Annotated in this window: 101 protein-coding genes, 1 tRNA gene and 3 pseudogenes (2 of these 105 cut by a window edge); 44 read left to right on the plus strand and 61 right to left on the minus strand. The window is 64.7% G+C overall.

What is annotated here, in order from left to right:
* Positions 1–28, minus strand: partial view of a YqjD family protein gene (locus ABFA30_RS12865; RefSeq protein ID WP_225788480.1) — the beginning only. Its footprint begins 293 nt before the window's first position; only the first 28 of its 321 coding nucleotides appear in the window; it begins with the start codon at positions 26–28; its stop codon lies beyond the left edge, outside the window.
* A gap of 126 nt (positions 29–154) precedes the next feature.
* On the opposite strand from ABFA30_RS12865, the gene ABFA30_RS12870 reads away from it, so the two are divergent.
* Positions 155–418: a hypothetical protein gene (locus ABFA30_RS12870; RefSeq protein ID WP_225788479.1), complete on the plus strand. Its 264-nt coding sequence runs from the start codon at positions 155–157 to the stop codon at positions 416–418.
* Positions 419–483: 65 nt separating this feature from the next.
* Here ABFA30_RS12870 and ABFA30_RS12875 read toward each other — a convergent pair whose 3' ends face one another.
* The gene (locus ABFA30_RS12875) at positions 484–960 is read right to left on the minus strand and encodes an LEA type 2 family protein (RefSeq protein WP_410045522.1); all 477 of its coding nucleotides are present in this window, start codon (positions 958–960) and stop codon (positions 484–486) included.
* 135 nt (positions 961–1,095) lie between these two features.
* Between ABFA30_RS12875 and ABFA30_RS12880 the strand changes: the two are divergent.
* From ABFA30_RS12880 to ABFA30_RS12890, 3 genes and pseudogenes are all read left to right on the plus strand, one after another.
* A pseudogene (locus ABFA30_RS12880) lies at positions 1,096–1,602 on the plus strand (RNA polymerase sigma factor); the annotation flags it as partial.
* Between the two features lie 4 nt (positions 1,603–1,606).
* Positions 1,607–2,488, plus strand: coding sequence for a FecR family protein (locus ABFA30_RS12885; RefSeq protein ID WP_410045523.1), 882 nt, complete (start codon positions 1,607–1,609; stop codon positions 2,486–2,488).
* A gap of 210 nt (positions 2,489–2,698) precedes the next feature.
* Positions 2,699–5,041 carry a TonB-dependent siderophore receptor gene (locus ABFA30_RS12890; RefSeq protein WP_410046042.1) on the plus strand — a complete coding sequence of 781 codons (2,343 nt, stop codon included), beginning with the start codon at positions 2,699–2,701 and terminating at the stop codon, positions 5,039–5,041.
* Between the two features lie 105 nt (positions 5,042–5,146).
* Here ABFA30_RS12890 and ABFA30_RS12895 read toward each other — a convergent pair whose 3' ends face one another.
* Positions 5,147–6,046: a LysR family transcriptional regulator gene (locus ABFA30_RS12895; protein WP_253167942.1), complete on the minus strand. Its 900-nt coding sequence runs from the start codon at positions 6,044–6,046 to the stop codon at positions 5,147–5,149.
* A 101-nt stretch (positions 6,047–6,147) separates the two neighbouring features.
* Between ABFA30_RS12895 and ABFA30_RS12900 the strand changes: the two genes are divergently transcribed.
* From ABFA30_RS12900 to ABFA30_RS12925, 6 genes are all read left to right on the plus strand, one after another.
* Positions 6,148–7,230 (plus strand): extracellular solute-binding protein, encoded by a 1,083-nt coding sequence (locus ABFA30_RS12900; RefSeq protein WP_410045524.1) that lies wholly within the window; start codon positions 6,148–6,150, stop codon positions 7,228–7,230.
* 3 nt (positions 7,231–7,233) lie between these two features.
* Positions 7,234–8,223, plus strand: coding sequence for an agmatinase (gene speB, locus ABFA30_RS12905; protein WP_262923555.1), 990 nt, complete (start codon positions 7,234–7,236; stop codon positions 8,221–8,223).
* Positions 8,224–8,446: 223 nt separating this feature from the next.
* Entirely contained in the window at positions 8,447–8,767 is a 321-nt protein-coding gene (locus ABFA30_RS12910) for a hypothetical protein (protein ID WP_225788472.1), read from the plus strand.
* Between the two features lie 23 nt (positions 8,768–8,790).
* Positions 8,791–9,939 carry a PQQ-dependent sugar dehydrogenase gene (locus ABFA30_RS12915; protein ID WP_225788471.1) on the plus strand — a complete coding sequence of 383 codons (1,149 nt, stop codon included), beginning with the start codon at positions 8,791–8,793 and terminating at the stop codon, positions 9,937–9,939.
* A gap of 115 nt (positions 9,940–10,054) precedes the next feature.
* Positions 10,055–11,161: a cell division protein ZapE gene (gene zapE, locus ABFA30_RS12920; RefSeq protein ID WP_225788470.1), complete on the plus strand. Its 1,107-nt coding sequence runs from the start codon at positions 10,055–10,057 to the stop codon at positions 11,159–11,161.
* 11 nt (positions 11,162–11,172) lie between these two features.
* A complete protein-coding gene (locus tag ABFA30_RS12925) occupies positions 11,173–11,751 on the plus strand; it encodes a DinB family protein (RefSeq protein ID WP_225788469.1) in 579 nt (192 codons plus the stop codon).
* An 82-nt stretch (positions 11,752–11,833) separates the two neighbouring features.
* Here the strand turns inward: ABFA30_RS12925 and ABFA30_RS12930 are convergent, their stop codons facing one another.
* From ABFA30_RS12930 to yegQ, 4 genes are all read right to left on the minus strand, one after another.
* Complete coding sequence (locus ABFA30_RS12930) at positions 11,834–12,832, minus strand: alpha/beta fold hydrolase (protein ID WP_253081359.1); 999 nt, start codon at positions 12,830–12,832, stop codon at positions 11,834–11,836.
* A gap of 73 nt (positions 12,833–12,905) precedes the next feature.
* Positions 12,906–13,343: a YqaA family protein gene (locus tag ABFA30_RS12935; RefSeq protein ID WP_225788467.1), complete on the minus strand. Its 438-nt coding sequence runs from the start codon at positions 13,341–13,343 to the stop codon at positions 12,906–12,908.
* On the minus strand, positions 13,343–13,771 hold the full coding sequence (locus ABFA30_RS12940; protein ID WP_225788466.1) for a DUF411 domain-containing protein: 429 nt from the start codon (positions 13,769–13,771) through the stop codon (positions 13,343–13,345). Before ABFA30_RS12940 ends, ABFA30_RS12935 begins: the two co-directional genes overlap by 1 nt.
* 103 nt (positions 13,772–13,874) lie before the next feature.
* Positions 13,875–15,209, minus strand: a complete 1,335-nt coding sequence (gene yegQ / locus ABFA30_RS12945; RefSeq protein ID WP_253091167.1) for a tRNA 5-hydroxyuridine modification protein YegQ — start codon at positions 15,207–15,209, stop codon at positions 13,875–13,877.
* 133 nt (positions 15,210–15,342) lie between these two features.
* On the opposite strand from yegQ, the gene ABFA30_RS12950 reads away from it, so the two are divergent.
* Positions 15,343–16,407 carry an AI-2E family transporter gene (locus tag ABFA30_RS12950; RefSeq protein WP_225788464.1) on the plus strand — a complete coding sequence of 355 codons (1,065 nt, stop codon included), beginning with the start codon at positions 15,343–15,345 and terminating at the stop codon, positions 16,405–16,407.
* 27 nt (positions 16,408–16,434) lie between these two features.
* Here ABFA30_RS12950 and ABFA30_RS12955 read toward each other — a convergent pair whose 3' ends face one another.
* Positions 16,435–18,507, minus strand: a complete 2,073-nt coding sequence (locus ABFA30_RS12955) for a TonB-dependent receptor family protein (protein WP_253081360.1) — start codon at positions 18,505–18,507, stop codon at positions 16,435–16,437.
* A 237-nt stretch (positions 18,508–18,744) separates the two neighbouring features.
* Between ABFA30_RS12955 and ABFA30_RS12960 the strand changes: the two genes are divergently transcribed.
* From ABFA30_RS12960 to ABFA30_RS12970, 3 genes are read left to right on the plus strand one after another with little or no spacing between them, the layout of a single operon-like run.
* Positions 18,745–18,993, plus strand: coding sequence for a helix-turn-helix domain-containing protein (locus tag ABFA30_RS12960; protein ID WP_225788462.1), 249 nt, complete (start codon positions 18,745–18,747; stop codon positions 18,991–18,993).
* A gap of 38 nt (positions 18,994–19,031) precedes the next feature.
* The gene (locus ABFA30_RS12965; RefSeq protein ID WP_225788485.1) at positions 19,032–19,391 is read left to right on the plus strand and encodes a head completion/stabilization protein; all 360 of its coding nucleotides are present in this window, start codon (positions 19,032–19,034) and stop codon (positions 19,389–19,391) included.
* The gene (locus ABFA30_RS12970) at positions 19,384–19,770 is read left to right on the plus strand and encodes a hypothetical protein (RefSeq protein ID WP_225788461.1); all 387 of its coding nucleotides are present in this window, start codon (positions 19,384–19,386) and stop codon (positions 19,768–19,770) included. Before ABFA30_RS12965 ends, ABFA30_RS12970 begins: the two co-directional genes overlap by 8 nt.
* A 2-nt stretch (positions 19,771–19,772) precedes the next feature.
* Here the strand turns inward: ABFA30_RS12970 and ABFA30_RS12975 are convergent, their stop codons facing one another.
* Positions 19,773–20,174, minus strand: coding sequence for a helix-turn-helix domain-containing protein (locus tag ABFA30_RS12975; protein WP_225788460.1), 402 nt, complete (start codon positions 20,172–20,174; stop codon positions 19,773–19,775).
* 260 nt (positions 20,175–20,434) lie between these two features.
* Between ABFA30_RS12975 and ABFA30_RS12980 the strand changes: the two genes are divergently transcribed.
* Positions 20,435–20,725 (plus strand): ogr/Delta-like zinc finger family protein, encoded by a 291-nt coding sequence (locus tag ABFA30_RS12980; RefSeq protein ID WP_225788459.1) that lies wholly within the window; start codon positions 20,435–20,437, stop codon positions 20,723–20,725.
* 68 nt (positions 20,726–20,793) lie between these two features.
* Here the strand turns inward: ABFA30_RS12980 and nuoN are convergent, their stop codons facing one another.
* From nuoN to ABFA30_RS13045, 13 genes are all read right to left on the minus strand, one after another.
* Positions 20,794–22,263: an NADH-quinone oxidoreductase subunit NuoN gene (nuoN, locus tag ABFA30_RS12985; RefSeq protein WP_225788458.1), complete on the minus strand. Its 1,470-nt coding sequence runs from the start codon at positions 22,261–22,263 to the stop codon at positions 20,794–20,796.
* Positions 22,264–22,270: 7 nt separating this feature from the next.
* Positions 22,271–23,803: an NADH-quinone oxidoreductase subunit M gene (gene nuoM / locus ABFA30_RS12990; RefSeq protein WP_410045525.1), complete on the minus strand. Its 1,533-nt coding sequence runs from the start codon at positions 23,801–23,803 to the stop codon at positions 22,271–22,273.
* A gap of 40 nt (positions 23,804–23,843) precedes the next feature.
* Positions 23,844–25,697 (minus strand): NADH-quinone oxidoreductase subunit L, encoded by a 1,854-nt coding sequence (gene nuoL / locus ABFA30_RS12995; protein WP_225788456.1) that lies wholly within the window; start codon positions 25,695–25,697, stop codon positions 23,844–23,846.
* The gene (gene nuoK / locus ABFA30_RS13000) at positions 25,694–26,002 is read right to left on the minus strand and encodes an NADH-quinone oxidoreductase subunit NuoK (RefSeq protein WP_225788455.1); all 309 of its coding nucleotides are present in this window, start codon (positions 26,000–26,002) and stop codon (positions 25,694–25,696) included. Before nuoK ends, nuoL begins: the two co-directional genes overlap by 4 nt.
* Positions 26,003–26,005: 3 nt before the next feature.
* Positions 26,006–26,506 carry an NADH-quinone oxidoreductase subunit J gene (gene nuoJ / locus ABFA30_RS13005; RefSeq protein WP_070571836.1) on the minus strand — a complete coding sequence of 167 codons (501 nt, stop codon included), beginning with the start codon at positions 26,504–26,506 and terminating at the stop codon, positions 26,006–26,008.
* A 10-nt stretch (positions 26,507–26,516) separates the two neighbouring features.
* Positions 26,517–27,065 (minus strand): NADH-quinone oxidoreductase subunit NuoI, encoded by a 549-nt coding sequence (nuoI, locus tag ABFA30_RS13010; protein WP_225788454.1) that lies wholly within the window; start codon positions 27,063–27,065, stop codon positions 26,517–26,519.
* A gap of 11 nt (positions 27,066–27,076) precedes the next feature.
* Positions 27,077–28,084, minus strand: coding sequence for an NADH-quinone oxidoreductase subunit NuoH (nuoH, locus tag ABFA30_RS13015; protein ID WP_225788453.1), 1,008 nt, complete (start codon positions 28,082–28,084; stop codon positions 27,077–27,079).
* Positions 28,081–30,795 (minus strand): NADH-quinone oxidoreductase subunit NuoG, encoded by a 2,715-nt coding sequence (nuoG, locus tag ABFA30_RS13020; RefSeq protein WP_225788452.1) that lies wholly within the window; start codon positions 30,793–30,795, stop codon positions 28,081–28,083. Before nuoG ends, nuoH begins: the two co-directional genes overlap by 4 nt.
* A gap of 133 nt (positions 30,796–30,928) precedes the next feature.
* Positions 30,929–32,293: an NADH-quinone oxidoreductase subunit NuoF gene (gene nuoF / locus ABFA30_RS13025; RefSeq protein WP_253081362.1), complete on the minus strand. Its 1,365-nt coding sequence runs from the start codon at positions 32,291–32,293 to the stop codon at positions 30,929–30,931.
* Positions 32,290–32,787, minus strand: a complete 498-nt coding sequence (gene nuoE, locus ABFA30_RS13030; RefSeq protein WP_225788450.1) for an NADH-quinone oxidoreductase subunit NuoE — start codon at positions 32,785–32,787, stop codon at positions 32,290–32,292. The genes nuoF and nuoE overlap by 4 nt, the downstream gene beginning before the upstream one ends.
* Before the next feature lie 2 nt (positions 32,788–32,789).
* Positions 32,790–34,571, minus strand: a complete 1,782-nt coding sequence (gene nuoC / locus ABFA30_RS13035) for an NADH-quinone oxidoreductase subunit C/D (protein WP_225788449.1) — start codon at positions 34,569–34,571, stop codon at positions 32,790–32,792.
* A 79-nt stretch (positions 34,572–34,650) separates the two neighbouring features.
* Entirely contained in the window at positions 34,651–35,328 is a 678-nt protein-coding gene (locus ABFA30_RS13040; RefSeq protein ID WP_225788448.1) for a NuoB/complex I 20 kDa subunit family protein, read from the minus strand.
* A gap of 9 nt (positions 35,329–35,337) precedes the next feature.
* Complete coding sequence (locus tag ABFA30_RS13045; protein WP_003251427.1) at positions 35,338–35,751, minus strand: NADH-quinone oxidoreductase subunit A; 414 nt, start codon at positions 35,749–35,751, stop codon at positions 35,338–35,340.
* A 628-nt stretch (positions 35,752–36,379) separates the two neighbouring features.
* On the opposite strand from ABFA30_RS13045, the gene ABFA30_RS13050 reads away from it, so the two are divergent.
* Positions 36,380–36,727, plus strand: a complete 348-nt coding sequence (locus tag ABFA30_RS13050; protein ID WP_225788447.1) for an SDR family NAD(P)-dependent oxidoreductase — start codon at positions 36,380–36,382, stop codon at positions 36,725–36,727.
* Between the two features lie 207 nt (positions 36,728–36,934).
* Here ABFA30_RS13050 and aceA read toward each other — a convergent pair whose 3' ends face one another.
* Together aceA and ABFA30_RS13060 are read right to left on the minus strand one after the other, a co-directional pair.
* Positions 36,935–38,260: an isocitrate lyase gene (gene aceA / locus ABFA30_RS13055; protein ID WP_225788446.1), complete on the minus strand. Its 1,326-nt coding sequence runs from the start codon at positions 38,258–38,260 to the stop codon at positions 36,935–36,937.
* Between the two features lie 487 nt (positions 38,261–38,747).
* Complete coding sequence (locus ABFA30_RS13060) at positions 38,748–39,482, minus strand: secretin N-terminal domain-containing protein (protein ID WP_410045526.1); 735 nt, start codon at positions 39,480–39,482, stop codon at positions 38,748–38,750.
* 170 nt (positions 39,483–39,652) lie between these two features.
* On the opposite strand from ABFA30_RS13060, the gene ABFA30_RS13065 reads away from it, so the two are divergent.
* Together ABFA30_RS13065 and ABFA30_RS13070 are read left to right on the plus strand one after the other, a co-directional pair.
* On the plus strand, positions 39,653–41,374 hold the full coding sequence (locus tag ABFA30_RS13065; protein WP_410045527.1) for a S8/S53 family peptidase: 1,722 nt from the start codon (positions 39,653–39,655) through the stop codon (positions 41,372–41,374).
* Positions 41,375–41,504: 130 nt separating this feature from the next.
* Positions 41,505–42,947: a SulP family inorganic anion transporter gene (locus ABFA30_RS13070; protein WP_225788443.1), complete on the plus strand. Its 1,443-nt coding sequence runs from the start codon at positions 41,505–41,507 to the stop codon at positions 42,945–42,947.
* A gap of 49 nt (positions 42,948–42,996) precedes the next feature.
* Here the strand turns inward: ABFA30_RS13070 and fusA are convergent, their stop codons facing one another.
* Positions 42,997–45,108, minus strand: coding sequence for an elongation factor G (gene fusA, locus ABFA30_RS13075; RefSeq protein WP_410045528.1), 2,112 nt, complete (start codon positions 45,106–45,108; stop codon positions 42,997–42,999).
* 84 nt (positions 45,109–45,192) lie between these two features.
* A complete protein-coding gene (locus ABFA30_RS13080; RefSeq protein WP_225788441.1) occupies positions 45,193–45,621 on the minus strand; it encodes a hypothetical protein in 429 nt (142 codons plus the stop codon).
* A 281-nt stretch (positions 45,622–45,902) separates the two neighbouring features.
* Between ABFA30_RS13080 and ABFA30_RS13085 the strand changes: the two genes are divergently transcribed.
* Positions 45,903–46,199 carry a hypothetical protein gene (locus tag ABFA30_RS13085; protein WP_225788440.1) on the plus strand — a complete coding sequence of 99 codons (297 nt, stop codon included), beginning with the start codon at positions 45,903–45,905 and terminating at the stop codon, positions 46,197–46,199.
* 5 nt (positions 46,200–46,204) lie between these two features.
* Here the strand turns inward: ABFA30_RS13085 and ABFA30_RS13090 are convergent, their stop codons facing one another.
* Both ABFA30_RS13090 and gcvA read right to left on the minus strand, forming a co-directional pair.
* Positions 46,205–47,455, minus strand: coding sequence for an aspartate aminotransferase family protein (locus ABFA30_RS13090; protein WP_410045529.1), 1,251 nt, complete (start codon positions 47,453–47,455; stop codon positions 46,205–46,207).
* A gap of 128 nt (positions 47,456–47,583) precedes the next feature.
* On the minus strand, positions 47,584–48,480 hold the full coding sequence (gene gcvA / locus ABFA30_RS13095; RefSeq protein ID WP_225788438.1) for a transcriptional regulator GcvA: 897 nt from the start codon (positions 48,478–48,480) through the stop codon (positions 47,584–47,586).
* A 320-nt stretch (positions 48,481–48,800) separates the two neighbouring features.
* Between gcvA and ABFA30_RS13100 the strand changes: the two genes are divergently transcribed.
* The 4 genes from ABFA30_RS13100 to ABFA30_RS13115 all read left to right on the plus strand — a co-directional run bounded on the left by ABFA30_RS13100 (position 48,801) and on the right by ABFA30_RS13115 (position 51,790).
* Complete coding sequence (locus ABFA30_RS13100) at positions 48,801–50,186, plus strand: amino acid permease (protein WP_253080457.1); 1,386 nt, start codon at positions 48,801–48,803, stop codon at positions 50,184–50,186.
* Positions 50,187–50,299: 113 nt separating this feature from the next.
* Entirely contained in the window at positions 50,300–50,797 is a 498-nt protein-coding gene (locus ABFA30_RS13105; protein WP_225788436.1) for a PaaI family thioesterase, read from the plus strand.
* Positions 50,798–50,923: 126 nt separating this feature from the next.
* The gene (locus tag ABFA30_RS13110) at positions 50,924–51,310 is read left to right on the plus strand and encodes a DUF488 domain-containing protein (protein WP_225788435.1); all 387 of its coding nucleotides are present in this window, start codon (positions 50,924–50,926) and stop codon (positions 51,308–51,310) included.
* 48 nt (positions 51,311–51,358) lie between these two features.
* Positions 51,359–51,790 carry a GNAT family N-acetyltransferase gene (locus ABFA30_RS13115; protein ID WP_225788434.1) on the plus strand — a complete coding sequence of 144 codons (432 nt, stop codon included), beginning with the start codon at positions 51,359–51,361 and terminating at the stop codon, positions 51,788–51,790.
* Positions 51,791–51,904: 114 nt separating this feature from the next.
* On the opposite strand, the gene ABFA30_RS13120 is transcribed toward ABFA30_RS13115, so the two are convergent.
* The 11 genes from ABFA30_RS13120 to ABFA30_RS13170 all read right to left on the minus strand — a co-directional run bounded on the left by ABFA30_RS13120 (position 51,905) and on the right by ABFA30_RS13170 (position 66,169).
* Positions 51,905–53,359 (minus strand): right-handed parallel beta-helix repeat-containing protein, encoded by a 1,455-nt coding sequence (locus tag ABFA30_RS13120; RefSeq protein ID WP_253080458.1) that lies wholly within the window; start codon positions 53,357–53,359, stop codon positions 51,905–51,907.
* Between the two features lie 14 nt (positions 53,360–53,373).
* Positions 53,374–54,486 carry a polysaccharide lyase gene (locus ABFA30_RS13125; RefSeq protein ID WP_410045530.1) on the minus strand — a complete coding sequence of 371 codons (1,113 nt, stop codon included), beginning with the start codon at positions 54,484–54,486 and terminating at the stop codon, positions 53,374–53,376.
* Positions 54,477–55,901 carry an alginate O-acetyltransferase AlgX-related protein gene (locus ABFA30_RS13130; RefSeq protein ID WP_253167939.1) on the minus strand — a complete coding sequence of 475 codons (1,425 nt, stop codon included), beginning with the start codon at positions 55,899–55,901 and terminating at the stop codon, positions 54,477–54,479. The genes ABFA30_RS13125 and ABFA30_RS13130 overlap by 10 nt, the downstream gene beginning before the upstream one ends.
* A gap of 26 nt (positions 55,902–55,927) precedes the next feature.
* Positions 55,928–56,566: an alginate O-acetyltransferase AlgF gene (locus ABFA30_RS13135; protein WP_225788430.1), complete on the minus strand. Its 639-nt coding sequence runs from the start codon at positions 56,564–56,566 to the stop codon at positions 55,928–55,930.
* A gap of 18 nt (positions 56,567–56,584) precedes the next feature.
* A complete protein-coding gene (locus tag ABFA30_RS13140; RefSeq protein WP_253167938.1) occupies positions 56,585–57,679 on the minus strand; it encodes an alginate O-acetyltransferase in 1,095 nt (364 codons plus the stop codon).
* A gap of 9 nt (positions 57,680–57,688) precedes the next feature.
* Positions 57,689–59,116: an MBOAT family O-acyltransferase gene (locus ABFA30_RS13145; protein WP_253080461.1), complete on the minus strand. Its 1,428-nt coding sequence runs from the start codon at positions 59,114–59,116 to the stop codon at positions 57,689–57,691.
* A 15-nt stretch (positions 59,117–59,131) separates the two neighbouring features.
* Entirely contained in the window at positions 59,132–60,586 is a 1,455-nt protein-coding gene (locus ABFA30_RS13150) for an alginate export family protein (RefSeq protein ID WP_410045531.1), read from the minus strand.
* The gene (locus ABFA30_RS13155; RefSeq protein ID WP_368815304.1) at positions 60,583–62,034 is read right to left on the minus strand and encodes a tetratricopeptide repeat protein; all 1,452 of its coding nucleotides are present in this window, start codon (positions 62,032–62,034) and stop codon (positions 60,583–60,585) included. Before ABFA30_RS13155 ends, ABFA30_RS13150 begins: the two co-directional genes overlap by 4 nt.
* 22 nt (positions 62,035–62,056) lie before the next feature.
* On the minus strand, positions 62,057–63,220 hold the full coding sequence (locus tag ABFA30_RS13160) for a PilZ domain-containing protein (protein ID WP_253102371.1): 1,164 nt from the start codon (positions 63,218–63,220) through the stop codon (positions 62,057–62,059).
* Positions 63,221–63,236: 16 nt separating this feature from the next.
* A complete protein-coding gene (locus ABFA30_RS13165) occupies positions 63,237–64,769 on the minus strand; it encodes a glycosyltransferase (protein WP_225788424.1) in 1,533 nt (510 codons plus the stop codon).
* A 92-nt stretch (positions 64,770–64,861) separates the two neighbouring features.
* Positions 64,862–66,169 carry a nucleotide sugar dehydrogenase gene (locus ABFA30_RS13170; protein ID WP_253102373.1) on the minus strand — a complete coding sequence of 436 codons (1,308 nt, stop codon included), beginning with the start codon at positions 66,167–66,169 and terminating at the stop codon, positions 64,862–64,864.
* A 607-nt stretch (positions 66,170–66,776) separates the two neighbouring features.
* Between ABFA30_RS13170 and ABFA30_RS13175 the strand changes: the two genes are divergently transcribed.
* The 5 genes from ABFA30_RS13175 (at position 66,777) to ABFA30_RS13195 (ending at position 70,499) form a co-directional block, all read left to right on the plus strand.
* Positions 66,777–67,160, plus strand: a complete 384-nt coding sequence (locus tag ABFA30_RS13175; RefSeq protein WP_225788422.1) for a helix-turn-helix domain-containing protein — start codon at positions 66,777–66,779, stop codon at positions 67,158–67,160.
* A gap of 136 nt (positions 67,161–67,296) precedes the next feature.
* Positions 67,297–67,935 carry a UvrY/SirA/GacA family response regulator transcription factor gene (gene uvrY, locus ABFA30_RS13180; RefSeq protein ID WP_054892718.1) on the plus strand — a complete coding sequence of 213 codons (639 nt, stop codon included), beginning with the start codon at positions 67,297–67,299 and terminating at the stop codon, positions 67,933–67,935.
* 6 nt (positions 67,936–67,941) lie between these two features.
* On the plus strand, positions 67,942–69,765 hold the full coding sequence (gene uvrC, locus ABFA30_RS13185; RefSeq protein WP_410045532.1) for an excinuclease ABC subunit UvrC: 1,824 nt from the start codon (positions 67,942–67,944) through the stop codon (positions 69,763–69,765).
* Between the two features lie 33 nt (positions 69,766–69,798).
* Positions 69,799–70,359, plus strand: a complete 561-nt coding sequence (pgsA, locus tag ABFA30_RS13190) for a CDP-diacylglycerol--glycerol-3-phosphate 3-phosphatidyltransferase (RefSeq protein ID WP_225788420.1) — start codon at positions 69,799–69,801, stop codon at positions 70,357–70,359.
* 64 nt (positions 70,360–70,423) lie between these two features.
* Positions 70,424–70,499, plus strand: a tRNA-Gly gene (locus ABFA30_RS13195).
* Positions 70,500–70,706: 207 nt separating this feature from the next.
* Here ABFA30_RS13195 and ABFA30_RS13200 read toward each other — a convergent pair.
* Positions 70,707–71,381 carry an NADPH-dependent F420 reductase gene (locus ABFA30_RS13200; RefSeq protein WP_253080464.1) on the minus strand — a complete coding sequence of 225 codons (675 nt, stop codon included), beginning with the start codon at positions 71,379–71,381 and terminating at the stop codon, positions 70,707–70,709.
* 191 nt (positions 71,382–71,572) lie between these two features.
* Between ABFA30_RS13200 and nhaA the strand changes: the two genes are divergently transcribed.
* Together nhaA and bla are read left to right on the plus strand one after the other, a co-directional pair.
* On the plus strand, positions 71,573–72,931 hold the full coding sequence (nhaA, locus tag ABFA30_RS13205; RefSeq protein ID WP_225788414.1) for a Na+/H+ antiporter NhaA: 1,359 nt from the start codon (positions 71,573–71,575) through the stop codon (positions 72,929–72,931).
* Positions 72,932–72,951: 20 nt separating this feature from the next.
* A complete protein-coding gene (bla, locus tag ABFA30_RS13210; protein ID WP_410045533.1) occupies positions 72,952–73,827 on the plus strand; it encodes a class A beta-lactamase in 876 nt (291 codons plus the stop codon).
* A 137-nt stretch (positions 73,828–73,964) separates the two neighbouring features.
* Here the strand turns inward: bla and ABFA30_RS13215 are convergent, their stop codons facing one another.
* Complete coding sequence (locus tag ABFA30_RS13215) at positions 73,965–75,251, minus strand: OprD family porin (RefSeq protein ID WP_253091156.1); 1,287 nt, start codon at positions 75,249–75,251, stop codon at positions 73,965–73,967.
* A 144-nt stretch (positions 75,252–75,395) separates the two neighbouring features.
* On the minus strand, positions 75,396–76,997 hold the full coding sequence (locus ABFA30_RS13220; protein ID WP_253091155.1) for a BCCT family transporter: 1,602 nt from the start codon (positions 76,995–76,997) through the stop codon (positions 75,396–75,398).
* A 224-nt stretch (positions 76,998–77,221) separates the two neighbouring features.
* Between ABFA30_RS13220 and ABFA30_RS13225 the strand changes: the two genes are divergently transcribed.
* On the plus strand, positions 77,222–78,160 hold the full coding sequence (locus ABFA30_RS13225; protein WP_225788411.1) for a choline sulfate utilization transcriptional regulator: 939 nt from the start codon (positions 77,222–77,224) through the stop codon (positions 78,158–78,160).
* On the opposite strand, the gene ABFA30_RS13230 is transcribed toward ABFA30_RS13225, so the two are convergent.
* Positions 78,157–78,876, minus strand: a complete 720-nt coding sequence (locus tag ABFA30_RS13230; protein ID WP_225788410.1) for a TorF family putative porin — start codon at positions 78,874–78,876, stop codon at positions 78,157–78,159. The two genes, ABFA30_RS13225 and ABFA30_RS13230, sit on opposite strands and share 4 nt — an antisense overlap.
* A gap of 257 nt (positions 78,877–79,133) precedes the next feature.
* On the opposite strand from ABFA30_RS13230, the gene ABFA30_RS13235 reads away from it, so the two are divergent.
* Positions 79,134–80,882: a BCCT family transporter gene (locus ABFA30_RS13235; RefSeq protein WP_225788409.1), complete on the plus strand. Its 1,749-nt coding sequence runs from the start codon at positions 79,134–79,136 to the stop codon at positions 80,880–80,882.
* 114 nt (positions 80,883–80,996) lie between these two features.
* Here ABFA30_RS13235 and ABFA30_RS13240 read toward each other — a convergent pair whose 3' ends face one another.
* Positions 80,997–81,440, minus strand: coding sequence for a hypothetical protein (locus ABFA30_RS13240; RefSeq protein ID WP_368815299.1), 444 nt, complete (start codon positions 81,438–81,440; stop codon positions 80,997–80,999).
* A 462-nt stretch (positions 81,441–81,902) separates the two neighbouring features.
* On the opposite strand from ABFA30_RS13240, the gene ABFA30_RS13245 reads away from it, so the two are divergent.
* Positions 81,903–82,652 carry a FadR/GntR family transcriptional regulator gene (locus ABFA30_RS13245; protein WP_225788484.1) on the plus strand — a complete coding sequence of 250 codons (750 nt, stop codon included), beginning with the start codon at positions 81,903–81,905 and terminating at the stop codon, positions 82,650–82,652.
* A 66-nt stretch (positions 82,653–82,718) separates the two neighbouring features.
* Here the strand turns inward: ABFA30_RS13245 and ABFA30_RS13250 are convergent, their stop codons facing one another.
* The 5 genes and pseudogenes from ABFA30_RS13250 to ABFA30_RS13270 all read right to left on the minus strand — a co-directional run.
* Positions 82,719–84,302, minus strand: coding sequence for an aldehyde dehydrogenase (NADP(+)) (locus ABFA30_RS13250; RefSeq protein ID WP_410045534.1), 1,584 nt, complete (start codon positions 84,300–84,302; stop codon positions 82,719–82,721).
* A 45-nt stretch (positions 84,303–84,347) separates the two neighbouring features.
* Positions 84,348–85,901, minus strand: coding sequence for a galactarate dehydratase (garD, locus tag ABFA30_RS13255; RefSeq protein WP_410045535.1), 1,554 nt, complete (start codon positions 85,899–85,901; stop codon positions 84,348–84,350).
* A gap of 39 nt (positions 85,902–85,940) precedes the next feature.
* Positions 85,941–87,308 carry an MFS transporter gene (locus ABFA30_RS13260; protein ID WP_253080468.1) on the minus strand — a complete coding sequence of 456 codons (1,368 nt, stop codon included), beginning with the start codon at positions 87,306–87,308 and terminating at the stop codon, positions 85,941–85,943.
* Between the two features lie 102 nt (positions 87,309–87,410).
* Complete coding sequence (gene kdgD / locus ABFA30_RS13265) at positions 87,411–88,322, minus strand: 5-dehydro-4-deoxyglucarate dehydratase (protein WP_225788403.1); 912 nt, start codon at positions 88,320–88,322, stop codon at positions 87,411–87,413.
* Positions 88,323–88,583: 261 nt separating this feature from the next.
* Positions 88,584–88,706: pseudogene (locus ABFA30_RS13270) on the minus strand (LysE family translocator); the annotation flags it as partial.
* 216 nt (positions 88,707–88,922) lie between these two features.
* On the opposite strand from ABFA30_RS13270, the gene ABFA30_RS13275 reads away from it, so the two are divergent.
* Positions 88,923–90,164: a DUF1835 domain-containing protein gene (locus tag ABFA30_RS13275; protein WP_410045536.1), complete on the plus strand. Its 1,242-nt coding sequence runs from the start codon at positions 88,923–88,925 to the stop codon at positions 90,162–90,164.
* A gap of 105 nt (positions 90,165–90,269) precedes the next feature.
* On the opposite strand, the pseudogene ABFA30_RS13280 reads toward ABFA30_RS13275, so the two are convergent.
* The 6 genes and pseudogenes from ABFA30_RS13280 to ABFA30_RS13305 form a co-directional block, all read right to left on the minus strand.
* A pseudogene (locus ABFA30_RS13280) lies at positions 90,270–90,422 on the minus strand (arsenical resistance protein ArsH); the annotation flags it as partial.
* A 91-nt stretch (positions 90,423–90,513) separates the two neighbouring features.
* Positions 90,514–90,984, minus strand: coding sequence for an arsenate reductase ArsC (locus tag ABFA30_RS13285; RefSeq protein ID WP_368815295.1), 471 nt, complete (start codon positions 90,982–90,984; stop codon positions 90,514–90,516).
* Between the two features lie 28 nt (positions 90,985–91,012).
* Positions 91,013–92,296, minus strand: a complete 1,284-nt coding sequence (locus ABFA30_RS13290; protein ID WP_253080470.1) for an arsenic transporter — start codon at positions 92,294–92,296, stop codon at positions 91,013–91,015.
* 22 nt (positions 92,297–92,318) lie between these two features.
* The gene (locus ABFA30_RS13295; RefSeq protein ID WP_225788399.1) at positions 92,319–92,666 is read right to left on the minus strand and encodes a metalloregulator ArsR/SmtB family transcription factor; all 348 of its coding nucleotides are present in this window, start codon (positions 92,664–92,666) and stop codon (positions 92,319–92,321) included.
* A 343-nt stretch (positions 92,667–93,009) separates the two neighbouring features.
* Positions 93,010–93,657 carry a hydrolase gene (locus ABFA30_RS13300; RefSeq protein WP_225788398.1) on the minus strand — a complete coding sequence of 216 codons (648 nt, stop codon included), beginning with the start codon at positions 93,655–93,657 and terminating at the stop codon, positions 93,010–93,012.
* A 175-nt stretch (positions 93,658–93,832) separates the two neighbouring features.
* Complete coding sequence (locus ABFA30_RS13305; RefSeq protein ID WP_410045537.1) at positions 93,833–94,762, minus strand: LysR family transcriptional regulator; 930 nt, start codon at positions 94,760–94,762, stop codon at positions 93,833–93,835.
* Positions 94,763–95,058: 296 nt separating this feature from the next.
* On the opposite strand from ABFA30_RS13305, the gene ABFA30_RS13310 reads away from it, so the two are divergent.
* Positions 95,059–95,700, plus strand: coding sequence for an HD domain-containing protein (locus ABFA30_RS13310; protein WP_225788396.1), 642 nt, complete (start codon positions 95,059–95,061; stop codon positions 95,698–95,700).
* A 43-nt stretch (positions 95,701–95,743) separates the two neighbouring features.
* Complete coding sequence (locus ABFA30_RS13315; protein ID WP_225788395.1) at positions 95,744–97,216, plus strand: catalase; 1,473 nt, start codon at positions 95,744–95,746, stop codon at positions 97,214–97,216.
* 47 nt (positions 97,217–97,263) lie between these two features.
* Here the strand turns inward: ABFA30_RS13315 and ABFA30_RS13320 are convergent, their stop codons facing one another.
* Positions 97,264–98,256, minus strand: a complete 993-nt coding sequence (locus tag ABFA30_RS13320) for a GlxA family transcriptional regulator (RefSeq protein ID WP_225788394.1) — start codon at positions 98,254–98,256, stop codon at positions 97,264–97,266.
* A gap of 172 nt (positions 98,257–98,428) precedes the next feature.
* Positions 98,429–98,959, minus strand: coding sequence for a DUF4863 family protein (locus ABFA30_RS13325; RefSeq protein ID WP_410045538.1), 531 nt, complete (start codon positions 98,957–98,959; stop codon positions 98,429–98,431).
* Between the two features lie 176 nt (positions 98,960–99,135).
* Between ABFA30_RS13325 and ABFA30_RS13330 the strand changes: the two genes are divergently transcribed.
* Complete coding sequence (locus ABFA30_RS13330; RefSeq protein WP_225788392.1) at positions 99,136–100,119, plus strand: LysR substrate-binding domain-containing protein; 984 nt, start codon at positions 99,136–99,138, stop codon at positions 100,117–100,119.
* Between the two features lie 159 nt (positions 100,120–100,278).
* Here the strand turns inward: ABFA30_RS13330 and ABFA30_RS13335 are convergent, their stop codons facing one another.
* The 4 genes from ABFA30_RS13335 to ABFA30_RS13350 all read right to left on the minus strand — a co-directional run bounded on the left by ABFA30_RS13335 (position 100,279) and on the right by ABFA30_RS13350 (position 103,626).
* Positions 100,279–100,920, minus strand: coding sequence for a cupin domain-containing protein (locus tag ABFA30_RS13335; RefSeq protein ID WP_225788391.1), 642 nt, complete (start codon positions 100,918–100,920; stop codon positions 100,279–100,281).
* 375 nt (positions 100,921–101,295) lie between these two features.
* Positions 101,296–101,832, minus strand: coding sequence for an AAA family ATPase (locus tag ABFA30_RS13340; RefSeq protein WP_368815289.1), 537 nt, complete (start codon positions 101,830–101,832; stop codon positions 101,296–101,298).
* A 234-nt stretch (positions 101,833–102,066) separates the two neighbouring features.
* Entirely contained in the window at positions 102,067–102,621 is a 555-nt protein-coding gene (locus ABFA30_RS13345) for an AAA family ATPase (RefSeq protein ID WP_410045539.1), read from the minus strand.
* 39 nt (positions 102,622–102,660) lie between these two features.
* Positions 102,661–103,626 carry a ribonuclease Z gene (locus ABFA30_RS13350; RefSeq protein ID WP_368815287.1) on the minus strand — a complete coding sequence of 322 codons (966 nt, stop codon included), beginning with the start codon at positions 103,624–103,626 and terminating at the stop codon, positions 102,661–102,663.
* A gap of 193 nt (positions 103,627–103,819) precedes the next feature.
* On the opposite strand from ABFA30_RS13350, the gene ABFA30_RS13355 reads away from it, so the two are divergent.
* From ABFA30_RS13355 to ABFA30_RS13385, 7 genes are all read left to right on the plus strand, one after another.
* Positions 103,820–104,329: a sigma-70 family RNA polymerase sigma factor gene (locus ABFA30_RS13355; protein ID WP_410045540.1), complete on the plus strand. Its 510-nt coding sequence runs from the start codon at positions 103,820–103,822 to the stop codon at positions 104,327–104,329.
* On the plus strand, positions 104,329–105,276 hold the full coding sequence (locus ABFA30_RS13360) for a FecR domain-containing protein (RefSeq protein WP_410045541.1): 948 nt from the start codon (positions 104,329–104,331) through the stop codon (positions 105,274–105,276). Before ABFA30_RS13355 ends, ABFA30_RS13360 begins: the two co-directional genes overlap by 1 nt.
* Positions 105,277–105,344: 68 nt before the next feature.
* A complete protein-coding gene (locus tag ABFA30_RS13365; protein WP_410045542.1) occupies positions 105,345–107,774 on the plus strand; it encodes a TonB-dependent siderophore receptor in 2,430 nt (809 codons plus the stop codon).
* A 406-nt stretch (positions 107,775–108,180) separates the two neighbouring features.
* On the plus strand, positions 108,181–109,584 hold the full coding sequence (locus tag ABFA30_RS13370; protein WP_410045543.1) for an amino acid permease: 1,404 nt from the start codon (positions 108,181–108,183) through the stop codon (positions 109,582–109,584).
* Positions 109,585–109,642: 58 nt separating this feature from the next.
* The gene (locus ABFA30_RS13375) at positions 109,643–111,025 is read left to right on the plus strand and encodes an NAD(P)/FAD-dependent oxidoreductase (RefSeq protein WP_410045544.1); all 1,383 of its coding nucleotides are present in this window, start codon (positions 109,643–109,645) and stop codon (positions 111,023–111,025) included.
* A gap of 13 nt (positions 111,026–111,038) precedes the next feature.
* Positions 111,039–111,389, plus strand: coding sequence for a cupin domain-containing protein (locus ABFA30_RS13380; protein ID WP_410045545.1), 351 nt, complete (start codon positions 111,039–111,041; stop codon positions 111,387–111,389).
* Positions 111,390–111,434: 45 nt separating this feature from the next.
* Positions 111,435–112,303, plus strand: the 5' portion of a protein-coding gene (locus ABFA30_RS13385; protein WP_410045546.1) for a CoA-acylating methylmalonate-semialdehyde dehydrogenase. Its footprint extends 643 nt past the window's final position; the window shows 869 of its 1,512 coding nt (coding positions 1–869); the start codon lies at positions 111,435–111,437; the stop codon falls past the right edge of the window.

A 112,303-nucleotide genomic window follows, 5' to 3' on the forward strand; every position in this document is an offset into this window, starting at 1 on the left:
CGGCTTGCGCAGTGGTTTTCCTGGCCATAACACGTCCTCGTCGCTGGGTTGTCAGAGCAATGGATAACGGTGCCTCGGGAAAGTTGCAGCGGCGTACCGGCCACCGGCCGCTACGGTGTAAGATAGCGTCCATTTTCACGTTGCAGGTAATCCCATGAGTTTCAATCTGGCCAACAGAAGCTTCGAGGAACGAGCGCAGATCGAGGCGGAGAAAGCTCGGCTGTTCGAGCTCTGGCAAAACAATCTCGGCAAGGCCAAGGGCGAGGCCGGCCGCTTGATCGCCGAGAAGCCCCGGCGCAAAGGCAAGTGGGCCGAATGGGTGCGCGCCGAACTGGACGCCCTGTCGCCACCCGAATACGCCAACATGGTGCGTAGCGAAGTCAACAAGATGATGGCGGCTGCCAGCGCCAATCGTTGATAGCGGCCGATAGGCAGGGCAGGAGCGCGGACGCAAGGTCGCCGCAACGCTTTCCCGCCGTAGCCTTACCTGGCCAAGCCAGCCTCCGGCAGGTCGAGCTTGCCCTTGTCGGTGAAGCGCACGGTGCCCAGCGGGCCGCCGGCCAGCTTGCCGCGCAATACGTAAGGTAGCCCCTGCAACGAATCCAGTCGGCTCAGGCCATAGGCCTGGCGCAGCACGGCGAATGCGGTGATGCTAACCGGCACCACGATCACGGCCTCGTCGTAGCGGCCGATGTGCCCTTGCTGGTCGCTGACACCAGCGGCCAGGGGTTGGCCATTGACCTCCAGGTTGAGGGCGATGCCGTTGAAGTCGACGGGCGTTTCGTTGGGATTCTGCACGCGAATCTTCACCGCCATGCGCATTTCCAGCTCCTGCCCCGGCAGCGGCTCGGCGCCGATCACGCTGATGTTCAGCGGGTCGCGGGGCTGGAACAGGGCGCAGGCATTGAGGGCGCAGGCAAGCAGCAGGATCAGCCAGAAACGGGCAGGGCGAGCAGTCATGGAGGCGGGCCTTGGCGTTGAAAGCGAGTTGGCAGTGTGGCAAATGCACGGCGGCGTTGAAAGTACCGGGCCTTATGAAAGATACTGTTTCTCATTAACGCCCGATAATCTCTCTTACTGGCCCATCCATCTTCCATGCTGACGTCTCCCGCGTCTGGTCTGCTGGCGAGTTTCCAGGAGCACTACGACGACCTGTTGCAGTTTCTCACCCGGCGCATGAGCGACCGGCAGCGTGCCGTCGACGTGGCCCAGGAGACCTACCTCAAGCTTGTGAAGATCGAGGCGCAGGCCGTCCCCGTGCTGCATGCGCGCAGCTTCATCTTCCGGGTCGCCGGCAACCTGGCGATCGATGCTCTGCGACGCGAACAGCGCCTGGCGGCCAATCATGAGGGCAGCGACGACGCAGGTGAGGTGCCGTGCCCAGCACCGGCACCGGAGGCCGTGCTGCTGGCCAGCGAGCGCCTGCAGATGCTCGACGAAGCCCTGCTGCAGTTGTCCAGCAATGCCCGCCAGGCCTTGCTGCTCAATCGCATCGAGGGCCTGACCCAGGCGCAGATCGCACAACGGCTGGGCGTTTCCGAGAGCATGGTGGCAAAATACATCGGCCAGGCGTTGCGCCATTGCCGCGACTGGCTCAAACACAACCATGACTGACGCCCTCACCATGCCCACGCCGCAACCGCTCAGCGACCTGTCCGACGATGCCCTCGACTGGCAGGTATTGCTGCATTCGGGCAACGCCAGCGCCGCCGACCGCTCGCGCTACCAGCGCTGGTGCCGACTGAGTCCGGCCCATGCCGAAGCGGCCAGGGAGGCCGAGGCGCTGTGGCTGGATATCGGCCACACGGTGAGTGCGCAGGTTTTCGAAGCCGCCCCGGCACCACGCAAGCGCCGCTGGCTTGCCGGTATCGCCGCTTCGGTGGTGCTGGTCTTGGCCGGCTACACCGGGTGGCAGCAGGCGCCGGTGTGGCTGGCCGACTACCATACCGGCATTGGCCAGCGGCAGAGCATCACCCTGGCCGATGGTTCGCGAGTGACCCTCAACAGCGCCAGCGCGCTGTCCGTGGCGTTCAACGAGCGTGAACGCCGGGTGCTGCTGGAAGCGGGCGAGGCGTTGTTCGAAACGGCGCCTGACCCTCGCCCGTTCGTGGTCGAGACGGCAGGTGCGCCCGTACAGGGTGGCGAAGCGGTGTTCAGCGTGCGGCGCGAGGCCAGCGGCAGCCGCGTGGTGCTCGCTCAGGGCGAGGCTACGGTAGGCGGCAGGACGCTGCCGGTGTCGCCGGATGCCCAGGCCCAGACCGCCTGGCAGCGTGGCAAGCTGATCTTCAATGGCAAGCCCTTGGGGCAGGTGCTTGCCGAACTGGAGCGCTACCAGCACGGGCGGATCCTGCTGCCCGACACCCAACTGGCAGCGCTCGAGGTCAGCGGCGTGTTCGACCTGGACGACCCGCAGGCCTTGCTGCGCACCCTGGAGCAGCGCTATGCGCTGAAGGTCACCTACCTGCCGTGGTTGGCAGTGGTTCACTGAGCGAAAAAAAGTTTGAGTTTTTTTGCCTTTCGGACTGCAAGTTCGTGAGCGCTGGAACGTCGTAGTGGGACTGATCAGCAACCCATTCTCATTTACGACTTGTCTGGAAGCTCATTCGTGAAGGCTACGCTCAAGCTCCTGCACCGCCGCGGCGGCCGCTTCAACCCTGTCCTGTTGTCCTGCAGCGCACTGGCCATCCTGGCTGGGCCCATGCAGGCGTTGGCCGCGACGGCGCCCGCCGATGCCCAGGTGCAGGCTCGCCAGGTCCAGTTGAACCTGCCAGCGCAATCCCTGGACCAGGCGCTCACCCGCTTCGCCGACCAGGCGGGCCTGCACCTGCTGTACACCACCAGCGACGTGGCCGGCCTGCGCAGCCCGGCGCTGCGGGGTAGCTACAGCATCGAGCAGGCGTTGCAGCAGTTGCTCGCCGGCAGTGGCATGAGCTGGCAGTTCAGCGACGCCCGTACGGTAACCCTGCGCAAGGCCGAGGCCGCTCCGCAGAGCGTCAGCCTCAAGCCCATCGAAGTCAGCGTGGCCTCGCGCACCAGCACGGCGATCAGCGAGATCCCCGGTACCGTCTGGGTGGTCGACCAGCAGCAGCTGCGCGAGCAGATCGACAGCGGCGTGAGCCTCAAGGAGGCCATCGGCAAGCTGGTGCCGGGCCTAGACCTGGCACCGGAAGGGCGCACCAACTATGGCCAGAACATGCGCGGACGCAACGTGCTGGTGATGATCGACGGGGTCAGCCAGAACAGCTCCCGTGGCCTGTCGCGCCAGTTCGACAGCATTTCGCCGTTCAACGTCGAGCGCGTCGAGGTGCTCTCCGGCGCCAGCGCCATCTATGGCGGCGGCGCCACCGGCGGCATCATCAACATCGTCACCAAGAAGGGCGAACCGGGTCCGCTGCGTTTCGAGACCCAGCTCGGTGCCAGCAGCGGTTTCAACAACAGTGACGACCTGGCCACCCGCGTCGCACAGTCCATCAGTGGTGGCAACGACCGAGTCAACGCCCGCCTGGGGATTTCCGGGGAGCAGAACGAGGCCTTCTACGATGGCGGCGGCGACCAGATCTTCATCGACAACACCCAGACCGACCTGCAGTACAACCGCACCATCGACGTGCTCGGCACCCTGGGCCTGACCTTCACCGAGGAACAGAGCCTGGACCTGTTGGCCCAGTACTACGATTCCGGCAACCACGGCAGCACGGGCATCTATTTCCCGCACCTGAACCACAACGCGCCGTCGGACCTGGAGGATGCCGAACTGCGCAGCGGCTATTCCTCGGACCTCGAGCCGCGCACCCGGCGCCTGCTGCTCAACGCCAACTACCACCACACCGATGTGCTGGGCCAGGACTTCTACCTGCAGGCCTCGTATCGCAAGGAAGACGACAACTTCTACCCGTTCCCTTACTACAACCCCGGCACGCCGGCAGGATCGCGTGGCGTGTACTTCGCCGCCTCGCAGCAGAACTTCGAGGTCAGCAGCCTGAAGGCATTGTTCGCCAAGCAGTGGGACACGCTCAAGCTGACCTATGGCGTCGACCTGGATCGCGAGCGCTTCAACGCCGAGCAGACCACGTTCGATGCGCAAACGTCGTCCGAGAGCGGTGGCCTCGACCTGGACAAGGCCAGCAAGGCGCCGCGCTACCCCAGCTACCGGGTGGACGGCGTCTCGCTCTACGCCCAGCTGGACTGGCATGCCACCGACAACCTGACCCTTTCCGGCGGTGCGCGCCGCCAACAGATGGATGTGGATGTCAGCGACTTCAAGAACGTGCCCGGTGGCAGCAACGACTACCAGGTCAACCTGTACAACCTCGGTGCCATCTATGACTTCAAGAACGGCCACCAGGTGTGGGCCAACTATGGCGAGGGCTTTGACCTGCCTGACCCAGCCAAGTACTACGGCAAGCCGGGCTTGAGCGTGGCCGACAACCCGCTGGCGGGCATCAAGAGCCGCCAGGTCGAGCTGGGTTGGCGCTATGCGGACCTGGACTGGGATGCCCAGGCGGCGCTGTACTACATCTGGTCGGACAAGGTCATCAACTTCGATGCCCAGACCCTGGCCATCGATGTGGATGACAAGAAGAGCCGCGACTTCGGTTTCGAAGGCGCCTTGACCCGCCACTTCCAGAGCGGCTGGGAGGCCGGTGGCACGCTGCACCTGGTGCGGTCGGAGGAAGAGGATGCCGATGGCGACTGGATCAAGCGCGATGCCCGCTATGCGTCGCTGTCCAAGTCCACCGCCTTCGTCGGCTGGAAGGGCGAGGGGCGTAGCGCGCGCCTGCAGGCCAACCATGCCTTCACCCTCGAGGACGATGCCGACCACGAGATCGACGGCTACACGACCTTCGACCTGCTGGCCAGCCAGGACACTGGCTTCGGCACGTTCAGCGCGGGCATCCAGAACCTGCTGGACAAGCAGTACAGCACCGTCTGGGGGCAGCGTGCGACCCTGTTCTACTCACCGACCTATGGGCCGGCCTACCTCTATGACTACCAGGGGCGCGGGCGCACCTACACCCTGACCTGGAGCCTGGCCTACTGAGTGCAGGTACTTAGGGCCAGCTCGCTCCTACAGGTTCGGCGCTGACCTCAAGTGCAGCGCGGTCTCTGTGGGGCTTGCCGGCGATGGGCTGCAAAGCCGCCCCAACTACGCTGTACAGGCGAACGCTGCCAGCAAATCCTCGGCAAACGCCTGTTGCGCTTCACCCGGCACCCGGCCACGGTGACGGGCGAGGGTAAAAGGCACGACGAAATCCAGGGACGGATCCAGCGCCCGCAACGCCCCCTGCGCCTCCCAAGGCCCGGCGCAGTGGCAGGGCAGGTAGCCGATGTGCCGGCCAGACAGGATGAAGGTCAGCACGCTGTCGATTTGCTCGGCCTGCGCCGAACTGCGCTGGCTCATGAAGGGTTCGCCACCCTTGAGAAGGCGGTAGGAGTGGCGCACCTGGTCGGCCTCGAGCAGGGCCTGGCGGTCCACCTGCCCCTGGGTGAACAGCGGATGCTGCCTGCCGCAGTACAGGCGCTGGGTTTCCTCGAACAGCGGCTGGTAGTCGAAGGCCGCCTGGTTGCCGGAAAAGTAGCTGATGGCGTAATCCAGGCGCTGCTCCAGCAGCAGGCGCTCAAGCTCCGCCGGCGGCGCGCTGATCAGCTCCAACTGCACCGACTCCTCGCGCTGACGAAAACGCCCGATGGCCTCGGCCAGGCGCAGGGTGATGACCTTGTCCTGGTTCTCCGCCATGCCGATACGCAGCGTGCCCAGCAGCCGCCCGGCCACGCCATTGGCCTGCTGGCGGAACTGCTCGATCTGTACCAGCAGCCCACGGGTCGCCTCGAGCAAACGCTCGCCCTTCTCGGTCAGGCGAAAGCCACTCTTGCCACGGCTGCACAAGCGATAGCCCAGGCGCGTCTCCAGGCGCGCCATCTGCTGGCTGATGCTCGGCTGGCTCAAGCCCAGCACACCTTGGGCGGCACTGAAGCCACCGGCCTCGACTACAGTGACGAACAGCCGCAGCAGGTGCAGGTCCGGGTCTTGCAATTGTCCGAGCATCACATTGCTCCTGATGAATGTCAGCTTTGCAAACTTGCGATTCTTGCAATGTAGCGCGACTGGCATGCTGTCGGCATCCACCCATTGCCGAGGTGTCCACCATGCGCCGTTCGTTATGCCTGTTGTCCCTGGTTCTGGCCCTGCCGCTGCAGGCCGAAGAGAAGGTCGTCAACCTGTACAGCTGGGCTGACTACGTGGCCCCGCAGACCCTCCAGCGCTTCGAGCAGGAGAGTGGCTACAAGGTGCGCTACGACACCTTCGACACCACCGAGGTGCTGGAAACCAAGCTGCTGACCGGCGGCAGTGGCTATGACGTGGTGGTACCGTCGTCCACCGTGCTGGCCCGGGCGCTCCAGGCCAACGCCTTGCAGCCGCTGCAGGCACAGGCCATGCCGGGCTACGCCAACCTCGACCCGGACCTGCTGGCCAAGCTGGCCGAGGTCGACCCCGGCAACCTCTATGCGCTGCCCTACACCTGGGGCACCCTCGGCCTGGGGGTGAATGTCGAGGCCGTGCGCCAGCGCCTGGGCGACGAGGTGCCGCTGGACAGCCTCGACCTGCTGTTCAAGCCCGAAAACGCCAGCCGGCTCAAGGACTGTGGCATCGCCATGCCCGATTCGCCCCAGGAGGTGATCGGCCTGGCCCTCCATTACTTGGGCAAGGACCCCTATAGCCAGGAAAAGGCGGACCTCGACGCGGCCCAGGCGCTGCTTCGCCAGTTGCAACCCTCGGTCAGCTACGTGGCCAACGGCCGCCAGATCAATGACCTGGCCAACGGCAGCGTATGCCTGGCGCTCACCTACAATGGCGATGCCGCCATGGCGGCCGACCAGGCGCATCGTGCCGGCAAGGGGTTCGAGCTGATCTACCGGATCCCCCGGGAGGGCACCCTGGTCTGGCAGGACAACCTGGCCATTCCCAAGGATGCCCCGCACCCGGAGGCTGCCCGCGCGCTCATCGCCTTCATGCTGCGCCCCGAATCGGTGGCCGAGCTGACCAACACGCTGTTCTTCGCCAACGCCAACCAGGCCGCCACGCCCCTGGTGGACGATGCCGTACGCAACGACCCGGATATCTATCCGCCCAGCGAGGTACGCCAGCGCCTGTATGGCGATCGCAGCATGGCGCTGTCCGACCTGCGCCAGCGCAATCGCCTGTGGACGGCGTTTCGCAGCCGCCAGTGAACAATGACGACAACCAGGAGCCCAACCGTGGAACACGCCCAGAACAACGACCAGGCCATGACCCGTGACAGCCTCTACGGCACCGTCGCGGAAAGCACCTACGCCGGTATCACCAGTTTTTCCCGGCGCCGCTATAGCCGCGACCTGCGCGGGGTCGATGTGGTGGTGAGCGGTGTCCCCTTCGACACCGCCACCAGCAACCGCCCTGGGGCGCGTTTCGGGCCGCGGGCGATCCGTGCCGCCTCGGTACAGCAGGCCTGGGAGCGGCACTGGCCCTGGGCGTTCGACCCGTTCGACCACCTGGCGGTGATCGATTATGGCGACTGCGCCTTCGACAGTGGCAGGCCCGAGTCGGTACCCGACAGCATCGAGGCGCATGCCTCGCGTATCCTGGAGGCCGGTTGCGCCATGCTCACCTTCGGTGGCGACCACTTCATCAGCTACCCGCTGCTCAAGGCCCATGCCAGGCGCCACGGGCCGCTGGCGCTGATCCACTTCGATGCGCACAGTGACACCTGGCCGGACGAGGAGGACAAGCGCATCGACCACGGCACCATGTTCTGGCACGCCGCCCGCGAGGGGCTGGTGGACCCGGCCAGTTCGGTGCAGATCGGCCTGCGTACCACCAACGACGACAGCCAGGGTTTTGCCATCCTCGACGCTCGCCAGGTCCATCGTCAGGGTACCGAGGCGGTGGTCGCGGCGATTCGCCAGCGGGTTGGCGAGCGACCGGTGTACCTGACCTTCGATATCGACTGCCTGGACCCAGCCTATGCGCCAGGCACCGGCACGCCGGTCTGCGGTGGCCTGAGCACCGTGCAGGCGCTGGAGATCCTGGGGGGCCTGCGGGGTATCAACCTGGTGGGCATGGACCTGGTGGAAGTGGCGCCGGCCTACGACCACGCCGACATCACCGCCCTGGCCGGGGCGACGCTGGCCATGGAGATGCTGTGCCTGTATGCGGCTCGGCACAAGGTAGATAGCGACGAGTGAGCCCCCAGGGCCTAATCGCAGGCAAGCCCGTTCCCACAGCCTCAAGTTCGGCGCTATTTCTGTGGGGGCGGCCTTGTGTCGCGAATGGAGCGTGAAGCGACCTCTCGGGCCCATACTGAAACATCACGAATCATCTCTATCCGCATTCGCACTTTTGCCGCGAACCTGTAGCGCCTTAGGCTATCCAACGCTTGAGCGCGCTTTTTCGTACAGGGGGTGAAGCATGAATCCCACATTACCGTGCCTGGCCATCGGCCTGTTGCTGAGCCTGCCGCTGCCGGCTGCGCCACTCCCGCAACCGCTGTTCCTCGCCGCTGACAGGAACAACCCGTACAACAGCCCGATCCAGCGCGCCAACCCCAACAGCCGCCAGGGCAGCGTACCGGCCACGCCACCGGTGCGTGGGCCATCGACCCAGCCCAACCCCCGCCCGCCGACCCTGGACAACCGCGGCATCGGCAATGGCGAGAACCTGCGCCGCGAACAGCAGACCCCCAACCTGGAACCCACCCGGCCACCGCGCGACAGCCAACGCGCGCCGTAAGCCCCACCGGAAGGAGCCCCCGCATGACGCCACGCACCTGGTTGACCACCCTGGCCGTCGCCGCCCTGATGCCCCTGCTGGCCCAGGCCGCTGCCGAACAGCAGTTTCCCAGCGAGGAGGGGCAGTTGACCGTCAGCACAGTCGCCGACGGCCTGCGCAACCCCTGGGCACTGGCCTTTCTCCCCGATGGCCAGCACATGCTGGTCACCGAACGCCAGGGCAACCTGCGGGTCGTCAGCCGCGAGGGCAAGGTCGGCCCGCCCCTCGCGGGTGTGCCCAAGGTCTGGGCCGTAGGGCAGGGTGGCTTGCTCGACGTGGTGCTGTCGCCGGAATTCGCCCAGGACCGCACCGTCTACCTGTCCTACGCCGAGGAAGGCGCCGATGGCAAGGCTGGCACCGCAGTTGGCCGCGGCCAGTTGTCCCAGGACCTGGCGCGTCTGGAGAACTTCACGGTGATCTTCCGCCAGCAGCCCAAGCTGTCCGACGGCAATCATTTCGGTTCGCGCCTGGTGTTCGACCGCGACGGCTACCTGTTCATCGCCCTGGGCGAAAACAACCAGCGCCCGACCGCCCAGGACCTGGACAAGCTGCAGGGCAAGGTCGTACGCATCCTGCCCGACGGCGAAGTACCCAAGGACAATCCCTTCGCCGGCCAGGCCAACGTACGCTCCGAGATCTGGTCGTACGGCCACCGCAACCAGCAGGGCGCAGCGCTCAACCCCTGGACGGGCGAGCTCTGGACCCATGAGCATGGCCCGCGGGGCGGCGACGAGATCAACATTCCGCACGCGGGCAAGAACTATGGCTGGCCGATCGCCACCCACGGCATCAACTATTCGCTGCTGCCGATCCCCGAGGCCAAGGGCAAGCACGTGGAGGGCATGACGGACCCGCACCATGTCTGGGAGAAGTCGCCGGGCATCAGTGGCATGGCGTTCTACGACCGCCCGACCTTCAGGGCCTGGGACCACAACCTGTTCATTGGCGCGCTGGTGAGCCAGGAACTGATCCGGTTGCAGCTCGATGGCGACAAGATCGTTCATGAAGAACGCTTGCTGGGCGAGCTCAAGGCGCGTATCCGCGACGTGCGGGTGGGGCCGGATGGTTACTTGTACGTGCTGACCGATGCCACGGATGGGGCGTTGCTCAAGGTGGGGTTGAGGGAGGGCTGATTCGTCATTGCTGGGCCCCCGGCGATCATCCTGGCCAACGCAATGGCCGGGGCAGCTGTCAGCCAGAACCCGGCGGGATGTCGTACCATGGCGCTTTTGCCCAGGGTGCAACGGCATGCCACTCGACCCCCGAACCCTCTACCAGCAGGCTCTCGATGCGCAGGGTTTCGTCCCCGATGCCGCCCAGGCCTTGGCAGTGGACGCGCTCCAGGCCTGCTTCGAGGCGTTGACCCGGGGTGAATCCACCCAGGGAGTCTACCTCTGGGGCCCGGTCGGGCGTGGCAAGACCTGGCTCATGGACCAGTTTCACCGCTGCCTGCAAGTCGCGGCGCGGCGCCAGCACTTCCACCATTTCATGGCCTGGGTCCACCAGCGGCTGTTCCAGCTCAACGGCACCGCCGACCCGTTGCAGGCGCTGGCCCGGGAACTGGCCGGGCAGATCCGCGTGCTGTGCTTCGACGAGCTGTTCGTCAGCGATATCGGCGATGCGATCATCCTGGGGCGTCTGTTCCAGGTGCTGTTCGACCAGGGCGTGGTGATCGTCGCCACCTCCAACCAACCCCCACACCAGCTGTACCGCGACGGCTTCAACCGCGAGCGCTTTCTCCCGGCGATCGCCGCCATCGAGCGGCACATGCGCGTGCTGGCCGTGGCCGGCGAGCAGGACCACCGTTTGCACCCCGGTGCGGTCCGCCAACGCTACTGGGTCGCCGAACCCGGCCAGCCCGGTGCCCTGCAGGCGGTGTTCCAGCAACTCAGTCCGACCGATGCGGGGACCGACCAGCCCTTGCAGGTCGGCTCCCGGCAAGTCCGTGTGGTGCGACGCAGCGCGCAGGCGATCTGGTGCCGCTTCGCCGACTTGTGCGAACAACCTCTGGCGGCCATGGAGTTCATGGCCTTGTGCGACCGCTTCGCGGCGATCCTGGTGGACGGTATCCCGGCCCTGGGCGGCACGCAGCGGGCCGGGCGCATCGCCCGGGGCACCGAGGATGGTGCCCGGCGAGTCGAGGCGGGCGACCGCGAGCTGCCGACGCTGGCGCCCAAGGATGACAGCGTGCGGCGTTTCATCGCCCTGGTCGATGAATGCTACGACCGTCGGGTCGCCCTGTACCTGGAGGCCGAAGTCCCGCTCGAAGCGCTCTACACTCAAGGGTATCTGGCGTTCCCGTACCAACGGACCCTGAGCCGGCTACGGGAGATGCAACTGCAACGCTTCGCCTGAAGGAGCCGACCATGGAGCCGCTGTCGCATCATCTGCTGACCCAGGCCTACAACAACGGCTGGGCCAACCACCGCCTGTACAAGGCTTGCCTGCAACTGACCCAGGACGAGTTCGTCGCCCCGCGTTGCAGCTTCTTTCCTTCGATCAAGGCCACCCTCAACCACCTGCTGACGGTGGACTGGTTCTACCTGCACGCGCTGGAGTGCGAGCAGCGCGGCGAGGCGCCGGACCCGGATGGTGAGCGCTTCTTCGAGCCCGAGCAGCCGTTCGCCACCTGCGCCGACCTGTATGCCGAGCAGGCCCAGGCCGACCATCGGCTGATCGCCTATTGCCAGCAATTGCGCGATGACCAGTTGCACCGCTACGTGAGCATCGTGCGCCCGGACCGTCTGCAGCGTGAGCCGCGCCTGCGTGTGCTGGCGCACGTGTTCGAGCACCAGATCCACCACCGTGGGCAGGTGCATGCGATGCTCAGCGACACGTCGGTCCGCCCGCCGCAGCTGGATGAGTTCTTCCTGGAAGAGGAAGCCGACCTGCGGGCGGATGATTTCGCCGAACTGGGCTGGAGCGAGGCGCTGGTCTGGAAGTGATGGCGAGGGGCCAATGCCCCTCAGTCATGCGACATTGGGGCTGCGTTGCAGCCCATCGCCTGTATGTTCCCGCACCACACGCCTACCGCTGCAACCAGCCGATCAGCGCCTGGTGGAAACGCTCGGGTTCCTCGATCTGCGGTGCATGCCCCAGGCCTTCGAAGGTCACCAGCTGGCCTTGGGGAATCAGCCCGGCGACCCGCGGCCCCAGTTCCTTGTACCTGCCCAGGCGCGCCTTGACCTCAGGCGGGGCGATGTCGCTGCCGATGGCCGTGGTGTCCTGGTCGCCGATCAGCAGCAGGGTCGGCATCTGCAGGTCCTTGAACTCGTGGTACACCGGCTGGGTGAAGATCATGTCGTAGATCAGTGCCGAGTTCCACGCCACGGCTTCATGCCCCGGGCCCTTGTTCAGGCCCACCAGCATCTGCACCCAGCGCTCGTACTCTGGCTTCCAGCGCCCGGCGTAGTAGGTGTTGCGCTCGTAGTTGCGGACACCTTCGGCATTGAGCTGCAACTCGCGTTCGTACCACTGATCGACAGTGCGGTAGGGCACGCCCAGGGCCTTCCAGTCCTCCAGGCCGATGGGGTTGACCAGGGCCAGGCGCTCGACCTGTTGCGGGTACATCAGGGCGTAGCGGGTGGCGAGCATGCCGCCGGTGGAATGCCCGAGGACGATGGCCTGCTTCACCCCCAGGTGTTCGAGCAGTGCATGGGTATTGTGCGCCAACTGCTGGAAGCTGTACTGGTAGTGCGCAGGCTTGCTGGCGCTGCAGAAGCCCACCTGGTCCGCGGCGATGACCCGGTAGCCGGCCTGGCTCAGGGCATCGATGGTGGTTTCCCAGGTGGCGGCGCAGAAGTTCTTGCCGTGCATCAGCACCACGCTGCGGCCATTGGCCTTGCCCTTGGCCGGCACGTCCATGTAGCCCATCTGCAGGGGCTGGCCCTGGGACCTGAAGTCGAAATGCTCGAGCGGGTGAGGGTAGGCGAAGCCTTCGAGCTGCTTACCGTAGGTGGGCGATTCGGCGGCGATGGCCGTGCTGCCAACGAGGCAGGCCAAGGCCAGGGCGGTTGCGCGCAGCATGGGGGCACTCCGTGTAGGGCCATGTAGGAATAGGCGACTGTAGCAGTCTTGACCACCAGAAACAGCCAAGGTGTCACTGGCCTTGCAGCCAGCCCAGGGTGACCATGGCCAGTACCAGGTAACGCCCACCCTTGGCCAGGGTGACCAGCAGCACGAAGCGCCAGAAGGGTTCGCGCATGATCCCGGCGATCAGGGTCAGCGGATCGCCGATCACCGGCATCCAGCTCAACAGCAGCGACCACTGGCCCCAGCGCTGGTAACGCTGCTGCGCACGCTCCAGCTGAGTGGCGCTGAAGGGGAACCAACGACGGTCACGCAGGTGCTCGATGGCCCTGCCCAGCATCCAGTTGACGATCGAGCCCAGCACGTTGCCCAAGGTGGCGACCAGCAGCAGGGTGGCCAGGGCCTCGGGCTGGCGCAGCAACAGCCCCACCAGCACCGCCTCGGATTGCAGTGGCAGCAGGGTGGCGGCGCCGAAGGCGCTGAGAAACAGCGCCCAGAGGCTGAGCATCAATAGGTGGCCACCACTTCGTCCTTGCCGTCGTGGGTCAGGCCGATGACCTGGTAGGGATCCTTGTGGTCACCCATCTCCATGCCCGGCGAGCCCATGGGCATGCCCGGCACGGCGAGGCCCTTGAGGTCGTCGCGGCGGGCCAGCAAGCGCACCTGTTCGGCCGGCACGTGGCCCTCGATGAACTTGCCGTCGATCACGCCGGTGTGGCAGGAGGCCAGGCGTGGCGCGACGCCCAGGCGCTGCTTGACCGCGCTCATGTTCGGCTCGACATGGTCGTTGACGGTGAAGCCGTTGTCGCGCAGGTGGCTGATCCACAGCTTGCAGCAACCGCAGTTGGGGTCGCGGTAGACGTCGATGGTCTCGGCGGCCTGGGCCAGGCCGGTAAAGGCCAGCAGGCCGAGGGTGACCAGGTGTTTGCGCAGCATGATGGTGAAACTCCTTTGGAAAAGCGGGCGCTCAGGCGGATCAGGCCACTGTATCCTCGCTGTCAGCGCCTGTCAGCCAGGTGACGTGGACATGACAAGTCTGTCAGGCAGCCGTGTCGTCGCCTTCCAGGTCGCGTATCAGCAGGCCGTAGTCCAGCGGCACCTGCTCGGGGATCGGCAGGTAGACCACATGACCAGCGCCAGGTGCCACTTGGATCGCCTGCTGCTGGCGACCGTGCAGGCGATGCAGGTCGAAGTGGTAGTTGCCCCGCGGGGTCATCAGCTCCAGGTGGTCGCCCACGGCGAAGCGGTTCTTCACCTGGACTTCCGCCAGGCCTTCCACCCGCCGGCCGGTCAGTTCGCCGACGAACTGCTGGCGCTCGGACACCGAGTTGCCGCGCTGGTAGTTCTGGTACTCGTCGTGCACGTGGCGCCGCAGGAAGCCTTCGGTGTAGCCGCGCTGGGCCAGGGACTCGAGGTTGTCCATCAGGCTACGGTCGAACGGGCGCCCCGCCACGGCGTCGTCGATCGCCTGGCGGTAGGCCTGCACGGCACGGGCGCAATAGAAGTGCGACTTGGTCCGGCCTTCGATCTTCAACGAGTGCACGCCCATGTGTGTCAGGCGCTCCACATGCTGGATGGCGCGCAGGTCCTTGGCGTTCATGATGTAGGTGCCGTGCTCGTCCTCGAAGGCAGGCATCGCCTCGCCAGGACGGTTGCCCTCCTGGAGCAGGAACACCTGGTCGGTCGGGGCACCGATGCCCAGGGTCGGTTCGACCTCGCGGACGATGTCCCCGGTGATGTCCTGCGTGGCCTCGGTGGCCTGGTATTTCCAGCGGCAGGCATTGGTGCAGGTGCCCTGGTTGGCGTCGCGGCGGTTCAGGTAGCCAGACAGCAGACAGCGCCCGGAATAGGCCATGCACAGGGCGCCATGGACGAACACTTCCAGTTCCATGTCCGGTACCTGCTGGCGGATCTCTTCGATTTCCTCCAGCGACAGCTCGCGCGACAGGATCACCCGGCCCAGGCCCAGGCGCTTCCAGAACTCGACACTGGCCCAGTTCACCGTGTTGGCCTGCACCGACAGGTGGATGGGCATCTGCGGGAAGTGCTCGCGCACCAGCATGATCAGCCCGGGGTCGGACATGATCAGCGCGTCCGGCGCCATCTCGACCACCGGTGTCAAGTCCTTGAGGAAGGTCTTGAGCTTGGCGTTGTGCGGGGCGATGTTCACCACCACGTAGAAGCGCTTGCCCAGGGTATGGGCCTCCTGGATGCCCAGGGCCAGGTTGGCGTGGTCGAACTCATTGTTGCGCACCCGCAGACTGTAGCGCGGCTGGCCGGCGTAGACCGCGTCGGCCCCATAGGCGAAGGCGTAGCGCAGGGTCTTGAGGGTGCCGGCGGGAGCCAGCAGTTCGGGCTTGGCGAGTGAGGTCATGTGCGCACCGGGGCAAAAGGCGCGGATGCTAAGGCCAGCGCCGCGTTGCGGCATTGACCTGGATCAAGCGGCCGGCGATGGCACTTTTGCCGATGCCCTGCGCACTAATGTCCAGGACAGTCGAGGAACCTCCATGAACCCTACCGCTTTGCAGAACAAGGCCCTGGCCGTGCTCCTGACGCTGGTGAGCGTCGCTTTCGCGTGGATCCTGCTGCCGTACTACGGGGCGATCTTCTGGGCGGTGATCCTCGGCATCCTGTTCGCGCCGTTGCAACGTAGCCTGCTGGTGCGTGTCGGCCGGCGACGCAACCTGGCCGCCGCCATCAGCCTGCTGATCTGCTTGCTGATCGCCATCCTGCCGGTGATCGTCATCAGCACCTTGCTGGTGCAGGAAGGCGCCGCGCTCTACCAACGCATCGAAAGCGGGCAACTGGACATCGCCGGCTACCTCGAACGGGGCAAGGACATGCTCCCGGCCTTCGCCCAGAATGGCCTGGACCACATGGGCCTGGGCAACCTGGACGGCCTGCGCGACAAGATCAGCAAGTGGGCGACCCAGGGCAGCCAGTTCCTCGCCAGCCAGGCCTTCAGCTTCGGCCAGGGGACCTTCGACTTCCTGGTGAGCTTCGGCATCATGCTCTACCTGCTGTTCTTCTTCCTGCGCGAAGGCGCGGACCTGGCGCGCAGGGTCCGTCTGGCCGTCCCCCTGCCGGAGCAGCAGAAGCGCCGCCTGCAACTGAAATTCAACCGGGTGGTGCGCGCCACGGTGAAGGGCAACCTGCTGGTGGCCATCACCCAGGGCGCCTTGGGCGGCTTCATCTTCTGGGTGCTGGGCATCCCCAGCGCGCTGGTCTGGGCCGTGCTGATGGCGTTCCTGTCATTGCTGCCGGCGGTGGGGGCGGGGATCGTCTGGGCGCCGGTGGCGCTGTACTTCCTGCTCACCGGGGCGATCTGGCAGGGCGTGGTGCTGACCGCCTTCGGCGTGCTGGTGATCGGCCTGGTGGACAATCTGCTGCGGCCGATCCTGGTGGGCAAGGACACCCGGATGCCCGACTACCTGATCCTGGTCTCCACCCTCGGCGGCCTGGCGGTGTTCGGGCTCAACGGCTTCGTCATCGGTCCGCTGATCGCCGCGTTGTTCATCTCCAGCTGGGCGATCTTCGCCGATACGAAGCCGCAGGTGCAGTTGCCTTCTTGAGCGCTGCGAAGCGACCCCAGGATCGGCCTAGCGGAAGCTGTACGAGACCCCTGCATACACCCCGAACCCTTCCCCCGGCGTCGAGCGAGCAATGTCCCGTCCGCCATCGTCGTACCCCGGCGTCACCGTCGCTGCATACCGCTTGTTGGTCAGGTTGCGCAGGTCCAGCCAGGTCTGCCAGTCCTGCTTCGGCGAGTTCCAGCCCAGGCGCGCACCGAGCAGGGCATAGGCGTCGGCAGGGTAGCTGTTGGCATAGTCGACCTGGACCTTCGAGGCCATCTGGGTATTGAGCCCGGCGTAGAAACCACTCGGCCAGTCGTAGCGCAGCTCGGCCTGGTAGTAGTGCATGGGAATGCCGGGCAGGCGGTTGTCGCCGAACGTGTCGTCGTCGCGGTAGTGGAAATCGCTGAAGGTGTAGGCCTGGCGCAAGGCCAGCCTTCCCGTGCCGGGGCGTTCCCAGAGCGTGCTGTCCAGGCTGGCCTCGACACCCTGGTGCACGGTGGCGCTGGCGTTGAACTCGGCCGCTGGGGTGCCGGGCACGATCTCCACCGCCAGCAGTTCATGGCGCACTTGCGAGTAGTACCAGGCCAGCTCCCAGCGGCCGAAGGCGGCATCGCCCCGGCCGCCCAGCTCCAGCGTGGTGGCGGTCTGGTTCTGCATTTCGATGGGCTGGATCTGCCCACCGCTCACGGCGGGCGCACTCCAGATCAGCGACCACGGATGTGGCGGCTCCACCGAACGGCTCAGGTTGCCATAGACCTGCACGTTCGGGGTGACGTCGTAGCGTAGCCCCAGGCGCGGTGCGTAGTCCCAGTCATGCTGGCTGACCTTGCCGCCTGCGGCAGGGTAGGTGACATCGCTTTCACGGCGGGTATAGATCATCGCCAGGCCTGTGGTCAGCCACAGGTTGGGAACCAGCTCCAGGTCATTGCCCACGTGCAGCACCGTGTCCGAGCCTTGGTAGCTGAAGTCGCGGGTGCGCTCACCGATGACGTCACGATTGCGCGCGAACTGCGAGGCACCGCTGTTGGGCAGGTGCTTGGTGGTGCGCCAACCGACGGTGGTCTTGCTCTCGTGGCCCCACAAGGTGTCGCGGCGCAAATAGTTCAGTGTCCCACTGACATCGGTATAGGCGACCTTCAGCCGCATCGGGCCTTCGCGCAGGTCCATCGGGTAGTCGTGATAGACCAGCCCGGTTTCCAGGCGAGCATCGTCGTCCAGGTAGAAGGTGGTCTTGTTGCCCACCCAGGTGCTGCCCGGTTGCGGGCGGCTGTCGTCGCGGGCCAGGTAGGCTGGGTTGGCATCGCGGGGGTGATGTTTGATCTGCTGCTTGGTCAGGCGCCCGGCCAGTTCGTTCTCGGTTTCCCGGTAGCGCAGGTAGAAGCGCGTCTCGAGGTTCGGATTGAACCGGTAGCCGACGTTGGCGGCGATGCCTTTGGCGCTGCCGCTGCTGTGCTCTTGGTAGCCGTCGTATTCCGCGTCGGTCAGGGCCACGTAGTAGTCGAGGTCGCCCAGCACCTGGCCGGAGCTGATGTGCCGGTGCTGGTAGCCCCGGCTGCCGACTTCATAGCGCAGTTGCAGCGGCGCGGCATCGTAGCCGGTATGGGTCACGTAGTTGATCGCGCCACCCAGGGCCAGGGCGCCCTGGTCGAAACCATTGGCGCCGCGCAGCACTTCGGCACGGCTGAGCCACAGCGGCTCGAACAGCTCGTAGGGCGTGCCACCAGGACCGGTCAGGGGCAGGCCGTCGAACATCGTGTAGACCCCGGAGCCGTGGGCGCCGGGAGCGCGATTGATGCCCGAGCCGCGGATCGACAGCTTGATGCCGTCGTTGCCTGCCGACTGGGCGAACACCCCGGGCTGGTAGGCCAGCACGTCCTGGTTGCTGGCGACGCGGCCCTGGCCTACCTGCTGCATGTCGACCAGATTGCTCGCCCCCGGCACCTCGTGCAGGCGTTGCGCCGCGGCCTCCAGCTCGCCCTGTCGCTGGTCTTCGATCAGTACCTGGCCGAGTTCCACCGGCGCCGCAGCCATTGTCGGTGTGGCGGCGCTGCTGACCAACAGGCCGAAAGCACAAGTGACAGGTGAAACGGGGCGCATCGTACGACTCCAGGTAGAAGGGGCGGCAGGCAATGGAGGTCAGACGCGCGAAAGGCCGCTCAGAGCACGTCCGGCAGCCGGGTGAAGATCCGGGGGCCGCAGGTATGACGTTTTTGTAGCGCGCCGCTTTACAAGGTGCGCTGCTGGAGCGGGGCCGCAGCGGCTTCGTAAGGTGCATGCACATCAACTGTGAACGGCCCTGCGGGCCCGTTTCGACTGTGCAAAGAGAGCGTTCCCATGCATTCCACAATCCCCTGCAAACCTGACCCCGATCACGAGCCACCCGTCCCGCTTACCCGCCGGGAAAGCCAGGTACTGCTCTGGTGTGCCTATGGCAAGACATCCTGGGAAATCGGCCAGATCCTCGGCTGCAAGGAGTCGACCGTGAACTTCCATATCGGCAACGTGCTGCGCAAGTTCGCGGTGAATACGCGCATCGCCGCGGTGATCAAGGCGATCCGCTACGGCATGTTGCAGGACCAGTGATGGGGGCCGTCCTGATGAACTGTGTTTCACACTCCCCGATGCACGATGAGCCGACGCTGCCCGGGCGGCGCTACCTGGCGTGCCACGACCCTTTCTGGCCACGTATCGAGTTGCAGGCGCTGCGCCAACGGCTGCAACTGCCAGGGCATGTCAGCGATACGCAACTGGAGCTCGCCGCGTGGGAGGGGGTCGATATCGCTGCCCGGGAGTTCGCCACCTGGCGGCGCTGCTTGCGCGAGCGCGGCTACCGGCGCCTTGCCGACGTCTCGGGGCATGCCCATGGCCGGGCACTGTCGATCTGCTACCTGCGTCTGGTGGAAGCCGCTACCCGACGTGCACTGGTCCGCCATGCCATGCCGGCGATCAACAGCAGGCAGTGTGAGGTGCCGTATGCATGAGGTCGTGGAGGCTGCCGCGTTGGCTTGGCGGCAGAGCCAGGTCAGTGGCGAGGCACTGGGGTTCGACAGCCAGGCCGTGTTCGGCGCACTGCTTGGCGCCTGGCTGGTCAGCAGCTCACGGCGCAGGCTCAAGGCCTGGGTCGTGATCGGCTCGCGCAGGCCATTGAAGGTATGGCAGCGGATGGTGACGCTGCTCTTGTCTGCGGGCGTGGGCTATCTCTTCACGCCGCTGATGCTGTCGCTGGTGCCTTTTTTATCCAGCGGCGTCGCGGCCTTCGTCGCGGCGGTGGTGGTGATCCCGATCAGCATCAAGGTCATGTTCTGGCTGGATGCGGCCGATCTCAAGGACATCGTCCAGCGCTGGCGACGGGGAGGGTAGCCCTATCGTCCGGCCAGGCGGTTGCTCAGCTCGTCCACACGTTGCTCCAATTGGTAGAGGCGCAACTTGTCCTCGACGTTGGCGCGGATGGCCTGCAGGTCGCCGGGCGACAGGCCCTGCAACTGCCTCATCAGGTCCGGCTCCCAGCCTGGCGCTGTGGTGGCATCCGAGGGGGCGGCTGGCGTACGGGCCTGGGCACCTTCGCCCAGCAACAGCCAGTCGAGGGAAAGCCCGTGTGCCAGCGCCAGGTCTATGCATAACGCATAGGGAATGCGCTCGCGTACTTTCCAACTGCTCAATGTCTGCGGGCTCACGTCGAGGGCCTTGGCAAGCTCTGCGTCGGTGCTGGACCCCGTCATGAGCTTCAAGCGGCCCAGGATTGCAGGAAGGCATTTATTACTCATTATGAATATCCGTAGCGAGCTCTGATAAGATGCGTAGGAAATGAATACTCGATTTGAATATATTGGCAGGATCCCACTCAGCTTCGAATGGTACGCAATATGATAGCGACGAAAAATCCCACATTTGCATGGGCGCATGCCTACGAGAATTGCAGAATTGGCCTACAAGAGTCGGCCTGGGTAATGGACGTACGGGAGCGGGACTGCTCGACATCACCAGGCAGCCTCATGGCGTCCCGGATGTCCGGCAGGAGGTCGATGTGAGTAGCTACAAGCTGGTCTGCCCTCATTGCAACAGCCGAATGCGCATTCGAACCAGCGAAGGGCGGCACGTCTTTCTCAGGGTCGCCTACCTGCAATGCATCAACGAAGCCTGTGGCTGGTCGGTACGTGCCCAGTTCGAGATGACCCATGAGCTATCCCCCAGCGGCATGCCGAACCCCGATGTGCACCTGCCCAGCGCCTATGGCGAACTGCGACGTGCCGCCCGTAATCCAGGCAGGGCAGGCAAGCCGAGCCGTGAGAGTGCCGAGACACCTGGCACGGTATGACATGCCTTTGTGGCCAGCCCATAAAAAAACACCCCGCATGAGCGGGGTGTCTTGTTTCTGCCAGGCGATCAGCCGACCAGTTGCAAGCCGGCTTGTTGCACCAGTTCCAGCAGTGGCTGCGGATACACGCCGAGGACGAAGGCGAGGATGGCGATGGCCAGCAGCATGACGCCGCCGGTGCGCTGTTCCCACTTCAGCGGGGCGTCGTGGCGACGCAGGTTCGGCTCGACCAGGTACAGGGTGACCATGACGCGCAGGTAGTAGTACACGCCGATGGCGCTACCGATCACCAGGGCGCCGACCAGCCACCACAGGTGCGACTCGACGCCGGTAGCGATGATGTAGAACTTGCCGATGAAGCCCGCGGTCAGCGGGATACCGGCCAGCGACAGCATCATCACGGTGAGCACCGCGGTCAGGTACGGACGGCGCCAGAACAGGCCACGGTACTCGTACAGGGCGTCGGCGTCACGGCCGCCGTAAGGCGAGGACATCAGGGTGATCACGCCGAAGGCGCCCAGGCTGGTGATCACGTAGGTGACCAGGTACACGCCGATGGCTTCGGTGGCCAGGCCCTTGCTCGCCACCAGGGCGATCACCAGGTAGCCGAAGTGGGCGATGGACGAGTAACCGAGCAGACGCTTGAGGTTGCTCTGGGTCAGCGCCAGCAGGTTGCCGATCAGGATCGAGGCGACCGCGATCACTGCCAGGACGGTGCTCAGCACGCCGCTGCTGGCAGCAGGGGAGAGCATGAACAGGCGTACCACCACGGCGAACACCGCGACCTTGCTGGCCGTGGCCAGGAACGCGGCGACCGGTGCCGGGGCGCCTTCGTAGACGTCCGGGGTCCACAGGTGGAAGGGCACCAGCGACAGCTTGAATGCCAGGCCGACCAGCATCATGCCCAGGCCCAGTTGGGCCAGCAGGCTCGGCATGCCGGTGCTGGCCAGGGCCTTGCCGATGCCGTCGAAGGTCAGGCTGCCGGCGTCGGCGTACAGCAGGGCCATGCCGAACAGCAGGAAGGCCGAACCCGCCGCAGAGAGCACCATGTACTTGATGCCGGCTTCCAGCGAGCGCTTGTTGAAGAAGGCATACGCCACCAGGCCGTAGACCGGGACCGACAGCAGCTCGAGGCCGATGAACAGGCCAGCCAGGTGGTTGGCGCTGACCAGCACCAGGCCACCCAGGGCAGACATCAGCAGCAGCAGGTACAGCTCTTCGCGGTTGCCTGGGTAGCCCTTTGAGCCCTCGCCCAGGTAGGCGTGGGCGAGGGTGACGCAGGCCAGCGTGGCCACCAGGACCAGCGCCATGTACAGGCAGGCGAACTTGTCGAAGGTGACCAGCGAGGTGACCGCCAGCGGCGCGACCTTCAACGCCGGGAGGATCGACAGCAGGGCCAGGTTCAGGCCCACGGTGGACAGCAGGAAGGTCTGCGAGTGGTTACGGCGCCAGGCGATGGCCAGCATCACCACCACCGTGGTGATGGTGGTGATCAGTATCGGCGCCAATGCGATGAAGTGTTGAGTGGTGAATTCCATAGCGCTCTTACCGGGCCGAAGCGAGTTGAGTGAAAGCGGAACCGAGCCACTGCTGCACACCGCTCATGGTGGCGGCAGAGGTATCCAGGAACGGCTGCGGGTACACGCCCAGCAGGACCAGCAGCACCGCCAGGCCCAGGACCATGACCAGTTCGCGGCCATCCATGCCGGCCAGCACGGCGTCGGTCTTGGTCGGGCCGAAGTAGGCTCGGTGGATCATGATCAGCGAGTACACGGAGCCGAAGACCAAGCCAGTGGTGGCGATCACGGCAATCCATGGCACGCTGGCGAAGCTGCCGATCAGGATCAGGAATTCGCCGACGAAGTTACCGGTGCCCGGCAGGCCCAGCGAGGCGGCGGCGAAGAACAGGCTGATCGCCGGCAGGTAGGCGATGCGGTGCCACAGGCCACCCATCTGGCGCATGTCGCGGGTGTGCAGGCGTTCGTACAGCTGGCCGGCGAGGATGAACAGCGCGGCGGCCGACAGGCCGTGGGCCAGCATCTGGATCACCGCGCCCTGCAGGGCCTGCTGGCTGCCGGAGTAGATGCCGATCAGCACGAAGCCCATGTGCGAGACGCTGGAGAAGGCGACCAGGCGCTTGATGTCGGTTTGCGCGAAGGCCAGGAAGGCACCGTAGAAGATACCGATCAGGCCCAGGGCCATGGCCACCGGCGCGAACTCCGCCGAGGCATTCGGGAACAGCGGCAGGGCGAAGCGCAGCAGGCCATAGGCCGCGGTCTTCAGCAGGATGCCCGCCAGGTCCACGGAGCCTGCGGTCGGCGCCTGGGCGTGGGCGTCAGGCAGCCAGGAGTGGAACGGCACCACCGGCAGCTTCACCGCGAAGGCGATGAAGAAGCCCAGCATCAGCAGGAACTCGGTGCCGGCCGGCATCTGCGCCTTGAGCAGGTCGCTGTAGTTGAAGGTGATGACGCCGGTGGCGTTGTAGTTGACCAGCACCAGGCCGAGGATCGCCACCAGCATGATCAGGCCGCTGGCCTGGGTGAAGATGAAGAACTTGGTCGCGGCGTAGATCCGGGTCTTCTTGCCGTCCGCGGAGCTGTGACCCCAGAGCGCGATGAGGAAGTACATCGGCACCAGCATCATTTCCCAGAAGAAGAAGAACAGGAACAGGTCCAGGGCCAGGAACACACCGACCACGCCACCGAGGATCCACATCAGGTTGAGGTGGAAGAAGCCGACATGGCGCTGGATCTCTTTCCAGGAGCACAGCACCGACAGCACGCCGAGCAGGCCGGTCAGCAGGATCATCAGCAGTGACAGGCCATCGAGGGCCAGGTGGATGCTGATGCCGAAGCGCTGGATCCACTGGAGCTTGTATTCCAGGGTCCAGGCCGGTTCCGCGCCCGGAGCCGGGGCCAGGGTGTAGTCGCCGTTGCCCCACAGCCACAGGCCGATACCGAGCAACAGGGACATGGTCAGCAGCGCGATCCAGCGGGGCAGGGTGGTGCCGAAGCGCTCACCCAGCCAGCACAGGAGGCCGCCGATGAAGGGGATCAGGATCAGCCAAGGCAGAATCATGACGGGTTCGTTTCCTTTCGCAAAGTCGCAAGGTTCATAGTCATACCGCAGCCATCAGCACGGCACCGAGCACGAGCACGGCACCCACGGCGATCGAGGCGGTGTACCAGCGCAGCTGGCCGGTCTCGGTCTTGCTCATGGCGACGTGACCGCCGCGTGCCATCCGAGGAATCAGGCCGATGCTGCGGTCAACCGGATCCTTGCGCAGGATGTGGCTGATCAGCAGGTAGGGTTTGACGAACAGCTTGTCGTAGATCCAGTCGAAGCCCCAGGCAGCGAACCACCAGGCCGACAGGACACGACCGATGCCGCTGCTGGCGATGGCGGTGACCAGGCGACGCTTGCCCAGGAACAGCACCGCCGCCAGCAGGATACCGGCGATGGCGATGGCGCCCGAGGCGATCTCCAGGCTGTGCTTGGCTTCGCCGCCGGCATGGCCGACGCTCTCAGGCAGCACGCCGGCCAGCGGCGGATGGATCCAGGCACCGATGAAGGTCGACAGCACGATCAGCACGCCCAGCGGCAGCCAGTGGGCGATGCCGTGGCCAGCGTGGGCTTCGGTCTTGGCTTCGCCGTGGAAGGCGATGAAGATCAGCCGGAAGGTGTACAGCGAGGTCATGAATGCACCGACCAGGCCGGCGTACAACAGGCCGGTGTGGCCGCTGGCGAAGGCTTCCCAGAGGATCTCGTCCTTGGAGTAGAAGCCGACGGTCAGGATCGGCAGGGCCGCCAGGGCGGCGCCACCGACCACGAAGCTGGCGTAGGCCAGCGGCAGTTTCTTCCACAGGCCGCCCATCTTGAAGATGTTCTGCTCGTGGTGGCAGGCATTGATCACCGCACCGGAGGCAAGGAACAGCAGGGCCTTGAAGAATGCGTGGGTCATCAGGTGGAAGATCGCCGCGTCCCAGGCACCCACGCCGAGCGCCAGGAACATGTAGCCGATCTGGCTCATGGTCGAGTAGGCGAGGATACGCTTGATGTCGGTCTGTACCAGGGCGGCGAAGCCGGCCAGGACCAGGGTCACGCCACCGACGATGCCGACCAGGTGCAGGATGTCTGGCGCCAGGGCGAACAGGCCGTGGGTACGGGCGATCAGGTAGACGCCCGCGGTCACCATGGTCGCGGCGTGGATCAGCGCCGAGACCGGGGTCGGGCCGGCCATCGCGTCGGCGAGCCAGGTCTGCAGCGGCAGCTGGGCCGACTTGCCGACCGCACCGCCGAGCAGCATCAGGGTCGCCAGGACCATCCAGGTGTCGCCAGCCTGGAACTTCTGCGGTGCCAGCACCAGCAGCTCCTGGACGTTCAGGGTACCCAGCTGGACGAACAGGATGAACAGGCCGATGGCCATGAACACGTCGCCGACACGGGTGACGATGAAGGCCTTCAGGGCTGCGTTGCCGTTGTTGCGGTTGCTGTAGTAGAAACCGATCAACAGGTACGAGCACAGGCCCACGCCTTCCCAACCGAAGTAGATGAACAGCAGGTTGTCGCCCAGCACCAGGAACAGCATGCTGGCGATGAACAGGTTGGTGTAGGCGAAGAACCGCGAATAGCCGGCTTCACCGCGCATGTACCAGGAGGCGAACAGGTGGATCAGGAAGCCGACGCCGGTGACCACGCCGAGCATGGTGACCGACAGGCCGTCCAGGTACAGGGTGAAGTTCGGCGCGAAGCCGTCCACCGACATCCACTGCCACAGCAGCTGGCTGTACGCGCCACCTTCAGGCGGTGCGACGTTGAACTGCCAGATCACGTAGGCGGCCACCGCGGCCGAGAGACCGACGGAGCCGACGCCGATCAGCGCGGACAGGTTCTCCGAGAACCGACCGCGGGAGAACGACAGCAGCAGGAAGCCGATCAGGGGAAAGACGAAAGTCAGGAAGAGAAGGTTCATCCGCGCATCTCACTGGCAGCATCGATGTCGAGAGTGTGGAAGCGGCGATACAGCTGCAGCAGGATCGCCAGGCCAATGCTGGCCTCGGCCGCCGCCAGGCTGATCACCAGGATGAACATCACCTGTCCATCCGGTTGCACCCAGCGGCTGCCGGCGACGATGAACGCCAGGGCAGAGGCGTTCATCATGACTTCCAGGCTCATGAGTACGAAGAGAATGTTGCGCCGGACCATCAGGCCGACCAGACCGAGGCAGAACAGGATGCCGGCGACTGCCAGACCGTGCTCGAGAGGGATAGCAGGCATGATTTACTCCTTCGCCTCGTTGCGGCCCAGGTGGAAGGCCGTGACGGCTGCGGCGAGCAGCAGCATCGAGGCCAGTTCGACCACCAGCAGGTAAGGACCGAACAGGCTGATGCCGACGGTCTTGGCGTCCACGGTGGTACCGCTGATGGCCGCGCCGCTCGGCTCGGCGAACAGCACGTAGAGCAGCTCCAGCAGCAGCAGGGCGGCCAGGAATACCGGCCCGGCCCAGATGCCTGGCTTGAGCCAGCCGCGTTCCTGGGCGACCGAGGCCGGCCCGAGGTTGAGCATCATCACCACGAAGACGAACAGCACCATGATGGCGCCAGCGTAGGCGATCACTTCCAGGGCGCCGGCGAACGGTGCACCCAGGGAGAAGAAGATCATCGCCACGGAGATCAGGGAAATGATCAGGTAGAGCAGGGCGTGCACGGGGTTGGTGCCGGTCACCACCCGAAGGGTGGAGACCACGGCGATCCCGGATGCGAAGTAGAAAGCGAATTCCATCTTTCTGTCCTTATGGGAGCAAGCTCTTCACGTTGATCGGCTCGGCTTCGTTCTGCGCGGCGCCTTTCGGCTTGCCGGCGATGGCCATGCCCGCAACACGGTAGAAGTTGTAGTCAGGGTTCTTGCCGGGGCCGGAGATCAGGAGGTCTTCCTTCTCGTACACCAGGTCCTGACGCTTGAACTCGGCCATTTCGAAATCCGGGGTCAGCTGGATCGCGGTGGTCGGGCACGCTTCCTCGCACAGGCCGCAGAAGATGCAGCGCGAGAAGTTGATGCGGAAGAACTCCGGATACCAGCGGCCGTCCTCGGTCTCGGCCTTCTGCAGCGAGATGCAGCCTACCGGGCAGGCCACCGCGCAGAGGTTGCACGCCACGCAGCGCTCCTCGCCGTCGGGGTCGCGGGTCAGGACGATGCGGCCACGGTAGCGCGGCGGCAGGTACACAGGTTCTTCGGGGTACTGCAGGGTGTCGCGCTTGCGGAACCCGTGGGAAAATATCATCGCCAGGCTGCGCAGCTGGGTGCCGGTGCCCTTAACGATATCGCCGATATATTTGAACATGGGTCAAATCCTCACTGGGCCGCGACGGCTGGCGTGTTGTAGAGCACGATCGCAGCGGTCACCAGCAAATTGATCAGGGTCAGCGGCAGGCAGAACTTCCAGCTGAAGTCCATCACCTGGTCATAGCGTGGGCGCGGGATCGAGGCGCGCAGCAGGATGAACAGCATGATGAAGAACGCGGTCTTGAGCGCGAACCACAGGAACGGTACCTGTGGCAGCAGGCCGAACGGGCCGTGCCAGCCGCCGAAGAACAGGGTCACCAGCAGCGCCGAGATCAGGATGATGCCGATGTACTCGCCGACGAAGAACATGCCCCACTTCATGCCGGCATACTCGATGTGGTAGCCGTCGGCCAGTTCCTGTTCCGCTTCCGGCTGGTCGAACGGGTGACGGTGGGTCACGGCGACGCCAGCGATGAAGAAGGTGCAGAAGCCGAAGAACTGCGGAATGATGAACCACAGGTTCTGCGCCTGGTAGTCGACGATGTCGCGCATGTTGAACGAACCGGCCTGAACCACCACGCCCATCAGCGCCAAGCCCAGGAACACTTCGTACGATACGGTCTGCGCCGAGGCCCGCAGGCTGCCGAGCAGGGCGTACTTGTTGTTCGACGACCAGCCGGCGAACAGCACCGCGTAGACCGAAAGGCCGGCCATGGCGAAGAAGAACAGCAAGCCGATGTTCAGGTCGGCAACGCCCCAGGTGGGGGTGATCGGGATGATCACGAAGGCGATCAGCAGGGCGCTCATGGCCACCACGGGCGCCAGGGTGAAGATCATGCGATCGACGAAGGGCGGGTTCCAGTCTTCCTTGAAGAACATCTTCAGCATGTCGGCGGCGATCTGGAACATGCCGAACGGGCCGACGCGGTTCGGACCGTAGCGGTCCTGCCACCAGCCCAGCAGGCGGCGCTCGACGAAGCTGAGCAGCGCGCCGCAGACCACCACCGCCAGCAGGACCACGATGGCCCTGACGACGGAGAGGATCACTTCGATCACTTCGGGGGTGAACCAGCTCATTGTGCTGCCTCCTGCAGGCCTTCGACGGTTGCGCCGAAGATCGCTGGCGGAATACCGGCCAGGCCTTTCGGCAGGGCGACCAGGCCTGCGCCCAGCTGTTCATTGACACGCAGCGGCAGGCGCAGCGACTGGCCCGCCACGTTCAGGCTGAGCAGGGCGCCGTCGTTGACGCCCAGGCGGTCGGCCTCGGACTTGGCCAGGGCCACGTAGGCGGCCGGAATGCGCTCCTGCACCGGGGCGGCACGCGACGAGTTCTCCTCGCTGCCGAACAGGTGGTAGAAGGGCACGGCCTGCCAGGTGCCACGGGCCGGGTTGAAGGCGCCCGGGATGGCGGTGAACCAGTTCAGGCGATCGCCTTGAGACTCGATCAGGCGGATACCTGGGTCGCCCGCGCGCAGGTGACCACCGACCTCGTCCTGGAACTTGTTCCAGGCCTGCGGCGAGTTCCAGCCCGGCGACCAGGCGAACGGCACCTGCTGGCGCGGCTCGGCGCTGCCCGAGTAGCCTTCCATGGAGAAGGCGAAGGCGCTGTCCTTGTCTTGCGGGGTGCGTGGCTCATGCACGCTGATGTTGGCGCGCATCGCGGTACGGCCGGAGTAGCGCAACGGCTCGCGCGCCAGCTTCAGGCCCTTGATGCGGAACGCGGCGCTCGGCGCGGCATTGACGATGCCGGCCAGTTGCGGTGCGGCTTCGGCGCAGGCGCTGGTGACGTGGTCCAGCTGGGTCCAGTCGACCGGCTTGTTCAGCAGGGTGGCACGCAGGGCGTGCATCCAGCGCCAGCCTTCGTGGATCAGGATGCTGCTGTCCAGGTACTGCGGGTCGAATACCTGGAAGAAGCGCTGGGCACGGCCTTCCTGGCTGACCAGGGTGCCGTCGCCTTCGGCGAAGGAGGCAGCTGGCAGCACCAGGTGGGCGCGAGCGGTGGTGGCAGTCTTGGAGTGGTCGGCGACGATCACCACCTTGGCCGCGGCCAGGGCCGCATCGACCTTGGCGGCCGGCACCCGGGCGTACAGGTCGTTCTCCAGTACCACGATGGCGTCGGCCTTGCCGCTGATCACCGCGTCCAGCGCGGCGTCCACGGACTCGCCGCCCATCATGGCCATGCCCAGGCTGTTGGCTTCGGGCACCACGAGGCTCAGCGAACCGTTCTTCTCGCGCAGCTTCAGGGCCTTGGCGATGTTGGCGGCGGCCTCGATCAGCGCCGGGTCGGCCAGCGACGTACCGGCCACGACCAGCGGACGCTGGGCGGCGACCAGGGCATCGGCGATACGCTGGGCCAGGGCCTTGGCTTCGCTGTCCAGGCCCTCGACGGCCGGAGCGCTCGGGTCGATGGCGTGGGCCACGGCGAAGCCCAGGCGGGCGAGGTCGGCCGGGGCTGCGTGGACGCATTCCTCGGCGACGTCGTCGAGCTTGGTCTCGGCCAGGCTGGCGATGAACAGCGGGTACAGGGCGTGCTGGCCGATGTTCTTCACCGCGGCGTCGAGCCACGGCTGGACCTTCATGGCGTCGGCCATGGCCTCGGCCTTGCCCTTGGTGGCCTGGCGCACGGCCAGGGCGACACGGGCGGCGGTCTGGGTCAGGTCCTCGCCGAGGACGAACACGGCATCGTGGTCCTCGATCTCGCGCAGGGTCGGCACGGGCAGCGGGCTGTCGTTCAGCACGTTCAGGGCCAGGCGCACGCGGGCCAGCTCACCGGCCTCCATGCCCGAGTAGAAGTACTCGGCACCGACCAGCTCGCGCAGGCCGTAGTTGCTCTCCAGGCTCGCGCGCGGCGAGCCGATGCCGACGATGGTGCGGCCGCGCAGCAGGTCGGCAGCCTTGTCCAGGGCGGCGTCCAGGCCCAGCTTGGTACCGTCGGCGAGCATCGGCTGGCGCGGACGGTCCTTGCGGTTGACGTAGCCATAGCCGAAGCGGCCACGGTCGCACAGGAAGTACTGGTTGACCGAGCCGTTGAAGCGGTTCTCGATACGGCGCAGTTCGCCGTAGCGCTCGCCGGGGCTGATGTTGCAGCCGCTGGAGCAGCCGTGGCAGATGCTCGGGGCGAACTGCATGTCCCACTTGCGGTTGTAGCGCTCGGAGTGGGTCTTGTCGGTGAACACACCGGTCGGGCAGACCTCGGTCAGGTTGCCGGAGAACTCGCTCTCCAGCACGCCGTCCTCGACGCGACCGAAGTACACGTTGTCGTGGGCGCCGTAGACACCCAGGTCGGTGCCGCCGGCATAGTCCTTGTAGTAGCGCACGCAGCGGTAGCAGGCAATGCAGCGGTTCATCTCATGGGCGATGAACGGGCCGAGGTCCTGGTTCTGGTGGGTACGCTTGGTGAAACGGTAGCGGCGCTCGTTGTGGCCGGTCATTACCGTCATGTCCTGCAGGTGGCAGTGACCGCCTTCCTCGCACACCGGGCAGTCGTGCGGGTGGTTGGTCATCAGCCATTCGACGACGCTGGCGCGAAACGCCTTGGACTCTTCATCGTCGATGGAGATCCAGGTGCCGTCGGAGGCAGGGGTCATGCAGGACATGACGATACGACCACGGGTGTCGTTCTCGTCGGTGTACTGCTTGACCGCGCACTGCCGGCAGGCACCGACGCTACCGAGCGCCGGGTGCCAGCAGAAATAGGGGATGTCGAGGCCGAGTGACAGACAGGCCTGTAACAGGTTGTCCGCACCGTTGACTTCGAGCGCTTTGCCGTCTACGTGGATAGTGGCCATGGTTCAAAGTTCTTCGTTGGCCCGCGTGAGCAGGCGTGGCTAATGGAAATCGGTGTGCCTGCGGCTCGCGCGGTGAGGGCCGGGCGAGCCTGCGAGGCCGGCGGGTGGCACGGACCACCCGCGCTTCATCTTGTTATGCGCCGACCACGATCGGCTTGGCCAGGTTCGGGCGCAGGGCCTCGCTGCCCGTGTGGGCGGCGACGCCGGCCTCGAACTCCGACCGGAAATACTTGATGGCACTGCCCAGCGGCTCGACGGCGCCCGGGGCGTGGGCGCAGAAGGTGCGGCCGGGGCCGAGGAAGTTGACCAGGCCCAGCAGGGTCTCGATGTCTTCCGGTTTGCCTTGGCCCTTCTCCAGGGCGCGGAGCATCTTCACGCTCCAGGGCAGGCCGTCGCGGCACGGGGTGCACCAGCCGCAGGACTCGCGGGCGAAGAACTCCTCCATGTTGCGCAGCAGCGACACCATGTTGATGCTGTCGTCCACCGCCATGGCCAGGCCCGTGCCCATGCGCGTACCGACCTTGGCGATGCCGCCGGCGTACATTTGCGCATCCAGGTGTTCGGGCAGCAGGAAGCCGGTACCGGCGCCGCCTGGCTGCCAGCACTTGAGCTTGTAGCCGTCGCGCATGCCACCGGCATAGTCCTCGAACAGCTCGCGGGCGGTGACGCCGAACGGCAGCTCCCACAGGCCCGGGTTCTTCACCTTGCCGGAGAAGCCCATCAGCTTGGTGCCGTGGTCCTCGCTGCCTTCGCGGGCCAGCGACTTGTACCAGTCGACGCCGTTGCCAACGATGGCTGGCACGTTGCACAGGGTCTCGACGTTGTTGACGCAGGTCGGCTTGCCCCACACGCCGACGGCGGCAGGGAAGGGCGGCTTGGAGCGCGGGTTGGCGCGGCGGCCTTCCAGGGAGTTGATCAGTGCGGTCTCTTCACCGCAGATGTAGCGCCCGGCACCGGTGTGCACGAACAGCTCGAAGTCGAAGCCCGAACCGAGGATGTTCTTGCCCAAGAGGCCCGCGGCCTTGGCTTCGTCGATGGCGCGGTTGAGGTGCTTCGCCGCGGTGGTGTACTCGCCGCGCAGGAAGATGTAGCCGCGGTAGGCCTTCAGGGCGCGGGCGCTGATCAGCATGCCTTCGACCAGCAGATGGGGCTGTTGCTCCATCAGCATGCGGTCCTTCCAGGTGTTGGGCTCCATCTCGTCCGCGTTGCACAGCAGGTAGCGGATGTTCAAGGACTCGTCCTTGGGCATCAGGCCCCACTTCACGCCGGTGGGGAAGCCCGCGCCGCCACGGCCCTTGAGGCCGGAATCCTTGACGGTCTGGACGATGTCGTCCTGGGACATTTCGGCCAACGCCTTGCGGGCGGCGGCATAGCCGTTCTTGGCCTGGTACTCGTCGAGCCACACCGGCTCGCCGTCGTCGCGCAGGCGCCAGGTCAGCGGATGGGTTTCGGCCGAACGCGCGATGCGGTTGGCCGGGCCGAAGGAAGTGATGGTCATGCGTAGCCCTCCAGCAGCTTGGCAACGCCGGCAGGTTGCACGTCGCCAAAGGTGTCGTCGTCGATCATCAGGGCCGGGGCCTTGTCGCAGTTGCCCAGGCAGCAGACCGGCAGCAGGGTGAAGCGGCCGTCCGGGGTGGTCTGGCCGAGGCCGATGCCCAGTTCGCTCTGGATCTGGCTGACCACCGACTCATGGCCGCCGATGTAGCAGACCATGCTGTCGCAGACGCGGATGATGTGACGGCCGACCGGCTGGCGGAAGATCTGGCTGTAGAAGGTGGCCACGCCCTCGACGTCGCTGGCGGGGATGCCGAGGACTTCGCCGATGGCGTAGATGGCGCCGTCCGGCACCCAGCCGCGTTCCTTCTGGACGATCTTCAGGGCTTCGATGGACGCCGCGCGCGGGTCCTCGTAGTGGTGCATCTCGTGCTCGATGGCCGAGCGCTCGGTTTCGCTCAGGACGAAACGGTCGGTTTGGATAAGCGTGCTGTTCATGCTTAGCGGTCCACGTCAGCCATAACGAAGTCGATACTGCCCAGGTACGCGATGAGGTCGGCGACCATGCTGCCGCGGATCACCGAAGGGATCTGCTGCAGGTGCGCGTAGCTCGGGGTGCGGATCCGGGTGCGGTAGCTCATGGTGCCGCCATCGCTCGTCAGGTAGTAACTGTTGATGCCCTTGGTCGCCTCGATCATCTGGAACGACTCGTTGGCCGGCATGACCGGGCCCCACGAGACTTGCAGGAAGTGCGTGATCAGGGTCTCGATGTGCTGCAGGGTGCGCTCTTTCGGTGGCGGCGTGGTCAGCGGGTGATCCGCCTTGTACGGGCCTTCCGGCATGTTGCGCAGGCACTGGTCGATGATGCGGATGCTCTGGCGCATCTCCTCGACGCGGACCATGCAGCGATCGTAGGCATCGCCGTTGTGGGCCAGCGGGACTTCGAACTCGAAATTCTCGTAGCCGGAGTAGGGGCGCGCCTTGCGCAGGTCGAAGTCGCAACCGGTGGACCGCAGGCCGGCGCCGGTGGTGCCCCACTCCAGGGCTTCCTTGGTGTTGTAGGCGGCAACGCCGATGGTCCGGCCGCGCAGGATGCTGTTCTGCAGGGCGGCCTTTTCGTATTCGTCCAGGCGCTTGGGCAGCCAGTCGACGAAGTCCTTGACCAGCTTGTCCCAGCCGCGTGGCAGGTCGTGGGCGACACCGCCGATGCGGTACCAGGCCGGGTGCAGGCGGAAACCGGTGATCGCCTCGATCACGGTGTAGGCGCGCTGGCGGTCGGTGAAGGTGAAGAACACCGGGGTCATGGCGCCGACGTCCTGGATGTAGGTACCCAGGAACAGCAGGTGGCTGGTGATCCGGAAGAACTCGGCCAGCATCACGCGGATGGTGTCGACCTTCTCCGGCACCTTGATGCCGGCCAGCTTCTCGACGGCCAGTACGTACGGCAGGTTGTTCATCACCCCGCCGAGGTAGTCGATACGGTCGGTGTAGGGGATGAAGCTGTGCCAGGACTGGCGTTCGGCCATCTTCTCGGCGCCACGGTGGTGGTAGCCGATGTCCGGGACGCAGTCGACGATCTCTTCGCCGTCCAGCTGCAGGACGATACGGAAGGCACCGTGGGCGGATGGGTGGTTGGGGCCGAGGTTGAGGAACATGTAGTCCTCGTGGGTACCGTGGCGCTTCATGCCCCAGGCTTCGGGGTTGAAGCGTGCCGATTCCTCTTCGAGCTGCTGCTTGGCCAGGTTCAGGCTGTACGGGTCGAACTCGGTGGCGCGCGCCGGGAAGTCCTTGCGCAGCGGGTGGCCTTCCCAGGTCGGCGGCATGAGGATGCGCGACAGGTGCGGGTGGCCGGCGAAGTCGATGCCGAACATGTCCCAGACTTCGCGCTCGTACCAGTTGGCGTTGGGCCAGATGCTGGTGACCGACGGCAGGTTCAGGTCGCCCTCGCTGAGCGAAACCTTGATCATCACGTCGCTGTTACGCTCGACCGACAGCAGGTGGTAGAACACGCTGAAGTCGGCGGCCGGCAGGCCACGGCGCTGGGTGCGCAGGCGTTCGTCGACGCCATGCAGGTCGTACAGCATGCTGTACGGCTTGGCGACGTTGCGCAGGAAGCTGAGGACGTCTTTGAGCTGGGCGCGGTTCACCCACAGGACCGGCATGCCGGTGCGGGTTTCCTGGGCGACGAATGCCTCGGCGCCAAAACGATTGTGCAGTTCGACGACCACATCCTGGTCGTCAGCCTTGTAAGGCGGAATATAAATAGCGGTGTCCGCTGTCATGGTCTCGGTCGCTTTGAGTCAACGTAGAGAATGAAGCCAGGCCGCCGGCTCCTTCGGGAGCGGGCGGCATGTCGCTGGATCAGACTTCGTCGGGGCTGCGCAGGTTGGTGACCTGGATGCGCTGTTCACGACGCAGGTCTTTCTGGGCGGGCATCTCGGCACGATAAATGCCTTGATCGCCGACGACCCAGGAAAGCGGGCGTCGCTCCTGGCCGATCGACTCCTGCAGCAGCATCAGGCCTTGCAGGAAAGCTTCGGGGCGAGGCGGGCAGCCAGGCACGTAGACGTCCACGGGGAGGAACTTGTCGACCCCCTGAACGACCGAGTAAATGTCGTACATGCCACCGGAGTTGGCACACGAGCCCATGGAAATCACCCACTTCGGCTCGAGCATCTGCTCGTACAGGCGCTGGATGATCGGCGCCATCTTGATGAAGCAGGTACCGGCGATGACCATGAAGTCGGCCTGGCGCGGCGAGGCCCGGATGACTTCGGCGCCGAAGCGGGCGATGTCGTGGGGCGCCGTGAAGGCCGTGGTCATTTCCACGTAGCAGCAGGACAGGCCGAAGTTGTACGGCCAGAGGGAGTTCTTGCGACCCCAGTTGACCGCGCCACGCAGCACATCTTCGAGCTTGCCCATGAAGATGTTCTTGTGGACCTGGTCCTCTAGCAGCTGATCGGTGACGGTTTCCCGATCACCGACAGGATACTGCTCGTTGGGCGCATCCGGATCGATTCTGGTGAGATTGTATTGCATGCCAAAGCCTCATTGTTTCAGCTTCGCTTGCCGCTTGCGGCGACCCTCGGGCGCCCAATCGAGCGCCCCGACCCGCCAAAGGTAGACAAGACCTGCCAACAGAATTGCTATGAAAACGAGTGCTTCGACGAATCCGGTCCAGCCGCTTTCGCGCACCGACACGGACCATGCAAAGAGAAAGAGGGCTTCGATATCGAAGATCACGAACAGCATCGCGACCAGATAGAATTTGGCGGACAGGCGCAGGCGGGCGCTGCCGACGGGCAGCATGCCCGATTCGAAGGGTTCGTTCTTGGCGCGACCCCAAGCCTTGCTGCCGAGCAGGCTGGAGAGGCCGAGCATGAAGGCGCACAGGCCGACGACACCCAGGAGGAAGATGGCAAAGCCCCAGTTGTGGGCGATGAGTCCTGCCGAATCGGACATGTTGGAAATCCTTATACAGAGACCCAGCTCTGCAGTCTGAAATAAGTAGAGCGGCGACTCGGTGTCGCGGATGCAGTGACCAAATGTCGCAGCTGAATCAATCGCGCTGATTTTATGGGTAAACCCACAGCAAGTAAAATTTCTGTGGCAAATTTATTCGTAGGATTAAGAACAAAAATCTTTCGTAAATGGCTGAAAGCCTTGAGTTTCGGGCATTGCGCATGCTTTTGTTAATTATGTTTCTTGCGTGGCGTAATGACTGGGCATCATCGTAATGATAATTAATTTCATTTAACTTGGCGTTCGACATTCTAAGAGGGCCGAATCTTGCAAAGTTCACTGCGCGTCCTCGCTGCATTGCAAATGCGAAAGGCTCTCGTTCTAGCAGTTGCGCGCGTCACCTGCACCGCTCTGGATCAATGCTTTATCGATTGAGCTCCCGTTGGCCAGCAGAGAGCATATATAGAAGAGGTAGTGGCCAGGGCCAGAACGGCCTGTCGGTTTGGGAGGCAGCCCAAGTGACAGTGCTGCTTCAAGCATAGACATAGATGTCGATCCGTGCGCTGCACTTGTAGCAGGTGTTCTCCAATGCGGGTCAGGCAAGGCCGCTCAACTGCTGTTCGGGGCTGTGCAGCAGCCCCACGATGTCGCCTCGCTAGCGGGGTTGAATGCCAGTGTGACAGGTGGTTCTGTATACACCGCCAGCAAGCACGCGTTAGTTGGTATGACTAGAGCGGTCGCGAAGGAGTATGCCCCTTATGGCGTGCGGGCCAATGCTGTCTGTCCGGGCTTTGTGTCAACACCATTGGCAGAACAGGTGTTGGGGAACAAGTTTGATGCGGTACGCGCCTCGCAGCCTATGGCGAGAGTTTGTGAGGCCCATGAAGTCGCTGAGCTTGTGTACTGGCTTAGCTCCGAAGCAGCTTCTTTCGTGACTGGCGTGGCGGTGCCAATAGACGGTGGATTCCGGGCTTAGAGTTTCCTCGGCGTTTTCATGGAGCGTCTGCATTTAAGACCTACGTCATCGCTGTTGGGTGGCCTCAAGTAGGTCTGACCCTGGTTTTTGCACTGGCCTGTCCCGGCCTCTTCGCGGGTAAGCTACCCGCGAAAGGGCCGGTGCAGACAAAATGAAAGGCCCAAGGCTTTCACAAGCCCCGGGCCTTTGTTCAACAGCAACCCACTATCAGTGGAACTGCTCTTCCTCGGTCGAGCCGGTCAGTGCCGTCACCGACGAAGCACCACCCTGGATCACGGTGGTCATGTCGTCGAAGTAGCCGGTGCCGACTTCCTGTTGGTGCGCCACGAAGGTGTAACCCTTGCTGGCGTCGGCGAATTCCTGCTCCTGCAGCTTCACGTAGGCGGTCATGTCGTTGCGGGCGTAGTCGTGCGCCAGGTTGAACATGCCGTGCCACATGTTGTGGATGCCCGCCAGGGTGATGAACTGGTGCTTGTAGCCCATGGCCGACAGCTCGCGCTGGAACTTGGCGATGGTGGCGTCGTCCAGGTTCTTCTTCCAGTTGAAGGACGGCGAGCAGTTGTACGACAGGATCTGGTCCGGGTACTCCTTCTTGATCGCCTCGGCGAAGCGGCGAGCTTCCTCCAGGTCCGGCTTGGCGGTTTCGCACCAGATCAGGTCGGCGTACGGGGCGTAGGCCAGGCCGCGGGAAATGGCCTGGTCGAGGCCGGCGCGTACCTTGTAGAAGCCTTCACGGGTGCGCTCGCCAACCACGAACGGCTGGTCGTACGGGTCGCAGTCGCTGGTCAGCAGGTCAGCGGCGTTGGCGTCGGTGCGGGCCAGGATGATGGTCGGCACGCCGGCGACGTCTGCAGCCAGGCGAGCGGCGACCAGTTTCTGCACGGCTTCCTGGGTCGGCACCAGGACCTTGCCGCCCATGTGACCGCATTTTTTCACCGAGGCCAGCTGGTCTTCGAAGTGCACGCCGGCGGCGCCTGCTTCGATCATGTTCTTCATCAGCTCGTAGGCGTTCAGCACGCCGCCAAAACCGGCCTCGGCGTCAGCCACGATCGGTGCGAAGTAGTCGACGTAGCCATCGTCGCCCGGGTTCTTGCCGGCTTTCCACTGGATCTGGTCGGCGCGTCGGAAGGCGTTGTTGATACGCTTGACCACGGTGGGGACCGAGTCGACCGGATACAGCGACTGGTCAGGGTACATGGACTCGGCCGAGTTGTTGTCGGCGGCCACCTGCCAACCGGACAGGTAGATGGCCTGGATGCCGGCCTTCACCTGCTGGACTGCCTGGCCGCCGGTCAGGGCGCCCATGCAGTTGACGAAATCTTTCTCGGGGCGGAAGGACGGGTGGGCACCTTCGGTGACCAGCTTCCACAGTTTTTCTGCACCCAGGCGGGCCAGGGTGTGCTCCGGCTGCAGGGAACCACGCAGACGCACGACATCGGCGGCGGTGTAGGTACGGGTCACGCCTTTCCAGCGCGGGTTCTCGGCCCAGTCTTTCTCAAGGGCTGCAATTTGCTGTTCGCGTGTCAGTGCCATGGAAATAAAACCTCGTCGCATCAGTCTTGGTGAAGTAAGTGCTTGTGCTCGGCGCGGATCGGAGGCTTGGCGGCCTTGCTCGGCGGAAGGGCGACTGCGAACGGGGAGGCTCGAAGGGGAAGGGGGGCAGGCCGGGCGAGGTGTGGCGACAGGTCGGCTCGTGGTTGCCTCGCTGTATGGCGACAGGACTGCCGGGTACTGCGGTGATGCGCTTCCGTCCCTCGGGACAACTTCTTCGTTGCAGTCGCAATCCCGTCGAACCGCCTTGTGGGCCGTATGGACACGAGACGCCCCCAGGGGTGGGAGGAGCGCATCTCGAAGGCCCTTGCCAGGGCCTCTGATTAGCGGGAGCGAGGCCATCATGCCCTTGGGAAAAAGTGCCTGTCAAATGTTTTGTAGTGGTTTTTTTCTATTACTACATCCTTGGTCTAATACGACTCTCTGGTCAGTTTCAAGGCCCTGGGTCGAGGCCTTGAATTGCCTGGGATCACTCCAGAAGGTCGACTTTGACGCGCAGTGTTGTGTTTTCACCGCGCTGCGTGCTGTAGCTGAGGCTCGAGGCGTTACGTTCGGCCTGGCTCTGCTGGTTGTACCCCGCCAGGGGGATCCACTCGCCGAGCTTGCCGGTGACCGTCGTGTCGGTGCTCTGGACTTTTACTACATCCTGACGTTCGCTGCTGATCCTGTCGTTATTGCTGCTTATTTGCAGACGAACCGTATCTCCGCTCAGGTTCGGGGTGACGTAGAAACCCTGGGTGACATTACGGTATTCGGTATCGCTCTGGATGCGTCCGTAACCATCGGTATGGGTGCTGGTGATGGGGATGCTCTGGCCCACCTGGATCAACGCGGGCACACCCTCGCTGGCCTGGATCTGCTGTAGGCCGCCGTCGCGATTGGCGGTGCCGTAGCGGATGATCCGCGCGTTGCCGCGGTTGTCCTGGAAATTGCTGTCGTTGTTGTCGACGCTGATCAACAGGCGCTTGGGGGCGGTGTCGAGTTGTTGCAGCAGGGCGCGCAGGTCGTCGATGCGCTCGGGGCTGGCATTGACGATCAGCTTGTTCTCGAAGGCGCTGACGCTGCCGTCCTTGCCCAGGAAGGACTGGACGGTGGGCAACAGTTCGGCGCTGGTGCGGTGCTGCAGCGCCAGCACCTCGGTGGCGGCCTGGGCGGCGAGGCTGGCGGCCAGCAGCAGGGAAGCGATGAGGGGGCGTAGCGGCATGTCCATGATCTCCGCAGGTGGAATGATCATGATGGCAAATTTGTCGAGGGTGTGCCGGGTGTGGATCACAGGGCAGGGTGGTTTTGCTTGATTTTGGTTGCCTGCGAGGCGCTATGAACCTTTGCGCTCACCTGGCAGTCGCAGCAAAAGAAGACCACGGGACCGCCTGCATGAAGTGCGCTTTCGCCTTGCTGCCCTGCCTGTTCATGGCCGCCGCCCTGGCGGCGCAGGACACGTTGCGCATCAAGCACCTGCAACGCTGTGACGATTTGCTGGGCACAGGCCCGCAACTGTGGTGCCTGCGCACCCAAGGCCTGGGGTCGGGCACGCCGGCGGTCTGGTTCGGCGATACGCAACTGCCTGGTGCGAGCATCGAGCGCCAGGGTGACATGCTGAAACTGAAACTCGACGCCTCCCGGCAGCGCAGTGCTCCGCTCTGGATCGAATCCGCCGGCCAGAAAAGCAACCCCGTCTGGCTCACTCGCCAGCGCAGCCATGTGGTCGCTGCCGGCCCGCACGAAGTGGCGAAGAACATGGACGGCCTGACCACCTACCTCGACCTGGTCAGCCTGCTGATCGAGGAAAAGCACGATGGCGAGCGGCAGGCCCGGCGTATCGCCGACAAGTACGGTGCCCAGGTGGTGGGTGCCATTCCCCCGCTGAACGTCTACCAGCTGCGTTTGCCGGTGCGCGACCTGGTGCAGCGCGATGCCATGATCCTGCGCATGGGCAGCGAAACCAGTGTCGATGCCGTGATCATCGAGGAGTCCGCCCCTGAGCGGGGCGAGGAGGGTGGCGGGCGCAGCGCCGGGGCGCTCAGCCAGGCGGACGAGTGGGCAGCCAACCGATTCATGGATGCACTCTATTACTACCAGCGGCGAGTTCCCGCGGCGTCGCTGCCGGTCAAGCCCGTACGCATTGGCGTGATCGAGCGCGAGGTGGATTTCGACGCGCCGGCCTTCGCCGGCTACCGCGGCCCCTGCGCGCCAGGGCGGACCTGCCTCTACGCGCGCGATGGCGAGCGCGCCGAAAGCCATGGCAGCCATGTCGCCGGCATCCTCGCCGCCCAGGGCGAAGGCGTGCAGGGTGGCTTCCTGCCTGGCCTCGGCAAGCCTAGCCCAGGGTTCGAGGTAATCGTCGAGCGCAACGCGGACGCAGGCGTCACGGCCAACATCGCCGCCTCGGTCAACCTGGTGGAGGATGGTGCCCGGGTGCTGAACTGGAGTTGGGGCATCCACCGGGTCGGCACGAAGGATGTCGCGGGCAACGAGGTGGATTCGCTGGTGCGCTCAGGGCTGGCCATGAGTGGCTACGAGGAGCTGCTGGAAGAGTTCTTTCTCTGGCTGCGCGCCCGCCACCCGGACGTGGTGGTGGTCAACTCGGCGGGCAACGGCGCCTCGTGGTCCGGTACCGACGAGTACCGCCTGCCGTCGTCGTTCATCACCGAGCAGTTGCTGGTGGTCGGCGGTCACCAGCGCAGCGACCAGGACGTTCCGGTCGAGGATCCCGCCCATGTGCGCAAGCGCCGCAGCTCCAATATCGACATGCGCGTGGATGTCAGCGCCGCTGCCTGCCTGCGTGCGGCGCAGGCGCGCAAGGCCCATTGCGGCACCTCCTACGCCACGCCGCTGGTGACGGCCACGGTGGCGGCGATGCTGTCGATCAACCCGGACCTGACGCCGGAGCAACTACGCATGTTGCTGCGACGCAGTGCCCTGACCCTGGGAACGGATCAGGATTTCGAAGCCATGGACGCCGAAGACCTGACCGCGCCGATCTTGCCTTCGGAGCGCAACGGCCGGCTCAACCACCCCGATCTGGGGCGTTCGGCGCGGCTGGACATGCAGCGCGCCCTGGATCTGGCGGTGCAGAGCCGTGAACGGGTGCGTTGAGTGGCGTTGCGGTGGCCGCTGTCGGACAAATTCCGTAACATCCCGACCCGCGATTTTCTCGCTTGGGCAGCGGGCCCGACTCCTGGACTGGAATGGGCCGCGTTTGCGTTCGCCATACCACAGGATACCCATGAAACCCGCCAGACTCCGTGCCGACGTGCTCGCCGGCCTCACCACCTCCTTCGCCCTGGTGCCCGAGTGCATCGCCTTTGCCCTGGTGGCGCACCTGAACCCGCTCATGGGCCTGTACGGTGCCTTCATCATCTGCACCCTGACCGCCCTGTTCGGCGGCCGCCCCGGCATGATCTCCGGCGCTGCTGGCTCCATGGCGGTGGTGATCGTCGCCCTGGTAGTGCAGCACGGCGCCCAGTACCTGCTGGCCACGGTGCTGTTGGGCGGGGGGCTGATGATCCTGTTCGGTGCGCTGCGCCTGGGCAAGTTGGTGCGTCTGGTGCCGTACCCGGTGATGCTCGGCTTCGTCAACGGCCTGGCCATCGTCATCGCCCTGGCCCAGTTGGAGCACTTCAAGCAGGGCGAGCAATGGCTCAGTGGCACGCCTTTGTACCTGATGATCGGCCTGGTGGCCTTGACCATGCTGGTGGTCTACGTCCTGCCGAAGCTGACTCGCGCCGTCCCGCCGGCGCTGATCGCCATCCTCGGCGTGGGCCTGCTGGTCTATCTGCTCGGCCTGCCGACCCGCACCCTCGGCGACATGGCGCATATCGCCGGTGGCCTGCCGCAGTTGGCATTGCCGGACGTGCCGTGGAACCTGGAGACCCTCAGGATCATCGCTCCCTACGCCCTGCTGATGGCCATGGTTGGTCTGCTGGAAACCCTGCTGACCCTCAACCTCACCGACGAGGTCACCGAGAGCCGTGGCTACCCCGACCGCGAGTGCGTGGCGTTGGGTGCGGCGAACATGGTCTCGGGCCTGTGCGGCGGCATGGGCGGCTGCGCGATGATCGGGCAGACCATGATCAACCTGAGTTCCAATGGCCGTGGCCGGCTGTCGGGCGTGGTGGCCGGGGTGATGATCCTGCTGTTCGTGTTGTTCCTGTCGCCGCTGATCGAGCGTATTCCGCTGGCGGCGCTGGTGGGCGTGATGTTCGTGGTGGCCCAGCAGACCTTCGCCTGGGCCTCGCTGCGGGTGCTGCACAAGGTGCCGGCGAGCGACGTGCTGGCGATCGTCGCGGTGACCGTGGTCACGGTGTTCACCGACCTGGCCACCGCCGTGCTGTTCGGTATCGTCATCGCCGCGGTCAACTTCGCCTGGCAACATGCCCGCGAGCTGTATGCCGAAAGCCACGAGGACGGCGAGGGCGGCAAGGTCTACCAGGTGCACGGCACGCTGTTCTTCGCCTCGACCACGCCGTTTCTCAACCAGTTCGATCCGGCGGGGGACCCGGCCAGCGTGACCCTGGATTGCAAGCACCTGAGTGTCGTCGACTACTCGGCGATCGCTGCACTGAAGACCCTGCGCGAGCGCTATGCCAAGGCGGGCAAGCACCTGCGGGTAGTGCACCTGTCGGAGCGCTGCCGGACGTTGCTCAGGCGGGCAGGGGAGCAGCACTGACGTTTCAGGGGCTGCAAAGCAGCCCCAAGGGCGCAACTGCCCTACAGGCTCACTCTCCGCGGCTCTTCTTGACGATCGCCTCGGCGATGCTCGCCGGCGCCTCGGCATATTTGGTGAACTCCATCGAGTAGCTGGCCCGCCCCTGGGTCATCGAGCGCATGTCGGTGGAGTAGCCGAACATCTCGCCCAACGGCACCTCGGCGCGGATCACCTTGCCGGCAGGGCTGTCTTCCGAGCCCTGGATCATGCCGCGCCGGCGGCTCAGGTCGCCCATGATGTCGCCCAGGTACTCTTCGGGGGTGACCACCTCGACCTTCATCACCGGCTCCAGCAGCACCGCACCGCCTTTCTGCGCCAGCTGCTTGGTGGCCATGGACGCCGCGATCTTGTAGGCCATCTCGTTGGAGTCGACGTCGTGGTAGGAGCCGTCGTACACCGCCGCCTTCAGGCCGATCAGCGGGTAGCCGGCCAGCACGCCGTTCTGCATCTGTTCCTCGATGCCCTTCTGGATCGCCGGGATGTACTCGCGCGGTACCACGCCGCCGACGATCTCATTGACGAACTCCAGGCCTTCCTTGCCTTCCTCGCCAGGGGCGAAACGGATCCAGCAATGGCCATACTGGCCACGCCCGCCGGACTGGCGGACGAAGCGGCCCTCGATCTCGCAGGTGTTGCGGATCTTCTCGCGGTAGGCCACCTGGGGCTTGCCGATATTGGCCTCGACATTGAACTCGCGGCGCATGCGGTCGACGATGATGTCCAGGTGCAGCTCGCCCATGCCGGAAATGATCGTCTGGCCGGTCTCCTCGTCGGTCTTGACGCGGAACGACGGGTCTTCCTGGGCGAGCTTGCCCAGGGCGATGCCCATCTTCTCCTGGTCGGCCTTGGTCTTGGGCTCCACCGCCACGGAAATCACCGGGTCGGGGAAGTCCATGCGTTCGAGGATGATCGGCTTGTTCATGTCGCACAGGGTATCGCCGGTGGTGACATCCTTCATGCCGATCAGGGCCGCGATGTCGCCGGCGCAGACGTTCTTGATCTCGGCGCGCTGGTTGGCGTGCATCTGCACCATGCGCCCGACCCGTTCCTTCTTGCCCTTGACCGAGTTGAGCACCGCATCGCCGGAGCTGAGCACGCCGGAGTAGACCCGGGCGAAGGTCAGGGTGCCGACGAAGGGGTCGGTGGCGATCTTGAAGGCCAGCGCCGAGAACGGCTCGTTGTCGTCGGCATGACGTTCCAGGTGCTTGTTCTCGTCGTCCGGGTCGACCCCTTTGATCGCCGGGATCTCGGTGGGGGCGGGCAGGTAGTCGATCACCGCGTCGAGCATCAGCGGCACGCCCTTGTTCTTGAACGACGAACCGAGGATGGTCGGCACGATCTCGTTGGCCAGGGTGCGCTGGCGCAGGCCGGCCTTGATCTCCTCGATGCTCAGCTCCTCGCCTTCGAGGAACTTCACCGTCAGCTCGTCGTTGGCCTCGGCAGCGGCCTCGACCATGTGCGCGCGCCACTCCTCGGCCAGGGCGCGCAGCTCGTCAGGGATCTCTTCCTCGCGGTAGCTGGTGCCCTGGTCGGCGTCGTTCCAGTAGATGGCCTTCATCTTCACCAGGTCGATCTGCCCGGCGAAGTGCTCCTCGCTGCCGATGGCCAGCTGGATCGGCACCGGATGGTGGCCCAGGCGCTGGTCGATCTGGCGGACCACGCGCAGGAAGTCGGCGCTCTGGCGGTCCATCTTGTTGATGTAGGCCAGGCGCGGCACGTGGTACTTGTTGGCCTGGCGCCAGACCGTCTCGGATTGCGGCTCGACCCCGTCGGCGCCGCTGAACACCACCACCGCGCCGTCGAGCACGCGCAGCGAGCGCTCCACCTCGATGGTGAAATCGACGTGGCCGGGGGTGTCGATGATATTGAAGCGGTACCTGTCGGCGAACTGCTTGGCCGAGCCCTGCCAGAACGCCGTGGTGGCCGCCGAGGTGATGGTGATGCCGCGCTCCTGCTCCTGGGCCATCCAGTCCATGGTGGCGGCGCCATCATGCACCTCGCCCATCTTGTGGTTGACCCCGGTGTAGAACAGGATGCGTTCGGTGGTGGTGGTCTTGCCGGCATCGACGTGGGCGACGATGCCGATGTTGCGGTACAGCTCGATGGGGGTTGTGCGGGCCATGGTCAGTCACCTGCGGGTGAGCGGATTCTCCCAAGGTAGCAGACCGGGAGAATCCTGCCGTTCCGCCGGGCGGGCGCGCTTGACTCAGTCGGCCAGGGCCTGCAGTTGCCAGTGGCCGTCGGCCTCGCGGGCCAGGCCGCTGGCCGGCAGCAGGGCCAGCAGGCGTTCATGCAGGGCCGCCTCGGTGAAGGACTTGACGGTGGCCAGGTCCAGTTCGCCGGCCAGGGGCAACTCGCGCTTGGTGTACGACAGCCAGGCCTTCTTCAGGGCCAGGAGTACGTCGCTGGCGGCGGTGTTGGCGAAGCGGCGGTGCAGCGGGCGGCCGTCCAGTTCGAAGGTATGGCGGTGGCTGTAGCCGCTTTCGTCGCCCCCAGTCTCGCCACAGCGGTGACAGCGGCAGGGGCCGTCGCCGAAGGCGTTGCGCAGGTAGGCGTTGAAGTCCACGACGGGCTTGAGGGACAGGCGTTTGTCGACCTCGAACAGGTCGGCGATCAGGGGTTCTTCGGCGCTCACTCGGGATCCTCGTGTGGTGTGGCGTGCATCGGCAGGCACCCTAACAGATCGGGGCGCGGGAGACCATGTGACGGGCAGGCGCGATGATCGTCGGTAGTACCGGCCCATTCGCGGGCAAGCCCGCTCCCACAAGGTGCGGTGGCCACCACGAATGATGCGGCTTGCAGGGCCGTGTGGGAGCGGGCTTGCCCGCGAAGAAGCCGGTAGAGACAACGGCTGGCCGCTGCCGTACCCTACGCATCCCGGTGCCCAGGCGCCCCCTTTTCGATGAGGCAACCCGATTGAGCAAGTACCCCTATATCGCCACCGTGACCGTCAGCAGCGAAACCCGCGGAGGCGAGGCCGAGGCGGTCGAGAACCCGGCCGTGCGCGTGGGCCTGGAAGCGGTGAGCGAAACGCTCAAGAAGGTGCACTTCGTCGGCACCCTGGCGGCGCCCGACAATGCCACTCACATCTGCGTGACCCTGGAGAACGGCCTGACCTACTACGGCCCGATCGTCAACGGCCACGCCGAACTCGAAGGCGGCTGGATCGCCTTCGAGTCCGACATGCTCACCCCGCAGGAATTGGGTCTCTAACGGCTTCAGCCCAACTCCGCCAGGCACTGCCCGAGGATATCCAGGCCTTCCTCGAGCACCTCGGGCTCGATGGTCAGCGGCGCCAGCAGGCGGATGATGTGCCGCGCCTTGCCGCTGGGCATCAGCAGCAGGCCCTTGCCGCGTGCCGCTTCCAGTACCTTGGCCAGCAGTGCCGGAGCCGGGCTGCCATCGGCATTGACCAGCTCGATGCCGCGCATGGCCCCGGTGCCGGTCAGGCGACCCAGCGCGGCCATCGATCCGCACGCCTTCCAGCGTGCGTAGTGCGCGACGATCGCCTGCTCCTGGCGTTCGCCCCAGGTGGCGATGTTCGCGTCGCTCATCTGCGCCAGGCTGGCCAGCGCCGCCGCGCAGGCGATCGGGTTGCCCGAATAGGTACCGCCCAGGCCGCCCTTGGGCAGTGCGTCCATCAGGTGCTTGCGACCGACCACCGCGCCCAGCGGCATGCCGCCGGCGATGCTCTTGGCCAGCAACAGCAGGTCTGGCTCGATCCCCAGGCGGGGGAAGGCGAAGCGCTGGCCGGTGCGGCCGAAGCCGGATTGGATCTCGTCGATGATGACCAGGATCCCATGCGTGTCGCAGAAGCGCCGCAGTGCCTGGGCGAAGGCCGGGTCCAGGGCGAGGAAGCCGCCTTCGCCCTGCACCGGTTCGAAGATGAAGGCGGCCACGTCCTCGACCGCCAGCTCGACGCTGAACAGCCGCTCCATGGCCTTGAGGGCCTGCTCGCAGGTCACCCCGGTGTCGGCGCTGGGGTAGGGCAGGTGGTAGACCGGGCCGGGCAAATCGCCGACCCGCTGCTTGTACGGCGCGACCTTGCCGTTGAGGTTCAGGGTGGCCAGGGTGCGGCCATGGAAGCCGCCGTCGAAGGCGACGATGGCGCGCTTGCCGGTGGCGCCACGGGCCACCTTCAGTGCGTTCTCTGCCGCCTCCGCGCCGCTGTTGGTGAGCATGCCCGCCAGTGGGTAGCCGACCGGCACGAACTGGCGCAGACGTTCCATCAGTTCCTGGTACGGGCCATGGGGGGCGGCGTTGAAGGCGTAGTGGGTCAGGCGCGCGGCCTGGGCCTGGATCGCCTCGACCACGGCGGGGTTGCAATGGCCCAGGTTGAGTACGCCGATGCCGCCGACGAAGTCGATGTAGCGCTTGCCGTCGGTATCCCAGACTTCGGCATTGCGGCCATGGGAAAGTGTAATGGGATGAACGATGGCGATAGACTGACTGATACTTTCCGGGTTCATGTGCACGCGGCTCTTTGTTCAAATTTCTTATTATCGAAGCGTGCCGCGACAGTATTGCGCAAACGAATTATTCGATTACGGTCATTCCACTGATTCTTGATGTGGTGAGGTTCATCGCTGGCCCCAGCTCAATCCCCCTCGGCCACCCGCTCCAGGATCCACTGCACGAACGCCCGGACTTTCGGCACCTCGGCCGCATGCTCGGCATGGGCGACGAAGTGCTTGCCATTGCTCGGCACCGGATGGTCCCAGGCCACCACCAACTTGCCTTCGGCCAGCTCCTCGGCCACCAGGTAGCGGGGGATCAGGGCGATGCCGCAACCGGCGATGGCCGCGCGGATGCACAGGTAGAAGGTGTCGAAGCGGGGCCCGTGGTAGCTGTTCTGGCTGTGCAGGCCCAGGCCCAGGAACCATTCGTGCCAGGCCTCCGGCCGCGAGGCGCACTGCAACAGGCGATGCTCGGTGAGGGCTTCGGCACTGTCGAAGCGGTATTGCTGGCGCAGCTGTGGCGCGCACACCGGTACCACCTCCTCGCTGAACAGCTCGATGCAGGTCGCCCCGGGCCAGGTGCCCTGGCCGAAGAAGAAGGCGATGTCGGCCTTGGCCTGCACCAGGTCGAAAGGCTCCAGCTCGTTGCGGATATCCAGGTGGATGCGCGGATGACGCTCGCCGAACCCCTTGAGCCTGGGCACCAGCCAGCGGGCGCCGAAGGTCGGCTGGGTGGCGATGCGCAGCACCTCGGTCTCGTCGCCGTAGCTGAGGATGTAGCGGCTGGAGATGTCGATCTGGGTGAGGATCTTGTTCACCTCGGTCAGGTACAGGGCCCCGGCCGGGGTCAGGTGCAGGCGCCGCCGGATGCGCTGGAACAACGGGTGCGAAAGCATGTCCTCGAGCTGCGCCACCTGCTTGCTGACCGCGCTCTGGGTCAGGTGCAGTTCCTGCGCCGCACGGGTGAAGCTCAGGTGGCGGGCAGCGGCTTCGAAGCACTGCAGGGCGGTGGTCGAGGGCATCAGGCGTTTGGACATGAGGGGCGCTACCGAGCAAAAAAGGAAGAAGTTCATTCCGATATGGAATCATGTGTTTCGAAAAGGTCGTTTGTTGACCCCGTCCTAAAAGATTAATACTGACCTGCATCAATGATGACAACCGTTGTTCGATGCAGGAGAAAACAACATGACCGTCGAACTTTCCAGATATACCGCTCCCTTGTAGGCACGCGGCACACCCGCATCTACAGGGCAGCGTGAAGCCCCAGAACAACAAGAAACAGCAGCAAAAACCTACAAGAATCTGCTCCGACCTTTCAGCCGCCCCTTGCGGCGGCCGACCCATTCGAGGGTTCCCCATGGCTTCGCTACAACACAAGAAACAGCGTTCGCTGCAACACGGCCTGACGTCGCGCCAGGTTTCCATGATTTCCATCGCCGGCATCATCGGCGCCGGCCTGTTCATCGGCTCCTCCAACGCCATTGCCACCGCCGGCCCGGCCATCCTCATTTCCTATGCCATGACCGGCCTGCTGGTGCTGCTGGTGATGCGCATGCTCGGCGAAATGGCCATCGCCAACCCCAACAGCGGCTCGTTCTCCACCTACGCCGCCGAGGCCATCGGCCCCTGGGCGGGCTTTACCATCGGCTGGTTGTACTGGTGGTTCTGGGTGCTGATCATCCCGGTCGAGGCCATCGCCGGTGCCGACATCCTCCACGCCTACTTCCCGGCTGTGCCGTCCTGGCTGTTCGCCTTTCTGATCATGCTCGTGCTGTCGGGTACCAACCTGATCAGCGTGAAGAACTTCGGGGCCTTCGAGTATTGGTTCGCCCTGGTCAAGGTGGTCGCCATCCTGGCCTTCATCGGCATCTGCAGCATGGCCGTGTTCGGTGTCTGGCCGTTGGCCGAGAGGTCCGGGGTCAGCCAGCTGTGGGCCAACGGCGGCTTCATGCCCAACGGTTTCGGCACGGTCCTGGGCGGCGTATTGATCACCATCTTCTCGTTCTTCGGCGCCGAGATCGTCACCATCGCCGCCGACGAGACGGCCAACCCCAAGGAGAAGATCCGCCGCGCCACCAACCTGGTGGTGTACCGCATCGCCATCTTCTACCTGGCGTCGATCTTCCTGGTGGTCTCGCTGGTGGCTTGGAACGACCCCGGCCTGAAGGCGGTCGGTTCCTTCCAGCGGGTGCTGGAGGTGCTCAACGTGCCGGGGGCCAAGCTGCTGGTCGACCTGGTGGTGCTGGTGGCGGTCACCAGCTGCATGAACTCCGGGCTCTATACCGCCTCACGCATGCTTTACTCCCTGGGCGCCCGCGGTGAAGCGCCGGCCATGATCCGGCGTATCTCCGGCAACGGCGTGCCGACCATCGCCGTGGCCCTGTCGACCCTGGCGGGCTTCGCTGGCTGCTTTGTCAACTATGTGTTCCCCGGCAAGGTCTTCGGCTTCTTGCTGTCCACCACCGGTGCCATCGCCTTGCTGGTGTACCTGGTGATCGCCGTGTCGCAACTGCGCATGCGTGCCCGCGCCGATCGCGATGGCACCCAACTGGCGCTGAAGATGTGGTTGTTTCCCTGGCTCACCTGGTTGGTGATCGGCACCATCGTCATGGTCCTGGGCTACATGCTGTTCAGCGATGCGTACCGCTACGAGACCTTGATGACCGCCGGGGTGACCTTGTTCATCCTGCTGATCTCGCTGACCCGGCGCCGCACGGGGGCGGCGGCCACCCAGGCGGTCTGAGCCTGACGCGGGGCTGCTGTGCAGCCCACAGGGCTTTTCCGTTGGCGCCAGCGGGGCAGGGCGCTACCATCGGCGACGGCATTTCTTCCCATTCCAACAAGCACAGGAAGCTTATGAACGCACACGCCCTTTCCATCCAGGAGCTGGCCGCCCCCGAAGGCACCTGCTATGGCTGCGGCTGCTCCCACCCCAGCGGCCTGCACGTCAAGAGCCATTGGGACGCCGACGGTATCCACCTGGTGTGCCGTCACGCTCCCGACGGCAGCTTCGTCGGCTGGCCTGGGCTGGTCTATGGCGGCCTGCTGGCCATGCTGGTCGACTGCCATTCCAACTGGACCGCCATGGCCTACCACTACCGTGCCGAAGGCCGCGAGCCGGGCAGCCTGCCGCGCATCGATTGCGTCACCGGCACGCTCAGCCTGACCTACCTCAAGCCCACCCCCATGGGCGTCGAGTTGCTGCTCAAGGCACGGGTGGAAGGCGAAGTAGGGCGCAAGAGCCGGGTGATCTGCGAGGTGTGGGCCGGCGATGTGCTGACCGTCAGCGCCGACTCGGTGTTCGTCCGCGTCGATACCGAGAAGCTCAAGCTCAAGGCCCACGGGCAGGCTTGAATGGCCCCGTTGGCCTCGGGCCAGGGCACGCAAGCCTGGCAGCAGGGGAGCCATTCGTTACCCGGGCGTGATTTCGGCCGGTGAACGCCCTAGGCTGGTAAGGACAGGATGCTGCAGGAGAAGACGATGATTCGTTGCAAGCGTGTCTATGAGCCAGCCGAAGCGAGCGATGGCCAGCGGGTATTGGTCGACCGCCTGTGGCCACGCAACAAGCGCAAGGACGACCTGCACGGGGAGTGGCTGCGCGAGGTGGCGCCGTCCAACGAACTGCGCAAGGCGTTCCACCACGGCGAGGTGGATTTCGCCGGGTTCACCCAGCGCTACCAGCAGGAGCTGGCCGCCCATCCCGAGCATTGGTATCCGTTGCTGGACCTGGCGGGCAAGGGCGACCTGACCCTGCTGTATGCCGGCAAGGACACCGAGCACAACAATGCCCGTGTGCTGGCCGACTGGCTGGAGGACGAGCTGGACCGGCGCGGGCCGGGCAGTTCGCCGGTGTGCTATGCCCCTTAGGGCCGTTGCCGGCCTTGGCGCCGCGTGGCATGCCGAGGGAGACATGCCATGCCCCTTCGCTTGAGCCCTGCCAGCGACACCCACCTGAGCTTCGCCCGCGACCTTACCCGCCGGGCCATGCTGCCTTATTACCGGGAATTCGACCTGCTGTGGATCGAGGAAGCCTTCGATGAGGCCTGGACCTGGCGCGAACAGTGGCTGGTCATGGACGGCGACGAGCTCTTGGGGTTCTGCAGCCTCAGCCAGGATCGCCAGGCGCTGTTCATCCGCGAATTGCACCTGCTGCCCACGCACCGTGGGCGCGGGGTCGGCAGTTGGGTGTTGGAGACACTGGCCGGCTGGGCAGCGCAGCGGCAGTTGCCGTTATTGCGCCTGATGGTGTTCAAGACCAACCCGGCACGGCAGTTGTACCGGCGCCGGGGCTTCATCGAGATGGGCGAGGACGAGTGCTTCGTGCGCATGCAGCGTGCGATCGACTGAGGGAATGCCGACAGGCCTGTGGAAGCAGGCAAGCCCGCTCCCGAACCCCGTCAGCCAACCGTTCTCTGCGCAGTCACGTTCTACTCAATGAGTCACGTGGTGTTCTATCGTCCCTCACGGCCAGCGCACCCGCGCGGTGCCGCCCTGGCGTACCGTGGCCTCCAGGAGCCTGGCCTGCAACGGCAGCAGGTCGCCGATCAACAGGTTCTGTAGCAGCGGCTTGCCATCGAAACTGTTGCCACCCAGCGCCACCTCGCGTACCCCTTCGACCCGCACCACCGCCTTGCCGACCTGGCCCAGGCGATTGCCGCTGAGCAGCAGCGGGCCGGGCAGGGGAGTGGCGTTGCGCAGGCTGACGGCATACTCCGGGGTATTGCCGATACGGTTGCCCACCAACGCCAGGGCGCCGACGTCGCTGGCATCCACGGCGGTGCCTTGGCTGCTGGCCAGCAGGTTGTCGTCGATCAGCAAGGGGGCTGCCGAGGTCGGCGCGAGGTTGCGCAACTGGATGCCATTGCCGCGGCTGTCGCCGATACGGTTGCTCGCCAGCAGCACCGCGCCCTGTTGTTCGCTGATCTCGATGGCGGCCTTGCCGGCGCCGAGGATCAGGTTGTCTTCCAGCAGGGCGCGGGTCTGCCCGCGCAGGCGTACGCCACTGTTGTTGTCGATGCCGCGCAACTGGTTGCCGCGAAGGCTCAGCTGGCTGTCGCGAACGTCGATGGCGTATTGCTGGGACTGTTCGAACTGGCTGGTGCTGATGGTCGCCTGGCTGTGTTGCAGCTCCACGGCGGTGGACAGCTCGCTGAACCGGCTGTCGCGGATCAGCACGGTCGCCAGGCGGCTGCCAGCAGGCTGCTGGGGGCTCAGCGCGGTGGTCAGTCCACGGGACAGGTTGGCGTTGTAGCCCAGGCGCCTGAGCGTCGAGCCGATCACCTGGGTGTGGCTGCCGGCCCAGGCTACCACGAACGGTCGCCAGGCACGGTCGGTATTGCCTGGCTTGTCGCCCGCCACGCTTTCCAGGCTCGACTGGTTCAGCCCCAGCCAGCCCTGGTTGATCAGCGCCGTGCCAGAAAAACTGTAGAGGTACAGGCTGGTTCCTTCGAGCACCAGGCCTGCGTCGGGACCGATCAGCAGCGGGTAGCTGAGCAGGTAGCCGTCCTTGTAGCGGCGCAGGATGCGCGGGTTGGCGAGGGCGTCGTTCAACTGCGCCAGGGTGATGCTGCCACCGCGCAGCATCACCACCTGCGGGTGGTGCGCCTGGTAGCCCGCGATGGCACGGAACAAGCCATTGTTGACGAACGGCTCGAAGGGCCAACTGCCGGCCTGGGACGAGAACATCGGTTGCAGGCTGACGCTGGCACGGCCAGCCGGGCGCGGCCGCTCGGCCTGGGCGAAGGTCACCGCCTGGCGCGCTTGCTGGCGCAGGGTCAGCACCTGCCGTTGGTGTTCCTCCGGCGTCAGGGCATCCACCGTCTGGTTGACCGGCAACGCCTGGCTACCGGCCTGGGCGGTGCCGGCCAGCAGCAGGGCAGCCAGGCAGGTGAGGGAAAAGCGGGCGAGGAGGGCCATGGTTACGTCCTTGATCAGGGCTGTTGTAGGTAGAGCGGCTTGAGCGGGCCACCGAGTTGGCTGTAGTTGTCCACCTCGCCGTCCTCGCTGTCGTACAGTTCGCGGGCCAGGCGATGGCCCGGGTTGCGCTGCAGGAACGGGATCAGCCAGGCCAGCTTGTAGGGGGCGACGTCGGCCTGGGCGCGGCCCTCGAGTTCGGGCAAGGCCTGCGGCTCGAGGATGCTGCGTGCGGCGAAGTTGGCCAGCAGGTCGAGGGTGCGCTGGTCCTCGTCGCGCCAAGGCAGACCGTTGGCCCGCGCCGATTCCGCCAACAGCACCAGGGGCACCAGGGCGTACTGGCTGTAGTTGGCGGCAAGCTTGCCGCGTGCCACTTCCAGCGGCAGGTAGGCGTAGCTGCCATCCTGGCTGCGCACGGCCTGGGCCAAGCCACGGCGCAGGTTGCCGTCGGCCCACTGGATGAAGTCGTCGCGGCCCACCAGCATGCCGCTGGCGGCCACTGCCCAGGCGGCCCAGTAGTCGTGGTTGTTGAAGTACACGGTGTGTGAGGTACGGCGCGGGTCGTATTCGCGTATCACCAACTCGGCCAACTGGGTGATCCAGGCGGTCTGCGTGGTCGTCAGTCGCACCTTGCCGTCGCTGGCCGACTGGGTCAGCAGCAGCGCGCCGGCCATGGCCGCCAGCGCCCACTTGCGCGCGGCCATGCCGGTGCCGCTGGCGTCGGGGCTGAGCAGCGCGCCTGCCGAGGCCCAACGTTCCAGCCACTGGTCCTGGCAGGCCAGGGCCATGTTGGCGTCCTGGGGTTTTTTCGCCCGTACGAAGCGCTTGCCGGCGTAGATCAAGCCACCGACGAACTGCTTCACTTGCTTGCCGACCCGTTCGCTGTCGGCATCCGGGCGGGCACGCAGGGTCGACTTGCTGGCGTCGCGCTGGTCGTACTTGCTTTCCAGGCGCAGGCTGCCGGTATAGGGGGCGGGCGGTGCCTTGCTGCAGGCCAGGGTACGGTAGTCGGCCACCATCGCCGCCTGCGCCGTGGCTCGCGGCGGCCATAGCGACTGGGCCGCGGGTGCCGCCAATGGCGACAGGGCCAGGGCGATGACCAGGGCCAGGCTTGTGCGCTTCACAGGCATAGGCGGGTTTCCACGTCGGTGGCGGCGGTGCCGGGCTTGGTCGGCTCGAGGAACACTGAGAGCAGGTTGGCGCCAGCGAAGGCCGGGTCCTTGCTCAACTCCAGGTAGTACTGGCCACCGCTGACCACCGCTTCGCGGCGGAACCACACCTTGTCGCGGGCGCCGTTGTCGTAGTAGACGATGATGTAGAAGTCCTTGACGTTCCTGTCGCTCAGGCGGATGTCGAGAAACCCTCTTGCCCCTCCCAGCGCCTGGCGCGCACTGCCGGCATTGCTCAGCAGCTCGATGCGCTCGCCGACCTTCAGCGCCGGGCGCCGCAGCTTCGAGGCCAGCACCTCTTTCGAGGCCTTGCAGCCACCCTGGATGGCGGGCACCAGTTGGCGGTACATCAACGGCGAGTCGAGCCGGTAGTTGGCCGGCAGTTCCCAGACGATCAGCTTGGGCGGTGCCTCGGGCTTGTAGTCGGCCGACAGCAGGTATTCCAGCAGCGAGCCGTCCTCGCCGACGCCCGGCAGGGCATAGTTGAGCACGTCCACGTCCAGGTACTGCTTGAGGTAGCCGTCGAAGTTGAATTGCTTGCTTTCGTCCTCGCGGGCAGCGGCGTTACTGTCGCCGACCAGGATCACCTCCGGGTCTGGCGCTTCGTCGAACAGGGCGTCGGCGCTGTCGGCCACCGGGATGGTCTGGTAGCCGCGCACGTACTGGAAACCATAGTTGTTGCCGCAGATATAGCTCAGCGCCAGGTTCAGGGTGCCGTCCTTGGGCACCATGACCCCGGGTTCGGTGCGGTAGTGCTTTTTGGTCAGCCCCGCGTAGAAGGGCTGGCGGCGGATCTCCTCGGCCATCAGGCGCGCGGTGGCTTCGGCACCGGCCGGGGTCCAATGGTGGTCGCGGCGGAAGAAGAACTCGGCCTTGGGTGGTTGCTGCACCAGTTGCATCATCGGCGCCACCACCGCGCCGCCCTGGCGCAACTGGCCCAGGTAGGTGGCGAGGTTGTGGCTGGCGCGGGGGTAGTCGAAGCCGTGCAGCCGATCGCCGTACAACTTGTCACGGTGCATCAGGCCTCGGGTCGGCTGGATGGCCATGGCCACCTGGATGCCCTGGCGATGGAAGGTGTCCATCAAGCGGGCGAATTCCGGGCGCATGGGCGCCGGGATGCCGAAGTCGTTGGTCAGGTCCACCGCTGAGCGGAACAGCCAGCGGTCCTTGCCGGGGACGATCTCGCGCATCAGCTTCATGCGCCCCTCGGTGTAGTGGCGCGGGTCGCTCAGGGCCGGGCAGACCAGGCATTGCAGGTCGCTACAGGCGTCCTTGTCGGCATTGGTACCGCTGGCCTTGGCAGGCTCGGCCGCCTGGGCGGCCAACGCGCCCAGCGCAAGGCCCGTGGCCAGGCCCAGGGAAAGAAGGGTGTTCATGTGCCGGTCATCCTTGCAGCGGGGCATCACTCGGTCGGGTCGATGCTGTTGGCCTGGCCCATGCTGCGATAGCCGGTGCCCTGGGGCAGCAGCACGTAGCTGTAGGAGCGGCCTTTCTTGAGGAACAGTTCGTCGAAGCTGGCGACCCGCTGGTCGGCGACGTAGGCGGCGAAGCCGATCTTGATTTCGTTGACCATGCGGCTGCCGGTCTGGCCGTTGCCCAGCGGCTCGACCACCACGTGCTTGCCGTCCACGGTCTTGAGCGCGGCCTTGGCCGGGGTCAGGTTGTAGAAGGCGATCTGTGCCTTCTTCGGTTCGTTGATGTACTTGTCGGCGATCAGCGACAGCTGCTTGCCGTCGTAGACCACGGTGCTGGCGGCGTTGGCCTTGAGCTGTGGCTCGATGGCCTGGGCGCCGACGGCGATCTTGTGTGGGCCGGCCGGGACGAAGCGGTAGCCGCTGAGCTGGCCCGGGGCGACCTTCTGTGGGTTGATCTTGCCGCTCAGGCTCACGTCGATGCTGTTGTCGGACAGGTTGAGCACACGCACGAAGGCCGAGTCGGCCGGTGCCACGGCATCGTACAAGTCGGCATTGCCTTCGGCGGCGAGGGCCGCATGGCCGTTGGCTGCCAGGGTGATGGCGGTGAACAGGTGGGTAAGTTTCATCGGGCTCTCCTTGAATCGTCAGAAATGCTGGGGTTGGGCGCTGCGGCTGAGCGAGCCAGGGCGGTGGGCCAGCAGGGTGCGCAGGGGGAATTCCCAGACCACGGTGTCGATCTGCGGGTTGGCCAACTGATCGCTGGCCAGGAACTGGTTCATCGCCTCGAACGGCCCGCGGGCTTCCACGGCGATGCTCAGCAAGTCGCGGTTGAGGGCTTCCTTGAGAAAACCGACGAAGTTCCAGTCGTCGATCTTGCTGTAGCTGGTACCGACCAGCAGCAGGCTCTGGTCTTGCTCGGCGAACAGGTCGTCGGCGTCCTGGTCGGCCTTGAGGGTTTCGTAGAGATCGATGCGGCTCGGACCGAATTGTGGCGCGAGGCGAGCGTGGTCGAACTGCAGGTAGTTCATCAGGTCGCCCTTGACGTTCTTCTCGCCGGCCTTGTGCGAGCGATAGAGCTGGTCACCGAGCAGTTGCGGACGCTGGCGGGCCAGTTCATAGGCCGACAGGCGTGCGCCTTGCGGGCTCCAATGGGTGTCGGACTTGAGGAACAAGCCTGGCCCTGCCAGGTTGCCGAGGAAGGCGCCGCGCAGCGGTACCACGTCCAGCTGGCGTGCCTGCAGCTCACCGACGAAGCGGTCGTACAGGCTCGTCACCCGTGGGTCGAAGGCGTGCTCGGCGTGCTCGGCATAGATGTCGAGCTTCATCGGCAGTGGCAGCAGCACCAGGTGCTTGCCATGCTCGGCCAACTGTTTCTCGACCTTGGCGATCTGCTCGAGCTGGGTCGCCACGTTGGCCTCCAGGTCATTGGGCACGCGGTATTCCTGGTTGGTGTAGAGCCAGCCGTCCTTGCCCAGTACCACGCCCTTGGTGCCTTCGCCGAACAGGTGGAACTGGGCGTCGGCCCACAGTTGCACCGACGGGTCGCGCAGGAAGAAGCGCTTGTCGTAGACCTGCTCGAACTTGCGCAGCAGCTTGCCGTCGACGAACAGGTTCCAGGCGTCGCCCTGGGTTCGGGCGAAGCTGAACACCGGTGGCAGCGAGTACACGAACATCGCCGCCAGCACCAGGGCGAAGAGAATGCCGTTGGCCTTGCTGGCCGAATTCATCACCGGATACATGGCCGTCTCCTAGAACTGGAAATACAGGAAGGGCGAGAAGGAATTGGCCGCCAGGCTGCTCAGCGCCAGCAAAAAGCCCCCCCACAGCAGCACGCTGTGCAGCACGCCGACATGGCGCATGAAATAGCCTTCCTTGTTGCCGGCGTAGAAGCGCACGTTGTTGATCCCGGCCAGGACCAGCCAGGCCAGCGCCACCAGGGCGAAGGCCATGGCCATCTTCGAGGCGCCGAGCACGTACAGCTCCAGCGAGCCGAAGCCGTTGAAGCCGAGCAGCGCCTGGTAGATGTCCAGGCTGTGGCGCAGGTCCATGGTGAAGAACAGCGGCATGCTCAGCACGATCAGCACCCCGGTGCGCAGGTTGCGGCCCAGGTGGTAGGGCGTGGTGACCTTGGTGGCGAGGTTGAACTTGCGCTCGATGACCATGCCGATACCGAAGAACAGGCCCCAGCAGATGAAGGCGAAGCTCGCCCCGTGCCACAGGCCCGACAGCAGCATGGTCCAGACCAGTGCCGGCAGGGCCCCGGCGACGCGCTTGCGCACCAGCGGCATGTACACGTAGTCGCGCAGGAAATGCGCCAGGGTCATGTGCCAGCGTGCCCAGAACTCGGTGATGCTCTGCGACACATAGGGCTGGTTGAAGTTTTCCGGGAAGCGAAAGCCCATCATCAGCGCCAGTCCCAGGGCCATGTGGCTGTAGCCGGCGAAGTCGAAGTACAGCTGCAGGGTCGACACCGCCAGGCCGAACCAGGCGTCGCTGAACTGCAGGGTGCCCTCGCTGACGAACAAGACGTTGATCGGCGCCAGGCGGTCGGCGATCAGCACCTTCATGATGAAACCGAGCATGAAGCGGCACACGCCCAGGGAGAACAGCTCCAGCGAATGGGTGCGCTCGCGCAACTGCGGCGCCAGTTGGCTGTAGCGCAGGATCGGCCCGGCCACCAGGTGCGGGAACAGCGCAACGAAGGCGGCGAAGTCGATGAAGTTGCGCGTGGGTGTGGCGTCCTTGCGGTAGATGTCGACGATGTAGCTCAGGGCATGGAACACGTAGAAGGAGATGCCCAGGGGCAGGAAGATGTTCTCCAGGGTCCAGGTATTGATGCCCAGCGGCGCCAGCAGCATCGCCAGTACTTCGGCGCCAAAGTTGGCGTACTTGAAGTAGCCCAGGGTCGACAGGTTGCCGATCACCCCGAGCCACAGCAGGCGCAGGGCCCAGCGCTTGTCGCCGGCGTCCAGGCGCGCCTTGATGCGCAGGCCGAACCAGTAGTTCCAGTAGGTGATCGCCACGAACAGCAGCAGGAAGTCCGGGCGCCACCAGGCATAGAAGATGTAGCTGGCGGCAACGATCACCACCGAGCGCCACTGGGGCCTGGCTAGGAAATAGACGGCCAGGAACAGCGGCAGGTAGAGGAACAGGAAGACGTTGGAGGCGAAGATCATTGGCAGGGTCCGTCCTTAGTAGCTGATCACCACGCCGACGCTCAGCTGGTAGTCATCGCCGGTCTTCAGCGCGCTGCCGGCATTGAGGTAGCTGGCGCTGACCAGGGTGTTGACGTCCAGGTGCTTGCCATCGATGGCCACCGGAAACATCTTCCAGTAGTAGTTGAGGTCGACCATCTGCCCGACGTTGTCACCCTTGCCGTACAGGCCCCGGTCGAGCTGGTTCTGGCGCCTGGAGCGGGAGTCGGCGGCCATGCGGATCGGCAGTACGCCATCCTCGTCACGCAGGTTCAGTTGGGTGATACGCAGGTCCAGGGCGCTGCGCGGTGTCGGCCGGGTTTCCAGGGCGATGCCGTAGTAGCTCAGGTTGCGCAGGTCGAGGCTGACGAACGAGCTGGTCAGGCGCGTGCTGTAGGAGCCCTGGCGAGTGATGCGGTCGGACTGGATCGGGTTGAGGCGAAAGCCGTCGTTCTCGTCACCGGGCTTGTCGGTCAGGCCGCCGCGCAGGGCGATGCGTGGGGTCCAGGGCAAGGCGTCGAAGCGCTTGCCGACCTCGCCGAGCACGGCCCAGCCCTTGCTGTCGTGGCCGGTGGTGGTGACGCCACTCTGGGTGGTGTTGTCCATCTTGCCGTCCAGTGCGGCCAGCTCCAGGTGGTAGTCGCTGAACACCGGCAGGGCGAGGTTGTCACCCTTGAAGAACAGGCCGTAGCGCAGGCCCTTGAAGTCGTAGCGGTCGTCGATGTCGTGGTCGCTGCGGTCGTTCTCGTGCATCAGGCGCACACCGATCTTGTTGTTCTGGCTCCAACGGTAGGCATACTCGCCCATCACGTAGAGCGTGCGCTCTTCGCTGGCGGCCAGGCTGTTCACGTCGGTGTTGTAGTTGTGGAACTTCTGGCCGACGGCGAGGAAGGCCTCGGAGAAGGTGTCCTGGTAGTTCAGGCGCAGCGATTCGAGGCTGTCGTCCCACCAGATGCCGTAGTCGTCCCAGAAACGCTGGCGGCCGATGGACAGGGAGAAGCGTGGATCGTCGCCGATCAGGTTGCGCTTGACGTACAGCTCGCGCAGCTCGGCATACCAGCCTTCAGGCTGCTCGCGTTCGTTGTCGTTGGTCGACTCGCTGGTGAGGTTGCTCGACTGGCTGGTGTCATAGTTCAGCCACAGGCGACCGTAGACCATCCACTTGGCCCAGCGTTTCTCCGGCGCGTACCAGGCGAACGAGGGCTCGTAGCGCAGGCTGTAGAACATTTCGCGGTTGCGATCGACCTGGGAGTCCTCCGGCCCGTAGCCGGTCTGCACGGTGAGCTTGTTGAAGAACTCCGAGGTGATTACCGGTTCGCTGCCGTCGGCGGGGGCCACGCGCACCGGTTCGGTGCTGTCGGCCTCGGGGCCGGTGACCTCCTCGGCCGCCAGCGCCGCGGGCAGCGGGGCCAGGGCGAGCAGGGCGCCGAACAAGGGGTGATGGGCTTTCACAGGTTGGCCTCCTTCAACAGATCGTTGCGTGCGGCCAGGGCACGCTCGATGTCATCCTTGGGCAGGGTCTTTTCCAGGCGCTTGATCAGGCTGCGGGCGCCACGTTCGCCCAGGTTCAGGGCGATTTGGGCATAGGTGTAGGCCTTGACCGGGTCATGGCAGATGGCACGGCCGTAGGCGTGCAGGGTGGCCATGCGGTACCAGGCGGCGGTGGAGCCCTTGGCGGCTTCTTCGCGGAACAGGGCCAGGGCCTTGTCCTGGTCGGGCTGGTCCGCCACGCCCTTGCTGTAGTACTCGGCCAGCAGCAGGCCGGCGTCGGGATAGCCGCTCTCTTGCAGTTCGTCGATCAGCGCGCGGGCTTTGTCCGGGTCGAGGGTCAGCCAGTTGTTGACCATGTAGAACGACGCCTGCAGGGCCTTGGCCCGGGTCGGTTCGCGCTGGCGGACCTGGTCGATCAACGCCTGGGTTTGCTCGGCGTTGTGCTCGGTCGGGTTGGAGATCATGTAGTTGGCCTTGGACACCATGGCCGGCACGAAGCCACGGGCCACGGCGGCGTCGCGCCAGCGCTGGACCTGGGCGGTGGCTTGGGCCAGGGCATCGGCCTGGGCCTGCTCCAGGGCCAGTTGCCTGGGCGTTGGCGCAGGCTGCCCGGCCGCTGGCGGGTTGGCCTGGCGGGCGTAGCGGTCGGCTTCCTGCTCGGCACGTTGCACGCTGGCAATGCTGTCGAGCAGCGAGGCGATGCGGTGCACGATCTCCACCGGCAGTTGCGCGCGCTCCGCCTCCAGGGCCGTGGCGAAGGCCGGGAAGGCCCGGTCTTGGTCATCGCCCAGGAACCGGTAGTAGCGATCGACGGCACGCGCATCGACCCGCACGGCTTCGCGGTACCAGCGCTCGGCACCGGGGCGATCGCCCTGGCGCTCGGCCAGCACGGCGCGGTACAGCTGCGGGCGGCAGTTGAGCAGGCAGGACTGTTCGTACAGGCCCAGCAGCTGCGAGGCCTGCTCCACATCGACCAGCTCCGGATAGGTCAGGAACACTTCCAGGGTGGTGCTGGCGTTGCGTGGGTCGAGGCGGCTGGGGTACCGCGTCAACGCCTGTTCCATCCACGGGCGCTGCGCCTCGCGCAGGCTCGGCGTGCGGTCGATCAGGCGTGCCAGCGAAGCCAGCGCCGGGACCAGGCCGCGGCCGTCGGCGAAGGCCGCGTGGTACAGCGCGACCACCTCCTGGCGGCTGGCGCCGTCGCGCCCTGCCAGCACATCGCCCAGCAACAGCGTGCTGGCCAGGTCGCCCCGGGCCGCCAGCGCACGCAGGTCGGTGGTGACGTCGGCGCTGGGGTTCTTGTACAGCGCATAGCGGATCTGCTCCAGGCTCTGCCCGGCACAGGCCGCGCCGGCACAGGCCAGGGCGAGGCTGGCCAGTAGCAGGCGGGAGGGCGTCATCACGGTCATGGCGTCATGGTCCTCGCCCGTTTCAGCGTGCGCCGCCGAACGGCAGGCCCAGGTACAGGTCGACCGCCACCGCCTTCTGGTAGGCCGCGGCCGGCAGCGGGCTGTCCGGCTGGATGGTCAGGGCCAGGTTGCGGTTGATCTCGTCGACCCGGGCATCGACCACCTTGCCGCCGTAGTGTTCGTCGAGGCCGAACACTTGCATGTCCACCGAGCGCACACGGTCGACGTCGGCCAGTTTGTCGAACGGCACGTTGGCGCGCACGAACAGACCCTGATCCTTGGGCAGCAGGTGCATCAGCGGTGCTTGCTTGTAGCCGTAGCCGTCCAGGCGTTGGGCCGGGTAGTAGACCTGGCAGTCGCAGGGGCTGTTGATCACCGTCTCGATGGTGGCACGGCCGAGCAGGGCCTGCAGGTCGCCAGGGGCCAGGTCGGCCAGGGCCTGCATGTCCGCCGGGCTGGTGAAGCTGGTGGCCAGTTGGGTGGAGATGCTGGCCAGCGGTTGGCCGGCGTGGACCTCGGTGGCCCCGGCGGGCAGCAGGTACTTGACGTAGCCGTTGTCCGGCATGCTGATGACCTGGGCGTTGGTCGCCACTTGGGCCTGCACCGCCGGAATGCGGAAGAACAGCAAGTAGCCCTTGTACGCCACGAAACCCAGGGCGGCCACGCCCGCGGCGGTGTACAGCAGGGTGCCGGCCATGGCCTTGAGGCGGTCGCCTGGGGTGCGCGCGGTGGCGTACTTCTGCTTGCGCTCCTTGATGTAGTTCTCGCGCTGCATCACGTTGAACAGGCCATTGATGTCGGCGATCTCGCCAGACATGTAGGCGTTGATGAGGTAGCGCAGGATGTCGCGCTTCTGTGCGTCGAGGTCGACGAACTGGGCGCCAACTTCTCTGCCGCGCTGGGAGACGATGCGGATCTTGCCGTCGATCGACAGGTCGACCTGGTTCAGGCGTAGCAGGATCGAGGCATCGTACAGGCTGCCGATCTTCAGCGGTGCCTCGTGGAGCAGGCCCATGCCGCCCAGGGAGATGTCCTGCAGGGCGGCCTCGAAGGGCGCCTGGCCGCTGCCGGACAGGCGTACGCGGGCGTTCATTCGGGTGCGTACGTACTGGCGTTCGTCGATCGCCTCGTGGACGATGTTGGCCGCGGTCTTGCCGGGGGCCACGGGAGTGTTCGAGCTACTCATGTGCAGGCGCCTTTCCTTAACGTTGCGTGAGTTCGAGAAGTACGGTGATGACCCCGAAGAAGATGGCGATGGAGGAGCACAGCATCGCCTTCGAGGACCAGCGGTTGAGGGTGGCGTCGAAGTCGACGCTGCCGGTGGCCAGGGTGGTTTTCTGCCGCGTCCAGCTCTGCTGGTCCATGTGGAACATCGCGTAGACCTTCATCAGCGAACCGACGATCTGGTTGTAATAGAGAACGAAGGGGTACATCGGGCTGACCGGGTGCCCGGCGAACACGAACAGCACGGTCACCAGGCTGCGCGACAGCAGCACCCAGAACAGGTACACCAGCAGGTACTGGATACCGAACACCAGGCCTGCCACCACCGAGGCGGTCAGGCCCATCAGGCAGGTCCACATCGATACCCGCTGGTCGAGCAGCACGTACAGGGTGAACAGGCCCAGGCGCGCACGGCCGAGCAGGGCGGTGGCGCGGAAGTTCTGCCGCAGCGAGTTGCCGTACCAGCGGAACATCAACTGGCGAGTGGCGACCCAGAAGCTGTCGCTGGGCGGATGCTCGACGGTCAGGGTATGGCTGTCGGGCACATAGAAGGTGTCCCAGCCGGCACGCATCAGCGACAGCCAGCTGGACTTGTCGTCGCCGGTGAGAAACTGGAAGCGGCCCAGGCGCCAGTGCTCGAGGAAGTCGGCCTCGACGTCGCGGATGAACTCAGGGTCGGTCATCACGCTGGCGCGGAAGAACGATAGCCGTCCGGTCAGGGTCAGTACCCGCTGCGACAGGGCCATGGAGCACATGTTGATGTGCCGCTGGACGAAGCGCATCGAGTGCCACTGGCGCATCCAGCGGCTGCCCTCGACCTCGCAGAATTCGTTGGTGGTCAGGCCACCGACGTTTGGCAGCAGGGCGAACAACTTGACCGCGCGCTCGACGCAGCCAGGCAGCATCATGGTGTCGCCGTCGACCACGCCGACCACCGCATCGTCCAGCGGCATCTGCCGGGACAGGGCGCGGAAAGCATGGGCCAGGCCGTCGCGCTTGCCGGTGCCTCGGGCCCGGACGATCACCAGCTTGATGTCGTCGCGGCCTTTGACCTCGTTGCGCATGATGTCCTTGATGAAGGTCTCGTCGCCTTTCTCGACGATCGAGGCGATCACCGTGCACGGTACTTTCAGCCGCTGCACTTCCTGGAACACCGACTGGTAGACCTTGAAGGTGGTCAGGGTCGGGATGCGGAAGCTGGTGACCACCATGAACATATGCGAAGGCAGCGCCGCATCGCCCATGCGTTCGACCTGCCGGCGCAGGCGTGGGAACCGCCAGTGCAGGAAGTACATGCCGCGCAGGTAGTGGACGATGGCATTGCCGTAGCGCCACATCCCCAGGGTACCGATGATGAAAATGAACAGATGATGGTTCGGGTCCAGGTACTGCGGCGCGACCATCTCCGACGCCAGCGCGATCAGGCCGGCCAGGCAGGCCCAGGCGCAGAAGCTGACGCCCGCGCGCAGGTAGCCTGGTGCCTCGAAGGGCCGCTGTTGCTGTCGTTCCATGTAGCCTTTGCTCCTGTCTCGGGTGCCCGAGCCCCGCGCCGGACAGGCCGGGGCCTGTAGCGTGCGGGGCAGGGGGGCGATGCGCGCGTCGATTACCAGCAGATACCCTGGCGCTGTGTGTCGCTGACACCGGGCATGAAACCGACCAGGTCGATGACCTGCTTGCCGGTGCCGGCTTCCAGGGCACGGCTGAAGCGCTCGTCGTTGTTGCCCAGGACGATCACCTCGGCCTCGTCGATCACCCGCTCCAGGTCGCTGTGCAGCAGCGAGGAGACATGCGGGATCTTCGACTCGATGTAGTCGCGGTTGGCGCCGAAGACACGGGCGTACTCGACGTTGGCGTCATAGATACGCAGGTCGTAGCCCTTGCCGATGAGCTTCTCGGCCAGGGTGACCAGCGGGCTTTCGCGCAAGTCGTCGCTGCCGGCCTTGAAGGCCAGGCCCAGCAGGGCGACCTTGCGCTTGTCCTGGCGCTCGATCATGTCGAAGGCATGCTCCACCTGGCTGCGATTGCTGGCCATGATCGAGGCCAGCAACGGGTGCTCGACGTCCAGCTGGCTGGCACGGTAGGTGAGGGCGCGCACGTCCTTGGGCAGGCACGAGCCGCCGAAGGCGAAGCCCGGGCGCAGGTAGTAGCGCGACAGGTTGAGCTTGTGGTCCTGGCAGACCACGTCCATCACTTCGCGGCCATCGACGCCCGAGGCCTTGGCGATGTTGCCGATCTCGTTGGCGAAGCTGACCTTGGTGGCATGCCAGACGTTGCAGGTGTACTTGATCATCTCGGCGACTTCGACCGACTTGCGGATCACCGGTGCGTCGAGGCCCTGATAGAGCGACTCGAGCAAGTCGCCCGAGTGGCTGTCCAGCTCGCCGATCACGGTCATCGCCGGGAAGTCGTAATCCTGGATGGCCGTGCTTTCGCGCAGGAACTCCGGGTTGACCGCCACGCCGAAATCGATACCGGCCAGCTTGCCCGAGTGTTGTTCGAGGATCGGGATCACCACGTTCTTCACCGTGCCCGGCAGCACGGTGCTGCGGACCACGACGGTGTGGCGGCTGTCTTTGTCGCGCAGCGCGGTGCCGATCTCGCGACACACCGCTTCCATGTACACCAGGTCCAGGTCGCCGTTCTTCTTGCTCGGGGTGCCGACGCACAGCAACGACAGGTCGGTGGTCAGGATCGCGGCCTGGACGTCGGTGGTACCGCGCAGGCGGCCCTGGCGCACGCCATCGAGCAGCAACTGCTCCAGGCCGGGCTCGACGATGGGGGACTTGCCCTGGTTGATCAGGTCGATCTTCGCCTGGGAGATGTCCACACCCAGCACATGGTGCCCACGGGCCGACAGGCAACCGGCGCACACCGCGCCCACATAACCAAGTCCAAAGATACTGATGTTCATAGATCCCTCTTCCCAGGCACGGTGCAAGGCCGGCCGAGATACACAGTTCAAGAAGTTGTCGAATGGGCAGACGCGCAGAAGTAAGCCGCACTTGTACGTGGCGTTTGGGCTATTTCTTGGTGGTCTTTTTATATCCTAATGTTGTTTTTGTTAGTGCCGCAAGCGTTGCTATCTGCGTGCTCTGAAATACTCTAATTTAGTCTTGTTAAAGTTTAAAAACTGTTAAAAATCAATATGTTAAAGTTTGTTATTAGTTTGTCGTCAAAAAAATGATATCGGCGCGCATGTCGATAAAATGGCGTCAATCTGACGATTTTCAGGGCGTTTCCGGGGCTGTCCAACCCCGTGGTTTTTCATATTCATGTGTTCCCGTTAACTTTCGTGACTGCGTTTAGTTAGTTTCGAGAGACCTTGATGCACCTGTTGGGCGCGGGTTTTCACGTTTTCATGGGGCCATGCGGTATTGGGGGCGCCTTGCGCGATTGCACTGGCAATGATGGCTTGCAAACATTGGATCCAATGCTCATAGTGCCAACTGGATTTGCGGCTATTCACTCGGATGCCTCATGCATCCATAGGCATGTAAGGGAAAGGGGAAGTGATTCAGATGAAAGGATTCGGTCCGCGTTTGAGGGAAGAACGCGAGCGGTTGGGGCTGACCCAGCGGGGGTTCGGTGTGATCGGTGGTGTCGAACCCAATGCTCAGGGCAAGTACGAAAGCGGCGAGCGCACGCCACGGGTCGATTACCTCGCGGCGGTGGCCGCCAAGGGTGTGGATGCGCTCTATGTGCTCAGTGGCGTGCATACCCCCGCACCGCTGGAGAGCCTGAGCACGGAGGAAGACCGTCTGCTCGGTGCCTTTCGCCGACTGCCCCGGGACGACCAGGAAGCTGTCTGGCATCTGCTGAGCCGCCTAGCGGGAGAGGCCGACCCGGACCCGAGGGTACGCAAGCTCGACCGGCGCAGGCTGTTCAATGACGCGTTGCGCTAGTGGCCTGTACGAGCGCGTGCAGCTTGGCCTCTGCGTCCATACCGGGGACACGATTAACCGTACGGGCCACTAGGTCCGTGATGAAAAATTTTGTTAAGGTGGCGGGATCCAATCGCCCCACTGACGAGGTGTCTGCTTGATTAGGGTCCTGGTGGTCGACGATCACGATCTGGTGCGTACCGGCATTACGCGCATGCTGGCCGATATCGATGGCTTGCAGGTGGTGGGTGAGGCGGATTCCGGCGAGGCGGCGCTCAAGCTGGCTCGCGAGTTGAAGCCGGACGTGGTGCTGATGGACGTGAAGATGCCAGGGATCGGCGGCCTGGAGGCGACACGCAAGCTGTTGCGCAGCCATCCAGACACCAAGGTGGTGGCGGTTACCGTCTGCGAGGAAGACCCGTTTCCCACCCGCCTGCTGCAGGCCGGCGCTGCCGGCTACCTGACCAAGGGCGCGGGCCTCGACGAAATGGTCCAGGCCATCCGCCTGGCCTTCGCCGGGCAGCGCTATATCAGCCCGCAGATCGCCCAGCAACTGGCGCTCAAGTCGTTCCAGCCCCAGGGGTCGCCGTTCGATGCGCTGTCGGAGCGGGAGATCCAGATCGCCTTGATGATCGTCGGCTGCCAGAAGGTGCAGATCATCTCCGACAAGTTGTGTCTGTCGCCCAAGACCGTCAATACTTACCGTTATCGGATCTTCGAAAAACTCTCGGTCACCAGCGACGTCGAACTGACCTTGCTGGCCGTTCGCCACGGTATGGTCGACGCAAGTCTATAGCTCTTCATGTCGCAAAATTTTGATGCAAGCGCGTTCCTGGCGACCTGCAGTGGTCGCCCGGGCGTCTACCGGATGTTCGACGCCGAGGCGCGGCTGCTCTACGTGGGCAAGGCCAAGAACCTCAAGAAGCGCCTGGCCAGCTATTTCCGCAAGACAGGGCTGGCCCCCAAGACCGCTGCGTTGGTAGGGCGTATCGCCCAGGTCGAGACCACCATCACCGCCAACGAGACCGAGGCGCTGCTGCTGGAGCAGACCCTGATCAAGGAGTGGCGGCCGCCCTACAACATCCTGTTGCGCGACGACAAATCCTACCCCTATGTATTTCTGTCTGACGGCGTTTTCCCACGCCTGGGTATCCACCGTGGCGCCAAGAAGGCCAAGGGGCGTTACTTCGGTCCGTATCCCAGTGCCGGTGCCATCCGCGAGAGCCTGAGCCTGCTGCAGAAGGCCTTCTCGGTGCGCCAGTGCGAGGACAGCTATTACGCCAACCGTACCCGGCCATGCCTGCAATACCAGATCAAGCGCTGCAAGGGCCCTTGCGTGGGCCTGGTCGAGGCCGAGGAGTACGCCGAGGATGTGCGCCACTCGGTGATGTTCCTCGAGGGCCGCAGCCAGCAACTGGGCAACGAGCTCAATGCCGAGATGGAAAAGGCCGCTATGGCCTTGAACTTCGAGCGGGCGGCCGAGCTGCGCGACCAGATCGCCCTGCTGCGTCGGGTCCAGGACCAGCAGTACATGGAGGGCGGCTCGGGCGATGTCGATGTGGTGGCGGCCTTCGTCAACCCGGGCGGTGCCTGCGTGCACCTGATCAGCGTGCGCGGCGGCCGGGTGTTGGGCAGCAAGAACTTCTTTCCCCAGGTCGGTATCGAGGAGGAGGTGGCCGAGGTCATGGCCGCGTTCCTCTCCCAGTACTACCTGGGCAACGCCGAGCGCGAGCTGCCCGGTGAGCTGATCGTCAACGTAACGCACGAGGACTTCGCCGCCATCAGCGAGGCCGTGCAGACCCTGCGCGGTCGCGAGCTGGCCATCAGCCACCGGGTGCGCGGCACTCGCGCGCGTTGGCAGCAACTGGCCGTGACCAACGCCGAACAGGCCCTCAACGCCCGTCTGGCCAACCGCCAGCACATGGCTGCACGCTTCGAAGCCCTGGCCCAGGTGCTTGGCCTCGACGAAGTGCCGCAGCGCCTGGAGTGCTACGACATCAGCCACTCCAGCGGCGAAGCCACCGTGGCCAGTTGCGTGGTGTTCGGCCTGGAGGGCCCGCTCAAGTCCGACTACCGGCGCTTCAACATCGAGGGTGTCATCGCCGGCGACGACTACGCTGCCATGCATCAAGCCTTGATGCGCCGCTACGGGCGCATCAAGGAGGGCGAGGGCAAGCTGCCCGACGTCTTGCTGGTGGACGGCGGCAAGGGGCAGTTGAACATGGCCCGCGACGTCATGCAGGCGCTCGGCCTGACCGAGCTGACCCTGCTCGGCGTGGCCAAGGGCGTGACCCGCAAGGCAGGCTTCGAGACCCTGTACCTCAATGACGTGGCCCACGAGTTCACCCTCAAGGGCGACTCCCCGGCGTTGCACCTGATCCAGCAGATCCGCGACGAAGCCCATCGTTTCGCCATCACCGGCCACCGCGCCCGCCGTGGCAAGGCCCGGCGCACCTCGAGCCTGGAAGACGTGGCCGGGGTAGGGCCCAAGCGTCGCCGCGACCTGCTGAAACATTTCGGTGGCCTGCAGGAACTCAATCGTGCCAGCATCGATGAGATCGCCAAGGCGCCGGGGATCAGTAAAAAGCTTGCCGAGTCGATTTATGCCAGCCTGCATAGCGAGTAGAATGCCTGGCTCAACCCGCAGCCAGTCGTACCGATGAATATTCCAAACCTGCTCACCGTTCTACGCGTTCTGCTCATCCCGATCTTCATCCTGCTGTTCTATGTGCCCTATCACTGGAGCTACATTGCCGCCAGCAGCGTGTTCGCCATCGCGGCCGCCACCGACTGGCTCGACGGCTACCTGGCACGCCGCCTGCAGCAGAGCACGCCGTTCGGTGCCTTCCTCGACCCGGTGGCCGACAAGCTGATGGTCGCGGTGGCCCTGGTGCTGCTGGTGCAGGTCCATGCCAACTTCTGGCTGACCTTGCCGGCCGCGGTGATCATCGGCCGCGAGATCGTCGTCTCGGCTTTGCGCGAGTGGATGGCCGAGCTGGGGGCGAGGGCACACGTGGCGGTGTCGAGCCTCGGCAAGTGGAAGACTGCCGCACAGATGCTGGCGCTGGTGATCCTGCTGGCCAACCCGCCGGTGCTGAGCTTCTGGGTGGTGCTCGGCTACGGCTTGTTGCTGGTCGCGGCCGGCTTGACCCTGGTGTCGATGGTCCACTACCTGCTGGCTGCCTGGCCGCACCTGCGGGAAGGCTCGGAGCAGAAATAAAAGTTTTTTGAATCAAGGGGTTGACGTTATTTGGCAGATCGCTAGAATGGCAACCCATCACGACGCGGGAATAGCTCAGTTGGTAGAGCACGACCTTGCCAAGGTCGGGGTCGCGAGTTCGAGTCTCGTTTCCCGCTCCAAGATTCGATCCCTAGGTGTTCTGCCGGGATCAAAAGAAAGAGGCCTTATGGCCTCTTTTTTTCGTTTCTGCGCCAGGCATTACAGCCTGTCGGCATTGGAGCCGCTTCGCGCCCCATCGCCGGCAAGCCGGCCCACAAGGGCCGGCGGTGTTCACGACACATGTGCCGTGCAGAGGGCCAGGGGCGCCGGCTTGCTGGCATGGGCTGCTAGCGATCCAGTTGGCGCTTGAGCTCAGCCTCGTTCCAAGCGCCACTGAGCGGCCCGCCCGGCAACCCTTGATCGGCTCGCGCCAGCGGCAACAGCACTGGTATGAAACCGGCATCGTGCACCAACCGGGCGCCCAGCGCCCGGGCTTGGGCGTCGTCCGCGAAGACAGGGATTGCCTTGCCCTGGCCGGATTGGTCCTTCATCGCTGCGTAACCTATGGCATTGAACGCCCGCACCAGGTGCACCCCGGGCAGGTAGTGCCGGTCCGCCAAGGCGACGCCCTGGGCCAGCGCCTTGCGCCCGGTTTCGCCGTCACGGCCGCTGAACGGGTTACTGGTGCTGAGGACCACCTTGCCGTCCAGCTTGCCCTTGAGCTGTTCGGCGAGTGCGGGCATGGCGCCGTACGGGACGCTCAACACGATCACCTCGCCCCATGCCGCGGCCTCGTCGACCGAGCCTGCCCGGGCATTGGGGCCGGCAGCCTTGGCCAGATCCCCCAACTGCTCGGGGTGGCGTGACGAAAACATCACCGAGTGCCCGGCCTTGGCCCATAGCGTGCCAAGCGTACCGCCGACGTTACCGGCGCCGATCACACCGATCCTGAGGGTGTCGGCCATCGCCTGGCCTGCACACAGGGCCAAGCCTGCGAATATCAGCAAGAAGATCCTCGACATGCGCTGCGCTCCTGGGTGGGAAACGGTCTTGTGAACACCGTAGTAGGGCCAGGGCATAAATGAAAGGCGCGCAGTCGTTCACCTCGATCCGGTTGTCCGGTAGACTGTGCCGCGGGTGCTAGCTGCATGAAGCAGTGAGGCAGGTTAAAGAGCAACGCAGGTCGGGCCGCCATGCGGGAGTTCTTGCGCCTATGCAAAAAACACAGGTACCTCGCGCCCAGCAACTGGCTGAGCGTGCTTTCGCCAACTTCGAGCGTTTTCTCCATATCGAAGCCGTCAGCGGCATCGTCCTCCTGATCGCCGCGATCGTTGCGCTGATCTGGGCGAATTCGCCCGCGGCCGACAGTTACGAGGCCCTCTGGCATACCCCGCTGACTATTGGCATCGGTTCGCTGGTGTACTCGCAGTCGCTGCATTTCTGGATCAACGATGGCCTGATGACCATATTCTTCCTGGTCGTGGGCATGGAGATCCGTCGCGAGATCCATGAAGGCGCGCTTTCCAGCTTGCGCCAGGCCACGCTGCCCATGGCGGCGGCAATCGGTGGGGTGGCCGTGCCCGCATTGATCTACCTGGCGTTCGGCCATGCGCCGGCGGAGCAGCAGGGCTGGGCCGTGCCCACCGCCACCGACATCGCCTTCGCGGTTGGCGTCCTTGCCTTGCTCGGCAAGTCGATCCCTTCGAATGTCCGCGTTTTCCTGCTGGCCCTGGCGATCATCGATGACATCATCGCCGTGCTGATCATCGCCTTCTTCTACTCGGGAGGCCTCGACTACAGTGGCTTCGGCGTTGCCGCGATTGGCCTGCTGATGGTGATCGGGCTGCAGAAGATCGGCATCGGTTCGGCGTACGCGTATGTCATTCCCGGCGCCATCACCTGGCTGGGCATCCTGATGACCGGCGCTCACCCGACGTTGGCAGGCGTAGTGCTCGGTCTCATGACACCGGTCGTCGCGATGCCCATGCGTGAGCGTCCGCTCGATGCCATCACGCGTTTCACCGATGAACTGCTCGGTCGCGCGAAGGCCCCTGAAAAGGGCGCCAGCGACCTGATGGACCCGCTGAAGCGCCTGCGGTTGGCCCAGCGCGAACTGCTGCCACCGGTCGTGCGCGTACAAGGTGCCCTGCACCCTTGGGTGGCCTACGTCATCATGCCGATCTTCGCCCTGGCCAATGCCGGTGTCGGCTTGTCAGGTGTCGACCTGTCTGCCGCAGCACCGCACTGGGTGATGATCGCCGTCGCCGCCGCGCTGGTGCTTGGCAAGCCCTTGGGGATCTTCAGCGTGAGCTGGCTGATGGTCCGGCTGGGCTGGTGCACCCTGCCTTCGGGCGTGACCTGGGGTGGCATCACCCTGATCGGCCTGTTGGGCGGCATAGGCTTTACCATGTCGATCTTCATCGCCAACCTCGCTTTCGTCGACCCAGGCTCCCTGGGCGCTGCGAAACTCGGCGTGTTGTCTGGCTCGGTAACGGCTGCCGTGCTCGGCCTGGCATGGGGTGTCTGGGGCATGCGGCGTGCTGCTGCACGCCGCAAGGTCGAAGCGAATTGATCTTCTCCAGGGAATACACCATGAAGCCGACATTCAGTCGCCGCCAACTGATCCAGGGCGCCATGGGGGGCTCGGTCATGCTGGCAACGCCCGCCTGGGCGTCCGACCCGGTTCACCAGCGCTTGCAGCACCTGGAGCAGGCGTTGGGCGGTACCCTGGGGCTTTGGGCGCTCGACACGGGAAGCGGCCGGCGGTTGTCTTATCGCAGCGAAGCGCGTGCCGCACTGTGCAGTACCTTCAAGGTCGTGCTGGCCGCTGCCATCCTCCAGCAGGACCAGGCCGAGCCCGGCCTGCTGGAGCGCCGCATCGCCTACACCGCCGAGCAGTTGGTGGTCTATTCGCCTGTCACCGAAAAGCATGTCGCAACGGGCATGAGTGTCGCTGAGCTCTGTGCAGCGGCACTGCAGTACAGCGACAACACGGCGGCGAATCTCTTGCTGGGAGTGGTCGGTGGGCCGTCGAAGCTCACCGCCTATGCCCGCAGCATCGGCGACCCGGCCTTTCGCCTCGATCGATATGAACCGGCGTTGAACAGCGCGCTGCCTAATGACCCAAGGGATACCTCCACACCCTTGGCCATGGGCGTCACCCTGCAGCGCCTGCTGTTGACGGATGGCCTGCCGGCGGCGGCCCGACTGCGCCTGCAGGACTGGCTCAAGGGCAATACCACAGGCGATACCCGTATCCGCGCCGGCTTGCCTGAGGGCTGGGTGGTTGGCGACAAGACCGGTTCGGGTGACTACGGCGTTGCCAATGATGTCGGGATCATCTGGCCGCCAGGGCAGGCGCCCTGGATTCTGGCGATCTATACGCGAGGCCGGGACAAGACTTCACCTTGGCGTAGCGACGTCATTGCCGAGGCGACCCGTGTGGTCGTGGAGGCCTGGAAGGTGTGAGGGGTTGGCTGGGGTCCTGACATCACTGGTGTATGGCAAGGGTTCTTCACAAAGCTGGGCTGTGCTGTTGCTATGAGAGCATTTGGGGCTGGAAATCCTGGGGCCGCTTCGCGGCCCCTAATGATCACTGAATGCCTTCAGAAGAAATCATAGGGATACTGCACGATCAGCCGCAGCTGGTCGGACGAGCTGTCCGACGCCTGGTTGCCGATGCGATGGCTGGCATGGCGCAGGCGCAGCGACAGCCCTGCCAGCGAGCCACCCTGCACCACGTACTTGACGTCTACATCCCGCTCCCAGTGCTCCTCGCTGCTTTCACTGCCGTAATAGGCGTAGGGGCTGCCTGCCGGCATGTCGCTGGCGTCCACGCCCGTTCCCTTGATGTAGCGCATGCCGAAGCTCAGGCCCGGGACGCCGAGGCCGGCCATGTCCAGGTTGTAGAACGCTCCCCAGGAGCGTTCCTTCGGGCCATTGAAGTCCACCAGTTGCGACGAGTTGGCCAGGTAGATCGAGTCATGGTAGGTGCCCGGCCCCATGCCCAGGTAGTCGAAGGGCACGTCGCCATGGTTCTTCTGGTAGCTGAGCTTGAATGCATGGGCGCCCAGGGTGTAGGTGAGCGCCATCGACCACGCCGTGGTGTCGATTGGCCCGGCCAATGCCGAGCCGGTGTCGTCGGTCTTGTACAGGTTCAGGTCGACGCCCAGGCTCTGGCCTTCAGCCAATGGCTGGATGTAGGTCAGGCCACCATAGTACTGGCGCCAGATGTCCCGGTAGTCGGCTGCATAGAGGCTTAGGCTCAGTGCATCGCTGGCAGCGTAGCTGCCACCGGCGAAATCCACGGTATCGGTCGCCACGCCGGCATACGCGGCGTAGAAGTCATCGGAGGCGTTGGTACTGTTGAAATCCTTGGCGGCGGTCAGGTGGCCCGCCTCGAGCATCAATCCGGCCAGTTCCTGGCTGGTTAGCCACAAGCCCGTGGCCGTAGCCGGCAGCACGCGCGTATCGGCGGGGGCGAACACCGGGTTGTACGGGCGCAGGTTGTTGCCGAACTTCAGCTCGGTGGCCGACACCCTGGCCTTCAACGCTCCGCCCGCCGAGCCGGAAGCATCGGCCGTGCCGTCGCCGTCGGGCACCAGCACCCCCGCTGTGCCCGAATAACGGTCGTTGCCGTACAGCTTGAAGACCTGGTAGCCGCTCAGGTCGACGCCAAAGCCGAACAGGCCCTGGGTGTAGCCCGAGGTGTAGTCCAGTTGCAAGCCCTGGCCCCATTCCCGGCGATCGGCACTGCCGCCATGGCCGTCATGGTTCCAATAGAGGTTTCGCGCCAGCAGCTTCAGGTGTCCCCTTTCGACGAAGCCCTCTTCGGCGGCCTTGGCCCCGGCGGCGACCAGGCCCGACAGTGTCGCGCAGGCCAGCATACCCATACCACGTCCACTTCTTCTCATTATTGTCTCCCGCAGGATCATCTTGATGGCAGCAGCACCCGGGCACCTAGGTGCTGAGCAAGCGCTGGCGACCGCGAACATGCGCAGGCGATCGCACAGCGTGTCTGGAAACGGAGGAGGGGATCAGTCGGCAAGCCCGGCCCTGGATACCGGGCGGCCGCTCAATGGCATGGATACGTCGTCATCGCCGATGCCCACGAGCCCCTCGTTGGATAGCGCCTCGATGCGGTGGGCGGGCAGGTGCCCGTAGTCTTCGCGCATCCACTTGAGCAGCCCATGCATCTTCACCAGCAACACCAGGATGAAGGGAACGGCTGCCAGCGAGACCACGGTCTTGAGGGTGTGCAGTGGCGCGTCGATGTACAGCATGGCCAGGGGGATGGCCGCGAGCATCACGCACCAGAACAAGCGCAAGCCGGGCGAGGGATCCTCTCCCTCCTGGAGGTTGCGCATGCTGGTCGCGGCGATGGAAAACGCCACGGCGTCCAGGTGCGAGGCCAGGAACACTAGCATCAGAAAGAAGTACACCAGGGCTAGCACCTTGCCCATCGGCAGGCTGAGCAGCAGCATCGATACCACTGCCTCGCCGCCTGAGTCGTCGAGCAGTGCTGGCGAATCGATCACTCCGCCGAGGAACTGGGCGATGGCAAAGCTCTGCAGGCTGCCGAAGAACACCCAGCAACCGGCGCAGCCGCCCAGTACCATGGCGCAGATCACTTCCTTGATCGTGCGCCCTCGTGATACGCGGGTGACGAACAGTGCGACCCCCGGCGTGTAGGTGACCCAGAACAACCAGTAGAACACCGTCCAGCCCCGGGCGAATTCACCGGAGCCTACCGGGTCGGTGGCCAGGCTCATATGCACGAAGTTCTGCATCATCAGGCCGACGGCGTTGGCAACGTTGTTGAGAATGAAGCCGGTCGGGCCGAGCGCCAGGACGATGATCGCGAACACCAGGGTCAGGCCGCAGGCCGCATGGGCCAGTCGCTGCATGCCGCTGCCGATACCGATCCACGAACTGACCGAGAACACCAGCGTCACCGCGATGACCAGCGCGGCTTCCAGGCCGAAGCCCTCGTCCAGGCCGAACAACATCGATAGCCCTTTGGAAATGGTCGATGAAGACACCGTGATGGTGAGGATCAACCCACCGAAGGTCGCTAGCAGGAAGATCACATCGATCAGCCGGCCTGCCAAGCCCGCTGAGCGAATGCCGGTGATGGCCTCCACGGCGGCAGACAGGCTCAGCCCCGGGTTCTTGCGCACATGGAAGTGGTAGGCCATCGCCAGCGAGGCGATACCATAGATGGCCCAGGGCGTGATGCCCCAGTGGAAGAACGAATAGGCGATGCTGAACTCCAGCGCTTCCTTGCTGCGCGCGACGATGCCCAGCCCGGGGCTGACGTAGTAGAAGGTCCATTCCATGAACGCCCAGTACATGGTGGCCGACCCCAGCCCGGCGCAGATGAACATGAACACCCAGCTGACGTTGCCATATTGCGGCTTGCCCTCGCCGAGGCGGATGTTGCCGTACTTGCTGAAGGCGATCCAGCCAATCAGTACCACGCACAGGAAGCCGATCATCTGGATCACCGCGCCAAACACCCGCGTCGTCGCTTCGAATGCCTGGTGGGAAAGCGCCATGGATTGCTGGGGGAAGAGCATCAGGCCGGCGACCGTGAGGCCGATCACCAGGATGCTGGACAGGATGAGGGGGATGTCCACGCGGTGGACGGCGGGCACGCGGCGTTTTGAATCGGCTCCAAGCATCACGACCTCTCGGTTCTTGTTATGGCGGCCAAAGGTGACAGGGGCTTGCGGCGGTGCGCTCTCCACCAGCCAGCTGACCTATTCATGGTTTTTATGGGATAGTGACGCAGCCCAGTCTCGCCATTGCTGCCCGATTGGGTAAACCCCACGACCAGAGATGATTAGGATAAGTCCAGCTTATGGATCGTCTGCCCCTGGAGTTGTTGCGCGCCTTCGAGTCGGCGGCCCGTCATCAGAGTTTCACCGCGGCGGCGGTGGAGCTGGGCACCACCCAGCCGGCGGTCAGCCAGCAGATCAAGCGCCTCGAAGCCCTGCTGGAGGTGCGCCTGTTCGACCGTGTCTACCGGGGTATCAACCTCACCGAGGGCGGTGCCGTGCTGCTGCAGCACGTCCAGGCTGGCCTGGGCGAATTCAAGGCCGGTATCGACGCGGTCAAGGCCCGCCAGCCCCAGGAGGTGGTGCAGGTAGCCACCGACTATGCGTTCGCGGCCTTGTGGCTCATGCCGCGCCTGCCGCGTCTTCGCCAGCGCCACCCGCACCTGGAGGTCAGCATCCAGACCAGCGAACGCAGCCCCCTGGGCCTACGCGGCGACATCGACCTGGCCATCGTCTTCGGCGATGGCCGTTTCAAGCACGGCGAGGCCCTGCGCCTGTTCGGCGAAGAAGTCTTCCCTGTGTGCAGCCCGATGCTGCTCAACGCGCGTACCTTGCCCCTGGCACCCAGTGCGTTGGCCGAGCTGCCGCTGCTGCACCTGCGAGCCGACTCGCACAGCCGTTGGTACGACTGGCCTCGGCTGTTCCGCGCCCTGGGCATCGGCGCCGCGCCCCCTACCGGGCTGAGCCTGGACAACTACAGCCTGCTGATCCAGGCGGCCATCGCCGGGCAGGGCGTAGCCATCGGTTGGCGGCACCTGGTGGACGACTTGATCCGCCAGAACCTGCTGTGCCGCCCGCTGAGCCAGAGCGTCGAGTCGCCGTTCGGCTATTACGCCATCCTGCCCGAGCGCAAGCGCCGGGCGCGCATGCTCGAGTCGGTCACGTCGTGGCTGATGGAAGAGCTGGGCAGCGAGTGCGATGCCTGGGCAAGTTCTAGACAGCCGGATGCCACCAACGCCTAGAAAAAGCTGCGCTGGGCCTTGAGCGTCACCATGCTTTCGCAATAGCGGTTGATGCCGGCATAGGCATCGCAACCCACGCCGCGCAGGTCCGAGTCGCTGTAGATCAGGTTGAGGTCGATGCCCAGCCACGGGCGTGACAGCTCCAGCGACCAGTCACTGAAGGCATCCACCTGGCTGCCGTCGCCAATGGTGAAGGGCGTGCCCAGGCGATGGTGGGCGACCTTGACCGTGAGGTCGACATCGAACAAGGGCAGGTGGCCGAGGTCGGCGAACAGCGTACCGGTGCGATTGTTCGGGTTGTCGCGCAGTGCGCCGCCGAAATGGCTGCCCAGCACCGAGATGCCGCCATACAGGGCATAGCTGTCGCTGCCGGCGAGGTAGGGCTGGCTGTAGTGGATCAGCCCCGCCTCGAAGCCCAGGCTGTCGTCGAAACGCCGTTTGTAACCCAGGTAGCTGTCCAGGCGCAGGGTAGAGGTGGGCGTCAGGCCCATGCTCGGGGCGTATTGGCCGAAGTACCAGCCGCTGGGGTGGCTGAGGTCGAGGCCGCCGTGGAAGGCGCCGACGGCACTGGGCGACACCAGCCCATGGGCCATGGTGCGGGAGGCGTCGGTGCCCAGCTTGAAATCGAAGTCGCCCAACTGGCGCTGGATCTGCTGGGCCTGTAGCGCTGGGCTGAACACCAAGGCTGCAGCCAGCAACAGAAGGGGCCGGGTCATGCTCGCCGTCCTGGAAAGCCTGTTTTGGAGGGGCAGAGGATAACGGTGTTGGGCAGCGGGGGAAACCGCACGATCCGTCACGACCAAGCCAAAGGCGCGCTGACTGGTTGGTCGCTCAGAGGATGAGCCGCGACGGTATCGGATAGCAGTGCTTTGTTGGCGGGCAAGATAATCGGGCCGCGCATCGCGTTCGCCTGTGGGTGCACAGGGTGTATGGCAATTACAAATCCAAGAAACCCAGAAAGGGGCTTTAAGTGATGGCAGCGCAAGACAACGATGAAACGCTGGCTCTCGGTGTGACCGATCCTTCGAAAACCCAAGAGGCAGAGCAGGATCGCGACCGTGAGGGCAAGATCGACTGGGTCGTCTTCGGTATCACCAGTATCGTCGCTGTCGCCTTCGTCATCTGGGGCTTTCTCAATCAAGCGAGCCTTGCCGCCAGCGCCTCCACGGCGCAATCCTGGGTCATCGTCAACTTTGGCTGGTTCTTCGTACTGACCTCTACCGTATTCGTGGTCTTCGTGCTTTGGCTGGCCGCCAGCCGGTACGGCAAGGTCCCGTTAGGGCGTGACGGCGAGCCCCCGGAGTTTCGCACGGTTTCCTGGGTTGCCATGATGTTCAGCGCCGGAATGGGCATCGGCCTGATGTTCTTTGGCGTCGCCGAGCCGCTTTCCCACTACGTGACACCGCCCCCCGGCACGGCGAGCGGGCAAACCAGCGAGGCGATGCAAGTGGCCATGGCGACCACGCTGTTCCACTGGACCCTCCATCCGTGGGCCATGTACGCCATCGTCGGGTTGGTGATCGCCTACGGCACCTTCCGCCGTGGCCGTTCGCAGCTCATCTCCGCAGCGTTCCGGCCATTGATCGGCAAGCACGCCAATGGCCCGGTAGGCCGTGTCATCGACATGATGGCCATCTTCGCCACCCTGTTCGGCTCGGCGGCTTCGCTCGGCCTCGGTGCCCTGCAGATCGCTGGCGGTCTCGAACACAATGGCTGGATTGAAAACCCCGGCAAGCTTTTCTACCTGTCGATCATCGTCGTGTTGACCGTCGCCTTCGTCGCCTCGGCGGTTTCAGGGATCGGCAAGGGCATACAGTGGCTCTCCAACACCAACATGGTGCTGGCCCTGGTGCTGGCGGTGTTCGTGTTCATGGTGGGCCCTACGCTGCTGATGTTGAACCTGCTGCCGACGTCGATCGGTGTATACATCAAGCTGCTACCCGAAATGATGGCCCGCACCAGTGCCAGTGGCGGTGAGCAGATGGACACCTGGCTGGCCAGCTGGACGGTGTTCTACTGGGCCTGGTGGATCTCCTGGACCCCCTTCGTCGGCATGTTCATCGCGCGCATCAGCCGCGGGCGCACCATTCGCCAGTTCGTCACCGGTGTGCTGCTGGTGCCGAGCCTGGTCAGCCTCGTCTGGTTCACCGTGTTCGGCGGGGCCGGCATCGACGCCGTGCGCGAGGGGAGCCTGTTGCTGGTCGATGGCGTCGTGAACAGCAACTACGCCCTTTACGAGCTGCTGGAAAGCTACCCGCTGGCGTCTGCAACGTCGGTACTGGTCATGCTCCTGGTGGCCATCTTCTTCGTGTCCGGCGCCGATGCCGCCTCGCTGGTCATGGGGACGCTGTCGGAGCACGGCACCACGGAGCCTTCGCGCGCCACGGTGATCTTCTGGGGCGCGCTCACCGGGACGGTCGCTGCGATCATGCTGGCGATAGGCGACCCGCGAAACCCCGGCGCGGCGCTCACGGGCCTGCAGAACCTGACCATCATCGTCGCGTTACCCTTCGTCATCGTGATGGTGCTGCTGTGCCTGGCGCTGTACCGCGACCTGCGCAAGGATCCGATGATGTTGCGCCATGTGCGCGGCACCGAGTTGATCGAGAAGGCCGTGCTGTATGGTGCGGTCAAGCATGGGGAAGAGTTCTATATCGTGGTCCGGGAGAAGAAATCCGCTGTCGAGCGCTCCCGGGGCGAAGCGAAGGTGCTCGAGACCTGACACTGCCCGAGTGTTTGCAGGGCAGCGCAGGCGCTAATTGCGCAAGCCGATGTCATGGCCATGTTCTGCGCTGTCTGCAGGTGTAGTTTGGAGCCGGCCGTGGGGCGCTTGCATTCACATGTCGATCAGGAAGGTGTTTGCCTTGATTGAGTCACCATTTTCGGCCTCAAACGTCACGGATAGGGCGTAGGTGGCTACCATCCGGTCGGTTGCCTCGATTCGAAGCTCAACACGGGCGAGGCCATCCGGGCCGACTTCGATAGGCGGATTGAGTGGCATGCGCACTACACGAGCATCCACGACTCGACCCGTTGTCCAAGGGGTGTTCAACGCTGTGGGCCTATCCCGGCATGAGTGATCATCAGCGCCGATAATGGCGATGATCATGCTTGTAGCGATGATCATGCCCATGTCGGTGCTGCATCGCTCGGTAATGATGGCGTTCCCAGTCGCGACGGCGCTCGGCTTCGCGGCGGGCCTGCTCCCTGCGCCATCTGTCCCGGCGCCAATCGCTTCGATGATCGTGCCAGCGGCCGTCATGCCAGTGTCGGTCGTCATGGGCCAGCAATGGCCCGGGCTGCTGGCCGGTCAGGCTGGCCAAGGTTGGCCACGGGTTTTCGGAAGGCTGTACCGGCGCCTGGGCGGTCGTGACTTTGGTCGCCAAAGCTGGGGGCGGGGTCTTCATCTGCGTTGCCGATGCCGAGCCCATTGCCGCGAACGCGAACAGGCCAAGGAGCACCATCCGGGGGACATGGAGTTTCATGAACGAAGACCACCTCTGATTGACAATGGGACACGCGGCCATCCGGCGGCGGGAAAGCATCGAAGTCGTGCTCGCCGACCTCTGGGCTTATCCCATAGACCGGTAAATAGGAAAAAGTTCTAAGGACAGTACGTTGGCGTAGGGAAGGCTTCCATCTCGCTCGGGATGATGATTGCGCTCGAAGCGCTACGGATGAGTGTGATCGTACAACTGCTTGCGCTATCATGACGGCTGTCTTTCAACGTGAACGCAAGGGCATGACAGAGCAGCAGGTACAGACCCGGACTCGGCGCAAACCGCGCAGTCTGGCCCAGGAACTGGTCACGGTGCTGACTGAGCGCATCCGCAGCGGTCAGCTCAAGCGCGGCGACAAGTTGCCGACCGAATCGCAGATCATGGCCGAGGAGGGCGTCAGCCGCACCGTGGTCCGTGAGGCGATCTCCAGGCTGCAGGCGTCGGGCCAGGTCGAGACGCGCCACGGCATCGGCACCTTCGTTCTGGACGCGCCGGCCAGCAGTGGCTTGCGCATCGATCCGGCGACCATCGTCACCTTGCGCGAGGTGTTGGCCGTGCTGGAGCTGCGCATTGCCCTGGAGGTCGAATCGGCAGGCCTGGCGGCCCAGCGGCGCAGCGACGAGGCGCTGGCGGCCATGCGTGAAGCGCTGGACGAGCTCAACGAAGGCGTGTCCCATGCCTCGGACGCCGTCTCGGCGGATTTCCAGTTCCACCTGCTCATCGCGCAGGCCAGCGGTAATCACTACTTCGCCGACATCATCGATCACCTGGGCACCAGCATCATTCCGCGCACGCGCCTCAACTCCGCACGCCTGGCCCATGACGACCAGGCCCACTACATGAGCAGGCTGCGCCACGAGCATGATGCGATCTACGAGGCGATCGCCCGGCGAGACAGCGAAGGGGCGAAGATGGCGATGCGGATGCACCTGTCCAATAGCCGGGAGCGGTTGCGCCAGGCGCATGAGGAAGCCGAGGCGCAGGGCGCCTGAGGCCGATGGCTTGCTGTTCACTCAAGATCCTGGGGGCGCGAAGCGGCCCCCTGGGATCTGACGAACTCAACCAATGACGCCTGTGCTCCACTGCCCATTGACCAACCGGCGCAGCGCCAGCGGGTTGCTGTCGCGCAACGCTTCAGGCAGCAGCGCCTGCGGGTAGTTCTGGTAGCACACCGGGCGCAGGAAGCGATCGATGGCCAGGGTGCCGACCGACGTACCCCGTGCGTCGGAGGTCGCCGGATAAGGGCCGCCATGGACCATGGCATCACACACCTCGACGCCGGTCGGGTAGCCATTGACCAGGATGCGGCCGACCTTTTCCTCCAGCAGCGGCACCAGCCAGGCGAAGGCTTGCAGGTCTTCCGGCTCACCGATCAGAGTCGCTGTCAGCTGGCCGCGCAGGCCTTGCAGCGCAGCCCGCAACTGCTCGTTGTCCTGGGCTTCCACAGCGACGGTCGTGGGGCCGAACACTTCCTCTTGCAACAGCGGGTCGGCGTCTATCAACAGCTGGGCGTCGGCCTTGAACAGTTGGGCCTGGGCCTGGTTGCCGCCCTGGGCGCGCCCGGCCAGGTGACGGATACCCGCGTGGGCATGCAGGTGTCCAAGGCCTGCGGTATAGCTGTTCAACCCGCCGGCGTTGAGCATGGTCTGGCCCGCCTGCTGCTCCAGATGCTGGCCGAGATCGGCGAGCAGTTGGCTGTACTGCGGCGATCGCAGGCCGATGACCAGGCCCGGGTTGGTGCAGAACTGGCCGGCGCCGAGGCAGACCGAGCCTGCCAGTTCACGGGCGATGGCTTCGCCGCGCTTGGCCAGCGCGCCCGGCAGGATGATCACCGGGTTGATGCTGGACATCTCGGCGAACACCGGGATGGGCTGTGGGCGCTCGGCCGCCATGCGGCACAGGGCGTCACCCCCTCTGAGCGAGCCGGTGAAACCCACCGCCTGGATCGCGGGGTGCTTGACCAGCCATTCGCCGACACCGCCGCCGAAGACCATGTTGAACACGCCCCTGGGCATGCCAGTACGCTCGGCGGCGCGCTGGATCGCGCAGCCGATCAGGTCGGCGGTGGCCATGTGGCCGCTGTGCGCCTTGAAGACCACCGGGCAGCCAGCGGCCAGGGCGGCCGCGGTATCGCCGCCGGCGGTAGAGAAGGCCAGCGGGAAGTTGCTGGCGCCGAACACCGCGACCGGGCCTACACCGATGCGCATCTGGCGGATGTCCACCCGTGGGAGCGGTTGGCGTTCGGGCAATGGGAGGTCGATACGTGCACCGAGGAAGTCGCCGCGGCGCAAGACCTCGGCGAACAGGCGCATCTGGCCGCTGGTACGCCCTCGCTCGCCCTGGATGCGTGCCGCAGGCAGCGCGGTTTCACGGCAGACGATGTCGACGAAGGCGTCGTCCAGTTCGTCGAGCTCGGCGGCGATGGCGTCGAGGAACTCGGCGCGGCGAGCCGGGGCCAGGTGGCGGAACTCGGCGAAGGCGTTGGCGGCGGCGCGGGCGGCCTGGTCCACCTCGGCCTCGGTGGCCTGGAAGAACACGTAGGGCAGGGGCTCGCCGGTGGTGGCGTCCAGGCTCTGGAGGCGTTGCGTGCCAGTGGCGCTGCGTTGCCCGGCGATGAAGTTGTGGCCGAGGATCTCAGGCATGGAGTACTCCTGTATGAATGTGATTGAGCGGGCGCCGCAGGCCGTTCAGGTAATCGGCGCCGGATTGAACAGGGTGATGTCGTTGTGCAGCTTGTGCCGCTCGGCCCAGGTCTGCTTGCGACCGCTGGCCACATCCAGGTAGTAATGGAACAGTTCCCAACCCAGCTCCTCGATGGTCGCGCGGCCGCTGGCGATGCGCCCGGCGTCGATGTCGATCAGGTCGGGCCAGCGCTGGGCGAGTTCGGTGCGTGTGCACACCTTGACCACCGGCGCCATGGCCAGGCCGTAGGGCGTGCCGCGCCCGGTGGTGAACACGTGCAGGTTCATCCCCGCCGCCAGTTGCAGCGTGCCGCAGACGAAATCGCTGGCTGGCGTTGCGCAGAAGATCAGGCCTTTGCGCGTGACGCGCTCGCCAGGGCCGAGCACGCCCTGGATGGCGCCGCTGCCGGACTTGACGATCGAGCCAAGGGATTTCTCGACGATGTTCGACAGCCCCCCCTTCTTGTTGCCCGGCGTGGTGTTGGCGCTGCGGTCTGCCGCGCCTTGCTGCAGATAGCGGTCGTACCAGTCCATTTCGCGCACCAGAGCGTCGGCCACCGCCTGGCTCTCGGCGCGCGAGGTCAGCATGTAGATGGCGTCGCGCACCTCGGTGACTTCCGAGAACAGGACCGTGGCGCCTGCGCGCACCAGCAGGTCGGCGGCAAAGCCTAGCGCCGGGTTGGCGGTGATACCGGAGAACGCATCGCTGCCGCCGCATTGCATGCCGAGGATCAGCTCACTGGCCGGGACGGTCTCGCGGCGGCGCTTGTCGAGCTTGGCCAAGCGTGTCTCGGCAAGGGCCATGATTTGCTCGACCATCTCGACGAAGCCCAGGTTGGCATCCTGCAGGCGGTACAGCCAAGGCTCGTCGAGGTCGACCGAAGGATCGTCGGCGTGCATCACCTGGTCGGCCTGCAGCTTTTCGCAGCCCAGGCTGATGACCAGCGCCTCGCCGCCGAGGTTGGGGTTGCGCGCGAGGTTGCGCACGGTGCGGATGGGGATGTAGGCATCCCGGGCGTTGATCGCGACGCCACAGCCATAGCTGTGGGTGAGGGCGACGACATCGTCGACGTGGGGGTATCTGGGCAGCAACTCTTCGCGAATGCGTTTGACCGCATGGTCCAGCACGCCGGTCACGCATTGCACCGTGGTGGTGATGCCGAGGATGTTGCGCGTGCCCACAGTCCCATCGGCGTTGCGAAACCCCTCGAAGGTGTAGCCTTGCAGTGGCGGCAAGGCCTCGGGGACGGCATCGCAGCGCGGCAGGCTGTCCAGTTCCGGAGCGGCAGGCATGGCCAGTTGGCTTTCCTTGACCCAACTCCCCCGGCGCAGGTCTTCCAGGGCATGGCCGATGATCTGTCCGTAGCGCCGTACGGGTTCTCCCTTGGCGATATCCACGGTGGCGACCTTGTGGCTTTGCGGTACGTCTTCGACCAGGGTCAGGCCGTCGGCGAAGCTGGCGCCTTCCCCCAGGCCGCCGTCGTTGACCACCACCACGACGTTGTCATCGTCGTGCAGGCGGACGTAGCGGGGCGAGTCGGAGTGTTCGATCAACTGCATGATGGAGCCCTTCTTGTGGTGTTCACAGGCGTGTTTCACTCAATGGCGCGAGCCGGCCAGTTCGCTGCTGGCGGCCATGCCTGGCGTGGCGTCATCCTTTGGGACGTCACGCAGCTCGATGCGCTTGATCGGGCCCACGATCACCAGGTAGCTGAACACGGCGACCAGGGCATTGGCGCCCACGTACACCAGCGCCCATTTGAACGAACCCGTGGCGCTGATGATGTAGCCGATGACGATCGGCGTGGTGATCGAGGCGATGTTGCCGAAGGTGTTGAACATGCCGCCGGACAACCCGGCGATCTGCTTGGGCGAGGTGTCCGAGACCACCGCCCAGCCCAGGGCGCCGATGCCTTTGCCGAAGAACGCCAGCGTCATGAAACCCACCACCATCCATTCGGCCTCGACGTAGTTGCAGAAGATCATCGTGGTCGACAGCAGCAGGCCGCAGACGATTGGCAGTTTGCGCGAGAAGGTCAGCGAGTGGCCACGGCGCAGCAGCCAGTCCGAGATCACGCCGCCAAGCACACCGCCGACGAAACCGCAGATGGCCGGCAGCGAAGCGATGATGCCGGCCTTGAGGATGGTCATGCCGCGCTCTTGCACCAAGTACACCGGGAACCAGGTCAGGAAGAAATAGGTGATGGCGTTGATGCAGTACTGGCCAAGGTAGACGCCCAGTAGCATGCGGCTGGTCAGCAGCTGCTTGATGTAGCCCCACTTGGGGCCGTCGTTGGCACGTTTCTGGTCCATGTCCACCAGGCCGCCGTTCTGCTCGATGTGTTCGAGTTCGCTGCGGCTGATGCGCGGATGCTCCTTGGGGTTGTAGATGGTCTTGAGCCAGACACCGGAAAACACGATGCCCAATGCGCCCATCACCACGAACACGTGCTCCCAGCCGAAGCGGAAGACGATCCAGCCCATGATCGGGGCGAACAGCGCCGTGGCGAAGTACTGCGCCGAGTTGAACACCGCCGATGCGGTACCGCGCTCGGCGGTGGGAAACCAGGCGGCAACGATGCGGGCATTGCCAGGGAACGACGGCGCTTCGGCAAAGCCGACCAGAAAGCGCAGGGTGAACAGGGTCACCACCGCCCAGGCCACCGGCAAGCCGCCGACGAAGCCTTGCAGCAGAGTGAACAGCGACCAGGTGAAGATGCTGAAGGCGTAGACCTTCTTCGAGCCGAAGCGGTCGAGCAGCCAGCCGCCGGGGATCTGGCCGGCTACGTAGGCCCAGCCGAACGCCGAGAAGATGTAGCCGAGCGTCACCGCATCGATGCCCAGGTCCTTTTGCAGGCTGGAGCCAGCGATGGCGATGGTGGCACGGTCGGCATAGTTGATCGTGGTCACCAGGAACAGCATGAGCAGGATCAGGTAGCGTACATGCGTCTTTTTAGTCGCTTGCATTGATGGAGCTCCCACTAGTTATTGTTGTGCGGGGATCGGGTATGGGCCGAAGCGGGATGGCTCCGCTTCGGCCATGGCAAGGGCAGGTCGCCAGGGCGCCGCTTATTGCGGGCCCATCTTGTCCATCAGGGCTGCGAGCATCCCGTACTCTTCGGCGGTCAGGTCGGTCAGTGGCGTGCGCACCGGGCCCGCATCGTAACCGGCGATTTTCGCTCCGGCCTTGACGATGCTGACGGCGTAACCGGCCTTGCGATTGCGGATATCCAGGTACGGCAGGAAGAAGTCGTCGATCAGCTTGGCGACGGTGGCGTGATCATCGCGGGCGATGGCGTGGTAGAAGTCCATCGCGGTCCTGGGCACGAAGTTGAACACCGCCGACGAATACACCGGGACGCCCAAAGCTTTGTAGGCTGCAGCATACACCTCGGCGGTCGGCAGGCCACCCAGGTAGCTCAAGCGCTCGCCCAGGCGGCGACGAATCGACACCATCAGCTCGATGTCGCCCAGACCGTCCTTGTAGCCGATCAGGTTCGGGCAGCGCTCGGCCAGTTGTTCGAGCTGCGTGGCATTGAGGCGGCAGACGTTGCGGTTGTACACCACCACGCCGATTTTCACCGACTTGCATACGGCCTCGACGTGGGCTGCAACGCCGTCCTGGCTGGCCTCGGTGAGGTAGTGGGGCAACAGCAGCAGGCCCTTGGCGCCCAGGCGTTCAGCTTGCTGGGCATATTCGATGGCCTGGCGGGTGGAGCCGCCCACGCCGGCGAGTATCGGCACCGAGCCTGCGCAGGTATCCACGGCGGTCTTGATGACTTGGCTGTATTCGCTGGCCGCCAGGGAGAAGAACTCACCGGTGCCGCCAGCGGCGAACAGTGCGCTGGCGCCGTAGGGGGCCAGCCATTCCAGGCGTTTGACGTACCCGGCCGGATTGAAGTCGCCCTGGGCGTCGAAGTCGGTGACGGGGAACGACAGCAGGCCATGGGAGAGGATGGATTGCAGCTCTTGTGGGGTCATTGTTGTAGGCATCCTGTGGCGCTTGGGGTGGGGTTTCAAAGTTGATGTAGGTTATCGTACAACTTGGCGGGTGCCTAGCCCTCACGTGAAGATTGTTTGACGTGGAGATCTAGCAGATGGCGACTACGGCGGGGTTTGATCGTAAGAGGTAGGGCGGGGAAAACAACTGTTGTCGTATCAGTTTGAGGAGTATGCAGTGACCAGCGACACCAAGCGCCTTGGCATCGCGCTGGTTCGGCCAGCGCGGTGCTTAACGTCTGGCATCGCCTGGCGCTTGCTCTCCACGGTGGCTGTTCTCAATACTCGCGCAGTGTCGAGCCTGGGCGTCAGGGTCAGCAGGGTGGCGGCAAGGGGGACGGCAAGAAGGCTGCCAGCGACGGACATGGCGGGGCCTGGGCTGGTGGGTTACGCGCACGTTAACGTGCAGGGCATTGGTTTGCCACTCGACGCATTGCTTCCCGTGGAGCTTGCCGCTAGAGTCTGGGCCAGGGCGTACGCTGCGCCTGCGGTCCGCGCGAAGGGGTTTCCCAGGCACGCTTGCTATTTTCCTTCACTCCAGCTCCCGGCTTGTCGGCGGACCGAGCCCCAAAAGGAGTTGGCATGCCTGCCATCCATGCATCCCGCCATCATGGCCTGCTCGACGTACCCGCCTTGCGCAAGCGCGCCAAGCGCCTGCTGGCGGCGCTGAACGACGGCGAGGCCGACGATGCCCGCGCACAACTGCGCACGCTCGGCCTGCCAGGCCCCGATTACCGTCTCGCCGACATCCAGTGGCTGGTGGCCCGCGAGGCCGGCTTCGCCAGCTGGCCCAGGCTCAAGGCCCATGCCGACGCCGTCGCCTTCGCCGCACGCCACCCAGGCTTTGCCAGCGACGGCGAGGCGAGCGTACAGCACTGGCGTTGCGGAAACGATATCGAGCACAGCTTGCGCATCGCGGGATTCGCCGGTGCGTTCCATATGTTCGCCGACCCCATGGTGATGGGGCCGGTGCCGGCGCTGCCCGAGGAGGAGTACTGGGCGGTACGCGCCGCTTACATACAGCAGGCGTTCGGCCTTGCCGCCGTGGATATCGAACAGCGCCAAACCCAGCAGCGTTCGGCACTGGCGCAGTTGGGCGCCGACAGCGAAGTGGTGCTCTGGTGCGAAGCGGACGCCTACGACCAACTGTTCCTGGTGCGCCTGCTGGCAAGCCTGCCCAGCCTGCCGCGCCGGCTCGAACTGATCGAAATCAACCAGGTTCCAGGTGTCGAACGCTTCATCGGGATCGGCCAACTGGCCCCGGACCTGCTCGCCTGGCTCTGGCCGCAACGCCGCGCGCTGGGCGAGGATGCCTTGGCCTTGGCGCGCCAGGCATGGGCGGCCTATACCGCAGCAGATCCGCGTACTTGGGCAGGCCTGGCCACCCGGCAGCATCCCGCCTTGCCGCTGCTGGGGCCGGCGCTGGCGCGCCAGTTGCAGGAGCTTCCGGGGGCGGCTGACGGTTTGAGCCTCACCGAGCGGCTGGTGTTGCGCATCCTGGCGGTACATGGCGAACGTCCCGCTGGCTGGGTATTCGCCCAGCTGATGCAGCACGACGAGCCGCTGCCATACCTGGGCGACCTGATGTTCCACACCTTGCTGCGGCCACTGGTCGATGCACCCCGCCCGCTGTTGCATGAAGGAGAGGGCGATAGCTGGTCGCAACGCCCCCTGCGGTTGACGGCGCTTGGCGAGCAGGTGTTGGCCGGGCAGGCCCATTGGCTCGACCAGGCACCTGCGCCGCGTTGGGTTGGCGGGGTGCGTATCGCTGGCGACCAGGCGCCTTGGGTGGTGAGTGGGGAAGGGCAGGTCTGGCGGCGCTGATGGGCCTGACTCCAACATCGATGCCGGTCAGTCAAGACTTTCAGTTGCCATTTGGGGCGCGAAGCGGCCCCAAGTGGCAGTTATATACAGATGGCCACGGCCACCTCAGATGGAGCGCTGATTGACACGTGCGCTGAGCTGTTCGGCATTTTCCTTACGCTCCGAGTAGCGATCCATCAGGAACGCTTGGCGGTCACGCAGCAGCAGGGTGAACTTCACCAGTTCTTCCATTACATCGACCACACGATCGTAAGCAGGATACGCGGCTTGTGGTCGCTGGTACGGGTGCCGGTACGTCGAACAGCGAAAGGTCGAGGTTGGGCAGTTGCTCTGACATGGGGCCTGCTGCTCAGAGAGCGCCGATGCGGTCCAGCTCGCGTTTGAGCTCGTCGCGATCGAGCGTGCCGAAAGGCAGTTCGAAGAAGGTTTCGCATCGCTTGCGGATATGCGCCAGGGTGACGCGGAAGGCGGTATCGACCGACGCTTCGTCGCCAATGCTATCGGACGGGTCCTCCAACCCCCAGTGAGACTTCAAGGCAGGGCCGAAATACACCGGGCAGGCTTCCCCGGCGGCCTTGTCGCAGACGGTGATGACGATGTCCGGCGGATTGCCCTCGAACGCGTCATTGCCCTTGCTGCGCAGGCCTTCGGTGGAAATGCCGGCTTGTCGCAAGGTGGCGAGACTGCGCGGCAGTACCTGCCCCTTGGGGAAGCTGCCGGAACTGATCGCCTCGAATCCCGACGGGGCCAGGTGGTTGAACAGCGCTTCGCAAAGGATGCTGCGGCAGCTGTTGGCTGTGCACATGAAAAGGACTCGCATGGAGGGCTCCTGCGCTGGGTGGCGAGCGTCAGAGGCCCAGGCGTAACGCCAGGGCCGAAAGGGTAATCAGCAGAACCGGCAGGGTCAGGAGGATGCCGACCTTGAAGTAGTAGCCCCACGTGATGCGCATGCCCTTGCGTTCCAGCACATGCAGCCAGAGCAGCGTGGCGAGGCTGCCGATGGGGGTGATCTTCGGGCCGAGATCGCAGCCGATGACGTTGGCGTAGATCATTGCCTCGCGTACCAGCCCATCTGCCCCGCTGGCCTGGATCGACAAGGCGCCGAGCAGCACGCTGGGCATGTTGTTCATCACCGACGACAGCAGGGCCGAGAGCAGGCCGGTGCCGATGGCGGCACCCCACACGCCATGCGCGGCCAGCCGGTCGAGCAACTGGGCGAGGAAATCCGTGAGGCCGGCATTCTTCAGGCCGTACACCACCAGGTACATGCCGAGGGAAAAGACCACCACCTGCCAGGGGGCCTCGCGCAGCACGCGACGGGTAGAGATCCTGTGGCCGCGAGCCGCAACCGCAAAGAGGGTCGCTGCACACACGGCAGCGACCGCACTGATCGGGATACCCAAGGGCTCCAGGGCGAACAGGCCGATCAGCAACACCAGCAGCGTCCACCCGCCAACGACAAAGGTGGCGCGGTCATGGATTGCCGCTTTCGGCTCCCGCAGCGCGTCGAGGGCGTACTGCTTGGGAAGGTCGCGCCGGAAGAACAAGAAAAGCACCATCAAGGTGGCGGCGACGCTGGCCAGGTTCACCGGCATCATCACCGAGGCGTACTCTGCGAAGCCCAGCGCGAAGTAGTCGGCCGAGACGATGTTCACCAGGTTGGAAACCACCAGCGGCAGGCTCGCCGTGTCGGCGATGAAGCCTGCGGCCATGACGAATGCCAGCGTGGCAGCGGGCGGGAAGCGCAACGCGACCAGCATCGACATGACGATAGGCGTAAGAATCAGCGCCGCGCCATCGTTGGCGAACAGCGCTGACACAGCGGCGCCGAGCAGCATGCAGAAGGCGAATAGGCGATAGCCGCTGCCATTCGCCCAGCGCGCCACGTACAGGGCGGCCCATTCGAAAAAACCGGCCTCGTCCAGCAGCAGGCTGATGATGATGACGGCGATGAACGTGGCAGTGGCATTCCAGACGATGCTCCACACGGTCGGAATGTCGTGCAGGGAAACCGCGCCCACCCCCAGCGCGATGATTGCGCCCAGTGCAGCGCTCCAGCCCACGCCGAGGCCTTTGGGTTGCCAGATGACCAGCACCAGGGTGAACACGAAGACAGCGAGTGCAACTAGCATGGGAGGTTTGCTCGTCGAGAGGTCAGCAGCAGGCGGTAGCGCGGACGGGGCGGTCGTCCATGTTCTGCAAGCGAGAGGCGTTGTCCTGCAGCCACTGGGCATTGGCACGCAACGTCACCTGCAGCATCTCGTGCACCCAGGCGGGCAGCTGCGGATTGAGGCGGTAATACACCCATTGGCCCTGGCGGCGATCGAGCAACAGGCCGCTGCTTCGCAGTTGTGCCAGGTGACGGCTGATCTTCGGTTGGCTGTGGTCCAGGGCACACATCAGCTCGCAGACACACAACTCGCCCAAACGGGCGATGAGCAAGGTGGCACGAGCCCGGGTCTCGTCGGACAGGCTCTTGAAGACCTCGGGAGGCGTAATCATGGGCAGGGCTCTTGCATATGGAGATTCGAATATACGGATTTCCATATGTTTCGCGCAACCCCAGCCACTGCTGTCTATAGGGAATGATTCATGTGGATGTGGGCGAGCTGCCACGATCCGTTACTCGGTCGTTTCAAACGCCTCGTGGGACGCCACGACCCCAGCGGGTAGTTCAGTGCTCGGAAGTACCCAGGCGAAAAAAGCCCCGCAATCGAAACGAGCTACGGGGCAACGATGCGCCTGTCGTGGGAGCGGCCTTGCCGGGGCGCCAGACCGGTCGTCAAGGGCTTCACGGCTTCAAGCACCTTGAACGGGTCGGCTCTTCAGCAAAACGGCGATCGCCTCAATGGTCGCTCATCATCGCGTTGACGTACTGGATACCGACCCCGAAGGCTCCACCGAATCTTCTGGAGATACCGGTGGTGAGGTCGTAGGTTTCCACCCGGGCCCAGTCGCGTTGCAGTTCGAGCAGGTAGGTGAGGGCGGTGATCGGGCGCGCGCCGGCCTGGATCATGCGTTGTACCGCGCGCTCATGGGCCTCGGCGGTGCAGTCGCCGCAGGCATCGGTCACCACATAGACTTCGTAGCCTTGCTCCAGTGCCGACAACACGGGGCCGTTGCAGCACACCGACGTCCACAGGCCGCAGATGACCAGGCGCCCCTTGTCCGTGGCGTTGATTCCGGCGATGAAGTGTTCGTCTTCCCAGGCATTGGACGTGGTGCGGTCGATGACATCGGCGTTGGGGAAAGCCTCGGTGATCTCTTCGAACAGCGGGCCGGCGAAGGTGTCCTTGGAGATCGTGGAGATCACCGTCGGGACGCCGAAGCCCTTGGCCGCATGGGCCAGGATGGCGGTGTTGGCACGCAGGTTGGTGACGTCGATGGACTTGGTATTGAAAGCCATCTGCGATTGGTGGTCGATCAGCACCAGGGCGTGGTCGTGTGGGCTCAGCAGGCTGCGGGCGGGTTTGGCGCAGGCTTTGATGCTCATGGCGGTGAGTCCTCTTGTAGGTTTCGGTGTGCCCACGTGCGGCGGGCTGCATGCAGTCACGGATGACGGGCCGGCCCACGATCATCGTGCCTGGAAAGTCTACGTTCAGCCCCGGCGCCATGAGCGTGCGTTTAGGCGAAACCGATTGCGCAAAAATGCCGAGGGCGTGTGCGGCCTACTGCTCGCTCGTGCCCGGGGCGCCATGGCCTTCGATGAAGGCACGCTGGCGGACGATGGCGTCGGCGCAATGCGTCATGAAGGCATAGATGCGTTCTGATTTGCGGATGTCGGGGTGGGTCAGCAGCCACAACTCGTCATACACCTCGGGCTCGACAGGGCCGATGCGCACAAGGTCTGGCACCAGGTCGCCATGCATGCAGGGCAGCAAGCCGATGCCGATGCCCGCGCGGATGGCTGCCGCTACGCCGTAGACCGAGTCGCTGCGGTAGATGATGTTTTCGCGGGGTACGTGCTCATCGATGAATTGGTATGCCTTCAGGCTGGACAGGCCTTTGCCGTAGGAAACCCAGGTGCTCTGGTGTAGCGTGTCGAGGGTGCACGTACCGCCTGCGTATTTATCCAGGCGCCCGTAGGTGGCCCAGGCGACGATGGCCACCTTGCGTCCGAACAGGTTTTCCGGGACGGCCAAGGTTGCACGCAAGGCAATGTCGGAGTCGCCGCGGGCGAGGTTCAATGGCTGGTTGCTGACGATGACCTCGATGCGTATGCCTGGGTGGCAGGCCTGGAACTCGGCGATGATGGGGGTGAGGAAATCCACCAACAGCGCATCGCTGGTGGTGATGAGCAGGTCGCCCTTGTAGCGTTGGGCCTGCTCCGACACCCGCCGCGCCACGCCGAGAACGTCTTTCTCGACGCGGTTGGCCAGGGCGATCATGTCGGCGCCCGCGGCGGTCGCCACATAGCCATTGCGCCGACGGTCGAACAGTACCACGCCGAGGGTGCTTTCCATCGCCGAGAGCCTGCGCGAAACGGTCGAGTGATTGATGCCGAGCGCGTCGGCGGCCCCCATCTGGCTGTTGCATTCGCCGATGGCCTTGATGATGCGCAGATCATCCCATGAGAGTTTGTCCAGGGCCTCGCTCATGGTGGTGCTCCTCCGGTTCTGCCGGTACTGGTCGCTGTGATGGACAGGGTGTGCCGTCAGGGTACCCGGCTGGAGGCCGGCCCTGCCTGGGGGCGATGGGCGTTTGGCGTGAAACGATGTCTGTCTGTCCTGATCCGAGGTCGCTCGTTTCTTGTTCCGTTGCAGGCCCGGTGCTGGAATTTCTCCAGGCGCCGCGAGGGCTCCATCGTCCACCCGGGCAGTGGTGATCGCGGCAGTACAACCTTGGCATTCGCGCACCTTGCTTCACCGCGCCGCCTGACCTGGAGTGTATGTCGATGACCGAAATCGTTGCTGGTATCAGAATCCCCGATAGCGCGATCGCCCGCGCTGCCACTGAGCTCGTTCGCGATACCGAGGACGACCTGCTGTTCAACCATAGCCGCCGGGTGTTCTGCTGGGGGGCATTGACGGGCGAACGCCGCGGCCTGGACTACGACCCCGAGCTGCTGTACCTGGGCGCCATGTTCCACGACATGGGGCTGACAGCGCGCTACTCGAGCCCTGAGCTGCGCTTCGAGGTCGATGGCGCCAACGCGGCCCGGGATTTCATGAAGAGCTACGGGGTCGCGGAGCGTGACATCGAGGATGTCTGGACGGCAATCGCCTTGCACACCACGCCCGGGATCCCCGAGCACATGCGGCCCACCATCGCCCTGGTGACGGCCGGGGTGGAGATGGATGTGCTGGGCATTGCCTACCATGACTTCAGCCACGAGCAGCGTTGCCAGGTCTGCGAGCATCATCCCCGTGAGGCGAATTTCAAGGAAGGCATCATCGAACACTTCGCCGACGGTATAAAACACAAGCCGTTGACCACCTTCGGCAACGTCAAGGCCGATGTGCTGGCGCTGAAGGTCCCTGGCTACACGCGCATGAACTTCTGCTCACTCATCCTCGGTTCGGCGTGGCCGAACTGAGGCAAGTGCCCGTGACCACCACCTGACGCCAGGAGCCATCGACATGACCGACACACGTTCCCGCGACAACGGCGCGCTGCCGACCCTGACCCATGCCACAGGGGCCCCGGTAGCGGACAACCTCAATACCATGACCGCCGGCCCTCGCGGCCCGGCGTTACTGCAGGATATCTGGCTGATCGAGAAGCTGGCGCACTTCGACCGTGAAGTGATCCCGGAGCGGCGCATGCATGCCAAGGGCTGGGGCGCCCATGGCACCTTTACGGTCACCCAGGACATTACCCGCTACACCAAGGCGAAGCTGTTCGCCGCGGTCGGCAAGCAGACCCCGCTGTTCGCGCGTTTTTCCACCGTGGCCGGCGAGCGTGGCGCCGCCGACGCCGAGCGCGATATTCGGGGCTTCGCGGTGAAGTTCTACACCGAGGAGGGCAATTGGGACGTGGTGGGCAACAACACGCCGGTGTTCTTCTTCCGCGACCCGATGCGTTTTCCCGACCTGAATCACGCCATCAAGCGCGACCCGCGCACCGGGCTGCGTTCGGCCGACAGCAACTGGGATTTCTGGACGCTGCTGCCCGAGGCCCTGCACCAAGTGACCATCGTCATGTCGGACCGTGGCATCCCCCGCAGCCTGCGGCACATGCACGGTTTTGGCAGCCATACCTTTTCGCTGATCAACGAGGCGAACGAGCGGGTGTGGGTCAAGTTCCATTTCCGTAGCCAGCAGGGTATCGAGAACCTGACCGACGAGCAGGCCGCGGCCTTGATCGCCACGGATCGCGAAAGCCATGGCCGTGATCTGCTCGAAGCCATCGAGCGGGGGGATTTCCCGCGCTGGACACTGTTCATCCAGGTCATGACGCAAACGCAGGCCCGGGCGCACCAGCACAATCCGTTCGACCTGACCAAGGTGTGGCCGAAGGCCGAGTACCCGTTGATCGAGGTGGGGGTGATGGAGCTCAACCGCTACCCGGACAATTATTTCGCCGAGGTGGAGCAGGTAGCATTCTCGCCAGCCAACGTGGTGCCCGGTATCGGTTTTTCACCGGATCGCATGCTGCAGGGACGGCTGTTCTCCTATGGCGATGCGCAGCGCTACCGGCTGGGGGTGAATTTCAACCACATCCCGGTCAATGCGCCACGTTGCCCCTTCCATAGCTATCACCGCGACGGCGCCATGCGCACCGACGGCAACCTGGGGCCCACGGCGAGCTACTGGCCCAACAGCAAAGGCACCTGGATTGGCGACGACCCATCGCTGAAGGAGCCACCGCTGGAGCTCGATGGTGCGGCCGACCATTGGGACCATCGCCGCGATGACGACCACTACGAGCAGCCCGGCAACCTGTTCCGCCTGATGACGCCTGCGCAGCGGCAGGCGCTGTTCGACAACACCGCGCGAGCCTTGGGGGATGCGCGCCTGGAAGTGAAACAGCGGCATGTCGCCAACTGCGCCAAGGCCGACCCCGCCTACGGCGCAGGTGTTGCCCAGGCCTTGGGCCTGTCGCCTGCCTGACAGACCGGCCGCCTGCCCATGCCGGCGTGCCGTCATGGGCAGGTGCGCTATGCCTGCGCTGTGCTGGAGGCCGGTGCCTGGCGGCGGAAGCTGGCCCGGTACTGGGCCGGGGTGATGCCAAGCCGTTCGCCGAAGGTGATGCGCATGCGGTCGACCGTGCCGAAGCCACAGTCGTAGGCGATGGTTTTCAGGGGGCGGTCGCTGGCTTCCAGCATCATGCGCGCGGCATCGATGCGCGCGCGCTGCACGAACTCGTGTGGGGTGATCCCGGTTTCCTGCACGAAATAGCGCGCCAGGTTGCGCGCGCTCATGCCAACTTCGGCGGCGAGCGATTCCAGGCTGTGCCGCTCGCCGATGTGGGTCATGACGTGCGCCTGGATGCGTGCTACCGGTGAGGCGGGGTTGGCCGGGGCGGTGAGGTACGGGCTGAACTGCGACTGGCCACCCTGACGCTGGGCTACCACCACCAGCCGCTTCGCTACGGTCAGGGCGATGTCCTGTCCATGGCATTGGCCGACCAGGGCCAGGGCCAGGTCGATGCCGGCGGTGACGCCTGCGGAGGTCACCAACCTGTCGTCGCGCACATAGATCGCGTCGGGCTCGACGCAGGCGTTCGGAAACCGCGCGGCCAGCTTGGGGACATTTTGCCAATGCGTTGTCACGCGGCGCTGGTCGATGAGGCCGGCGTACCCCAGCGCAAATACACCTGTACAAATGGAGCCGTATGTATGCGCGTGATTCGGGGCTTTGCTGGCCCATTCGATGAGTCTCGGATCCGGTGGTGCGTCGGGCAAGGCAGGGCCGCCGGCGATCAGCAGGATATCGAACGTCCCAGTTGCTTCAGCGAAGGTGAGGTCCGCCCGCAACTGCATGCTGTTCGATGCCCGCAGCGGGCTGTCGTCGGCGGCGACCAGCACTGTTTCGTACCGGTCTCCAGTTGCCAGGTAGGCGTTGGCTTCATGGAACACATCCATTGGGCCGACGACATCCAATGCCTGAACGCCATCGTGGATGGCAATCGCCACTGTTCGTACCGTCATCAGGTATTCCCTTGTACTGGCTCGGCGCCAACGCCGTGCGAGTGTTCGGTGACAGGATCGGTGAAGCGGCGGCCAGGAACCGTGCCTGGCCGCCGTCTTGATCATGATGCGCGGGCCGCGTCCCGGAAGTCAGCCAATTTTGGCAGGTGGGCGACATGCCGCAGCGATTAGTCTAAGGGGTATCCCGCACGTCATAGGCGATACGTCCTGCGGGTAGAAAGAAAAAGGCGATGAGCGCGCCGCCTTTGACCTCGGGAAAGTGCTGGCTGCCCGGTGCCGGAGCGGTCCAGCCAGCGCCTTGCCAGCCCTGCGGGCCTGCCAGCATGGCATCCTTGTCCAGCGGGATGACCATGTTCAGTTCGCCATAGGGATGGCGGTGATAGTCGCCACGGAAACTATGATCGACGTTGTTCATCTCATGGCTGCGGCTGTTCATGTAGACGGCGGTCATGCTGAAGTAGAAAGTGTCTGCGCTCGGCTCGCATAAACGGCTGCGGCGATAATGTTCACCGCTGATTTCGACATTGGCGAGCCAGCCCTCGGCCACGCCTTCGATCACGCGCTCGGCGATGTATCGATACGTTTCGCTGTCCGGGCCGTAATGTGCGTTCAACCAGTTTTCGGTTTCCGTGCCGGCTGTTTTATCTTTGACCAAGGCAAGGAAGTTGATACAGGCATTGATTAACTCATCTCTCTTTTTCAAGGGGGTGCCTCCTCGTGTTGTTGCCAGAAATTCTCCCATTGTTGTTTTTCGATAAGAAACGAATTATCTGCAGTGTGAGAATGCAGCCTGTTCATGGCGCAGTAGCGTACCTGTACTTTCGCTTCGATGAAGTTATGCATCATGGATAATCGACAGGTTGGGCGGGGAATGACCCAATGATTGCTTTCGACAAACTGGACCTGAACCTGATCCGGGTTTTCGATGCGGTCATGGAGGAGCGCAGTGTCCTGCGCGCCAGCCAGCGCCTGCATTTGAGCCCGTCTGCGGTGAGCCACGCGCTGGGGCGTTTGCGCGAAGGGTTGGGCGAGGAAATCTTCGTCCGTACCGGCCAAGGCATGACGCCTACCCACTACGCCTACCAGATCAGCGAACCACTGCGTTCGGCCTTGCGGAGCATCGGCGAGACGCTGGCCGGCGCAGCCGCCCCGTTCAACCCCGGGAGCATCGACCGATCGTTCGTGATTGCCGCCAACGACTATTTGTCGGCTACCTTGCTGCCGCAGTTGAACCGCCAGTTGCGCAGCGCTGCACCGGGTATCGACCTTGTGATTACGCCAGTGACACGCCTGGACTTGGCCGAGCAGATCGACCTGGGCCGCATCGATGTTGCGCTTGGTATGTTTCGCAGCGTGCCGGAGCGTCTGCGCAGTCGACCGATCCTCCTGCAGGAAGAAGTGCTGGTCTGTCGCGGCGACCATCCGCTGGGCAGTGCCCAGGCGACTCTTGCCGACCTCGCACGCTACCCGTTGGCCGTGGTTTCGCTAGGTGGCACGGATGCGAACAGTGACTACATTCTCGAACGGGGGTTGGCGCGCCAGACGGACATGTACGACCGTGGCGCGCTGGAGAACGCATTGGCCCAGGCAGGCCTGACGCTGCGCCGGCAAGTCGTGCTGCCGCATTTCCTGGCACTTCCCCTGTTGCTCGAAGACAGCGAGTTGCTGGCCATCATGCCGCGCCCTTTGGCCCGGACATTTGCCCGCACAATGGGCTTGATGATCAAGGAACTGCCTTATCCCGTAGCCCACCAGCAACTGGAGATGGTCTGGCATGGCAATAACGAAAACGACCCATCACAACGTTGGTTGCAAGAACAAGTTGCCTGTGCCGCGAAAGCATTGGACGTTCACGATGTGTGAAGAGGGGGCGTGCCGCGGTGATGGGGTAAGGGGGGGGCGTTCTCATGTAATGTTCGGGGCATTTTTAAAGTTCACATAGGGACGTATGACTCGACGTTATGCCAAGGTCATTGATGAAGTCTCAGCGCTCTGTCGATTCACTGTATTTACCAGGTCGCCTCAGAAACCTAGATCTGGCGCGGCATCCTTGAGCCACAGGCGGGCGCCCCGGGCGCCGGCCACGGCCTCGAATGGCATGCCGGGCGGCAGGCGCATCCAACTCAGTGGCTGTAGCGTGAAGTCTTCCCCGGCTATTTCGCCGTCGAGCAGCAGCAACTCCAGCCCCCGCGGATTGGCCAGTTGCACGGGCGATCCGGGCCTGGGCTGCTGGACCCAGACCCGTTCACATGCGTTCTCGAACAGCACCTGGTCGCCATGGACGGCCAGCGACGTGACGACCTGCTCGCGATCGTCAGCATCGAACTGGCGAAGCCGCACGAAGATCATGCAGCCTTCGCTCGCCCCTGGAGAATGTAAGCTGCCGGGCGGATTGCGCACGTAGGTGCCCGCTGGGTAGCGACCATGCTCGTCCTCGAACACGCCATCGAGCACGAGAAACTCCTCACCACCCGAATGGACATGTGCGCTGAACTGGCTGCCGGGGGCGTAGCGCACCAGGCTGGTGGCCCGTGCCTGCTCGCCACCCAGGCGATACAGTGGGCGCCGCTCCACACCGGGCAGCGGGCTGGCGACCCAGGGCAGGCTCGCGCCATGCATGATCGCGCGCAGCGAGAGGTCGGCGTTCAGGCGATCGGGGATCATGGTTCGATCCTGCCGCTGTTCACCACCATGTTCTTGTCGTCGAGCATGAGCGTCTCCCGAAACTGTAGCGCTGCGTACTTGGATGCTGCGTCGGATATGCAATTACAACCGGACACTAAGGTGCATATTCAAAGTGAGCGCCGCAAAGGTAGCCCTCACTGCCCATGAAAAGCCTTCCGCATGATCCGATCAAGTCGATGCCAATTGAGCTGGTCGGAATGCATATCCATCCGCCTGAACGAGCTGTCGCGTCTCGTTGCCGGTTCCGCAACCCAATTTCAATGGCCTGGCCAACATCTATCTGGTTCGACAAGACTCATCGTGTGGGAGATGGCCCGCGTTTCTCGCTCTGTTGGTAAAAAGCAGTCCAACGGGTCATGGGCAGGTACTTTCGTTCAGCGCGGGCAGGCCATCGAGAAATGCAGACACCTGCCGAGTGTTGCGCAAGTGAACCGTAGGCACCTGGGGCCCCATGGCCAGGCGCATGGCCTCGATACCCGGGCGGTAGTCACGATCGAATTGCCATACGAATTTGAGAAAGGTCAGGAACGCCCTGTCCAGGTGCTCTCTACACCCTGCTGCAATGTCAGGCCGAGGGCGGTTCATGACGCTACGCATGATCACCCGCAGGAAACAGGTCAGCCGCGGCGTATCGAGCCAGATGACCAGGTCGGCGCGGGGCAGGCGAAGGTCGAAGGTCCGGCGGGCATAGTTGCCTTCGCAGATCCAGGCATCCGTGGCGACCGCCTCGCGGACTCGCGCGCGGAACTGCTCGGCATCGGGTTCGATCCAGCCAGGTTCCCAGAACAGTGTGTCGAGGTGTACCACCGGCAGGCCAAGGCGCTTGCCTAGGGCGCGGGCGAGAGTGGACTTGCCACTGCCGGCATTGCCCAGAATCACAATCCGTTGCATGAGGACTTCCTGTCGCGAAAAAGGCCGGCGATTTTGCAGGTTTTCTCTGGCCTGTCAACGTTGGGTGGAGCCATTGATCGTTTCTCGGAAAGGGGCGTGCGGTGAGAGGCGCGGGGTAGGTCTTTAAACTGCTCCCAATCAGTATGCCGATGTCATGACCTCGGACGAGGTGGTCGCGCAGTTGGGCCTGGGGTAAAGCGGGTTCATGGAGGGCTGCAAAGCGAGCCCGGCGGCTCAGTACGCTGCCAAGGTATCGAGCACGAAATCCGCCCGCGCCGCCACGCCGATCTTGGGCAACAGCGATACCTCGTACCCCAACGATGGATAGGCCTGCAGGAGCCGCTCGAACTCAGCCCGTGCAGCCTCCATGTCGTGCCGGCGCTCCGCGTCCTGCACATAGATTTCCGGCCAGGGCGGGGTGAGAAACACGTGCGGGTGATAACGACAGGATTGGCCTAGCGTGGCGAGCAGGGGCTCTCCTGTCAGCGCCTGGATTGCCGCCGTCGCATCGACCAGCCCACGATCGAAGAAGACCCACTGGCGGTCGTTGCGCGGAGCCTGGGCATGGTCATCCAATGCCAGGTCGATGACCCGGCGTAAAAAACCGACGGTGTCGACCCAGGGCAGTGCCTGGCCTCCCGTGCGTATTTCTTCTTGTACGATGCGCCGGCCGGGTTCTTCGACCACGGCATGGCCACGCCGCCCAAGCTCCTCGAGCAGGGTGGACTTGCCGCCGCCCGAGCAGCCGGAAATGATGACGAAGCGGTTCATGGGGATTTCCTTGTTCATGATGATCATCGATCGACAACCCACGCGTCATGCGTGTGCCTATTGAGCGTCCACCGGCACAAGGCAGCCATCGCGCCCCATGCGGTAGCGCTGCAGGTCCTGCGCCAGCACCAGGTGACCGCTGTAGTGCGCCCGAGCCTCTTGGCGAACGTCTTCGATCGAGGGGCTGCGCTGGGCATTGGGCTGGTAGCGGGCGCTGAAGTGGGTCAGCACCAGGTTCGCAACGCCCGCCGACTCGGCGAAGCGGGCCACGGCCGCGGCGGTGCTGTGGCCGAAGGTCGCCTGGGTGCGTTCGACGACCGGTTCGGTGAAGGTCGCCTCGTGCACCAGCACATCCACGCCTTGCGCCACGTCGGCCAGCAGCCCGGGGGTGTCGTTGTCGCCGCAGACGATCACCCGCCGAGGCGGGCGTGACGGGCGCAGGTAATCCTGGGCGTGCAGCAACCGCCCGGCATGTTCCACCGAGTGGCCGTGGGCAAGCTCGCCCCATAGGGGGCCGCGGGGGACACCGTCGGCCTCCAGGCGTTGTATATCCAGGCGAGGGTCGGGGTTGACCTCGGTGAACACATAACCATAGCTGGGCACCCGGTGCGATAGCTGCACGGGGGTGGCCTGGATGTTGCCACTGCACCAGCCCTCCAGGCTTTCGACCGCCTGCAGGCGCAATTCGAAGGGCAGGTAGGTCTCGCTGACGGCCAACCCCAGGCGCAGCCATTCGTGTAGCGCGGCCGGCAGGATCAGGTCGAGCGGTTCGCTACGCCCGGACATGCCGGCACTGGCCAACAGGCCCGGCAGGCCGAAGCAGTGGTCGCCATGGACATGGGTGATGAAGATCGCGCGCAGGTCGCAGACCGACAGCGGGGTTCGCAGGAGCTGGTGCTGGGTTGCCTCGCCGCAATCGACCAGGTACCAGGCGCTGCCGCTGGCCTCGATGAGGGCGGTACCGCTGACGTTCCGGGCCTTGGTGGGGATCCCGGCGCTGGTGCCTAGAAACTGCAGGTCCATGGGTGCCGGCTCCTTTGTTCGTGGCGTTCAAGGTTGCGTGTAGTGTACGACCATTGTCGGGCGGATGGATTCAGGGGGCTGCATAGCCGCTTTTTCAACCCTCGGCTTGGCCGATGTACAAAGCACTTGGAACCAAAGCGATATGTAAAATAGAATTACTATCATTTGCGACCATCGCCCAGAGCCTCCCGACATGATTGATGCAGCGCCGCCCGCGGAGCACAGCCTGCCCGCCCTGTACCGTGACCATCGAGGCTGGCTGGAAAACTGGCTGCGGCGGCGCATGGGCAATGCCTGGGATGCGGCGGACCTGAGCCAGGACACCTTCCTGCGGGTGCTCGCCAACTCCCACCAGCTCGCCGAGATCCGCGAACCCCGGGCCTACCTGCTGACCGTGGGCGAGCGCCTGCTGAGCACCTTCTACTCCAGGCGCAGCCTCGAGCAGGCCTACCTGCAGGCCCTGGCGCAGTTGCCGGAGCAAAGCGTGCCGTCGCCGGAGCAGCGCTGGGTGCTGCTGGAAACCCTGCAGGCCCTGGACGAGCTGCTCGCCGGCCTGCACGCCCCGGTGCGCAGGGCATTTCTCTGGAGCCAGCTGGAAGGGCTGGGCTACCGTGAAATCGCCGAGCGCCTCGGTGTTTCCGAGCGCACCGTCAAACGCTACATGGCGCAGGCCTACGAGCACTGCCTGTTGGCGGAACTGTGATGCCCGCCACGCCCACCAACGAGGCGCGCGAGGTCGCTCGTGCCGCAGCCCGCTGGCTGGCGCTGCTGGAGTCGGGCAAGGCTCGCGAGAGCGATCTGCTGCAGTTGGAAGCGTGGCGCAATGCAAGCGGCAGCCACGAGCGTGCCTGGCAAAAGGCACAATTGCTGCGCCAGCGCTTTTCCGAGCTGCCTGGCGCCCTGGCGATGGCCACCCTGGATCGCCCGGATGCGGGCCGGCGTCGGGTGCTCAAGCAGGCCCTCGGGGTTGCCGCGCTGGTACCGGCGGCCTGGATGCTGGGGCGGCAAATGCCTTTGGAGGCCTGGGTCGCCGACGTGCACACGGGCATCGGCGAGCAGAAGCGCCTGACCCTGGCCGATGGCAGTTCGTTGCAGTTGAACACCGACAGCGCGGTCAACATCGACCTGACTGCCCATCAGGTGACGCTGCTGCATGGCGAAATCGCCCTGGACGTCCACCGGCATGCGCACTTGACCGTACAGGTGCCATTCGGCCGCGTCATGGTTGGCGATGGCGAAGTCTGCATGCGCCTGTTCGAGCGCGGTTGCCGGGTGGCCGTGGTCAAGGGCGCCGTGCAGCTGCAGCCACTGCACGGCGGCACCTTGTCTCTCCACGAGGGGCAGCAGGCGAGCCTGCACGCGACCGGCACGGGCCCTGTTGGTACGACGGATAACCTGCTGCAGGGCTGGCGTGACGGGGTACTCATGGTCGAGGACCAGCCCTTGGGGGATTTCTTGCGTGAGTTGCGCCGCTACCGCCCCGGACTGCTGCGTTGGGAGCCCGAGCTGGAAACCTTGCGGGTGACCGGCACCTTCCGGCTCGACGACACCGACCGGGTGCTTGCGCTGCTGGCTGCCAGCCTGCCGCTGGAGGTGCATGCCCGTACGCGGTACTGGATTACCTTGTCTTCTCGGAAAAATCTTGCCTGAGCCTGTCCCTTTTTTTCGCGTCGCTGGTCATTGCCGGTAGGAGAAAAGAAAAAGGGGAGCATTCTTCAATGCCAGCAGTATTGCCTTGCCGTTCACGTCCGGCTGCGCCTGGTGCGCGTCCATTGCTGCACCTGGGGTTCGCGATGGGCCTGAGTGCCAACCTGTTGTTGATTTCGCCCAGCTGGGCCGAGGACCTCGGTCGCCGCAGCTACGAGGTGCCAGCGGGTACCCTGGGCACCGCCTTGACCCGTTTCGCCGGCCTCGCCGGGGTCAGCCTGTCGGTCGACCCGGCTCTGGTGAGCGGGCGGCGCAGTGCCGGGTTGTCTGGTACCTACAGTATCGATGAAGGTTTCGCACGGCTGCTCCAGGGCAGTGGCCTGCAGTTGCAGCCAGTGGGGGACGGCGCCTATACCCTGTTGCCGGTACCGCAGGGTGCCGATGCCCTGGAGATCGCCCCCACCACCGTCACCGGTACCCGTGCCTTGGGCAGCGATGCCGAGCCTTATGCCGGTGGCCAGGTCGCGCGCCGTGGTTCGCAAGGTCTGCTCGGCTCACGCGACTTCATGGAAACACCGTTCAGCATGACCACCTACACCCGCGAGGCGGTGCAGAACCAGCAGGCGCGGACCCTGGGCGACCTGATCGCCAGCGATCCCTCGGTGCGTTCGACCAACCCGGCTGGCGGGCGCTTCGAGCAATTCACCATCCGCGGGTTCAGCCTGTTCAACAGCGACGTGTCCTACAACGGTCTTTACGGCATCCTGCCGACCTATTCGATCGACATGGAAATGGCCGATCGTGTGGACATCATCAAGGGCCCGAGCCAGTTGATCAACGGTATCTCGCCACGCGGCAGCGTGGGGGGTGGGATCAACGTGGTGCCCAAGCGCGCGGGCGATACCCCGGTCGCGGCATTCACCGGCAGCTACGCCTCCGACAGTCAGGTGGGTGGCGCAGTGGATATCGGCCGGCGTTTCGGTGAGGACGGGCAGTTCGGCCTGCGCTTCAACGGCGTGAAACAGTCCGGTGACACCGAGTGGGAGCAGCAGAGTGTCGACCGCGAGATGGCCGTGCTGGGGCTGGATTTTCGCGGTGAGCGTGTGCGCCTGTCGGCGGACCTGGGCCATACCGAGCGCGATACCGACGCGCCCCAGGAGCGGGTCCTGGTCGGCGCCAATGCCCAGGTTCCGCATGCTGGCGACGTGCGCCACAACTATGCCCAGGCCTGGAGCAAGGCGCGCACCAACGATACCTTCGGCGCCGTGCATGGCGAGTTCGATATCAGCGACGCGCTGATGGCCTATGGCGCGGTCGGTGCGCGCAAGAGCAACCATGACTTTCTCCGGCACAACGTGTCGATCGTCAACGATGCCGGTGACTTCAGCGTCCAGCCCCGCGACTTCACTCGCGACGAAACGGTCAGGACGGCCATGGCCGGGTTGCGCAACTGGTTCGACACCGGGCCGGTGAGCCACGAGCTCAACCTGGCCGCGACCTACTTCTACATGGACTTCGAGAACGGCGGCGCCCGTTATGCCGCAGCGCCCAGCAACCTCTACGACCCGGTACCGACACCGACGCCCGGCACGCCGACCCGCTACGATGCCAAGGTCTACACCGAGAACCGCTTCACGGGCCTGGCCTTGTCCGACACCCTCGGTTTCCTCGACGACCGCCTGCTGCTGACCCTTGGCGCCCGCTGGCAGCGGATCAAGGTCGATGACTGGACCGGTGACGTCAAGGGCGACACTGCCTACGACGAGGAGAAGGTCTCGCCGTCGGCCGGCATCCTGTTCAAAGTCAGCGATCGGCTGTCGCTCTACGCCAACTACATGGAAGGCCTGAGCCAAGGCAAGATCGCGCCGTCGACCTCGCTCAACGAAGACCAGATCTTCCCACCGTTCACCAGCCGCCAGGTGGAGGTGGGCGCCAAGTACGACCTGGGCCGGGTCGCCTTTACCGCCAGTGCCTTTCGCATCCGCCAGCCCGCCTATGAAACCAACGCCACCTCGCGGGTCTTCGGACCCAACGGCAAGCGCGACAACAGGGGCATCGAGCTCAGTGTGTTCGGCGAGCCGCTCGAGGGCTTCCGCCTGCTGGGTGGGGTGATGTACATCGACAGCGAATTGACCGATACCGTGGGTGGCGCGTTCGATGGCAACCGTGCACCGGCAACGCCTGAGTACAACGTCAACCTCGGTGCCGAGTGGGACGTCCCGGCGTTGCCCGGGGTGACGTTGACCGCACGCGGCATCCACTCGAGTTCGCAGTACCTGGACCAGGCCAACAGCAAGCAGATCGACGGTTGGGAGCGGCTGGATATCGGTGCCCGGTATGCGTTCAAGGTCGACGACAAGCACGTCACCCTGCGTGCCAGTGTCGAGAACGTATTGGATGACCGCTACTGGGCGTCGGCCGGGGCTTCGGATGACAGCGAACCGGGCCTGACCTTGTCCACGCCCAGGACCTACCTGCTTTCGGCAACGCTGGGGTTCTGAAGGGAGCGTTTTCACGGGCTTCGCGTTCTTGCGTCTAGTGGGCAGGCCCCAGTGCCAGTCAGTCAAACGGTATTGGGGCTGCTTTGCAGCCCATAGCCGGCAGTCCAGGGTTCAGGGCGGCGCTGTACCCGTTGCTCTTTCGGTTTCTGTTCTCTGCGATCCCACACATCTAATCCTCTGCATTGCACATGATCTATGGGCCCCGCTGACCCTGTGGGAGCCGGCTTGCCGGCGATGGGGCGCGAAGCGGCCCCAAAAGGACATTACCCCGCAGGCTCCTCCCTCCTTCATACATTTGTACGAACGAACGTCCCGCCTCATGGATTTTGACGATGTTCAGCCATGCCCCGCATGCATAACCTTCTGAAAAGGCAGCGTTGATTACTAATAATAAAGGAGACGACCAATGCCTATTCAGACGGAGCATGATCCGCGCCTGAAGCGCGCGCTCAAGACGCGGCACATCAGCATGCTGGCCCTGGGCGGTGTCATCGGTGCCGGGTTGTTCGTAGGCTCCAGTGCAGTGATCGCCTCGACCGGCCCCGGCGCGTTCATCACCTATGCCATCACCGGCCTCATCGTTGCGCTGGTGATGCGCATGCTCGGCGAAATGGCGGCTGCGCAACCTGCCAAAGGCTCGTTCGTCGATTACGCCCGCCTGGCCTTCGGCCGTCCCGCGGGGTACATGACGGGCTGGCTCTACTGGTACTTCTGGGTCATCGTCGTGGGCTTCGAAGCGGTGGTCGGCGGGCAGATCATCAATGCCTGGCTGCCGGACATTCCGGTCTGGGTCATTGCCCTTGCGCTGATGGTGGTGATGACCCTGTTGAACCTGATGTCGGTGCACTCCTTCGGGGAAGCCGAATACTGGTTCGCTGGCGTCAAGGTCGCGGCCATCGTCGTGTTCCTGGTGGTCGCGGGTGCCTATGTCTTCAACCTCTGGCCAGGCTCGACCGCGAGCTTCGGCAACCTGACCCAGCATGGCGGCTTCCTGCCCCACGGCGTGACGTCACTGTTCACCGGTGTGGTCGTCGTCATCTTCTCCATGACGGGCGTGGAGGTCGCCACCCTCGCGGCGGCAGAGTCCGAAAACCCGTCGCGCAACATTCGCAAGGCGGTCAATACCGTGATGCTGCGCATCCTGGTGTTCTTCGTCCTGGCGACTTTCTTCATCGTGCTGGCGCAACCCTGGACCGCCATCACCCCCGGCAAGTCGCCGTTCGTGACTACCCTGGAGCACATTGGCATTCCCGGGGCTGGCGACATGCTCACCGTGGTGATCCTGGTGGCCGTGCTGTCGGTGCTCAATGCCGGCCTCTACACCTCGTCGCGTCTGCTTTACGTACTAGCTTCCAATGACGAGGCGCCACGCTGGATCGCCGGCGTGAGCCGCAAGGGCGTGCCTGTGCGCGGAGTCATCGCCTCGACCCTGGTCGGCTATGGATGCGTCGTCATCGCGGCGCTCTGGCCCGATACCGTCTTCCAGTTCCTCATCAACTCCTCCGGCACGGTCTTTCTTTTCGTCTACCTGATGATCTGTCTGTCGCAACTCAAGCTACGCCGCAAGTGGGTGGAGGAGGGGACGCTCAAGTTCGCCATGTGGGGACACCCCTGGTTGCCGTTGCTGGTGACTGCCTCGATCGTCGCCGTCCTGGTGAGCATGGCCTTCGACCCGACGATGCAGATCAGCCTGCTGCAATGCCTGGTCGCGATCGTCGCGATAGCCGTCTCGTACCTGGTCCTGAGCATGTCCCGTGTCCGCCAGCGGGGGTTGGACGCCAAGGTGCAGCCAGGCCAGGGCGCGCAGTAGATCAAGCCGTATCACACCCGGCCCGTGTGTTCAGGGCCGTCAATGGGAAGCCAACAGCATGTCAGCGAAATTCGAATTGTCCCAGTTACCCAACCGGCCGCTGTGGTTCGAGCCAGGCCAGCCACGTGAGCGGCTGGACGGCACGGTGGAGGCCGACGTGGCCATCGTCGGCGCCGGCTACACAGGGTTGTGGACGGCCTACTACCTGCTCAAGAGCGAACCGTCACTGCGCGTGGTGCTTCTGGAAAAGCGCGAAGTCGGCTTTGGTGCTTCTGGCCGCAACGGCGGCTGGGCCTCGGCGATCTTCCCGATCTCCCTGCCCAGGGTGGCCCAGTTGTATTCCCATGACGCGGCCCTGAGGCTGCAGGCGGCGATGAACGAGACGGTCGACGAGATCGGCCGTGTGCTGGCTCTGGAGGGTGTGGAGGCCGACTACGCCAAGCAGGGTTTCCTCTCGCTAGCCCGCAGCGCACCGCAGATGGCTCGGGCCCGGGCGGCGGCCGAGGACTCGGCGCGCTTCGGCCTGCCGGAGCAGTGGCGGGTCCTCGAGGCCGCCGAAGCCCGCGCCAGCCTGGGTGCCGAGGGCACATTGGGCGGGCTCTACACCGAACACTGCGCACTCATCCACCCCGGCAAGCTGGTGCGTGGACTGGCCTGGCTGGTCGAGCGGATGGGAGCGAAGATTCACGAGCAATCCGCGGTTACCCGGATCGCGCCTGGTGTCGTGCACACCGAGCATGGCACGGTCCGAGCCGGGATGACGGTGCGCGCCACCGAAGCCTTCACCTCGCAGCAACCAGGCCACTCGCGCTTCGTCATCCCGCTCTATTCGCTGGTGCTCGCCACCGAGCCGCTACCCCGTGAGCTGCTGGCCCAGCTCAACCTCGATCACCGCATGGCGTTCAACGACATGCGCCACCTGCGCGTCTATGGGCAGGTCACCGCCGAGGGGCGCCTGGTGTTCGGTGGCCGTGGCGCGCCCTACAACTGGGGCTCGCGGATGTCCGATGCCGCCGACCTGGTGGACAGCATCCACGCCAAGATCCACCAGACGATGCTCGAGTTCTTTCCGGCACTGGCAGGGACACGCATCAGCCATCGCTGGGGTGGGGCGCTGGGCGTGTCCCGCGACTGGTGCCCGACCGTGAGTATCGACCGCTGCAACCGTATCGCCTGGGCCGGCAACTACGTAGGCGATGGTGTCGCCACCAGCAACCTGGCCGGCCGCATCCTGCGCAACCTGATCCTCGAGCGCGACGACGAGATCAACACGCTGCCACTGGTCAACCACCGCTCCCCGTCCTGGGAGCGCGAGCCATTGCGCTGGCTGGGCATCAACAGTGGCCTGGCCGCAGCCTCGCTCAGCGATGTCGAGGAGCGCTACACCCACAAACCTTCACGTACCGCCATGTTGCTGGAAAAGCTCACCGGCGCCCATTGATCAGGAGAAAGCCATGACCTCATTCACCATCATCAAGCACGCCGCCATCGAGGCCCTGCCATTGACCCCCGCTGGCCAACGCGCAGGTGCCGACAAGGGTGACCCACAGATCGCCATTCAGGCACTGGCCCCCGAAGCGGTCGGCAACCTCGGCGTATGGGAGTGCCAGCCAGGCGGTTGGCCCGTGATCGAGCGTCCCGACACCGAGTTCACCTACATCATCTCCGGCAAGGCACTGCTCACCGACAGCAGCAGCGGTGAGGTGGTGGAGGTGAGCGGTGGCGACCTGGTCATCCTGCCGCCGGGTTGGACCGGGCGCTGGGATGTGCTGGAGACCGTGCGCAAGGTGTACGCGATCTACTGATGCTGCCGAGCGCTACCGCCATTACCCCTTGATGTGAGAACGACAATGACCCAAACCATCATGAACTGGATCTCCGGCGCCCCCGCCGAGGCCACCAGCGGCCAGCAACTGCCGGTCTACAACCCGGCCACTGGCGTGGTCACCGGCCAGGTACAACTGTCGGCGCAGCAGGATGTGGACGCTGCCGTGGCGTCGGCCAAGGCTGCTTTCCCGGCCTGGAGCAACCTGTCGCCGCTGCGCCGTTCGCGTATCCTCAACCGGTTCCTGGCGCTGCTCAACGAGCACCGTGACGACTTGGCCCGCATGATCACCGCCGAGCACGGCAAGGTATTCACCGATGCCCAGGGCGAAGTCACCCGAGGTATCGAGATCGTCGAGTTCGCCTGTGGCGCGCCGCAGTTGCTCAAGACCGACTTCACCGACCAAGTCAGCACCAATATCGACAACTGGACGCTGCGCCAGCCATTGGGCGTGGTGACGGGTATCACCCCGTTCAATTTCCCGGTGATGGTGCCGATGTGGATGTTCCCAGTGGCCCTGGCCACCGGCAACACCTTCGTGCTCAAGCCGAGCCCGCTGGACCCGAGCCCGAGCCTATTCATCGCCGAACTGCTCAAGCAGGCCGGCCTGCCGGATGGCGTGTTCAACGTGGTGCAGGGCGATAAGGACGCGGTCAACGCGCTGATCGAGCACCCCGATGTGCAAGCGGTTTCCTTCGTCGGCTCCACTCCGATCGCCAACCACATCTACGAGACCGGTGCCCGCCACGGCAAGCGCGTCCAGGCCCTGGGCGGTGCGAAGAACCACCTGGTGGTGATGCCTGATGCCGATATCGACCAGGTGGTTGACGCGCTGATCGGCGCGGCCTACGGTTCGGCCGGCGAGCGTTGCATGGCCATCAGCGTGGCGGTGTT

It is taken from the genome of Pseudomonas sp. HLMP, assembly GCF_046365545.1.
Lineage (GTDB): Bacteria > Pseudomonadota > Gammaproteobacteria > Pseudomonadales > Pseudomonadaceae > Aquipseudomonas > Aquipseudomonas guariconensis_B.

Bases quoted from the DNA above. Each gene is read 5' to 3' on its own strand.
- ABFA30_RS12900 (WP_410045524.1), top strand. From the start codon at position 6,148: ATGCGCCGTTCGTTATGCCTGTTGTCCCTGGTTCTGGCCCTGCCGCTG.
- ABFA30_RS13335 (WP_225788391.1), bottom strand. From the start codon at position 100,920: ATGATCCCCGATCGCCTGAACGCCGACCTCTCGCTGCGCGCGATCATG.
- uvrC (WP_410045532.1), top strand. From the start codon at position 67,942: ATGTCGCAAAATTTTGATGCAAGCGCGTTCCTGGCGACCTGCAGTGGT.
- nuoC (WP_225788449.1), bottom strand. From the start codon at position 34,571: ATGACAGCGGACACCGCTATTTATATTCCGCCTTACAAGGCTGACGAC.
- ABFA30_RS13355 (WP_410045540.1), top strand. From the start codon at position 103,820: ATGATTGATGCAGCGCCGCCCGCGGAGCACAGCCTGCCCGCCCTGTAC.
- ABFA30_RS13250 (WP_410045534.1), bottom strand. From the start codon at position 84,302: ATGCCTGAGATCCTCGGCCACAACTTCATCGCCGGGCAACGCAGCGCC.
- ABFA30_RS13310 (WP_225788396.1), top strand. From the start codon at position 95,059: ATGACCGAAATCGTTGCTGGTATCAGAATCCCCGATAGCGCGATCGCC.
- ABFA30_RS13365 (WP_410045542.1), top strand. From the start codon at position 105,345: ATGCCAGCAGTATTGCCTTGCCGTTCACGTCCGGCTGCGCCTGGTGCG.
- ABFA30_RS13130 (WP_253167939.1), bottom strand. From the start codon at position 55,901: ATGAACACCCTTCTTTCCCTGGGCCTGGCCACGGGCCTTGCGCTGGGC.
- ABFA30_RS13225 (WP_225788411.1), top strand. From the start codon at position 77,222: ATGGATCGTCTGCCCCTGGAGTTGTTGCGCGCCTTCGAGTCGGCGGCC.
- ABFA30_RS12935 (WP_225788467.1), bottom strand. From the start codon at position 13,343: ATGCTCAGCCTCTGGGCGCTGTTTCTCAGCGCCTTCGGCGCCGCCACC.
- ABFA30_RS13165 (WP_225788424.1), bottom strand. From the start codon at position 64,769: ATGGAACGACAGCAACAGCGGCCCTTCGAGGCACCAGGCTACCTGCGC.
- nuoK (WP_225788455.1), bottom strand. From the start codon at position 26,002: ATGCCTGCTATCCCTCTCGAGCACGGTCTGGCAGTCGCCGGCATCCTG.
- aceA (WP_225788446.1), bottom strand. From the start codon at position 38,260: ATGGCACTGACACGCGAACAGCAAATTGCAGCCCTTGAGAAAGACTGG.
- speB (WP_262923555.1), top strand. From the start codon at position 7,234: ATGACGACAACCAGGAGCCCAACCGTGGAACACGCCCAGAACAACGAC.
- ABFA30_RS13100 (WP_253080457.1), top strand. From the start codon at position 48,801: ATGGCTTCGCTACAACACAAGAAACAGCGTTCGCTGCAACACGGCCTG.
- ABFA30_RS13320 (WP_225788394.1), bottom strand. From the start codon at position 98,256: ATGACGGTACGAACAGTGGCGATTGCCATCCACGATGGCGTTCAGGCA.
- ABFA30_RS12875 (WP_410045522.1), bottom strand. From the start codon at position 960: ATGACTGCTCGCCCTGCCCGTTTCTGGCTGATCCTGCTGCTTGCCTGC.
- ABFA30_RS13360 (WP_410045541.1), top strand. From the start codon at position 104,329: ATGCCCGCCACGCCCACCAACGAGGCGCGCGAGGTCGCTCGTGCCGCA.
- ABFA30_RS12950 (WP_225788464.1), top strand. From the start codon at position 15,343: ATGAACCCTACCGCTTTGCAGAACAAGGCCCTGGCCGTGCTCCTGACG.
- pgsA (WP_225788420.1), top strand. From the start codon at position 69,799: ATGAATATTCCAAACCTGCTCACCGTTCTACGCGTTCTGCTCATCCCG.
- ABFA30_RS13275 (WP_410045536.1), top strand. From the start codon at position 88,923: ATGCCTGCCATCCATGCATCCCGCCATCATGGCCTGCTCGACGTACCC.
- ABFA30_RS13330 (WP_225788392.1), top strand. From the start codon at position 99,136: ATGATTGCTTTCGACAAACTGGACCTGAACCTGATCCGGGTTTTCGAT.
- nuoG (WP_225788452.1), bottom strand. From the start codon at position 30,795: ATGGCCACTATCCACGTAGACGGCAAAGCGCTCGAAGTCAACGGTGCG.
- ABFA30_RS13305 (WP_410045537.1), bottom strand. From the start codon at position 94,762: ATGAGCGAGGCCCTGGACAAACTCTCATGGGATGATCTGCGCATCATC.
- nuoE (WP_225788450.1), bottom strand. From the start codon at position 32,787: ATGAACAGCACGCTTATCCAAACCGACCGTTTCGTCCTGAGCGAAACC.
- ABFA30_RS13140 (WP_253167938.1), bottom strand. From the start codon at position 57,679: ATGTATCCGGTGATGAATTCGGCCAGCAAGGCCAACGGCATTCTCTTC.
- ABFA30_RS13295 (WP_225788399.1), bottom strand. From the start codon at position 92,666: ATGATTACGCCTCCCGAGGTCTTCAAGAGCCTGTCCGACGAGACCCGG.
- ABFA30_RS13300 (WP_225788398.1), bottom strand. From the start codon at position 93,657: ATGAGCATCAAAGCCTGCGCCAAACCCGCCCGCAGCCTGCTGAGCCCA.
- nuoI (WP_225788454.1), bottom strand. From the start codon at position 27,065: ATGTTCAAATATATCGGCGATATCGTTAAGGGCACCGGCACCCAGCTG.
- ABFA30_RS13125 (WP_410045530.1), bottom strand. From the start codon at position 54,486: ATGCCTGTGAAGCGCACAAGCCTGGCCCTGGTCATCGCCCTGGCCCTG.
- ABFA30_RS13235 (WP_225788409.1), top strand. From the start codon at position 79,134: ATGGCAGCGCAAGACAACGATGAAACGCTGGCTCTCGGTGTGACCGAT.
- ABFA30_RS13105 (WP_225788436.1), top strand. From the start codon at position 50,300: ATGAACGCACACGCCCTTTCCATCCAGGAGCTGGCCGCCCCCGAAGGC.
- ABFA30_RS13285 (WP_368815295.1), bottom strand. From the start codon at position 90,984: ATGCGAGTCCTTTTCATGTGCACAGCCAACAGCTGCCGCAGCATCCTT.
- ABFA30_RS13070 (WP_225788443.1), top strand. From the start codon at position 41,505: ATGAAACCCGCCAGACTCCGTGCCGACGTGCTCGCCGGCCTCACCACC.
- ABFA30_RS13040 (WP_225788448.1), bottom strand. From the start codon at position 35,328: ATGCAATACAATCTCACCAGAATCGATCCGGATGCGCCCAACGAGCAG.
- ABFA30_RS13145 (WP_253080461.1), bottom strand. From the start codon at position 59,116: ATGATCTTCGCCTCCAACGTCTTCCTGTTCCTCTACCTGCCGCTGTTC.
- ABFA30_RS12965 (WP_225788485.1), top strand. From the start codon at position 19,032: ATGCACGATGAGCCGACGCTGCCCGGGCGGCGCTACCTGGCGTGCCAC.
- ABFA30_RS13135 (WP_225788430.1), bottom strand. From the start codon at position 56,566: ATGAAACTTACCCACCTGTTCACCGCCATCACCCTGGCAGCCAACGGC.
- ABFA30_RS13090 (WP_410045529.1), bottom strand. From the start codon at position 47,455: ATGAACCCGGAAAGTATCAGTCAGTCTATCGCCATCGTTCATCCCATT.
- ABFA30_RS13060 (WP_410045526.1), bottom strand. From the start codon at position 39,482: ATGCCGCTACGCCCCCTCATCGCTTCCCTGCTGCTGGCCGCCAGCCTC.
- nuoH (WP_225788453.1), bottom strand. From the start codon at position 28,084: ATGAGCTGGTTCACCCCCGAAGTGATCGAAGTGATCCTCTCCGTCGTC.
- ABFA30_RS13065 (WP_410045527.1), top strand. From the start codon at position 39,653: ATGAAGTGCGCTTTCGCCTTGCTGCCCTGCCTGTTCATGGCCGCCGCC.
- ABFA30_RS13110 (WP_225788435.1), top strand. From the start codon at position 50,924: ATGATTCGTTGCAAGCGTGTCTATGAGCCAGCCGAAGCGAGCGATGGC.
- ABFA30_RS13115 (WP_225788434.1), top strand. From the start codon at position 51,359: ATGCCCCTTCGCTTGAGCCCTGCCAGCGACACCCACCTGAGCTTCGCC.
- ABFA30_RS13045 (WP_003251427.1), bottom strand. From the start codon at position 35,751: ATGTCCGATTCGGCAGGACTCATCGCCCACAACTGGGGCTTTGCCATC.
- yegQ (WP_253091167.1), bottom strand. From the start codon at position 15,209: ATGACCTCACTCGCCAAGCCCGAACTGCTGGCTCCCGCCGGCACCCTC.
- ABFA30_RS13350 (WP_368815287.1), bottom strand. From the start codon at position 103,626: ATGGACCTGCAGTTTCTAGGCACCAGCGCCGGGATCCCCACCAAGGCC.
- ABFA30_RS12895 (WP_253167942.1), bottom strand. From the start codon at position 6,046: ATGCTCGGACAATTGCAAGACCCGGACCTGCACCTGCTGCGGCTGTTC.
- ABFA30_RS12960 (WP_225788462.1), top strand. From the start codon at position 18,745: ATGCATTCCACAATCCCCTGCAAACCTGACCCCGATCACGAGCCACCC.
- bla (WP_410045533.1), top strand. From the start codon at position 72,952: ATGAAGCCGACATTCAGTCGCCGCCAACTGATCCAGGGCGCCATGGGG.
- ABFA30_RS13215 (WP_253091156.1), bottom strand. From the start codon at position 75,251: ATGGGTATGCTGGCCTGCGCGACACTGTCGGGCCTGGTCGCCGCCGGG.
- ABFA30_RS12925 (WP_225788469.1), top strand. From the start codon at position 11,173: ATGGAGCCGCTGTCGCATCATCTGCTGACCCAGGCCTACAACAACGGC.
- nuoL (WP_225788456.1), bottom strand. From the start codon at position 25,697: ATGAACCTTCTCTTCCTGACTTTCGTCTTTCCCCTGATCGGCTTCCTG.
- ABFA30_RS13260 (WP_253080468.1), bottom strand. From the start codon at position 87,308: ATGCAAGCGACTAAAAAGACGCATGTACGCTACCTGATCCTGCTCATG.
- ABFA30_RS13155 (WP_368815304.1), bottom strand. From the start codon at position 62,034: ATGACCGTGATGACGCCCTCCCGCCTGCTACTGGCCAGCCTCGCCCTG.
- nuoN (WP_225788458.1), bottom strand. From the start codon at position 22,263: ATGGAATTCACCACTCAACACTTCATCGCATTGGCGCCGATACTGATC.
- zapE (WP_225788470.1), top strand. From the start codon at position 10,055: ATGCCACTCGACCCCCGAACCCTCTACCAGCAGGCTCTCGATGCGCAG.
- ABFA30_RS13170 (WP_253102373.1), bottom strand. From the start codon at position 66,169: ATGAACATCAGTATCTTTGGACTTGGTTATGTGGGCGCGGTGTGCGCC.
- ABFA30_RS12930 (WP_253081359.1), bottom strand. From the start codon at position 12,832: ATGCTGCGCGCAACCGCCCTGGCCTTGGCCTGCCTCGTTGGCAGCACG.
- ABFA30_RS13375 (WP_410045544.1), top strand. From the start codon at position 109,643: ATGTCAGCGAAATTCGAATTGTCCCAGTTACCCAACCGGCCGCTGTGG.
- ABFA30_RS13240 (WP_368815299.1), bottom strand. From the start codon at position 81,440: ATGACGACCGACACTGGCATGACGGCCGCTGGCACGATCATCGAAGCG.
- ABFA30_RS13290 (WP_253080470.1), bottom strand. From the start codon at position 92,296: ATGCTAGTTGCACTCGCTGTCTTCGTGTTCACCCTGGTGCTGGTCATC.
- nuoJ (WP_070571836.1), bottom strand. From the start codon at position 26,506: ATGGAATTCGCTTTCTACTTCGCATCCGGGATCGCCGTGGTCTCCACC.
- nuoF (WP_253081362.1), bottom strand. From the start codon at position 32,293: ATGACCATCACTTCCTTCGGCCCGGCCAACCGCATCGCGCGTTCGGCC.
- ABFA30_RS12885 (WP_410045523.1), top strand. From the start codon at position 1,607: ATGACTGACGCCCTCACCATGCCCACGCCGCAACCGCTCAGCGACCTG.
- ABFA30_RS12940 (WP_225788466.1), bottom strand. From the start codon at position 13,771: ATGCTGCGCAAACACCTGGTCACCCTCGGCCTGCTGGCCTTTACCGGC.
- ABFA30_RS13200 (WP_253080464.1), bottom strand. From the start codon at position 71,381: ATGTCGAGGATCTTCTTGCTGATATTCGCAGGCTTGGCCCTGTGTGCA.
- ABFA30_RS13120 (WP_253080458.1), bottom strand. From the start codon at position 53,359: ATGGCCCTCCTCGCCCGCTTTTCCCTCACCTGCCTGGCTGCCCTGCTG.
- ABFA30_RS12955 (WP_253081360.1), bottom strand. From the start codon at position 18,507: ATGCGCCCCGTTTCACCTGTCACTTGTGCTTTCGGCCTGTTGGTCAGC.
- ABFA30_RS13340 (WP_368815289.1), bottom strand. From the start codon at position 101,832: ATGCAACGGATTGTGATTCTGGGCAATGCCGGCAGTGGCAAGTCCACT.
- ABFA30_RS13370 (WP_410045543.1), top strand. From the start codon at position 108,181: ATGCCTATTCAGACGGAGCATGATCCGCGCCTGAAGCGCGCGCTCAAG.
- nhaA (WP_225788414.1), top strand. From the start codon at position 71,573: ATGCAAAAAACACAGGTACCTCGCGCCCAGCAACTGGCTGAGCGTGCT.
- kdgD (WP_225788403.1), bottom strand. From the start codon at position 88,322: ATGACCCCACAAGAGCTGCAATCCATCCTCTCCCATGGCCTGCTGTCG.
- ABFA30_RS13175 (WP_225788422.1), top strand. From the start codon at position 66,777: ATGAAAGGATTCGGTCCGCGTTTGAGGGAAGAACGCGAGCGGTTGGGG.
- ABFA30_RS12910 (WP_225788472.1), top strand. From the start codon at position 8,447: ATGAATCCCACATTACCGTGCCTGGCCATCGGCCTGTTGCTGAGCCTG.
- nuoM (WP_410045525.1), bottom strand. From the start codon at position 23,803: ATGATTCTGCCTTGGCTGATCCTGATCCCCTTCATCGGCGGCCTCCTG.
- ABFA30_RS13380 (WP_410045545.1), top strand. From the start codon at position 111,039: ATGACCTCATTCACCATCATCAAGCACGCCGCCATCGAGGCCCTGCCA.
- ABFA30_RS12915 (WP_225788471.1), top strand. From the start codon at position 8,791: ATGACGCCACGCACCTGGTTGACCACCCTGGCCGTCGCCGCCCTGATG.
- ABFA30_RS13345 (WP_410045539.1), bottom strand. From the start codon at position 102,621: ATGAACAAGGAAATCCCCATGAACCGCTTCGTCATCATTTCCGGCTGC.
- ABFA30_RS12870 (WP_225788479.1), top strand. From the start codon at position 155: ATGAGTTTCAATCTGGCCAACAGAAGCTTCGAGGAACGAGCGCAGATC.
- ABFA30_RS13160 (WP_253102371.1), bottom strand. From the start codon at position 63,220: ATGAGTAGCTCGAACACTCCCGTGGCCCCCGGCAAGACCGCGGCCAAC.
- ABFA30_RS13245 (WP_225788484.1), top strand. From the start codon at position 81,903: ATGACAGAGCAGCAGGTACAGACCCGGACTCGGCGCAAACCGCGCAGT.
- ABFA30_RS13230 (WP_225788410.1), bottom strand. From the start codon at position 78,876: ATGACCCGGCCCCTTCTGTTGCTGGCTGCAGCCTTGGTGTTCAGCCCA.
- fusA (WP_410045528.1), bottom strand. From the start codon at position 45,108: ATGGCCCGCACAACCCCCATCGAGCTGTACCGCAACATCGGCATCGTC.
- ABFA30_RS12975 (WP_225788460.1), bottom strand. From the start codon at position 20,174: ATGAGTAATAAATGCCTTCCTGCAATCCTGGGCCGCTTGAAGCTCATG.
- ABFA30_RS13315 (WP_225788395.1), top strand. From the start codon at position 95,744: ATGACCGACACACGTTCCCGCGACAACGGCGCGCTGCCGACCCTGACC.
- ABFA30_RS12890 (WP_410046042.1), top strand. From the start codon at position 2,699: ATGCAGGCGTTGGCCGCGACGGCGCCCGCCGATGCCCAGGTGCAGGCT.
- gcvA (WP_225788438.1), bottom strand. From the start codon at position 48,480: ATGTCCAAACGCCTGATGCCCTCGACCACCGCCCTGCAGTGCTTCGAA.
- ABFA30_RS12970 (WP_225788461.1), top strand. From the start codon at position 19,384: ATGCATGAGGTCGTGGAGGCTGCCGCGTTGGCTTGGCGGCAGAGCCAG.
- garD (WP_410045535.1), bottom strand. From the start codon at position 85,901: ATGCAGTTGATCGAACACTCCGACTCGCCCCGCTACGTCCGCCTGCAC.